Consider the following 88665-nt stretch of genomic DNA (forward strand, 5'->3'; position numbering starts at 1 on the left):
TGCGGCTCGGCGAGGGACCTGGCCGCGCTGATGCGCCGCATCGTCGCCCTGGACGGCGTGCGCGACCTGACCGTGCTGCCCTACGCGCGCGTCCTGGTGCTGCCCCGCCCGTGGCGGTTCGAGACCGCCGCCGGCTGACGCGTCCGCCCGGCGCCGACCGGCGAAGGCCCCGCTCATCCGGCCTGTCACCGGGCCCGCGCCGGGGACGCGGCCGGGGTGAGCGCCAGGACGCCGGCCAGCATCGCGGCGGAGACGCAGGCACCCGCCAGGAACACGCCGCCGGGCCCGGAGACGTCGAGCAGCGCTCCGAACACCACCGGCAGGACCAGCATGCCCACTCCGTTGAGATAGTTCGTCGCGGCCAGCCGCAGGCCGGTGCCGCCGGCGGAACTCCCCGCGGTCGCCAGCAGGTTGGTGGCCCCGATGCCGGTGGCCCCGGCCAGCCCGTGCAGCACGGCGCCCGCCGCGACCCCGGCGAAGCCGTTCCCGGCCAGCCCCACCGCGGCGAGCCCGGCCACCGCGCACACGCCGGACACCGTCACCGCGCCGCGCAGCCCGATGCGGGAGACCACCCGCCCGAAGAAGGGACCGGCGGCCACCGAGGTCAGGTCGCGGCACAGCAGCAGCGTCAGCACCAGCCCGGGCAGCCGTTCGGCGGGCACGTCGAGCGCGATCGGGTAGAAGGAGTTGCCGAGCAGGACCACGGTGTTCAGGTTGAGGTTGATCAACGACGACGCCTGCAGGGCGGGCTCGCGGCGCAGCATGCGCAACGACGCCGCGTAGCCGCCGCGGGCGCCGGACGTGCCGGTCAGGTCGGCGGGATCGTCCCGGTCGGCCCGGCCCCGCACCCGCCGCGCGAGCAGCGCGAAGGTCAGGGCCGACAGGACGACCAGCCAGAGCCCGGGCCCGGCGGCGCCCCGGGTGCCGAGGTGCGCCAGCAGGACGACCGACAGCGTCGCCGCCACCGCGGCCGACAGGCGCTGCGCCGCGCCGTTCAGGCCCTGGGTCCGGTACCGGTCGCCGGACCGGGCGACCACCGCCAGCGTGGTGGTCACGACGGAACCCCTGGCCAGGCCGTACCCGAGCAGCGGCAGCACCCAGATCCACGCCGAGGAGAACGACGTGGCGGCGGCGAGCCCGGCCGCGCAGCCCGCGAGGACGAGGCCGCCGGCGAACAGCACGCCGCCGCGCCCGTGCCGGTCGGCGCGCAGGGCCGCCGGCGGGGACATGACCACGCCGGCGCCCTGCGCGAGCGCGAGCAGCACGCCGATCAGCAGCCCGGACCCGGCGCCGCTCGCCTCCAGGCCGACCGGCAGCAGGATCTGCACCAGCGACTCGGTGAGGAACAGCGCGACGACCATCGCCACCGCGAGCGCGGTCCCGCTCGCCCCCGCCGGCTCACCCAGGGGAGGGTCGCGGCGGGGGCGCGAGAGCATGCCCACGGACGGCTAGAGCTTCTCGCCGAAGTCCGTCGTGGTCGGCAGTTGCCACTCGAAGCCGCGGGCGGTGGTCACGTACTCGGGCCAGGGCAGCTCGACGGGCGGCGCGAAGTCGCGGGGCAGCAGCGGGTCGCGCAACGCCTCGGGCGCGGCCTCGCGGTTGCGCTCGAATTCCTCGGTGGCGGCGCGCAGCAGCCCGCCGTCGTCGATGAGCCGCAGCGCGGTCGCGGCGATGACCTCGCCGGCGTAGCCCCACACCGGGTCGATCGCCGGGGCGAGGCCGTTCATGGCGTTGTTGGCCCAGTGGTTGAGGTCCTCCCCCACGACCCGCAGCAGCGGCTTGGCGGTGTAGAAGCGCACGGTGGGGGCGTGCCAGGTGTACTCGGTGCAGTCGTCGGCGCCGGTGCAGTCCTGCCACGGCGGGAGGGTGGCCCGGGTGGCCGCGTCGTGGTCGCGCGGGTCGGTGACCTGGTGCAGCATCGGCCGGAAGGGGTCGTCGGAGGGCTCGTGCCCGAGGGTGCGCTCCAGCTCGCGGGCGAACTCGTACGCCTCGGGCGCGAACCGGCGCGGCCCCAGCTCCAGCAGGTTCTCGTACGTCGCCTGCGCCATGACGTGGTTCTTCAGGCCCGGCCGGGTGCGGGTCACCCAGCGCATCGAGACCTCGCAGTTGGCCAGCCCGGCGACGTGCCTGGCGTTGCGCCTGAGCACCTCCAGGATCTGCTCCTGGACCCCGATCAGCGGAGAGCGCCAGCTGAACTGGATCTGGGTGATCCTCGGCGGCAGGTTGTCGGCCGTCGCGTTGGCCGCGCCCAGGATCGCCTCGTTGAGCGACCACAGGCCGGTCCGGGGGAACATGTTCTCCTTGGCGTACTTGGTCGCCGTGATCATCAGTCCCAGCGCGTCCAGCGCCCCCGGAGAGCGGACGCTGTTGTGCGCGCCCATGCCCGAGCCCGCCAGCGGGTCGCCGTCGATCCACGGCGGGGCGTCGTCACGCTGCGCCTCGAAGCACTGGAAGGTGAAGACCGCCGACCAGTACAGGCAGTTGTGGATGTCCCACACCGCGGTGTTCTCGAACAACGGGTGGTAGCTGATCACCGCGTCGAGTTCGTCGTAGTAGCCCTTGGCGGCGTGCACGGGCTTGGAACCGCACACCTTCTCGGCGGGCTCGCCGAACAGGTGGACGACCCCCCGGCCGCCGGTGCGCTCGATCGCCCGCTTGGTCGCGAGCGCCCCGGCGAGGGCGCCGACGCCCAGGGCCGAGTGCGCGTCGGTGAAGCCCGGCGCCCACGGGTGGAGGCCGGGGCGCGGCTGCCGGTAGGGCACCGTGTCCTGGGAGTAACCGGGCGAGGCGTCGTACTCGGAGTACATCCCGATGGCGGGGCCGTCGTCGCCCCACCGGGCGTGGAAGGCGGTCGGCATGTCGCCCGACCCCTCCTCCACCTCGAAGCCCTCCGCCTTCAGCAGGTCGACGTACGCCTGCGCCGACCGGTACTCCCGCCAGGCGGGCTCGGCGTACGACCAGATGAGGCGGTGGAACTCCGAGAGCTCCTTGCCGAGTTCCTCCACCGCGGCGACTCCGGCGCGCTGGCGCTCGGTCAGTCCCATGTCGTTCCTCGTTCCTTGTTCTCGAGCGTTGATCTCAGGCTTTGCGGGGGTTTCCGGGCATGCCGGAGGCGTGGACGCCGCCGGGCGACGCCCCTCGTCGTCGGACAGGGGGGAAGCGCGGTCAGGCCGCGCCGGGGATGATGTGGCAGGAGCCGGGGTCCCACTCGAGGACGACCTCGTCGCCCACGGAGCACGGCAGCGGGGCGCCGGACTCGCACCTGACCACCAGTTCGGCGCCGTCGGCGCCCTCCACCAGGACCTTGCGCGAGTCGCCGGCGTAGATGTCGGCGCTCACCACTCCGGGCATGCGGGAGACGGCCGCCGTGGACGGCTCCGCCCCGGCGGGCCGGATGCGGATGGCCGACGGCCGCACCACGACGACCGCCTCCCGCTCCCCCGGCGTGTCGCCGGGGACGAGCACCCGCCCGTACGGCAGGGCCAGCACGGACTGCGTGCCCTCCCGCCGGACCCGGCCGCGGAACAGGTTGGACTCGCCCAGGAAGCGGGCGGCGACCTCGCTCTCGGGCAGGCCGTACAGCTCCTCGGGCGTGCCGTGCTGGACCAGGCGGCCGCCGGCGAGCAGCGCGATGCGGTCGCTCATCGTCAGCGCCTCCTCCTGGTCGTGGGTGACGTTGATGACGGTGAGCCCGAGCTCGCGGCTGAGCCTGCGGATCTCGATCTGCATGGCCTCACGCAGCCTGCGGTCGAGGGCGCCGAGCGGCTCGTCCATCAGCAGCAGTGGCGGCCGGGCCACGATGGCCCTGGCCAGCGCCACCCGCTGCTGCTGCCCGCCGGACAGTTCCTTCGGGGAGCGCCGGCCGTACCCGCCGAGGTGCACCGCCTCCAGCGCCCGCTCGACCAGGGCCGCCCGGTCGCGGCGGCGCACCCCCCGCATCTCCAGCGGGAAGGCCACGTTGGCGGCGACCGAAAGGTGCGGGAACAACGCGTAGTTCTGGAAGACCATGCCGATCCCGCGCTGGTGCACCGGGACCTGGGAGATGTCGCGGCCGTTCACCACGATCCGGCCCTCGTCGGCGTCCACGAAGCCCGCGATGATCCGCAGGAGCGTTGTCTTGCCCGACCCGGAGGCGCCCAGCAGCGTGAGGAACTGACCGGGCTCGACGGTCAGCGACACGTCGTCGACGGCCCGCGTGTCCCCGTACACCTTCACGATGCCGGTCAGCTCGACCCTCGCCCCCGGCGAGCCCTCCTGGCCGGTCGGGCCGGCCTGGGTTGCCGTCTCGGTCACGTCCTTCTCCTTACCTTCTTCACCACGGCCGGCCCCACCAGGACGAGGGCGGCCATGAGCAGCGAGACGAGGGTGATCAGCGTCGCGACCGCCGAGATGGACGGCTCGACGCCGGAGCGCACCTGGCTCCACATGACGACGGGCAGGGTGCGGAACTGCGGCGTGTTCAGGAACAGGGCGACGACCACCTCGTCCCAGGAGGAGACGAACGCCAGCACGCCGCCGACCAGCGCGGCCGGGGCCACCAGGGGCAGCGTGATCCGCAGGAGCGTGACCGCCTCGGTCGCGCCGGACACGCGCGCCGCCTCCTCGACGCGGCGGTCCACGCCGGTGAGCGCGGCCAGGACGTTCACGAACACGAACGGCAGGCCGAGCACCGCGTGGGCGATGCCCAGGCTGAGCACGTTCCCCGACAGGCCGACCCGGATGTAGACCAGGTAGAAGCCGATGCCGGCGACGACGAGCGGCACGGTCATCGGCAGCACGGCCAGGCCGGTGACGAGGGCGGGCGGCAGGAAGCGGCTGCGCGCCGCGGCGAAGGCGAGCGAGGTGCCCGCCGCCATCGCCAGAGCGGCGGCGAGCAGCCCCACCTGCACGCTGTTGCCGAGCGCGGTGAGCCACTCGGGATCGGTGAGGACCTCCTGGAACCAGCGCAGGGAGAAGCCCTTGGGCGGGAAGGTCACCATCGAGCCGGAGGTCACCGAGGTCGCCGCGACGATCAGGGTGGGCGCGACGAACAGCAGCGCGATCAGGCAGGCGAACAGGCGGACGCCGATCCCGGCCCTCATCGCCGCCTCCCCATGCCGACGCCGAGGATCTTGCCCAGGCCGACGAACCGGGCGGCGAGCCCGAGCACGGCCAGCACCGCGACGAACAGCAGCACCGCCATCGCCGCGCCGACGCCCGGCTTGAGGAACTGCTCGATCTGCTGCATGATCGCCTGCCCCACGTACACCTGGCGGGCGCCGCCGAGAAGCTGCGGTGTGATGTAGAAGCCCAGGGCGAGGACGAACACCAGGACGCCTCCGGCCACCGCGCCGGGCAGCGACAGCGGCAGGGTGACCCGCGCGAACACGCGCCACGGCCGCGCCCCCATCACCTGCGCGGCCCGCTCGACGTCCGGGTCGATCGAGCGGAGCTGGGCGAACAACGCCAGCACGGCGTACGGCAGGAGGACGTGCACCATGCCGACGTAGACCGCGAAGGGCGTCCTGATCATGTGGATCGGCGCGGACGTGAGGCCGAGCCAGTCGCGCAGCGCGGTGTTCACGATGCCGGTGTCGTTCAGCACGATCTGCCAGGCGTAGGTGCGCACCAGCAGGCTCGTCCAGAAGGCCAGCATCAGCGCGACCATCAGGAAGGTGCGCATTGCCGTCCCGGACCTGGCCATCGTGTAGGCGTACGGGTATCCGATCAGCAGGCACAGCACGGTGACCACCAGCGCCATCTCCAGGGTGTCCACGACGGAACGCTGGTAGACCGAACTGGTGAAGATCGCGCTGTAGTTCGCCGGCGAGGGGTCGGTCAGGCTCTTGACCACCACCACGGCCATCGGGACGACGAACGCGGCGACGACGAAGACCAGGCCGGGCAGGCCGGCGCCGCTCCAGAAGTCGGGCCGGGGGAAGCGCCGGGCGCGGGCGGCGCCTCCGCCGGGCCCGGCGCCGTGACCGGCGCGGCCGTCCGAGCCGGTCACCGGACTCGCCTGCGGGCCGGGGGACGACGCGCGGGAGGGGATCTGGGAAAGTGCGCTCACTGTGCTCCTCGTTTCGCTTCGCGGTCCGCTTCCGCGTTCCGCGTGCGAGCACGTTTCGCTCTCGGGCACGGCCTGGCCGCCGTCACGGTGGTCAGCCCGCCAGCCAGGCGGTGGTCTTCTCGATCGCCTTCTCCATGTTGGCGTTCCACCAGGCGGAGTCCATGACGATCGGGGCGTCCTCGCCCTCCAGCTGGTGGGCGGTCGGGGCGTCCGCGGCGTACTTGCCGGAGGCCGTGGCCTTGGGGTTGGCCGGGCCGTACGGGATGAACTCGGTGATCTTCCCGTTGTTGGCCGCCTTGGCGATGTAGGCGATGAGCTTCATCGCGTTCGCCTTGTCCTTGGCGCCCTTCGGCACGAAGAGGTAGTCGCAGAGGTAGATCTGCTGGCCCCAGGTGTTGTCGATCGGCTGGCCCTCGTCCTTGGCCAGCTTGACGCGCCCGTTGTAGCAGTTGCCCATGACGGCCTCGCCGGAGGAGACCAGGTTGATGCACTCCGCGGCGTCCTTGAAGACGATCAGGTCGTCCTTGATCGGCTCCAGGAGCTTCAGCGCGGCGTCGACGTCGAGCGGGTAGAGCTGGTCGCGGGGCGTGCCGTTCGCCATCAGCGCCGCCTCCAGGATCCCCTGGAAGCCGGCGGTGCCGTCGATGGCCCGCTTGCCGGGATACTTCGCGGTGTCGAAGAAGGCGGCGTAGTTCTTGGGCGGGTTGCTGCCGAACTTGTCGGTGTTGTAGGCGAGCACGATCGAGAAGACGAACAGGGGCACGCCCTGCTTGTAGACCTTGAACGGCCCGTCCGCGTAGTCGCCGCAGGAGACGACCGAGCAGTCGATGTCCTCCAGGCGCGGGTTGCCCTCCAGCCCGAAGTCGGCTCCGCCCTGGGCGATGTCCCAGGTCACGTTCTTGGCGTCGACCATCTGGTGGATCTTGGCGTACGTCACGGGGTTGTCCTGGACCACGCCGACGCCGCTCTCCTTGCCGAACGGGTCGAGCCACGCCTTGGCGATGGCCTCCTGGCCGGTCCCTCCGAAGCCCGCGTAGGTGACGGAACCGGAGTCGCCGGACGCGCCGGCGTCACCGCTCCCGCTCCCTCCGCCGCAGGCGGCGGTGAGGGTGAGGGCCAGCGCCAGCGAAGTGACGGCCCACAAATTGCGTGAAACCTTCACGTTCTCACTTACCTTTCCTTATTTCTTCGCTCACCGCTCCCCGGTGAAGCTCATGACGTGCTTGACGCGCGTGTAGTCGTCGAACCCGTAGGCCGACATGTCCTTGCCGTAGCCCGAGTGCTTGAAGCCGCCGTGCGGCATCTCGGAGATCATGGTCATGTGGGTGTTGAGCCAGACCGCCCCGAAGTCGAGGCGGGCGGCGACGCGCAGCGCGCGGGCGTTGTCCCGTGTCCACACGCTGGAGGCCAGGCCGTACGCCGTGTCGTTGGCGAGGGTCACCGCCTCCTCCTCGGCGGCGAAGGGCTGCACGGTCACCACCGGCCCGAAGACCTCCTCGCGCACCACCTCGTCGGCCTGCCGCACGCCGGCGACCACGGTGGGGGCGAAGAAGTAGCCCTGCCCGGGCGCACGGGCGCCGCCGGTCGTCACGGTGGCGTGCGCCGGCAGCCGTTCCACGAACCCGGACACCCGCCGGAGCTGGGCCGCGTTGTTGAGCGGGCCGATCGCCGCCGCCGGGTCGTCCGGCGGTCCGACGCGGACGGCCGCCGCGGCGGCGGTCAGCTCCGCCAGGAACTCGTCGTGCACGCTCTCGTGCACCAGCACCCGGGTGGCCGCGGTGCAGTCCTGGCCCGTGTTCGCGTACCCGGCCTCGGCGACCGTGCGGACGGCGACGTCGAGCTCGGCGTCGGGGAAGACCAGCACCGGCGCCTTGCCGCCGAGCTCCAGGTGGAGGCGCTTGAGCGACGCCGACGCCGCGACGGCCACCTCCGTCCCGGCCCTGACCGAGCCGGTGATGGAGACCATCTGCGGGATCTCGTGGGACACCAGGGCGCGCCCGGCGTCACGGTCGCCGCACACCACGTTGACGACGCCGGGCGGCAGGATCCCGGCCGCGATCCCGGCGAGCAGCACGGTGGTGAGCGGTGTGGTGTCGCCGGGTTTCAGCACCACGGTGTTGCCCGCCGCCACCGCCGGGGCGATCTTCCAGACCGCCATCATCAGCGGGTAGTTCCACGGCGTCACCTGGGCGCACACCCCGACGGGCTCGCGCCGGATCATCGAGGTGTGGTCGTCGAGGTACTCCCCCGCCGACCTGCCCTCCAGCAGGCGGGCCGCGCCGGCGAAGAACCGCAGCACGTCCACGCACTCGGCCACCTCGGCCGCCGCCGCGGCGGCCGGCTTGCCGGTGTTCGCCGACTCGGCCTCGGCAAGCTCCCCCGCCTGGGCGGTCACCGCGTCGGCCAGCCGCAGCAGCAGGTCCTGCCGGACGCGCGGCGTGGTCCGCCGCCACCCGGCGAAGGCACGCTCGGCCGCGCGGCAGGCGGCGTCCACGTCGACCGCGCCGGACAGCGGCGCGGTCGCGATCACCTTCTCGGTGCTCGGGTCCACCACCTCGGCGGCCCGCCCGTCCGCGGCGTCCCGCCACTGCCCGTCGATCATGTTGAGTACTGCTCTCACGAGCCCACCTCCCAGACGATCACGGTCGGCCGTGCGGCCGTCAGCGCGGTGGCGGCCTGCTTGGCCGCCTCGGCGGCGTCCGTCACGCGGACGCCGTGGCAGCCCATGGCCCGAGCGAGCGCCGCGAAGTCGGGACGCGCCAGGTCCACCGCGTACGGCGCGATGTCGCGGTCGAGCATGTTCTGCCGGATCTCGCCGAAGCCGTGGTTGTCGAGGATCACCACCGGCAGCGGCAGTCCCAGCTCGGCGCCGGTGACCAGCTCCTGGACGCTGAACATGAACGCGCCGTCGCCGAGCAGGGCCACCACCGGGCGCGCGGGCTCCGCGAGCCGCGCCCCGATCGCCGCCGGCAGGCCGTACCCGAGGGTGGAGTATCCGACCGGCGCCAGGTAGCGGCGCGGCTCGGAGAACGGCCAGAACGGCGCGGTGCCCAGATAGGAGACCTGCGAGCTGTCCCCCACCACGACGACGTCGGCGGGCAGCTCGGCCCGCAGCGCGTCCTGTGCCTCGCGCCACCGGCCGCCGCGCTCGGCGGCCTGCTCAAGGCATCCGGCCCGGGCCTCGGCCGCCCGCCGTTCCCCCTCCGCCTGTTTCCCGGGCCGTTCCGTTCCGCCGAGTCCGGCCGCCAGCGCGGCCAGGGCCTCCCGGGCGTCGGCGTGGACCGGCAGCGCGGCGCGGAGGTTCTTGTGCAGCTGGGCCGGGTCGAGGTCGATCCGGATGACGGCACCGCGCGGCGCCAGGCGGTCCGGCAGCTCGGCGTCGCCGAGCTCGCTGCCCACCACGAGCAGGACGTCGCCGTCCTCCAGCAGACTCCGGGCGGCGGTGAAACCGAGGAACGGGCCGACGGCCAGTGGATGGTCCTCGTCGAGCACCCCCTTGCCCGCGGTGGTGGTGACCACGGGCGCGCCGAGCGCCTCGGCGACCGCCCGCAGCGGCGCGGCGGCGCCCAGCGCGCCTCCCCCGGCGACGATCACCGGGGTCGCGGCCCGCGAGAGCAGGCCGAGGGCCTCCGCCACCGCCGCCGGGGACGGCGCCGGCGGGTGCGGCGCGCGCCAGGGGCCCGGAACCTCGCCGTCCCAGGGCGCCTCCAGCACGTCCAGCGGCACCTCGATGTGCACCGGACGCGGCCGTTCGGCCGCCCAGCGGGCGAAGGTCTCGTGGACGGCGTCGACGGCCTGCGCCGGGGTGCCGGGCCGCACGCTGCGCGCCACCGCGGCGTCGGCGGCGGCCCGCTGGTCCTTCATCTCGTGCAGCCACCCGTAGTCGGCGCGCTCCAGGCCGGTGGGCACTCCGGGTGAGAGCACCAGGAGTGGTACGGAGTCGGCGTAGGCGGTGCCCATCGAGGCCATGGCGTTCATCAGGCCGGGCCCGCTGGTGGTGACGACGAGTCCCGGGCGGCCGGTGACACGGGCGTACCCGTCCGCCGCGTACCCCGCGCCCTGCTCGTGCCGGGTCACCACGTGGCGGATCCCGCTCGCCGCCATGCCGCGGTACAGCTCCAAGTTGTGCGTGCCGGGGATGCCGAAGGCGAGGGCCGCCCCGTTGGCGGCGAGCGCCTCGGCCATGGCGGTCCCGGTCGTGCGCCGCGTGCTCATACTGCCCGCTCCGTGAGGTCGCGGCCGAAGCCGTGGCGGGCCGAGGGGGAGGTGTTCACGTGCCATCGGCCTCTCCGGACGGGGTGCGGCGGGCGACACGACCAGAACACTCCTCGCCGATTTCGGTTGGGCATCATCTCGGGTTTCCAAACGGTAAATTTAGCGATTTGAGGATCTTGGTAAGCGTTTTTGAATCAGTGAGCTGCATCGAGCGCGTGAATGTGAAACCGCCTTCACGTCGCCGCGCCGGGGCTCCCCAAGGGGACGGGGTCCTCCGGGGTCCAGTGCGCGAGGGCCCACTCCCGGTACTCGCCGACCTGCCGCGGCAGGTCGCGCGGTCGCCACCCCAGCCGTCGCGCCGCCCTCAGCACGCTGTAGGTCCCGTCCTTGCCCGAACGCAGCGCGGGGTCGGCGTCGACGACCGCCCGCTCCGGGTCCGCGGCCGGGCCGGCGGCCAGTTCGACGCCGAACAGCTCGGCCAGGCGCGGCACCGGAACGGCGGCCCCGCCGGCCAGGTTGAACGCCGCGCTGCCCACGTCCGGCCTGGTGCACAACAGGCCGAGCGCGGCGGCGACGTCGACCGCGCTGATCCAGTCGCCGGCCGCCCGGAGCGTCCGCGGGGTCACCGCCAGCGGCGTCCCGGCGACGAGGGCCCGCGCCAGGTGGTACGGCAAGGACATCAGGGTCCGTGCGGAGGTGGGCCGCTCCATCGGGCCGAACACCTTGGTGCACCGCACGATCGGCACGCTCATGCCGTAGAGGGCGGCGAACCGCCTGGCCACCAGTTCGGCGGCCACCTTGCTGACGCCGTACATCTCGTCCGGCTCCAGGGGCGTGTCCTCGTCCTGCGGCTCCGTCCGCCCGGGGTCCCCGGCGCCGTACACGGCCGCGCTGCTGACGTGGACGACCCGGCCGACGGAACCGGCGCGGCGGGCGGCGTCCAGGACGGCGGCGGTGCCCATGACGTTGACGTCGAGGAAGCGCACGGGGTCCTCCCGCTCCCACTCGGGCACGAGGGTCACGGTGGCGCCGTGCACCACCGTCTCGGGCCGATGGCGGGCGAACAACGTCGTGAGGCGGGCGCGGTCGCGCACGTCGCAGCGGACGAAGTCCACCCGGCCGGCGACGTCCGCCAGATGGCCCGACCAGGCCTCGTCCGGTTCGCCCACGTCGAGGGCCAGCACCCGCGCCTCCTCGTGGTCCTGGAGGAAGCACCGGATGAACACGCTCATCACGAAGCCGCAGGCTCCGGTCACCAGGACACGCATCGCCCACTCCCCCTCACGACGCGGACGCCGGGACGGCGGGATGCGCCGCGTACCAGTGCCGGGCGACGTCCACGCGGCGGGTGACCCACACGTCGCCCGCTCCGGCGGCGTAGTCGAGGAAGCGCACCAGGTCGGCGGCCCGGCCGGGGCGGCCGGCGATGCGTGTGTGCAGCCCGACGCTCATCATCTTCGGCCGGTCGTCCCCCTCCTCGCGCAGCAGGTCGAGCGCCCGGCGCAGATAGGCGGAGAAGCTCTCCGACTGGAAGCCGTAGGTGTTGAGGTAGCGGCCGTCGTTGTTGTCCAGGGTGTACGGGACGACCAGGTGCGCCCGGCCGGCGACGTGCTCCCAGTAGGGCAGGTCGTCGGCGAAGGAGTCCGAGTCGTACAGGAATCCTCCCTCCTCCACCACCAGGCGGCGGGTGTGCGGGCTCATCCGGCCGGTGTACCAGCCCTCGGGCCTGCTGCCGGTGACCCTGGTGTGCAGGTCGATCGCCCGGCGGATGTGCTCCCGCTCCAGCTCGACCGGCATCTCGGCGTAGTCGATCCAGCGCAGGCCGTGGCAGGCGATCTCCCATCCCACCTCGCGCATCGCGGCGACCGCCTCGGGACCGCGCTCCAGGGCCTCGGCGATGCCGAACACCGTGACCGGCAGCCCCCGTTCGGTGAACAGGCGGTGCAGCCGCCAGAACCCGGCGCGGCTGCCGTACTCGTACTGCGACTCGACGTTGAGGTTGCGGATGTTGGGGAACTCCCGGGTCGGCTCCTCGGTGAGGAACGCCTCCGAGCACCGATCCCCGTGCAGGACCGAACGTTCGCCGCCCTCCTCGTAGTTGACGACGAACTGCAGGGCGACCTTCGCGCCGCCCGGCCAGCGGGCGTGCGGCGGGCGCCTGCCGTATCCCTTGAGGTCGCGTGGGTACATGGGGTTGTGCTCACCTCTCGGCGGGGGTCGTTCGGGGCTGGTTCAGGAGTCGTCGGGTCTCAGCAGTCGGGGACGGCGGCGGCGGGCCGGACCGGCAGGAGGGGGACCACGCCGGTGTCCGCGCCCGAGTCGGCGACCAGCGGGGCGACCAGCCGTCCGCTCTGGTAGACGGCCCGCACGTCCCACAGCCGGGAGACGTCACTGGTGGCGTCGCCGCCGACCACGAGCAGGTCGGCGAGGCGGCCGGGCGCGAGGGTGCCGACCTGGTCGGCGATGCCGCAGGCCTCGGCGGCCACGGCGGTGGCCGCGCGGATGGCCGCGAGCGGTGTCAGGCCGGCCGCCACGGCGAGTTCGATGCCGTGCTGGAGCCCGCCGAAGGCGACGTCGTACGGACCGGCGTCGCTGCTGATCGCGATGCGCGGGCCCAGGCCGTCGGCCAGCATCGACGACAGGATGCCGAGCTTCATGTCGAAGTACGCCTCGATGGCGGAGACCCGGCCCTTCTCCACGTCGCCGAGCGGGCCGTGCTCGGCCCGCCGGCGCAGGTCGACCAGCGTCTCCCAGCCGCCGGTCTGGGCGGTGAAGCTGATGAAGGTGCCCGCGTCGTGCACCGTCTGGGCGACCGCCGGGTCGTAGACCATGCGGCCGCTGGAGGCGACGCCGCCGCCGAACTCCATCATCTCGCCCGGCACGAGGAACTCGCCGTGCTCGATGCAGTCGAGGCCGGCCTCGACCGCGTTGAGCATCGAGGACGTGGCCCGGCAGTGAGCGGTGGTCAACCGGCCGAGGCCGTGCGCCGTCTCGACGGCGACGCGCATCTCGGCGGCGGTGTAGGAGGAGTAGTAGGGGATGTTCCCGGCCGTCGCCCCGCCGGAGGCCATGATCTTGATGTGGTCGGCGCCCTCGGCCACCAGGCGGCGTACGGCCGCGCGGATCTGGTCGGCGCCGTCCGCGACCCCGTTGCACCAGTAGAAGTGCCCGTACGAATGAGTGATGGGGCGGCCGGCCAGCAGCATCCGGGGTCCTCTGACATAGCCCCGCTCGACGGCCTCCCGCACCTCGAACACGATGCGGTTGCGTCCGCCGTTGTCCCGGATCGTGGTGACTCCGGAGGCGAGATGCCGCTGCAGGTTGCTGACGGCGATGAGCGCCATCATCTCGTCCGAGTCGAGAACCTGCTGCTCGTAGGGGGTGCCGTCTCCGGTCAGCGTGATGTGACAGTGCGCGTCGACGAGACCGGGGACGACGGTGGCGTCCCCGTAGTCGATCACGCGGGTGCCCGGACGGGCGAGGTCGGCGGCGGCGTCCGCCGCGGTGCAGACCCGCACGACGCGGTCACCCCGCATCTCGACGACCGCGTCATGCAGGACGTCGTCACCGAGGGCGGGATACACCCGCGCCGCCCGTAGAAAGCGCTGGTCCGAACTGGGGTCCACTGGTGTCCTTTCCTGCCGAGCGGCTCACGTTCCTCAAATGTGACAGAGCTCTTCCAGAGTTGTCTAGGGGTCGCCGGTCGTTCACATCGATTTCACACGGGCCCGTCGGCGCCACCGCAGGGCGGCCTCGCAAGATGACACAGGGTGGGGCTGTGTTATCAAACTTTGACGCCTCGAAGCCTGGACATCCGGCAGTGGCGGCGGCATATTGTCACCCCCGAAGCTCGGTCAAAGTTGACGTACATTTACACGATCTGACAGATGCCCGAAGATGCCGGGGATCCGGGAGAGAGGAAGCACGATGCCTGGAACCGTCCTGGTGACCGGAGCCGCGTCGGGAATCGGCGCCGCGACCGCGAGACGGCTGCACGAACGCGGCTGGCGGGTGTGGGCGGCCGATCTCGACGAACAGGGCCTGGGCAGGCTCGGTCCCGAGGTCGTCGGCCGGGTGATGGACGTGACCGACGAGGTCGCCGTCGAGTCACTGCTCCACGATGTGGAGGAGGCCGAAGGACGCCTCGACGGGGTCGCGGCCTGCGCGGGGATCAGCTATACCGCTCCGGCCCCCGAGACTCCCCCGCAGACGTTCGACGAGGTGCTCAACGTCAACCTGCGCGCCGTCTTCGTGCTGGCCCGGGCGGCCCTGCCGCTGCTCGCCCGCTCCTCCGGCCCTTCGTTCGTGGCGGTCGCGTCCGAACTCGGCACGGTCGGCGCTCCCGGGTTGAGCGCGTACAGCTCGTCGAAGGCGGCGGTCATCAACCTCATGCGCGTCCTCGCGCTGGAGAACGCCGCGCAGGGCATCCGCTTCAACGCCGTGGCACCGGGCGGCACGAGGACACCCATGCTGGAGCGGGAGCAGGCGCGCCTCGGCAGGACGCTCGCGGACTCGGCGGCGAACATCCCGCTCGGCCGGCTGGCGGAGCCCGCCGAGATCGCATCGGTCGTCGAGTTCGTGCTCTCGGCCGACTCCTCGTTCATGACGGGCAGCGTTCTGGTCGCCGACGGCGGCTACACGGCCAGGTGAGCCGGGTGACCCGGTTCAGGGTTCGCGGGTGCGGAGGTAGGCGTCCAGGCCGGCGGCGCCCCTGAGCATGGCGCGGCCCCGGGCCGACAGCCGGGCCTGCCAGTCCCGCAGGGCCGACTCCAGCGGGGCGACGCCCCCGGCGGAGCGGACCTGGGCGATCAGCGGGGCGATCTGCTCCAGCAGGTAGCCACCCCGCCTGAGCTGGTGGGCCAGCCGGGCGTCCCGTACGTCGTCGGCGCCGTAGACCCGGTAGCCCGTCCCCGGGTCGCGGCGCGGCCGGACCAGCCCGGCGTTCTCCCATTTGCGCAGGGTGGCCGGGCGGAGGCCGAGCCTGCGCGCCAGCGGGCCGATGAAGGTGTCGCCGCGCTCCTGCGGCACGGGCGCGAGGTCGCGGAGCGCGGCCTCGACGGCCTCCAGGGTGCGGCGGTCGTCGAGGAGCCGGGCGTGGCTCTCGTCGACGATCCGCAGCGCGTCCTCGGTGGCGCCCCGGTTGACCGCCTGCATGATCGACGTGGCCGTCTGGTGGCCGTGCCCGGGCACGAGTGCGAGGAACGCGCGCAGCGCCTGCGCGTGCAGCGTCGTGTAGACGCGGTAGCCGGAGGCGGTGCGTTCCGCGGCGGGCAGGATGCCGGCGTCCTCGTAGTTCCTGATCGCCTGGGTGGACAGGCCGTGCTCACGCGCCAGGTCCACCGGCCTCATGGATACATCACCGATTGAAGGTCCATCATGAAGAGAGCGGGGTGCGATCGGGCAAAGTTTACACCGAGAGTTCAACGATACCGTCGAAGGCATGGATATCAAGGACACGGCCCGGCCGCTCGACGGCGCGGGCGTCTCGGCGTTCCTCCGGTCGCTGCCGACGGAACCCCTGCTGCTCGGACTCGGCGAGGCCAGGCATTTCGTGGACGAGCTGGGCGAGGTGCGCAACGAGGTCTTCCGGCATCTGGCCGAGCACGAGGGCTACCGGTCGTTCGCCATCGAGAGCGACTGTCTCATGGGCCTGGTGGTGGACGACTACGTCAGGACGGGCGCGGGCAGCCTCGACGAGGTCATGGAACGCGGCTTCAGCCACGGCTTCGGCGCGTCACCGGCCAACCGCGAGCTCGTCCGCTGGATGCGGGCCTACAACGAGGAGCACGACGAGAAGCTCCGGTTCTTCGGGTTCGACGGCCCGCTCGAGTACTGGGCGGCGAGCCCGCGCCAGGCGCTCACCGCCCTCCACGCCCTCCTCGACGGCCCGCTCCCCTGCACCCCCGAAACCCTGGACGAGCTTCTCGGCCCGGACGACCGGTGGTCGGACGAGGCCACGGCCAGGGATCCGGCCCGGTCGATCGGCCGGTCCGCCGAGGCCCGGCGGCTGCGGCTGATAGCCGACGACATGGTGGCGCTGCTCGCCACGCAGGTTCCGCGGCTGAGCGCGGAGGACAGGGAGCGGGCGGCACTGTACGGGCGCACGGCCGTCGGCCTGCTCCGCTACCACCACTGGATGGCCGACGCGTCCCCGGCTCGGTGGACCCGGCTGTCGGCCCAGCGGGACGCGATGATGGCCGCGAACCTGCGGGCCGTCGCCGGGCACGGCCCGGCCCTGGTCTTCGGCCACAACCTCCACCTGCAGCGGAACAAGAGCGCCATGCCGTTCGGCGACCAGACGCTGGAGTGGTGGAGCGCCGGAGCGATCACCGGAGCGCACCTCGGCGACCGGTACGCCTTTCTCGCCTCGGCCCTCGGCACGACCGGTGACGACACCCCGCCCCCGGACACCGTCGAGGGCGTCCTGTCCACGCTCCCGTGGGACCGCGCCCTGGTCGACGCCCGCCGCCTGGCCCAGGCCGTCACCGAACCCACCCCGCGCGTCTCGGAGGATTTCCGCTACTTCCCGCTCGACCCGGCCCGGCTCGACACGATCGACGGGGTCGTCTTCCTCAAGCGGGCCCTGGTGTGAGCGTGCGCCGTACATGAAGTGACGCCGAGTTCACGTCCAGCTCCCAGCCTTTCGCGTAGGCCGCCGCGAACTCCTCCCCGCCCAGCGTGGCCCGGCTCCGGCGGCTGAGCTCACGGACCTGCGGATCGGTGTGGTCGTGCGCTCCCCGCAGCCGGGCGGCGGCCCCGAGCAGTACGGCCGACTCGTGGTGCCGCCCGCGCGTCCCGGCGAGGGCGGCCGCGTTCACCGTCACCAGCGACAGGATCGGCAGTTCCCGGGTCGCCAGCGCGGCCGCGTACGCCTCCCGCAGCGCCTTCTCCACGCCGGACAGGTCGCCGAGCGCGAGGCAGAGCGCGGCCCGCGCGCTGCCGGCCAGCGTCCGGGCGTGGCCGGAGGGGAACGCGGAATCGTCGAGCAGGCGCCGCTCGGCGTCGTCGAGCAGGTCGGCCGCCCCGGACAGGTCGCCGAGCCGCACCCGCACGTCCGCCTCCCGCGCGTCGACCAGGACCAGCATCTCCGCCGACGACGTGTGCAGCGCACGCTCGCGGGCGGAGCCGATCAACGCCATCGCCCGGTCGGTGTCGCCGCGCCGGATGTGCACGTCGATCCAGCGCAGGTCGCTGTAGAGCTGGTCGCCGAGGCTGAGCGGGCCGAACTCGCCCGCCAGCACCCGGGCCTCGCGCAGGTCGGCCAGCGCGCCGTCGAGGTCGTCGTATCGCCGCAGCCAAGCGCGCATCGGCAAGGTGGCGGCCTGGCCCCACCGGTCACCGGCCTGCCGGAAGCGGGCCAGGGCGGCCGTCACGTGGACACGCGTCCGGTCGAGCGCGCCCGCGTTCTCGGCGATCTCGGCCAGGAACATGTGGGCCAGCCCGGACAGCCACACGTCGTCGCCGTCCGCCAGACGCTGGAAGATCGTGAGCGCGGCCTGCTCCTCCCGCAGGAAGAGCAGGATCGGGCCGAACACGCGGTAGTGGCTCGGCAGCTCCGGATGCGCGAGCAGCCGTTCTGCCAGCTCGCGCATCTCCGCCCGGTCGTCGGCGGCCTCCTGGGCGGTGATCCCCGACAGGATGTCCGCCCGGTTGAGCAGGTGGACGGCTCGGGCGCAGTCGCGCTCGGGCGCCGGCCCGCCGCCGGGCACCGCCAGGACCTCGTCCAGCCAGTAGGCGGCGTCGGAGTGGCGGCCGGACATCTGCCAGTACCAGATCAGGGTCAGGGCGAGGGTGGTCGCGCCGGGAGAGTCGCCGGCGGCGCACAGGTGGCGCAGCGCGGCGAGCGCGTTGTCGTACTCTGCGCCGATGGCCCGCATGGCGGTCCGCTGGCCGGGCCCGCGCAGCCGGGAGTCGTGGCGGGCCATCAGCTCGGTGAAGTGGGCGGCGGCCAGGCCGCGGGCCGTGCCGAGGTCGCCGGTGCCGGCCAGGCGGTCGGCGCCGTACTCGCGGATGGTCTCGAGCATCCGGTAGCGCCCGGCGCCGGGCGCGAGCTGCAGCAGCGACCGGTCGACGAGGGCGGCGAGCAGTTCGGGCATCTCCCCGGTGGGCACGGTGGTGCCGGAGCAGACTGCGGTGGCGGAGGCGAGCGTGACGCCGCCGGGCAGGACGGAGATCCGTTCCGCCACGGTGCGTTCGTGCTCGTCGAGCAGCTCCCAGCTCCAGGCGATGACCGCGCGCAGGGTGCGGTGGCGGGGTGGTGCGGTACGGCTGCCGGTGGTGAGCAGCCGGAACCGGTCGGAGAGCCCGTCGGCCAGGTCGGGCAGTGACAGCGTCCGCAGCCGGGCGGCGGCCAGTTCGAGCGCCAGCGGCATGCCGTCCAGGCCGTGCACCACGCGCACTATGTCGGGCAGCGTGATCTCGTCGGCGTCGAAACCGGGCCGCACGGCGGCGGCCCGCTCGGTGAACAGGCGCACCGAGGCCGCGCTTCGGGCCGCTTCGACGCCGTCGTCCGGGCCGGGCAGCGTGAGCGGGGCCAGCGGCACGAGCGCCTCGCCGTCGACCGCGAGCGGTTCCCGGCTGGTGGCGAGCACGCGCAGCCCGGGGCAGCGGGGCAGCAGCGCCGCGACCAGGTGGGCCACGGCGCCGATCAGGTGCTCGCAGTTGTCGGCCAGCAGCAGGATCTCCCGGCCGCCGAGCTCGCCGGCGAGGACGTCCAGCTCGTCTCCCTCCACCCGCTTGCGGTCGGCGAGCATCGCGCCGCCCCGCGACCCGATCCCGGCGAGCACGGCCGAGGCGAGCTCCGCCGGCTCGGTGACGGACGCGAGGTCGATGAGCCAGGTGCCGTCGCGGTACTCGTGGCGATGGCGGCGGGCGGCCTCCAGAGCGAGCCGGGTCTTCCCCACGCCACCGGGGCCGAGGACGGTGACCAGGCGCCCGGTGGTGAGCAGGCCCCGGATACGCGTGAGGTCGTCGTCGCGGCCGACGAAGCCGGTCAGCGGCTCGGGCAGGGCGGCCGGCCGGATCCGGCCGGGCTCCGAGACCCCCTGGCTGGGACGCAGCAGGCGCAGATGGCGTTCCCGCAGGGCGGTGCCCGGGTCGGCGCCGAGTACGTCGGCCAGGTCCCGGCGGACCCGCTCGTAGACGGCCAGCGCCTCGGCCTGACGCCCCTGAGCGGCGAGCGCGTCCATCAGCAGCGCGGCCGCCCGCTCGTGGACGGTGTGCTCGTGGACGGTGTGCTCGGCCAGCAGCCTGGTCAGCCGCGCGGCGGCCACGTCGGCCCGCCCCAGCGACAACTCGGCGTCGGCGAGGTCGGTGACCGCCTCGATCGACACCTGTGCCAGCCGTGTCGCGACGGTGGGCGCGACCGCGGCGACGACCGCGGGTTCGGCACCTGGGTGATCGCCCCACAACGCCAGGGCCTCGGCGAGCGCGGCGATCGCCGCCTCCGGGTCACCTGCCCGCAGCCTCTCCCGACCGGCGGCGGTGAGCTGCTCGAAGCGCAGCGCGTCCACGTCGGCCGCGTCCACCGCCAGCCGGTAGCCGCCCGCGCCCTGAATCACCACGTCACGGGCAGCGCCGGTCGGAGTGAGGGCGCGGCGCAGCCGGGAGACGAGAGTCTGCAGGGCGGGGCCGGGGCCGGACGGCGGCTCCTCGGCCCAGATCGCGTCGACCAGCACGCCCGGCTCGACCCCGCGGCCTCCGGCGAGCGCCAGCCGGACGAGCAGGCCGCGCAACCGCGCGCCGGGAACGGGCAGGACGGCGTCACCACGAGACACCTGGAACGCGCCGAGCAGTGTGATGCGAAGCCTCGCAACTCCGTCCATCCCTCAATCTTCCTGCGCTCCCCCGCGAGACGCCAAAAGAAGGACAGCCGTGTCAGCGTGACGTCAGCTCGATGCCGGCGCGTGTCAGCGCCGTATTCGCCCCGTGTCAGCGACCCGCCTCAGTCTTCGGATCCCGACGAACAACGGAGACGACACATGACCGAGACGACCAACGCCGGCAGCTGGGTCAGGAGCTGGGGCGCCTCGCCCCAGGCGGCACACGACGGGCTCGGCTCGCTGGATGGCCACCTGCCCCTCGCGGACGTGACCCTGCGCCAGGTGGTGCGCATCAGCGGCGGCGGGAGCCGGGTGCGCGTCCGCTTCACCAACGAGTTCGGGACCGCGCCCCTCGACATCGGCGCGGCGCGGGTGGGCCTCGCAGTGCCCGGCGGCGGGGTTCGGCCGGGCAGCGAGCGCGTGCTGACCTTCTCCGGCGCGCCGCGCGTCACCGTCCCCGCGGGCGCGCCGGTCCTCAGCGATCCGGTCGACATCTCCCTGCCCGCCCTGGCCAAGCTGTCCATCAGCCTCCATCTGCCGGGGCGTGTGGAGACCTGCACCTGCCACGACCCCGCCCTGGAGACCGGCTGGACGATCCCGGGCGACGCCGTCGCCGCCCTCACGCTGCCCGAGAACGCCGAGGTTCTGCCGGTGCGGGCGCTGATCTCCGCCGTCGAGCTGTTCCCTGACGGCCCGGCCAAGACCATCGTCGTGGTGGGCGACTCCCGCACCGACGGCGCCGGTTCGACACCGGACACCAACCACAGCTGGCCGGAGCTGCTGGCCGTGCGGCTCATCGAGGGGGGCGTGGCCGCCGGCTACGTCTCCAACCAGGGCATCAGCGGAAACCGGATGCTCAACGACGGCATCGGCGCCGCCGCACTGGCCCGCTTCGACCGTGACGCGCTGACGACGCCAGGCCTCGGCTACGTGGTGCTCTCCGTCGGCGCCAACGACATCGCCATCTCCTTCGCCCCCCGGGACGACGGACCCCTGGCCGGATTCCTGAAGATGTTCCCCGGCGCGCCGGTGACGACGGACGACGTCATCGCGGGTTACCGCCGGCTGGTCGCCAGGGCGCGCGAACGCGGCGTGCGGGTCTACGCCACCACCATCGCGCCCTACGAGGGCGCGGAGGTCTTCACACCGGAGGGCGAGAGCGCACGCCGGACGGTCAACGACTGGATCCGGACCGGCGGCGCCTTCGACGCCGTGCTGGACTTCGACGCCGTCTGGCGTGATCCGGACCACCCCGGCCGTATCCGTGCGGACTTCCACTGCGGCGACCATGTGCACGGCAGCGACGCGGGCTACCAGGCCTTGGCCGACTCCGTGGACCTGTCGCTGTTCGACTGAGCAGGCGGCGGGCAGGCGCGGCCTACGTGGCGCAGAACTCGTTGCCCTCCGGGTCGAGCATGATCCACCAGTGACCGGCGGGTCCCTTGTCCACCTCGCGGACGCGGGTCGCGCCGAGGCCTTCCAGGCGCGCCACCAGGGCGTCGAGACCACCGGGCTCGCCGTGCACGTCGATGTGCAGGCGGTTCTTGCCGGTCTTCCCCTCGGGCACGTCCTGGAAGAGCAGGCGCCGCCCGAGGCCTACGCCGCTGGTGGCGTCGAAGGGGTCGTCGGGGTGGCGGATCGCGGCGTAGCCGCGGAAGATCGTGCGGCCGTCGTGCTCGGCGACCGCCTCCGCAGGGAGGTGACCGGCGGCCAGCAGCCGCCCGACGAGCACGCTGGGATCCTCCACCTCGTAGCCCAGCGCCGCGGCCCAGAAGTCCGCGAGCACGGGCGCGTTCACACTGTCGACGACCAGCTTCCAGCTCAATACCATGTAACTGGTTATAGTGGTTACACCGGCGCGGGCGCAACTCGCGATCCGGGGTCCCTGTAGTCCGGGGAAAAATCCGGTCGGATTCCATCACCTCCAACCGGCCGTCACCGCTCCTCCCCGCCGGTCAGCTCGTGCTTGCGGCGCAGCAGCGCCGCCCTCCGGGCCTGTGCGCGCACCACCAGCGCCAGGGCGACCGCGACGAACACACCCCCGGCTGCCAACGGAAGTCCCACGCCGGCGCCACGCTGCACGGCCACAACGGTCACGACCGCCGTGGTGGTCAGCGAGGCGACCAGGCCGATCCAGGCGGCGATCACCTGGTCGGTGGCGAACAACGGAATCCGGCGTGTCAGCAGCCATCCGCCGTAGGCGGCCCAGACCAGGCAGAACACGGTGAGCAACGCGAACGCCAGATGTGTGCGGCCGGGCAGCGGGCCGGGCTCCGTCCACCACAAGGTGCCCATGAACACCGCGCCGGCGACGCCGGCCAGCAGTGCCGCCACCGCCCGGATCCGGGTTCTCAGCGACAGCACCGGCGACAGCCGGTCGATCATGTCCTGCGCCGACAGGCGTGGCTCTTCGGTCATGGCCTGTATCCCTTCTCCTTCAGGTGCCCACGCAGCAGACGACGGGCCCGGCTGAGCCGGGACTTCACCGTTCCGGCCGGGATCTGGCAGATGTCCGCGCATTCCTCCACCGGCAGGTCCTCCAGGTAGAACAGGACGAGAATCTCCCGCTCCAGCAGCGGCAGATCTGCCAGTACGCTCACCAGCGCTGCGCGGTCCACCAGGGCCTCAGCCGGGTCTTCGGCGCCCGCTTCGCCCACCAGGTCGCCGAATGCGGACGTTTCCTCGGCCAGGGCGTACTCGCCGCGCAGCCGGTCGGTGACCGACCGCCGGGCGATCGTGAACAGCCACGGCGCGAACCGGCCCGGCTCCCTGAGGCGGGGCAGGCCGCGGACCACGGCCAGCCAGACCTCCTGCGCCACGTCGTCGGCCCGCTCGGCATCCAGCATGCGCCGTACGTACGTCCATACCGGCGTCCGCCATCGAGTCACCAGCTGGGCCAGCGCCGCGCGCTCGCCCAGCTGAGCGCGAGTCACCAGCAGCTCATCGGTCATCTCGTCCTCCCGTCATCTTGCACAGTCGGGCGAGAAGCCAAGAAGGTTCACGATCCCCGGATCTCTCCGGGCGCCACTGCGGTCTGTTCGTGGCGCCCGGATCGCGACGGCCCTCAGACCTTGTTCTTCCGGGCCACGATCGCGCGGAGCTGCTTCGCCTCCTCCGACTCGCCGATCGTGTCGAGCCTGAGGACCGGGGTGAGGGACTTGATCCGCGACGCGGGCAGGACCACCGCCGCGCGGCACAACGACGCGAGGGCGACGGGGTTGGTGCCGAGGTCCTTCGCCTTGAAGGTGAGCAGTGCGTCGGCGAGATAACGCTGGGTCTCGATCGTCACGCGGCTCACGGGACGCACGAAGAACTCGAGGAGCAGCGGCATGACGGCACCCTTCCCCGGGACGTTCTGCAGGGCGAAGGCGCAGTAGGACGCCACGATGTTGTCCCGGAACTCCGCGATGCCGGGGTCCTGGTCGTTCCTGACGCCGCCCAGCACCTCCAGATGCTCCTTCACCACGTCGATCGTGAGCGCGTCGAGATCGACCTTCGTGCCGCCCGGCTTCTTCGCACCGGGGGGCGTGCTGCGCGCCAGGTGGCCGAACGCGTAGAAGTACTCGACCATCGTCGCCTTCGACTCGTGGCCGGTGTTGATGCGCACGTACTTGCCCTCGACGCCGCCGGCGCTCGGGATCCCACCGACGTAGGAGGTCCGCAGGAAGGAGAAGCTGTCGCGCCTGTCGATCTGGAGCTTGTTGAACAGCTTGTCGACGTCGCCGGTGGGGGTCGTGCGCAGGATCAGGGGGATGCCGTCCACGTACGTGGTTCCCTGGGTGAGGTCCCCACTGTCGATAGGCCAGCAGAACTCGTCCACGAACTTGGCGTTCCTGGCGGCGCTGCGCACCAGCGCCAGCTCGTCGCGGTGCCCGTGTTTGAGCATGTGCACCACGAGCTGCCCCTCGTCGTGCCGGACGAGATCGAGGTTGATGTCCTGCAGCAGCGCCTCGGCCCGCGCGTACGCGGACCCGGAGTTGCCCTTCGCCGACAGCATCGTGAGATTGCCGGCGGCCACCTTGCCGGTGCCCATCGAGGCGTACTTCTGGAAGCTCTTGCACAGGAAGATCTCCAGCTTGCCGGCGGCGACGGCGTCCTTCAGGCCGTCGAGCAGGATGTCGATCTGGGTCTTGCCGGCCGTCTCGGGCGCGATCTCGATGGTGGTGTCGATGATCAGCGCGAACGGCGCGTCGCCCTTCTTGTGCGTCTCCAGGCTTCGCCGCACGTCGTCCACGAGCTTGGCCGGCGACGGCGCGAAGGCGGGCGTGCTCGGGTTCAGCGCCGCCACCAGGACGTCCTTGTGCGGAGTCGCCTTCTCGCCCTTCTTGAGCTTGCCGAGCAGGAACGCGGTCTCGTAGTAGTCGATCGCCTCGGTGGACCGCGAGACCTCCTCGTGGTCCCGCCACGACAGCGCGATGTACAGCGCGGTCGCGAGCGCGTCCATGCCGCTCGTCATGAGGTAGCTGTCGATCTTGATGTCCCCGGCCGCCTTCGCGAAGTCCTTGGCCCGCTCCAGCAGGATGTCCCGCATCGTCGTCCGGTAGTCGGTGCTCGTGTAGTACTGGGCCACGGCGACGACGATGGCGATCTCGTCCATCATCAGGTCGGCCGCCCGCATCGCCACCGTGGGGTTCGCCTCGTTCTCCACGACGATGTCGATGAGCCGGCTCAGCGAGCCGAGGGCGTTGGCGGTCAGCGTGTCGAAGCGCTTCGGGCCGAGCGCGTCGGTGAGGCCCAGCACGAGGTGCTCGACCATCGCGCACACCGGCGCGATCTCGCTCTTCCCCCGCGCGATCTCCTGCAGCCGGGAGAACCGGCTGGAGGTGATGAGCCTGACGAGATCGGCCCGCGTGTCGACCTCGAAGTTGGAGGTGGGCGGGGTCTTTCCCGTGTCCATGAGCTCGTAGAGCTGGTAGGCCGACGGCGTCGCGCCGAGCTCGTAAAGGATCTTGTCCCACTCGATCTTGGTGTACGCGCCGGTGCCGCTCAGCACGCTGACGCCCGTCCTTCCGACGAGCGGTGTGACCGTGAGGTTCTCCAGCACCTCGGGGCCGAGCACGATCTGCAGCTTGTTGAGCACGCGGGGACTGTTGACCAGGACGTCGCTGCCCGACTTCCCGACCTTCGTGAGCTTCTGGACGAGTTCGTCGAGGGCGCCGCCCTTGCCCGACTCCCCGCTTCCCCGCAGCTTCTTCAGGAACTCGTCCAGGGTGTCGCGGAAGTTCGTGCGCCAGTAGCTGGCCGCGAGCTCGTTCTGGGTGGACAGGCCCGTGAGCGAGCTGCGCTGGCTCTTCGCCGCGCGGAACCCGATCTGCTCGACGAGGTGCTGCTGCGTCGTCCCCTTCGTGATGTCTTCGAGCTCGCCACGGCGCTCCTTCGAGTACGCCGCCTTGCCGCTGATGGAGTCGACGAGCCTCGCCACCGCCCGGAGGTGTCCCATCGACGAGGCGTCGCTCTCGTCCTCGACACGCTGGGCGAGCTCGACCAGGTCGACGGTGACCTTGTCCTTGCCCTTGCCCCCCGCGGCCAGGTCGAGCGCGTCGAGCATCTCCAGGTGGAGGGTCTTCGAGATCTCCTCGGGGGTCTTCGAGGTCTTCTCGGCGAGTTTCTCGGTGAGGGTCTTGGGTGTCTCCGGCTTCAGGAGGTCGAGGCTGTGGCGCACGTCGGCGTGCTGCGGCGTGGGCTTCTCCTTCGGCTTCTCCAGCGCCGGGTGGGCGAGCCGGACCGCGGCGGTCGCCTTCAGGAAGCCCCGGGCGAGGTCGCCGGTGAGCCGCCTGACGATGAACTCGGACATCGTGCTGCGCTCCTGCGCCGAACGCTGGGCCAGCGTCTCGGCGATGAGCGTCACGGACGCGAGCGCGTTGTCCGGGCTGGGGTCCTTCTCCAGCTCCTGGGCGACCGCCCTGGCCGTGGTGTCGTCGGGCAGCGCGACGAACGCCTTCCAGCTCTTGGGTAACGCCGCATCTGCCGAAGACTCGCTCGACATGATCGACATGATTTCCTCCTGGTTATCCCCGTACGCGGGGACGGGCGGACGACGGCGGCGGCGACGCCCCCGATGCTGGCCCTTGGAACGGTCCGAGTCAATGGGTGATCCACCGCGCCCGGCGCCGCCCGGACGACCGTCCCGAGCGTGCTGTCCGGATCGTTGTCCGGAACTGTTCCGTACACCCGCGGCCCTTGTGAGCGGCCGGCCAGGGCGGTGATCTTGTTGAGGTTCTCCTCACCCATTCCTCGCGAAACGCCACGGGAGGTCTCCTCGTGCACCGATCACGCCGTTCGACCCGCACGTGCGCCCCATCCGGCCGCGGGAGGGCGGGGTGAACCTCCGCTTCGGGTTGCTCGGCCCGGTTGAGCTGCACCGGAACGGCAGGCCGGTCCCGCTCGGCACGCCCAAACAGCGGGCCCTGCTGACCGCGCTGCTGCTGGAACCCAACCGGGTCGTGTCGATCGACCGGCTCGTCACGGCCGTGTGGGACGCCGAGCCGCCCCGCTTCGCGGTCGCCAACGTCCGCACGTACGTCAACCGCCTGCGCGGCACGATCGGCGACGGCGACCGGCTGACGGCGCGCCAGCCCGGCTACGTCCTCGCCGTGCGGGACGGCGAACTGGACGTGACCGAGTTTGCCGACGCCCTGCGGCAGGGCAGGCGGTCGCTGTCCGCGGGCCGGCCGGACGCGGCGCTGCGGCAGCTGTCCACGGCCCTCACGCGGTGGCGGGGCGCCCCCGCCGAGGACGTGCCCCGTTCGGCGGCGCTCGGCCCGCGCCTGGACGCCCTCACCGAGCAGCGCTGCCTCGCCCTGGAGGCGATGGCCGAAGCCCGCCTCATGCTGGGCGAGCACGCCGACGCGGTGGCGGAGCTGCGGGAGACGGTGGCCGCCCATCCCACCAGGGAACGGCTGTGGGGCGCCCTCATGCTCGCGTTGTACCGCACCGGCGACGCCGCCGCCGCGATCGCCGCCTACGGGCAGGCCCGGGCGTTCCTGGCGGAGGAACTGGGCGTCGATCCCGGTCCCGAACTGGCCGGGCTGCACCGGGGCATACTCAACCGCGACCCCGCGCTCCGCGCCGATCCGCAGGCACCCGCCCCGGCGGCGGTCACGGCGGTGATCCCGGCGCCGGGACGCCTGGTGGGCCGGGAGCGGGAGCTCAAGGAGGTCGTGGCCGCGATCGGCGCAGGCCCTCCGCGGCCCGTCGCCGTACACGGCCCGGCGGGGGTCGGCAAGTCTGCCCTGGCCCGGCACGCCGTCCGCACGGCGGCGCCCGGCTTCCCGGGCGGCGTGCACCACGTCGATCTGCGCGTCCTCCCCCGGCCCGGCCCGTACGAGACGCTCGCGCGGCTGCTGGGACGGCTGGGCCTGGCCGACGACGAGATCGCCGCGGACCTCGACGACGCGCTGCACCAGCTCAGGACCGCCACCGCCGCGAGGCACGCGCTGGTCCTCCTCGACAACGTGACCGGCGAGGAGCAGGTGCGCCCGCTGCTCGCCGGCTGCCCGGACTGCCGGTTCGTCGTCACCAGCAGGAGGATGCTCGCGGCGCTCGACGACGTCGAGCACCTGCCGCTCGCGCCCCTGGCCGACGACGCGGCGTACGACCTGCTGACCCGGCTGTGCGGCCGGGACCGGGTCGACCGTGCGCAGGCGGGAAGGGTGGCCCGGCTCTGCGACAACCTGCCGCTCGCACTGGAGATCGCGGGCAAGCGCCTCGCCGCCAGGCGGGAGTGGACGCCGGAGGCGTTCGCCGACATGCTCGCCGGCGAGGAGCACCGGCTCGACCTGCTGACCTGCGGCGACCTTTCCGTACGGGCCGCCATCGACCTCGACTACCAGGCCCTGCGGCGGTCCGGGGGGACGGCCGGCGACGGAGCACTGGCCCTGTTCCACCGCCTCGGCGAGCGCGGCCTGGCCGACTGCGGGCCGGCGGCCGCGGCCGGGCTCCTCGGGAGCGATCGGCGTACGGCGTCGGCGGCGCTCGGCAGGCTGGCCGATCTCCGTCTGATGGAGCCGCTGGCCCCCGGCCACTACCGGATGAACGGCCTCACCCGCCTGTACGCCAGGGAGATCGCCCCGACCACGTGACGACGGCGGCGGAGCACCCCCGCCCCCGCATTCGAGGGGCGCTCCACCGTGGTCGTCCGGACGTGCTCGGTCAGATGCGTTCGGTCAGCAGGTGTACTGCCAGGTGGTGCAGGAACGGCCGCCGGGAATCTCCGCCCCGCTGCAGCAGTACCTGCGGACGCAGGTCCCCGAGTACTCGTACCAGCAGTTGATCGCCTCGGCGCGGGTGACCGGGACCAGCCGGGCGACCATCCGGTCGGCCAGCCGCTGAACAGTCCGCGTCATCTCGTCTCCTCCTTGCGAAAGGACCTCTTGTCCACCGACGTTAGGAGCGGCCTCGATCACGGAGATACCACTCCGATACACGCGCGCTTGTACGACCGGCACGCGACTCACGCGTTCAGCCGCCGGAGCACGACACCCGTGATCCTGCTCTCGGGGAGGAGGCCCCACTGCCGGGAGTCGGTGCTCCGCGCCGGGTTGTCGCCGAGGACGAGCAGCCGCCCCGGCGGCACACACGCCTCTCCCGGCGTCTCTCGCAGGGCCTCCAGCCCCGGAGGGATCGGGTCCCCCGCCACGGCCGCGGCCCGTTTGATCACCAGATTCGTGCCGCCGTCGAGCGTGACGCCCTTCCCCGGGCCCACGCGGGCGATGACGACGACGTCCCCCCGCCGGACGCGCGGGCCGGCCCGGCCGGGCCGCAGGTTCCGTACGAGGACCCGGTCGCCGGGCCGCAGGCCGGGCCGCATGCTCTCCCCGTGGACCTCGACGACGCGCAGGGTCCGGCTGAGCGCCAGCACCGCCCCGGCTGTGAGCACGGTCGCGAACGCCGCCGCGGACAGGATGAGCGGGACCGGTGTCATCTGGCCTCCGAGAGCCGCCGGCGCGGGATGTCGGCGTCCGGGTCGTCCCACTGCCGGTATCCCTCCGCCTGCAGGGCGAACAGCTGGGCGTAGATCCCGCGGCCCGCCAGCAGCGTGGCGTGTGTGCCCCGCTCGGCGACCTGACCGCCGTCGAGGACCACGATGTGGTCCGCGTCGCGTACGGCGCCGAGCCGATGGCTGATCAGCACGCTGGTGCGGCCCCGGCGGTGCTCCCGCAGTCCCTGGTGGATCTCGTGCTCCGCCTCCGCGTCGAGCCCCGAGCTGGGCTCGTCCAGGATCAGCAGATCGCGCTCACCCCGCAGGTAGGCGCGGGCCAGGGCGAGCCGCTGCCACTGCCCGCCCGACAGGTGGACGCCCACCGCCCCGCCGTCCTCGGCGGAGCCGGGGGGATCGGCGGGATCGGCGGGATCGGCGAAGATGCGCGACAGCATCGTGTCGTACCCCCGGGGCAGGCCGCTCACGGTGCCGTGCGCGCCCGCCCGCCGCGCCGCCGCCTCGATCCTTCCCCGGTCACCCATCGCGGCGAGATCGCCCAGGCCGATGTTCTCGGCCGCGGTCATGTCGTACTCCATGTAGTCCTGGAACACCGCCCCGATGCGGGCGCGCAGCTCCGCCGGGTCGATCTCCCTGAGGTCCACGCCGTCCCACAGGACCGCGCCGCGTTCGGGGTCGTACATCCGGCACAGGAGCTTGACCATCGTGCTCTTGCCCGCGCCGTTCCTGCCGACGAGCGCCACCGAGGCGCCGTACGGGATGGTCAGGCTGACGCCGCGCAGAGCCCAGGAGTGGCCGGGCGAGTAGCGGAACCACACGTCGCGCAGTTCGATCCCGCGGCGCGGCGGCCCCGCCCGCCGGGGACGGTCCGGGACCGGGAGGTCCGGCCCGGCGTCGAGGACGGCGAGATAGTGGCCGAACAGCAGCACCTGCTGATGCGCCGAGACCAGTTCGAGGACGAGACCGCCGACCGCCGCCTGCACCCCGGCGACGGCGGCGACGAACAGCGCCACGTCGCCGGCCCCGCCCGTGCCGTTCACCGCGTCGAGCAGAACCCACAGCAGGCCGCCTCCGGCCGCCAGCGCGGCGATGGTCCCGGTGGCGGCCTGGACGCGCAGCTCCCGCCGGTCGGTACGGCTCCGCTCGGCGTTCGCGGCCCGCCGCTGGGCGTGCAGCAGCCCGCGCAGGTGCCCCCCGACGCCGAAGAGCCTGAGCTCCTTGGCGGCCCGGACGTCGACGAGGAGCTGTCCGAAGAAGAACTCGCGGCGCTCGGCCGGGCCGATGCCCCACAGCATGGCGGCGCGCCGCCGCGACAGCCACAGCTCCGCGGCCAGGGACGGTGCCGCCGCCGCGATCACGAGAACCGCCGTCCACGGGTTGATCGTCACGAGGGAGACGAGGAAGGCGGCGCCGGTCAGGACCGTCCTGGCCGCGCCCAGCGCGGCGGAGACCAGCATGCCGGGGGTCGCCCCGCCGTACTGCTGGGCCATCCGGATCCGGTCGAGGAAGGCGGGGTCCTCGAACCTGGCCAGGCCGGTGAACCGCTCGACGGCCCGGAAGAGGCGGTCCTGGGCGACGAGGCCGACCCTGCGCCCGCTCTCGTCCCTGACGTACTGGACGACCTGTGGCCCGAGCGCGGCCAGCAGCCCGCACCCGGCGAGCGCGGCGCCCAGCGCCGCCGTCACCCCGGGCCGGGGGTGGCCGCCGCCGATCTCGTCGAGGACCAGCTTGGTGCACCAGGCGATCGTCACCGGCAGGGCGGCCATGAGCGCGGTGAGGGCGGCGAAGGCGAGGGTCAGGCCCCTGCTCGCCCGCCAGGCCAGGCCGGCGGCGGCGACCACCGCCCGCGTCGGCGCCGTCACGCGGATGCGGGAAGCGCGTCGAGGTCGGCCAGCGTGCTCCCGCTGGCGAGGACCCTGCCGTGCCCGTCGAGCAGGGCGAGCGACGGGAAGCCCTGGACCCGCAGCGCCTTCGTCACGCCGGTTCCGTACTCCTCGATCAGCACCAGGGCGACGGGCTCCAGCGCCCGCCGCTGGGCCGCCACCTCCTCTTCCGTCCCGACGAGCACGGCCAGCACGCTGCCGCGCCCTCCGGGGAAGGACCGCGCGCGTTCGGCGAACTGCGGCAGGCGGTCCCCGCAGGCGGGGCAGTCGGGTGAGAAGACGCCGACGAGGGCCGGCTCGGTCAGCGTCTCGGCGGAGACGTGCACGCCGTCGGTGCTCACGGCGGAGAAGGCGCCGATCGTCGCTCCAGGCGGGAGCACGATCGGCGGGGACACCCCCGGCCGCGCCGCGAGCATCTCCTCGTGCGTACGCAGCCTGCGGATCACCCCGACCGTCAGCACCAGGTCGATCAGGCACAGGACGCCGACGCCGAGGACGAGCGCGCTGAGGAACGGCATGGGGACTACCTCCGTGAGGGCCTGTTCGTGAAGAGATGGGCGATCTCGCCGATCGCCGGCAGAAGGCGAAGAGAAGGGCCACGGGCGTCCTCACCCCCGATCGGGCGGGCGGGTCGCCACCACGCTAGGAACGGCCCCGGCCGGCGGGGTACACGACGGCTACACGCGGCGGTGTATCCGGTCGGTGCTGCTCGAATGACGCGGATCCCGCACCGATCAGTTTTCCGCGGCGCGTCCGTCTGTACGTGTGAGATCGACTCACGAGAGGCTGGCACGATGCGGAAACTGATCTTCGGCATGAACGTGACCCTGGACGGCTACATCGCCGCGACCGGCGACGACATCGGCTGGGGTGGAGGGGAGGGACCGGACTCGTCGCCGAGCGACGAGCTGTTCCAGTGGTGGTATGAGCAGATGCGGGCGAGCGACCTGTCGCTGTACGGGCGCAAGCTGTGGGAGACGATGAGCTCCCACTGGCCGACCGGCGACCAGCAGCCCGACGCCACCCCGGCGGAGATCGAGTTCGCGCGGCTCTGGCGGGACATGCCGAAGGTGGTGTTCTCATCGACGATCGACAAGGTCGACTGGAACACCCGCCTGGTCACCGGCGACGCGGTCGCCGAGATCGCCCGGCTCAGGGCCGAGGACGGCGGCCCGATGGACATCGGCGGCGCGACGCTCGCCGGGGCGGCCATGCGGGCCGGGCTGATCGACGAGTACACGCTGGTCACCGTGCCGGTCCTGGTGGGCGGCGGCACGCCGTTCTTCACCGCGCTGGACAGCTGGGTGAACCTGAACCTGGTCGAGACGCGGACATTTCCCGGCGGCGTGGTGCTGACCCGATACGAGACGAGGCGATGAGCACGGGCCAGACGCTCGGCTCGTAGGGCCAGGTCGAGATCCTTCCTGGCGTGCTCACCGCCTCGTTGATCGTGACGATGTCCCTGGGGCATGAAGATGCCCCGCCGGCGACGCCGGCGGGGCGGTGGTGTTCGCGTTGCCACGTCGGTGTTCATCTGATCACAGTGTCGCGGGCAGGCCCAGCCATGGTTTGTCGGTGGCGTCGAATCCGGTGAGTTCGGCGATCCTGCCGTCGACGATGTGCAGGACCGCGATGGTGAACAAACGGTATTCCGGGTCGCCGGGGGTGCGGAGGTACAGCGCGGCGGCGGGCATGCGGTTGACCGTGGTGGCGGTGCATCGCCAGTCGTCGTAGCCGCGCTGGAAGAGCCCATTGGAGACCCAGCCGTCCACCGCCTCCTTGGCCGTGACGGTCACGGTGCCCGGGTCGGGCAGCATCGTGAAGCGCAGGTCGTCGCGCAGCAGGGCCGTCAGCCCGTCGATGTCGTTGCGCTCATGGGCCTCGACGTACGCCTTCACCACGCCGCGCTCGTCATCCGACAGCTCGTGCGCGGCAGGGCGCCGCCAGTCGAGGCGGCGGCCGGGCAGCTGCTCGCGCATCGTCACGCGCGCCCGCCGCAGCGCGCTGGTCACCGATGCGACGGTCAGTTCGAGGGCGTCGGCGGTCTTCGACGCCGGCCAGCCGAGGACGTCGCGCAGGATGAACACCGCCCGCTGCCGTGGCGGCAGGTGCTGGACGGCGACGATGAACGCCAGCTCGACCGTCTCCCGCACCACCACCGATTCCTGCGGGTCCTCCGGGAGCATTCGGTCCGGGTAGGGCTGCAGGTAGCGCACTTCGGAGCCCGCGCCCGGCAGCTCGGCAGGCACGGGTGTGCGGTCGTCGCGCTTCTCCAGGAAGTCGAGGCAGGCGTTCGTCGCGATCCGGTGCAGCCAGGTCCGCAGCGCGGCGTCGCCCTTGAACGACTCCCGCTTGTTCCACACCCGCAGGAACGTCTCCTGCGTCATGTCCTGGGCGTCCTCGTAGTGCGCGAGCATCCGGTAGCAGTGCACCTGCAGCTCACGCCGGTAGTGCTCCGTGATGAGCGCGAACTGTGCCGCGTCGTTCGAGCGGGCCGCCGCGATGAACGCGGCCTTGTCGTCGCCTGGCGGTCTGGCGTCGGTCATGGTCGTCGATCCTTCCGCGGGTGGCGAGGGGTTACCAGAACTGACGACGTGGCGGAGGATTTCTGATCGGTGAAGCCGCTGACACCGGGCCGTTCGCAGGAGGGCCCTCACGGGCCCGCCCTTCGGGCGCGGCGGCGCAGGACCAGCCATCGGCCGGCCAGACCGGCGGCGAACATGACCAGCCCGGCGAGCACGGACGGCCAGGGCAGGGTGGCGACCAGGGTCAGGCAGCCGGCGACGCCGAGCAGGTTGAGCGCGCGCGGCCAGCGGCGCTCGGACGGGGGCTGGGTGAACGCCGAGGCGTTCGCGACGGCGTAGTAGACGAGGACGCCGAAGGAGGAGAAGCCGATGACCCCGCGCAGGTCGGCGGTGGCGACCAGGACGCAGACGACGGCGGCCAGGGCGATCTCGGCGTGGTGCGGCACCCGGTGGCGGGGGTGGACGGCCGCCAGCCAGCCCGGCAGGTCGCGATGGCGGGCCATGGCCAGGCCGGTGCGGCCGATCCCGGCCATCAGGGCGAGCAGCGCGCCCAGCGCCGCCGGCGCCGCGCCCGCCCGCACCACCGGGGCCAGGCCGCCGGCGCCCGCCGCCTCGACCGCGGTGGTCAGCGGCGCGGGCGAGGCGGCGAGCCGGGACGGCCCGGCGGCCAGCAGCGCCGCGACCCCGACCACCAGGTAGACGGCCACGGTGACGAACAGGGCGATCGGGATCGCGCGGGGAATGGTGCGGCCCGGGTCGCGGACCTCCTCGCCCATGGTGGCCACGCGGGCGTATCCGGCGAAGGCGAAGAACAGCAGCCCCGCGGCCTGCAGGACGCCGTACGTGCCGCCGGTGCCCCGCCAGTCGCCCAGGCTGTCCGGCGCGGCGCCGCCACTCAGGGCGATCCCCGTCACCACGACGGCCAGGGCGGTCAGGGTGGCGGTGACGAGCACCCGGGTGAGCAGGACGGTCCTGGTGACGCCGTGGTAGTTCAGCGCGGCCAGCCCCAGCACGGCCGCGACGGCGACGGCCCGCTGCGCCCACCAGGGGCCGGGCACCGCGTAGGAGGCGAAGGTGAGCGCCATGGCGGCGCACGACGCCGTCTTGCCGACGACGAAGCCCCACCCGGCCGTGAACCCCCACCAGTGACCGAGGCGTTCGCGGCCGTAGACGTAGGTGCCGCCGGAAACCGGGTGGACCGCGGCCAGTTGGGCGGAGGCGACCGCGTTGCAGTACGCGATCACCGCGGCGATCATCAGCCCGATCAGCAGGCCCGTTCCCGCGGCCCGCGCGGCCGGACCGAACGCGGCGAACACGCCCGCCCCGATCATCGACCCCAGCCCGATGACCACCGCGTCCGCCGTGCCCAGCCGGCGCGCGAGGCCGCCGTGGTCCTGCCCGTACGGCCCGGTTCGTGGCTGGGACGCCACCGCACCCCCTTGGGGTCGTTTACATCAAACGTGTTTGATGTATCGTCCGCGTCGCGGCGTCCCGGAGTCAAGCCGTCCCGGCGGCCGGGGTCATGGGCCGCCGGCAGGGCGTCGCGGCGTACGATGCCCGTGTGACCAGCACACCCGTCTCCGCACAGCGCCGCGCCGACCTCGCGCGGCTGCGCCGCGTCCGGGACCGGATCGACCGGGAGTACGCCCAGCCGCTCGACGTCGAGGCGCTCGCCCGTGGCGTGAACATGTCCGCCGGGCACCTGAGCCGCCAGTTCCGGCTCGCCTACGGAGAGTCGCCGTACGGCTATCTGATGACCCGCCGCATCGAGCGGGCCATGGCGTTGCTGCGCCGCGGCGACCTCAGCGTCACCGAGGTCTGCTTCGCGGTCGGCTGCTCGTCGCTGGGCACCTTCAGCACCCGCTTCACCGAACTGGTCGGCATGCCGCCGAGCGCCTACCGCCGCGCCGCGGCGGGCGCGACGGCGGGGATGCCGTCGTGCGTCGCGAAACAGGTGACCCGGCCGGTCAGGAATCGAGAAGCGCGGACCACCGCGCCGAAACTAGCCTGACCTGTATGAACCTCACCATTCACGCGACCTTCCTCCCGCACGACGACCCCGAGGCCTCGCTCGTCTTCTACCGCGACACCCTCGGCTTCGAGGTCCGGAACGACGTCGGGTACGGCGGCATGCGCTGGATCACGGTCGGCCCCGCCGGGCAGCCCGGCACGTCCATCGTCCTCCACCCGCCGGCCGCCGACCCGGGCATCACCGAGGAGGAACGCCGCGTCATCGCCGAGATGATGGCGAAGGGCACCTACGGGATACTCACCCTGGCCACCGACGACGTCGACGGCACCTTCGACAGGCTGCAGGCCGGCGACGCCGAGGTCGTCCAGGAGCCGACCGACCAGCCGTACGGGGTGCGCGACTGCGCCTTCCGCGACCCTTCGGGCAACCTGATCCGCATCAACCAGGTCGGCTGACGCGCGGCCTGCCCCGGCCCGGGCCAGGCAGCCGCGCCGGAGCCGCCGATCGGGTAGACAGGGGGACCGTTGCCGCGACCGCAGTTCGCCGGTACGGCCCCGCGTACGCACATGGAGACTAGAGACACGATGAGCTTGCCCCCGAGCCAGGACACCCCGCCGCACGCGGCCGACAGCCATGATCTGATCCGCGTGCACGGCGCGCGGGAGAACAACCTCAAGGACGTCAGCGTCGAGATCCCCAAGCGCCGGCTGACCGTCTTCACCGGCGTCTCCGGCTCGGGCAAGAGCTCGCTGGTGTTCGGCACGATCGCCGCGGAGTCGCAGCGCCTGATCAACGAGACCTACAGCGCGTTCGTGCAGGGCTTCATGCCGGCGCTGGCGCGGCCCGAGGTGGACGTGCTCGACGGCCTGACCACCGCGATCATCGTGGACCAGCAGCGGATGGGCGCCAACCCCCGCTCCACGGTCGGCACCGTCACCGACGCCAACGCGATGCTGCGCATCCTGTTCAGCCGGCTCGGCAAGCCGTACATCGGCTCGCCCCAGGCGTTCTCCTTCAACGTCGCCTCGATCAGCGGAGCGGGCGCGGTCACCCTGGAGCGGGCCGGGCAGACCGTGAAGGAGCGGCGCAGCTTCAACGTCACCGGCGGCATGTGCCCCCGCTGCGAGGGCATGGGCCGGGTCTCCGACATCGACCTGTCCCAGCTGTACGACGACTCCAAGTCGCTGAACGAGGGCGCGCTCACGATCCCCGGCTACAGCGTCGACGGCTGGTACGGCCGCATCTTCAGCGGCTCCGGCTTCTTCGACCCCGACAAGCCGATCCGCGACTTCACCAAGACCGAACTGCGCGACCTGCTCCACAAGGAGCCGACCAAGATCAAGGTCGACAACATCAACCTCACCTACGAGGGCCTGATCCCGCGCATCCAGAAGTCGATGCTGTCCAAGGACAAGGAGGCGCTGCAGCCGCACGTCCGGGCGTTCGTGGAGCGGGCGGTGACGTTCACCACCTGCCCCGACTGCGGCGGCACGCGGCTCAGCGAGGCCGCCCGGTCGTCGAAGATCGGCGACGTCAGCATCGCCGACGCCTGCGCCATGCAGATCAGCGACCTGGCCGAGTGGGTGCGCGGCCTGGACGAGCCGTCGGTCGCGCCGCTTCTGGCCACGCTGCAGCAGACCCTCGACTCGTTCACGGAGATCGGCCTGGGTTATCTCTCGCTCGACCGGCCCTCGGGCACGCTGTCGGGCGGCGAGGCCCAGCGCGTCAAGATGATCCGCCATCTCGGTTCCTCGCTCACCGACGTCACCTACGTCTTCGACGAGCCCACCACCGGCCTGCACCCCCACGACATCCAGCGCATGAACGACCTGCTCCTGCGGCTGCGCGACAAGGGGAACACGGTGCTCGTCGTGGAGCACAAGCCGCAGACCATCGCGATCGCCGACCACGTCGTCGACCTCGGCCCCGGCGCGGGCACGGCGGGCGGCACCGTCTGCTACGAGGGCGACGTCAAGGGGCTGCGGAGCGCCGGCACCGTCACCGGCCGCCATCTCGACGACCGGACCCGGCTCAAGGAGACCGTGCGGACGCCCTCCGGCAGCCTGGAGATCCGCGGCGCCAGCACCCACAACCTGCGCGACGTCGACGTCGACATCCCGCTCGGGGTGCTCGTCGTCGTCACCGGCGTCGCCGGCTCCGGCAAGAGCTCCCTCGTCCGCGGGTCGATCCCCGCCGGCGCGGGCGTGGTGTCGGTCGACCAGGGCGCGATCCGCGGCTCGCGGCGCAGCAACCCCGCGACGTACACCGGGCTGCTCGACCCGATCCGCAAGGCGTTCGCGAAGGCCAACGGCGTGAAGCCGGCGCTGTTCAGCGCCAACTCCGAGGGCGCCTGCCCGGCCTGCAACGGCGCCGGCGTCATCTACGTCGACCTCGCGATGATGGCCGGTGTCGCGACCACCTGCGAGGAGTGCGAGGGCAAGCGCTTCCAGGCCGCGGTGCTCGGCTACACCCTCGGCGGCAAGGACATCAGCGAGGTGCTCGCGATGCCGGTGACCGAGGCCGAGGAGTTCTTCGGCGCCGGTCCGGCCCGCACCCCGGCCGCCCACCGCATCCTCCGCCGGCTCGCCGACGTCGGGCTCGGCTACCTCAGCCTCGGCCAGCCGCTCACCACCCTGTCGGGCGGCGAGCGGCAGCGGCTCAAGCTGGCCACCCACATGGCCGACGACGGCGGGGTCTACGTCCTCGACGAGCCCACCACCGGCCTCCACCTCGCCGACGTCGAGCAGCTGCTGGGCCTGCTCGACCGGCTCGTCGACTCCGGCAAGTCGGTCGTCGTCATCGAGCACCACCCGGCGGTCATGGCGCACGCCGACTGGATCATCGACCTCGGGCCCGGCGCCGGTCACGACGGCGGCCGGATCGTCTTCGAGGGCGTCCCCGCCGACCTCGTGGCCGCCCGCTCCACCCTCACCGGCGAGCACCTCGCCGACTACGTCGGCGCGTGACCGCGGCGCACCGGCGCGTGGTATCGGCGGTCTGGTGTCCCGGTAAGGGACTTCAGGCCGTCGCGTACCGCGGGCGCCCGGCCGGCCGGTAGACCTGGATCGTCACGCCTTGCGAGTCGACGCGCGACTCGACCAGGTCGAGCGCGAGATCAGGGCCGGCGTCCGGGAACAGGCGCGCGCCCTGGCCCAGAACGACGGGAACGACGATCAGCGTCATCTCGTCGACCAGGTCGTTCTCCAGCAGCCATCGGGTCAGGGTGCCGCTGCCGTGCACCTGCAGCTCACCGCCCGGCTTGGCCTTCAGGTCCGCGACGGCGGTCGCGAGGTCGCCGGACAGGACGGTGGTGCCCGGCCACGCCGGGTCGGCGAGCGTGGCCGATGCCACGTACTTGGGCCGTGTGTTCAACGCGCGCATGACAGGCTCCCAGCCGGGCACGTCCCGATCCGTCCAGGACCCCCACGAGCCGGCGAACAGGTCGTAGGTCCGCCGGCCGAACAGGAACGCGTCGGCGCGCCGGTAGGTCTGCTTGATGAACGCGTGGGTCTCGTCGTCGCCCTTCCCCAGGGCCCATCCGCCGCGCTCGAATCCGTTCCTGCGGTCCTCGTCCGACGCGCCGCCGTTTCCCTGCATCACTCCGTCGACGGTGACCTGGGTCATGGTGGTCAGCTTCATGATCGCGGTTCCCCTACCTCGGCACCGCCCCTTGTGGGCGGCCTCACCCCTGCTACGAACGCCGCCGCCCCGATCCGACACCGCCTCCCAATTTTTTCAGGGAAACTTCCCGGACGCCGGTCGGCCTCGGGGTATCGCGGTCGTCAGAAGGCGCTTGTCCGGTTTGCCGTTCGGCGCCGTCGGCACCTCGTCGAGGACGGTGATGGTCGCCGGAACGCATGCCTCGCCGAGCCGCTCACCGACCAGCGCCCGCAGCGAGCCCAGGTCGGGGATCCGGTCCGCCACCGGTACCACGAACGCGTGCACCGCCTCGCCGGTGTCCTCGTCCGGGGCGCCGACCACGTACGCCTCAGCGATGTCGGGGGCGGCGGCCAGGACCCGCTCGATCGGGCCGGCGTAGTAGAGGTTCGCGTTGACGATGACGACGTCCCGGGTCCGCCCGGTCAGGTACAGTCGTCCGTCCTCGTCGAAGTGGCCCAGGTCCCGGGTGCGCACCCACCCGTCGACGAACACCTCCGCGGTCTCCGCCGGATCGGCCCAGTAGCCGATGGCCTGCGCGGGGGTACGGACGTACAGCTCGCCGTCGACGCCGGGCGGGACGGGCCGGCCGTCCGCGTCCCGGACCTCGACGTCGACGACGTCGGGCGGGAACCCGACCGACGGGGGGACGTCCCGCGGCGTGGCCATGGAGATCGTGCCGGTCTCGGTCTGCCCGTAGCCCTGGAACACGACCGGGCCGAGCACGTCGAGTGCCTCGCGGAGCCGGGACGCGTCCAGCGGCGACCCGGACACCATGAGCGCCCGGAGACTGCTCAGGTCGGCCGGGGCGGTGCGCTGGGCGGCGACGAGTTTGTACAGGCGAGGCACGGTGATGACGCTGGCGGTCGCCCGGTACCTGGTGATCGCGTCGGGGAACGCGGGCGGGTCGGCGACGACCATGGTCCCGCCTGCGGCGAGCGTGAGCACGCCGTACTCCATCATCACCTGGCTGCCCAGCGACCCGAACACCAGGTAGCGCCGCAGCCGGGAGGCCAGTTCGCGGATCGCCGGCGGCCACGCCTCCGGGCGGGCCGTCCACGCCGCGTTCATGGCGGCGTAGGTCTGTGCGCAGGCCTTGGGCGTGCCGGTACTGCCGCTGGTGTAGACGAGCCGGGCGACGTCCTCCGGCCGGCCGGACAGGCGCAGCGGACCATCCTCGCCGGACGCGGCCAGCAGCTCGGAGACGGTCAGCGTGCGCGGCGCGTGCTCCGGCCCGGTGGCCGCGTCGGTCACGACCGCGGTGATGTCCTGGTGGAGCACGTGGCGCAACTGGCCGTCGGGCAGCCCGGGCCGCACACCGACGGCCCGGGCTCCCACGACATAGGCGGCGATCGTCGCGGCGAACGCCTCCGGGGTGACGCCGAGCATCATGGCGAGGCCGTCCCCCGGCCCGACGGCCGCGGCGCGCAGCCCGGCCGCGATCCGCCGGACGAGGCCGAGCATCTGCGCGCCGGTGACGGCACGGGCGCCGTGCTCGAAGACAGGCCGGTCCCCGGCCGCCTCCAAAAGGTCCAGAACGGCACGCGGGTACGGCTCAGCCGGCGTCGGCAAGGCACTCCTTGACGAAGACGGCCAGGGGCTGCTGGTGCACCTCCGGCAGGTTCCACTGGTTCTCCAGGTTCTCCGCCAGGTGGTGGACGCCGGCCGGCGCGCCGTCCCGGTAGTGCCGCACCACGGGGTGCAGGTAGCTCGCGTCGTGGGCGTTGACGGCGTCGTTCTCGACGACCCTCGGGATCGAGATGTCGAACGGGTCGACGGCGTCGTGGCCCTGGCCGTACTCCAGCGTGACGACGAACGTGTGCCGGGCGCCGCCGAGGCCGCCGTCGGCCACGTACGCCACCGGGACCTCCTCCTGGTACAGCGCGGTGCCTCCGGTCACGGTGACGACGTCGCCGAGCACGCCGAACTGCTGCCAGAGTGCCGACGAGCGGTCGACCCGGGCGATGATCGCGTCGCTGATCGCGTCCGGGGTGGGCTCGACCCGCTCGGCCGGCCAGGTCGCGCCGTGGTACCGGGTGGTCAGGATCCGGTAGAGCGCGCGCACCCCGTACCGGAAACCGTGGATGAACCCGCTGGTGCCCTTCTTGAAGTCGCGTTGCTGGGTGATCGTGCCGGCGAAGTACAGATCAGGCACGTTGACGGACTCGTACGCCGGCGTCTGCTCGGGGAAACGGTCGTTGATGACCAGCGCGGGCCGGCAGCCGTCGTCGAACACCGAGGCGTCGAAGCGGAAACCGGTGCACACGACCACCCGGTCGTAGAACAGCTCGCGCAGCGCCTCCACGGTGCGGGCGTAGCGGAACAGCACCCGGTAGCCGCCGTCGGCGCGGCGTTCGATGCTCTCCACCGTGCCGTCGAGGACCGTGTTCTGGGACTTCAACTGGTAGCTGTCGAGGAAGTTGTTGTTCACCGCGCGCAGGTGCCCGACGTAGTGCGACTGCCAGGCCATCCTGACCGAGTGCGGCCCGGCGACGTGGATGACCGCGGCCTTGGCCATGAGCGCGTCGGCGGTCTCGAACCCCGAGTTGCCCTTGCCGATCACCAGGACCCGCTGGTCGGCGAAGGACGCCGGGTCGGTCTCGAACGTGTCGTAGCGTTCGGCGAGCTCGACGCCCGGGATCGGCGGGACGTGCAGCTGGGAGACCCCGGTGGCCACGACCAGCCGCCGCCCCCGCCATGAGCGTCCGCTGCCGTCGGTGGCGGTGAACCCCTCGTCGTCACGGCCGATCCGGACGACGTCGACGTCGTAGTGCACCTTGACGCCGGTCGCCGCCGCGTAGTCGGACAGGTAGCGCACGAGATCGTCGGCCTGCGGGAAGTACTCCTCGCTGTAGCGGGTGAACAGCAGCTCGGGATCGTCGCTCAGCAGCGAGTTCCAGTCCATCCGCAGCCGCAGCTCCGGGTCCTGGTACCCCGTGTGCACCTTGTTGATGGAGATCAGCTGGCGGTGCCGCGGGAACCGGGTGAAGAAGGTGCCCGGCCCGGCTCCGCGTTCCAGGACGACATAGTCGTGACCGCCGTGTTCGAGCAGTGCGGCCAGCTGCAGCCCGGCCGGTCCGGCCCCGATGATCAGGTAGTCATGCGCCATGAGCCGGAAGCTACGGGCGAATTCTCATAGGATTCTGAGAATCGGCTGTCTACGGTCCGGGCATGCCCGCCGTCGAAGACACCATCGACCTCAGCGCTCCGCTGCGCTCAGCCGACCTGCACCGCGCCGCGACACCGGTGTCCGTCGTGGTCGGCGCGGCCGTCCGCGACCGCGTGGAACGCGGCCGTGACTTCCTCCGCGACGTGCGGGAGGACGAACGTCCGGTGTACGGCGCGACCACCGGCTTCGGCGCCCTGGTCGGGTTCGCCGGCCGGGAGGAGGAAGCGGACCAGTGTGACAACACCCTGGCCCACCTCGGCGCCGGGCAGGGACCGGATCTGCCCCACGACGTGAGCCGGGCCGCGCTCCTCGTGCGCGCGTGGTCGCTCGCCCAAGGGGCGTCCGGGGTTTCGGCACACGTGGTCGACGGGCTCGCCGCGATGTTCACGACGACGTTCGTCCCGGCGATCCCGCGCTACGGCTCGGTCGGCGCGAGCGGGGACCTGATCCCGCTCGCCTATGCCACCCAGGCGCTGCGCGGACGGGGACAGGCCTATCTCGGCGGCTCGCGGATGCCCGCGGCCGAGGCGCTGCGCCAGGCCGGGCTGACCCCGTTGACGCTCGACGGCCGGGACGCCCTCGCGCTCGTCAACGGCACCTCTCTCACCACGGCCGCGACCGCCCTGGCCCTGGACAGCGTCCGGTCCTCGCACCGCGCGATGCAGGCGCTCACCTGTCTGCTGGTCGATCTGCTCGGCTGCGACCCGGGCTTCCTTCACCCGCGACTGCTCGGCGCCTACGGCCATCCCGGCGCGATCGACGTCGCCGACGGCATGCGCAAGACCCTCGCCGGGATCCTCCCGGCCGGCACACGGGCGCTGCAGGAGCCGTACAGCATCCGCTGCTCCCCGCAACTGCTGGGCGCCGCCGAGGACGCCCTGCGTTACGTCGACGGCGTCGTCGCGGCCGACCTGTCCAGCGTCAGCGACAACCCGCTGTTCTTTCCCGACGACGACCTGGTCGTGCACGGCGGCAACTTCTTCGGGCAGCCGGCCGCGTTCGCCGCCGACCTCCTGGCGACGGTCACCGCCCAGCTCGGCAACCTCGCCGAGCGGCAGCTCGACCTCCTCGTCGACCCGGCCCGCAACGGCGGCCTGCCCCCGATGCTCGCCGCCGGACCCGGCCGTCAGCACGGGATGCAGGGGGTGCAGCTCGCCACGACCGCGTTCGTCGCCGAGATCCGCCGCGCCGCCGTGCCGGCGAGCATGCAGAGCCTGCCGACCAACCTGCACAACCAGGACGTGGTGCCGTTCGGCACCCAGGCCGCCCTTCGCGCCTACGACATGGCCGACCTGCTGCGGCTGCTCTGCGGGTCGCTGGCGGTGGGGCTGCGGCAGGCGGCGCACGTCGGCGCCCGCCGCCCCACGGCTCCGGGCTGCGCGGCGCTCCTCGACACCCTGGTCGAGGCGATCCCCGCGGTCGATCCCGACCGCCCGCTGGACGCCGATGTCCGCAAGGCCGCCGAGCTGCTCACCGCGACACTCCCTCTGTGAGCGACAGCCTCCGGGTTCTCGCCCACAGCCGTTCCGCACCGGGCCCCCGCGTCGCTAGGGTCCGGTGCCATGGTCACCCCCCTGGAGCCCGACGACCCGCGCGTACTGGGTGAGTTCACACTGAGCGGACGGCTCGGCGAGGGCGGGCAGGGGGTGGTGTTCCTCGGCCTGTCGCCCCGGGGCGAACCGGTCGCGGTGAAGGTGCTCAAGTCGGGGCTCGACTCTTCGGTGAAGGAGCGGCTGGTCCGCGAGCTCGACGCGATTCGCGAAGTCGCGCCCTTCTGCACGGCCCGGGTGCTGACCGCGATGGTCGACGGGCGGATGCCGTACGTGGTGAGCGAGTTCATCGACGGGCCGTCACTGCAGCACCGGGTGGATTCCGGCGGTCCGCTGCTCGGCGGCGAGCTGGAACGCCTCGCGGTCGGCACGGCCACGGCGCTGGCGGCCGTTCACGCGGCCGGGATCGTGCACCGGGACTTCAAGCCGGCCAACGTGCTGCTGGGGCCGGACGGACCCCGGGTGGTGGACTTCGGCATCGCCAGGCACGGCGAGAGCGACACGATCACGGCGGGCCCGGTCGGCACCCCGGCCTACCTGGCTCCCGAGCAGATCGCCGGAAACCCGGCCACACCCGCCTCCGACGTGTTCGCCTGGGGAGCCACGATCGTCTTCGCCGCCACGGGCCGCCCGGCCTTCGGCGCCGCCGGCGTCCCCGCCGTCATGCACCGGATCCTCACCGACGAGCCCGACGTCTCGGCACTGCCCCGGCCGCTGCGCGGAGTGGTCGAACGCTGCCTCGCCAAGGACCCCGCCCGCCGGCCGGCCTCCCGCGACCTGCTGCTGGAGCTCGTCGGGGCCACCCCCGACCCGCTTCGGGCGGGCGCGGCCGCGGCGGCCACCAGGCCGGTACGGCAGGGCGGGACGACCGCGGCTCTCCCGGTCGTCCCGGCCTCGGGTCCGGCTTCCCGTACGGGGATCGTCGCCGGGGCGGTGGCCGCCGTGGCCGCGCTGTCGGTCACCGCCGCCCTGCTGGGGCCGCGCCTGCTGTCCACCGGCCCGGCCGGCACCTCGTCGCACACCGCCGAGTCACCGGCACCGCCCGCCGGCTCCGGGCCAGGGGAAACCGTCGCGGAGGACGGCGCGGCCCAGGACGACGTTGAGGCGACGGACGACACCGCGGCGACGGACGACGCCGAGGGGGACGCCGCAGCGACTCCGAAGGCCGCTCCCGTGCCGTCGACCACCCCCGGCGGTACGGTTCCGGCCGCGTTCGCCGGCACCTGGGGAGGCCATCTCGTGCCCGACGAGCTCGTGGGAACCAGCGAGGCCGACGTCCAGATCGTGCTGGAGCCAGGCGGGCGCACCGGAAGCTGGAAGGACACCGACAGCTCGTGCCGGGGAGTCCTGACGCTGACGCGCAGCTCCGAGACGGCACTCGTCTTCCGGCTGGACAGGTGCGCGCCGGGCAGGATCACCTTGACCCGGACCGGCGAGGGGCTCGCCTACCGATCGGACGGCAACGAGGGCGACGTCACCTTCCAGGGCCTCCTGATCAAGGACTGACGACCCCAACAGAGCAACCCGCGCAGACAAGGATCCCCATGCCGGCCACCACTGCTCGCTTCACCCTGCTGGTCCTCTACACCGACCGGATGGAGGAGTGCCGCACCTTCTACAGTGCACTCGGCATCGGCTTCACACGGGAGCGGCACGGGGACGGCCCGGAGCATTACGCCGCCGTCCTGCCCGACGGCCAGGTCTTCGAGCTCTACCCCGCCACTTCCGAGCGCCGAACCGGCGCCGTACGGCTCGGTATCGGTGTCGACGGCGCTGCCTGCGAGCCGCCGCTGAAGCCCGGCCGGCACGTCGTGACCGATCCGGACGGCAGGGTGATCGAGGTCTACGCGATGTGACCAACACGTCGCGATCTTCGCTTGCGGATAGACAGTGTCTACTCGGGGCTGGTAGACACTGTCTATGAAGACTGAGGGCTCCCTGCGGGAGCGGCTGGTGGAGGTCGGGGTCCACCTCGTGATGACCGAGGGAGCCGCCGCGGTGGGCCTGCGGGAGATCGCCCGCCGGGCGGGGGTGTCGCACGGCGCGCCGCGCCGGTACTTCCCCACCCACCACTCGCTGCTGTCGGCCATCGCCCGCCGGGGCTTCGCCGACCTCGAAGCGCGGTTCTCGGCCGCCATGGCGGGGCTGACCTCACCGCGCGACCTGCTGGGAGTGTTCGCGCGGGAGTACGTCGCGTACGCGCTGGAGTGCCGCGGCATGTTCGAGCTGATGTTCCGGCACGAACTGCTCGACAGCGACAGGCACGGGTCGGACGGGCCGAGGTTGCGGGAGTCCACGCTGCCGCTGTTCGAGCGCCTGGTCGCGCTGGTCGCCGAGTGCCGGAGCGCGGCGAACCCGCCGGAGGAGCCCGTGGTGACGGCGGCGGCCTTCTGGTCCGCCCTGCACGGGCTCGCGCAGCTGTGGACGTGGGGCAGCCTGCGACTCGTCCTCGACGCCCACGGCGCGGTGCCGGACGGCGAACGCCTCGACCGGCTGGTCGCCGAGGTGCTGGACGCCCACCTCGGGCCCGCGGTCCCGTGACCGGAGCTTCGCGACCCCGCCTGGCGCTGACGGTGAGCGCGGCGGGTGCGATGGTCGTCGCCCTGGACGGCACCGTCCTGGTCGTGGCGCAGCCCAGCCTGCAGCGCGACCTCGCCGCGAGCCTCACGCAGGTCCAGTGGACCAGCACCGGTTACATGGTCGCGGTGGCCGCGCTCCTCGTCGTCGCAGGACGGCTCGGCGACCGCTACGGCCATCGGCGCATGCTGTTCGCCGGCGTGCTCGGCTTCGCGGCCGCCTCGGCCGGCATCGCGCTCGCGCCCGCGATCGGCTGGGTGATCGGCCTGCGGGTCCTCCAGGGCGTGTTCGGCGCGCTGCTCCAGCCGTCGACCCTCGCGTTGCTGAGGCTCGCCTACCCGGCGGACCGGCTCGGGACGGCGATCGCCGTCCGCACCGGCGCCATCGGCGTGGCCGGCGCCGCCGGGCCGGTCGTGGGCGGGGTCGTCGTCGCGGAGCTGGGCTGGCGCACCGTGTTCGTGCTCCAGGTCCCGATCGCCGTCCTGATCGCCGCGCTCACCCTCGCCGTGCGCACACCCCGCCCCCAAGGCTCCGTACGGACGCGGCTCGACCTCACGGGCGCGGCCCTGCTCACGGTCGTGCTGGCGCTCGGAGTCCACACGTTGGCCGGCGTGCCCGGGCACGGGTGGACCGCCGGGCCGACGCTGCTCGGGTTTCTCGCCGTCGCGGGCCTGTCGGCCGTGTTCGCGGCACACGAACGCCGGGCCGCGCACCCGATCGTGCCGGCCGCGGTGGCCCGGTCCCTGCCGGTGACGGCGTCGATGCTGCTCCTGCTGGCCGTCACCAGCGGCGTGTTCGGCGCGTTGTTCGCCGTCACCTTCGTGCTGCAGCAGGGGCTCGGGCTCGGCCCGCTCGCGGCGGGTGTGCGGCTGCTTCCGGTGACGGTGGTCATGGTCCTCGGCGCGCCCGTGGCAGCCGCCGCCGTGCGCCGGCTCGGCCCGCGCCGTACGGCTGTCGCCGGGACGGCGCTCGCGGCCCTCGGCGTCGCGTGTGTGGCCCGGCTCGGCCCGGACGGCTCGTGGGCGGCCACCGCCGCGGCCTTCGCCCTGGTCGGCGCCGGGTTCGCGGCCGTCATGGTCACCGCGACCGGGACCGTCGTCGGCGACGCCCCGGCCCGGTACGCCGGAGTCGTCGGCGGGCTCAAGCAGACCGTGATGAACATCGGTCCGAGCCTGGGCATCGCCGTGGCCGCCGGGGTGACGGCCGTGGAGGCCCCCGCCACAGGGTCCGCCCTGGGGTCCACCCTGCCGGTCATGGCGGGGCTCGTCGTCCTCGGCCTGTTACCGGCGTCGCTGCTGCCCGCCGGGCCGGCCCCGCGCCCCACGGCACAGCCGGCCGCGGAGGCGGGGGACGCGTAGGCCGTCTCACCGCGCCCTCACCGTGCCCCGCGGGCGGGCCTGGGCGTCGTCAACCGGACGAGGAACGACTCCGCCCCGGCGACCCGCACGCGCTGGAGGTGCACGGGCGTGAGGCCCTGACGGAGGGCGAGGGGCAGGTCGCCGACACCGGGAAGCAGGACCACGGCGGTCCCACCGGGTGCGAGCACCCGGCGCACCTCCGCCCACCACCGTGCGGGGGACGCGGCGAGCAGGCCGCCGGGAGGGACCTGACCGCCCCAGGGCGGGTTGGCCAGCACACGGTGGGCGACGCCGTCCCGCACCGGCAGCCGTCCGGCGTCGGCGCGGCCGACGGCGACGGGCAGCCCGGCCGCGTTCTCCCGGGCCGCCGTCACCGCTCGCCCGGCCAGGTCGAACCCGTACAGGCGGGCGCCCGGACACTGCCCCGCCGCCTCGATCAGCAGCGTCCCGGCGCCGCAGCAGGGATCGAGCACCGTGTCGCCCGGCTCGACGCCGGCCATCGCCACCATGGCGGCGGCCAGCGGGGGGTGCAGGGTCCCCGGGACCGACTGCCGCTTGTACTCCCGCCGGTGCAGGGGGCGCTCGGCGATCCGCAGCAGGAGCGTGGCCCGCTCGCCGTCCAGCGTGACCCGCCAGCCGCTGTGGCCCGGCGGCGGCGCGCCCGCGCCGCGCCGCGAGTGGTAGCCGACCCCCAGCCGGCCGGCCAGGACGCGGCCCACCGCGTCCTCCACGTCGTACCTGGTGAAGGTGCGCCTGCCCAGGAACGACGCCGACACCTCGACGCCGGTGAGCCCGCGGGGGCCGCCGTGGTCACGGCGCAGCCGCGCCAGCGCGGCGAGGTCGGCCGCGCCGGCGAGCCCCGCGAGCACGGCGGCGCCCTGCCGGGACGCGCCGACGTCCGGGCCCTGCGCCGCCAGCAGGAACACGTCGTCCGCCGTGCGCAGGCCCAGGGCGGGCAGGCGCGAGGCGCGGAACCGCACCTCGCGATGCCCGATGTGCGTGATGACGCCGAGGCCGCGCCGCAGAATCTCGGCGGCGAGCGTCGGCTCCAGCCCGTGGACGCACCGCGCCACCAGGCTCGCCGCCGTCACGGGACGGCGGGAGCGCTGGGACGCGGAGCGGTGAGAGTGACAGCGCGAACGCGCATGGTGATCCTTCTTCTCCCGCGTCGGCCCGGGACGGCACCGCGCCGCCCCGCCTCGTCGGCGACGGGTCGTGCCTCGCTTCGCCGACGGCGGCTAGCGGAGGTGGAAGAAGGACGTGAACGTCATGGCGGCGATCCTAGGGCGCGGGGAAGCAGGTGATCAACCCGGCGGCGTCTCCACCGACGAGCGCCCCGGGCGATGGGAAGGCGTGCTCTGATAATGTGCCGTCCACGGCGGCGACGACGCGAGGAGGTGAGCCCCATTACCGCTGAACAGGTCGGGTGCTCCCTTCTCCCCGTGCGTACGGTCCCCTAGAGCGAGGCGACCGCGGGAGCGCCCTCGGCATTCCCGGAAGGCTCCCCATGTCACTGTCATCCCGCTCCCCTGCCCCCTCCCCTGCTCCGCCCGCGATCGTGACCCGGCTGCGCGCCGCCGGTTGCGTGTTCGCCGAGGACGAGGCCCGCCTGCTGGTCGCCGCCGCGCGTACGCCGGCCGAACTCGACGCCATGGTGCGGCGGCGTGCCGACGGGCTGCCGCTCGAACACGTCCTCGGCTGGGCCGAGTTCTGCGGCCTGCGGCTGGCCGTCGAGCCCGGGGTCTTCGTGCCCCGGCCGCGCACCGGGTTCCTCGTCCGCCAGGCCGCCGCCCTCACCCGCCCGGGGGCCGTCGTCGTCGACCTGTGCTGCGGCACGGGGGCGCTGGGCGCGGCGCTGGCCGCCGCCGCGGGGCCGATCGAGGTGCACGCCGTGGACGTCGATCCCGCCGCCGTGCGCTGCGCCCGCCGCAACCTCGCCGAGGTGGGCGGCCGGGTGTACGAAGGCGACCTGTACGCGCCGCTGCCGGCCGCCCTGCGGGGCCGGGTGGACGTCGTCGTCGCCAGTCCGCCGTACGTGCCCACCCGGGCCATCGGCCTGCTCCCGCCCGAGGCGCGCGAACACGAGCCGAAGGTCGCACTCGACGGCGGCGCCGACGGGCTCGACGTCGTACGGCGGGTCGTCGCCGGGGCGTCCGGATGGCTGGCGCCGGGCGGGAGCCTTCTGGTGGAGACGAGCGAGAGCCAGGCGGGCAAGACCGCCGAAGCAGTCGCCCGCGCCGGGCTCGTCACCCGCCTGACCTGCGACGACGAGCTGGACGCCAGCGCCGTCATCGGGACCCTGCCCGTACCGGCCGGCTGAGCGGCAGGACGCGGGCGGTCCCTACCTGCGCCGTTCGCGGGAGCGGGGCCGCCGGGCGGGCGCCCGGCCCGCCGTCGGCGCCGCCTCCGCCTGCCAGTGCTCCGGCCAGTGCGCCGGGCGGGTCAGCGAGGGTGGCAGCACGGTCGCGGCGTCGCCCCTGGCGGCGTTGAGCTGGGCCTGGGTGAGGAAGAGGCACCCGGTCAGGTCGGCGCCGCCGAGGCCGGCGCCCCGCAGGTCCGCGCCGATCAGATCGGCGCCCCGCAGGTCGGCTCCGGTCAGGTCCGCGCCGATCAGGTATGCCCCCCGCAGGTTGGCGCCGCGCAGGTCGGCCTTCCTGAGCCGGGCGCCGATGAGGTCGGCTCCCCTGTGGTCGGGCGCGTGGCCCCCGGCGCCGGCCCGGGCCAGCTCGCTCGTCCGCAGCAGCAGCACGTTGACCTTCTCCCGGTGGGCGGCGACGTCCACGCCGAGCAGCTCGCCGGGAGCGCCCATAGTGAGGCGCTCGGTCTCCTCGATCGCGCGGCGCACCTCGGAGTGGATCGGGCGGGCCGCGGGCAGGGAGAGCGCCTCGTGCAGGTACCACAGCAGTTCGTGCAGGTTCCGCATGACCGGGAAGACCTCGAACATCCGCGCCGCGGTGTCCGGCTCGTCGCGCCAGCTGCGCCCGAAGGTGACCTGGGAGACCTTCTGCCCCGCGCCGAAGCAGTCGAACACGGTGCAGCCGGGGAAGCCGCTGTCGCGCAGCCGGGAGTGGATGCCGCAGCGGAAGTCGGACTGGAGATTGGGGCACGGCCGCCCGGCGTCCTTGCTGATCGCGAAGTCCGCCGAGGCGGCGAAGGGCAGGGCGACGCAGCACAGTCCGAAGCAGCTCGCGCAGTCGGCCCGCAGGGCGAGCCGGTCGCCGCCGGGCGCCGAGCCGGCGCCGGAGCGGGCGTGGTCGTTCGTGTCGGGCACGTGCTTGGTCTCCTCGTGTCCGGTGAGGGCCGCGCGGCCTGTCAGAGGCTCAGGCATGGCTCCGGTGTCCTCCCTTGCGATCGTCGGGGGTGGTCAGGCGCCGGACCAATCGGACCAGCCCGGCGCGGCGCGCTTCGGGGCCGTCCCCGGTGACGCCGGTCGTGATCATCCGCACTACCTGGGGGGCCGTGAACCACCAGGTCGCCAGCGCGTACACCGCGTAGACCAGGTGCGCCGGGTCGGTCTCTCCGGTGATCAGCCCCTCTTCCTGAGCGGCGGCGAAGGCGGCGACCTTGCCGGCGTAGTGCGCGGCACGCTCGTCCTCGGCGGCCACCTCGGCGCGGCCGCATTCCAGCCCCTCCCAGGTGAGCAGGCGCAGGAAGTGCGGGTGGGCACAGTGGTAGTCGAAGACCCGCCCGGCGTACTCGCCGAGGTCGGCCAGGTGCGCGCCGGTCAGCGGCACGGCGGCGGCCACCTTGGCGAGCTCGGCCTCAAGGACGGCGGTGAACAGCTGCCGTTTGCCGCCGAAGTACTGGTAGATCCGCTCCTTGTTCACCCCCGCGCGTACGGCGACGCGGTCCACCCGCGCGCCCTGCGGCCCGTGCTCGGCGAACTCCTCCACCGCCGCCTCCAGCAGCAGCCGCCTCGTCCTGGTGGTGTCCCATGCCATGGGGGCAGCCTACAGAATTCCAACCGCACAGTTGGAATCGCGACCGTGCCCGTGCCATACTCCAACCGATCAGTTGGAGATTTCGCCGGCCGGCTTCGCTCCACACCACGCACGACAGATGGGAATCACGGCATGACCGCCACACCCCAGACCACCCGCGAGGTCGTCGACGCCTTCTTCGCCCGGTTCGCCGCCGGTGACCTGACCGGCCTGCTCGATCTTTTCGCCGACCGGGTGGACTTCCTCGTCCCGGGCGCGTCCAACGTGCCCTGGACCGGGGCCCGCTCCGGCAGGGAGCAGATCGCCGAGTTCTTCGCCGTGCTCGGCACCGCGCTCACGCCCGCCCAGGAGTTCACGATCGACGCCACGATCGTCGAGGACGGGCACGCGGTGGTGACCGGACGCAGCCGCTTCGGCGTGCTGTCCACGGGCAGGTCGTTCCTGAACGAGTTCGCCCTGCACTTCACCGTCGCCGACGGCAGGATCGTGGGTTACCGCATGCACGAGGACAGCCACGCGATCAGCGCCGCGTTCGCGGCCTGACCCCTCCCGGTGGAACGGCGGGCGCTCCCCGTTCGGGACCGGCGCCCGGCAGGGTCGCGTGATGAACCAGTATTCAGGCGATCTCGCCGCTTACTGGACCTGGCGCGAGATCTTGCCGCTGCGATGATTCCGGGGTCGGAGCCAGAGCAACGGTGGTGCGTGGTCACCCCGCCTGTACGAGGCCGGCTTCGGGCCGGCGGTTACAGGAGTTCCCGGAAGGAGTGCCCCAGATGTCGCAGAAGATGTCCGAAGTGTTCGAGGTCCACCAGGACGACTACGCCCAGCCGGAGGCCGCGTTGAACCCCAACCACAACGAGACCTCGGTGTTCGAGATCCACGAGGACGACTACAGCGCACCGCACGCCGCCCTGAACCACAACCACAACGAGGTCGCGGTGTTCGAGGTCCACCACGACGGCTACAGCGCACCGGAGTCCGCCCTGACCTACAACCACAACGAGGTCGCGGTGTTCGAGGCCCACGAGGACGACTACGCCCAGCCGGAGGCCGCCCTGAACCTCAACCACAACGAGGTTCTGATCGAGGCCTGAGCCGCGGCCGCCTCCCGGAGCCGGTGAGCCCCGGGAGGCGGCCGCCGCCGTCGGTCGTGACGTCGTACGGGAGGCCATGTGAGCGATGAGTCCCGTCCCACCGGGGCGGCCGAGTTGCTGGCGCACGCACGGGAGCGTTACGCCGGAAGAGCCTTCGACGAGGCGGAGCGGGCGTTCCGGGCCGCCGTCGGCCAGGCCCGGCACCAGGGCCAGAACGCGCTGCGGATCCACGCCCAGTGCGAGCTGGCGAGTGTGTGGCGTACGTGCGGCGGCTACCGCAGGGCGGGGCTGCTGTTCGCTCTCACTCTTCCCGCCGCGGAGCGGGTCTTCGGCCCGGAGTCGGTGGAAGTGGCCAAGGTGTGCAACGAATGGGGTGTGCTGGGCAAGTACACCGGCCGATTCCAGCAGGCCGAGGCCCTCTACGGGCGGGCCCTGACGATCCTGGAGGCGGCCCGCGGCGGTGAGCACGAGGACGTGGCCACCGTCTGCCACAACCTGGGCGGGCTCGCCCACGCCCGTGGTGACCACGAGGCCGGTGAGCCGTGGGCTCGCCGAGCGGCGGAAATCCGCGCCCGGCTCCTCGGTGAGCGTCATCCGAGGGTGGCGGCGGACCTCGCCGCCTGGGCCGCGCTCGTGGAGGGCCGCGGACGCCCGGACGAGGCCGAGGCGCTGCTCCGGCGTGCCCTCGCCGTCTTCGAGGCGGCCTACGGCCCGGAGCACCACGATGTCGCCGCCGCGCTGCACAACCTCGCCGCCCTGAGGCATCGCCGCGGTGACCTGGACGAGGCCCTGGCCCACTACCTCCGCGCCCTGGCCGTCAAGGACGCGGTCCTGGGGCCGGGCCATCCGGAATCCGCCATCACCCTGATCAACCTCGGCGCCCTGTACCGCGCCCGCCACCAGCCCGGCGAGGCCCACGCCTGCTACGGCCGGGCCGTGGAGCTGCTGCGGCGGGCGGCGCCGGACCACCCTCATCTGGCGGCCGCACGCCGCGGCCGGGCGGCCGCCTGCGCGTCCCTGGCGCCGCCCGCGAACGAGAAGTGAGAGACCGAATCGTGAACGTACGCCTGTCCGGCTGCGGCGCCCTGCTGTGGGACGCCGGCCAACTGGTCTGGGACGACTATCTCGACCACCGCCAGTTCGCCCTCACCGACGGCGTCGAGCGCGTGCTGCGGTGGTTCACCGGATTCCGCGACCTGGGCTCGGTGAGAGAGCTGGGCGGCGATCCCGGCGAGGCCGCCCACTGGCACCAGGTCGCCACCGTCCTGGCCGAGCACGACATCCTGATCGCGGAGAACGGACCCCGCCACCAGCGCGAACAGGCCATAGAAGAGGCCTGGCAGCCGTGGGGGCGGCTGGCGCGCGCCTACCACTTCTCCACCCGCTCCCACGCCGGCACCGCCATGCGCACCGCCGAACAGGACAACGAGGATCTCGAAGCCAAGGTTCTGACCGACCCGCCGCCTCCGGCGTTCTGGTCCCTGCCCGGCACCACCCGCGTCGCGCTGCCGGACGCCGGCCCCGGCGTCTGGCGCCATCGCGACCTGTTGGACGTGCTGCACCGGCGTCGCAGCCGCCGCTACTTCGGCCCCTCCGCGCTGCCGCTGGAGACCGTGGCGGCCCTGCTCAAGACCGCCGCGGGGCCTCTGCCGCGGGCCGACGGCCCGCTGACCCAGGCGGGTGTCGACCTCGACCCGAACGGGGTGGTGACCGACTCCTGGCAGCGGGTGTTCAAGACCAGCCCCTCCGGCGGCGCCCGCCACCCGACCGAGGTCTACCTCTACGCGCGCAACGTCCAGGGCCTCGATCCGGGCGCCTACCACTACGCCGCCGCCGACCACACCCTCGAGTTCCTCGGCCGCCGTCTCGACGACGAGCGGCTCGTGTCCGCCGTCGGCGGCCAGGACTGGGTCGCGGGCGCCGGAGCGCTCATCTTCTACACCAGCGTCATCGCCCGCAACCAGTGGAAGTACACCTTCCCCCGGGTCTACCGGGCGCTGATGATGGACGTCGGCCACCTCAGCCAGACCGTCTACCTGCTGGCCACCGCGGCCGGTCTGCACATCACCTTCACCGCGGCCCTTCGGGACCAGGTGGTCGAAGAGCTCCTCGGCTGCGATCCCGCCCGCCACCTTGTCATCGGCACCTCCGTCATCGGCGTCCCGCCCGCCTCCTGACCCGCCCGTCCTTACCCGTCCGCTTACCCGTACGCCGGCCTGCCGGGACGCCCGGCAGGCCGTAGGCGTACCCCATTGACAAAGACAATTTTTACGTACAAGCTTGTTTTTGCGATGAGAGACGTCCTGTACCTGGAGCAGATCGAGCAGGCCGAGGCCCTGCTCAAGCCGCAGCGCATCGAGGTGCTGCGGCAACTGGCCGAGCCGCGCACCTGCACCGAGGTGGCGGCGGTGCTCGGCCAGACCCCGCAGCGCGTGTACTACCACGTCAAACGCCTGGTGGAGGCCGGCCTGGTGCAGCAGGTCTCCGAGCGGCGGGTGCGCGGCATCACCGAGGGCATCTACCGGGCGAGCGCCAGGTCCTACTGGCTGTCACCCGGCCTCGTCGGCAGGATCGGCGGGCTGCGGCGGCGGCAGGACGAGCTCAGCCTGGGCTACCTCCTCGACCTGATGGAACAGGTGCAGGCCGACGTCGCCGCCCTCGACCGGACGGCGCCGGAACTGCCGTCCATCGGCGTCTCCGGGGAGATACGCGTGCCCCCCGAACGCCGTCAGGAGTTCCTCAACGACCTGCGGTCCGCACTTCAGGACCTGTTCACCCGCTACGGCGGCGCCGAGGGCGACGCCTTCAAACTCGCCGTGGCCTGCTACCCCAAGGGAGACGACAGTGAGTGAGCCGATGATCATCCGTGTCCGCCTGGAAGCCCCGATCAAGGAGGTGCGCCACGCGCTTACCGACCCCGCGGCGATGCGGGTGTGGCTGGCCGAGCACGCCGAGGTGGACCTGCCCGAACGGTACGAGTTCTGGGGCCGCCGCACTCCCGAGGGCGACGCGCCGCACCAGCGCCTGCTGCACGCCGACGACCACACCCTTCGCTTCGCCTGGCTGCTCGACGGCGAGGAGACCACCACGGAGATCACCCTGGCGGAGGAGGACGCCGGATCGACCATCCTGACCCTGTCGCAGACCCACTTCGACTTCCAGGACGCCATCACCGGGGCGAGCATCCGCGGGGTGCTGCAGGTGTTCTGGTCGCTCGCGCTGTCCAACCTCGCCGACCACGTCCAGGGGCGGGAGATCGGCCCCCAGCCCGACTACACCACCACCGACTTCCACGGTCACCTGGACATCGCCGCGCCCGTGTCCACGGTGTACGAATCGCTGATCGACTCCGACAAGGCCACCGAGTGGTTCGGCTACCCCATCGGCATCGAGCCATACGTCGGCGGGCGCTTCGCGATGGGCGGCCTCGACGCCAACCCCCAGCCTGCCAAGATCATCGACCTGGTTCCCGACAGCACGATCTCGGTCGACTGGGGACCGATGGGCGTCGTCACCTGGGAGCTGGAGGACACCGGCGGCGCCACCCGCCTGACGTTCGTCCAGAGCGGCTTCGACACCGCCAACCCGCCGTACGGCGCCTGGACCGGATGGCTGTCCGGACTCGCCGAGCTGCGCCGCTACCACGAGCAGTCGAACTGGCGGCCGATCTGGCTCGCCGACGACCCGGCCGCCTGACACGCGAGCGTAGTCGTCCCGCCGCCGAGCGACACCGGCGGCGGGACGACCGCGTCTTATTGGTAGGTTCTCCGGACAAGTAATGACATGTTACGAACGGAGGAGCGGCGCCGTGGAAGTCGAGCAGACGGTGTTGCCGGGGATCGGATTGCGGCACGAGTTCACCACCCGCTCGGGCCGGCGCATCGGAGTCGTCTCGCACCGCACGGGACGGCGGGACCTCGTCATCTACGACCCCGACGATCCCGACAGAGCCTGTGAGACGGTCAAACTCAACGACGAGGAAGCCGACGCCCTCGTCGAACTCCTCGGCGCCCCCCGCATCGTCCAGCGCCTCAACGCCATGCACCGGGAGGTCGAGGGCCTCGTCAGCCTCCAGGTGCTGATCACCCCCGGCTCCCGCTACGACGGCCGTCCCATGGGCGACGCACAGGTGCGCACCCGCACCGGCGCCTCCATCGTCGCCGTGGTCCGCGCCGGACGCGTCTTCGCCAGCCCCGCACCCGACTTCGTCCTGACCGGGGACGACATCGTGGTCGTGGTGGGCGGCGAGGAGAGCACCACCGCAGTCGCCGACATCTTCGCCAGCGGCTGAGGGCAGCGCGTGCACAACACCGCAATACTTTTCCTGGAATTCGGCGCCGTCGTCCTCGGACTCGGCATTCTCGGAGCACTGGCGCTGCGCGTCGGCATCTCCCCCATCCCTCTCTATCTCCTCGCGGGCCTGGCCTTCGGCACCGGCGGCATCCTCCCTCTGGGCACCAGTGAGGACTTCATCGCCACCGGCGCCGAATTAGGCGTCATCCTCCTTCTGCTCACCCTCGGCCTGGAATACAACGCCGACGAACTGGTGACCAGCCTGAAGGGCAACGCCCGCGCCGGTCTCGTCGACCTCCTGCTCAACGCCGCCCCCGGCGCCATCCTGGCGCTGCTGCTCGGCTGGGGACCCGTCGCCGCGGTCGCCATGGCGGGCGTCACCTACGCCACCTCCTCCGGAATCACCGCCAAGGTCCTCTCCGACCTGGGCTGGATCGGCAACCGCGAGACCCCGGTCGTGCTGTCGCTGCTGGTGTTCGAAGACCTCACGATGGCGGTCTACCTGCCGGTCCTGACCGCCATGCTGGCCGGCCTGACCCTCGTCGCCGGGGCGGTCACCGTGGCCATCGCACTGGCCGCGGTCAGCGTGGTGCTGCTGGTCGCGCTCCGCTTCGGCCGCTACATCGAGGCGTTCGTCGCCAGCCCCAACTCCGAGGTGCTCGTGCTCAAGGTGGTCGGGCTCGCACTGCTGGTGGCCGGGCTGGCCCAGCAGCTGCAGGTCTCGGCCGCGGTCGGCGCCTTCCTGGTCGGCATCGCCCTGTCCGGCGAGCTCGCCGAGGACGCCCACGCGCTGCTCGCTCCCCTGCGCGACCTGTTCGCCGCGGTGTTCTTCGTCTTCTTCGGCCTGCAGACCGACCCGACCAAGATCCTGCCCGCGGCCGGGCTGGCGGCCGGCCTCGCCCTGGTCACGATGATCACCAAGCTGATGACCGGAATATACGCGGCCCGCCGCGCGGGCATCGCCCGCGCCGGACGGGTACGCGCCGGCATCGCGCTCATCCCCCGCGGCGAGTTCAACATCGTCATCGCCGGACTGGCCGTGGCCGCCGGAGCCCACCCCGACCTGGGCGCCCTGGCCGCCGCGTACGTCCTCATCCTCGCGGCCTTCGGCCCCCTGGCGGCCCGCCTGGTGCAGCCGCTCCTCACCAAGATCGCCGCTCGTACCGCCTGACGACCGTCCCGCGCCCCGCACCCGTGCGGGGTGCGGGACGCCAGGTGGCGACCAGAGCCGCCGCGAGGAGCAGCTCCGCGATGTCGCCGCCGTAGTACATGATCTCCGCGCCACCCCGCACCTCGGGGATCGGGGCGTGCACGTCCACCCGGAAGCCGCCGTACATCAGCTGGGCGACGACGGCGTGCACGGCGACGGCGCAGCCGAGGTACACCAGGCGGGTACGGACCCCGGGCCGGTCCGGGGCGGGATCGGGTCCGGCGATCACGTACGCGAACAGGCAGCCCGACAGCAGGAAATGCGCGTGCAGCAGCCAGTGCCCCGCCGCCGCCGACGCCGCGTTGTAGAGCGGGGTGAAGTAGAGCACCACGAGGCCGCCGGTGGACAGCAGCAGGGCGACCGACGGGTGGGTCACCACCCGGAGGGGACGGCTGTGCAGCACGGCGGTCAGCCGCCGCCCGCCGTCGGCGGGCAGGGTGCGCAGCATCAGGGTGACGGGCGCACCGAGCACCAGCGCGAGCGGCGCGTACATGCCGACGAGCAGGTGCTGGAGCATGTGACCGCGGAAGTCCGCGTGGGCCAGGGACGCGACGGGCGGCACCAGCGCGACGCCCAGCAGGACGAGCCCGGCGACGAACCCCGCCGTACGCCACCGGCTCCAGCCGCGCGCCGGATTGCGGCGGCGGGCCAGCCGCGCCAGGCGCAGGTAACCGATCGCGCACCCGAGCACGGCCAGGACCGGCAGCGCGCCCGCGAAGTGAGCGCCGTGTTCCGTCACAGGGTCCGTCACGTCCGGCTCTCGGGCTCGAAGGACCGCCCGCTCCGGGCCAGCAGGTAACCCCCGGCGACCAGCAGCGCCCCCAGGACGAGGAAGCCGATGTCCCACCACAACTGATGCGGGCCGCCGCGCACGTGATGGATGGCCAGGAGGTGATGGTCCACGACGCCCTCGACGAGGTTGAACAGACCCCACCCGGCCAGGATCCAGCCCCACAGCACCCGCGAACCCCACACCCGGCGGCGGTTCCGGGTGACCCGGGAGTACAGGAGCGCCAGCCCGATCAGGACCGCCAGCCAGCACACGGTGTGGAACAGACCGTCCCACACCGTGTTCATCTCCAGCCCGGAGACGGTGCGGGGATCGTAGTACCGCACTCCGATGTGATCGCTGTCGGTGCCGCTCAGCATGTGATGCCACTGCAGGATCTGGTGCAGCAGGATTCCGTCGACGAACCCGCCCAGTCCCACACCCAGCACGATGCCCGGCAGCCGGAGATCGGCCGGTTCCGGATCGGCGCGGGTCCCGCCTGCGGTGGTCGCCATCGCCTCGTTCACCCCTCCGTCCTCGGCACCCGTCTTCGGGTCCCCGCCAGGTTCCCGGCACGGAAGGGTCCAGTCACGCGGCCACGCGCGGACCGGCCGCGTGACCTACCAACTTTTGCGGCGCCGGAGAACGGCCCGATAGCGTGACGGCCATGGTGCGCGGATGGATACTGCCGGTCGTCTTCCTGGCATGCGGAGTCGCCGCGGCGTTCCGGCAGACGGCCCAGGGGTCCCCCGGCGCCGCCGCGACGTACTTCCTGGTGTTCCTGCTCGCCGCCGCCCTGCTGTCTCCCCTGGTGTTCCCGAGGTCGATCGGCGCGGCCGAGGCGCTGCGCCGCAGCGAGGCCGACGGCCGCCCGATCGTCTACTGGCGTTCGGGCTGCCGCTACTGCCTCCGGCTCCGGCTGCGCCTCGCCCGCGACGCGCGGCGGCTGCACTGGGTGAACATCTGGCAGGACCCCGAGGGCGCGGCGGCGGTCCGCGCCGCCACCGGCGGCGACGAGACGGTGCCGACCGTCGTGGTCGCCGGCCGCCCCCACGTCAACCCCGACCCCGAGTGGATACGCCGCCAGCTGCCGTGACACTCCCCCTGACCGGGCCGGGTCTGGTCTCCTACTCGTCGTGGTGGGCGATCCATTTGACGCCCACGCCACCCCACTGCTTCAACCTCCTGCCGGCGCCCGCGTCGTCGCGCCGGAAGACGTTGATCCCGTAGTAGGAGAAGTCGATCCACCCGTCGCGCTCGCCTCTGCCCTGCAGCCACTTGGCGTTGACGCCGTTGAGATCGGCAGTGTCGGCCGCCACCGTGCCCCAGGTCTGCGTTCCGTCCCGGTAGACGTTCACGCCGCCCTGCGGGAAGCTGATCCATCCGTCATTGGAGCTCCTGCCCTGCACCCACCTGGTGTTCACGCCGTTGAGGTCGGCCTTGTCGGCCGTCACCGTGCCCGATTCGCCGGTGCCGCTCGCGCGCATGACGTTGACTCCACCCTGGGGGAAGGTGATGGCTCCGTCGCCGCTGTTCGGCCCGCCCACCGACGTGGTCCAGACGTTGGTGGCCCAGACGTTGGTGACTCTGAGGTCGTCCATGACGGGATTGCGCACCTGGACGGCCGTGGTGAGGGTGTGCTGCCGCCTGGTGCTGTTGGAGACGGCGACGAGGGTGTAGGTGGTCTCCCGCTTCGGGGTGGCGTTCAGTCGCACGGCGTACCTGCCCTGAGGCCCGGTGGGCGGGCCCGGGGGAACCGGCTCGTGTCCGCCGGGGAACCGGATCTCGTAGGCGAAGTCGGCGGACCCCTCCCAGCTCAGCGTGACCGGTGTTCCGGCGTCGACGATCTCGCTCTCCGGGCGGAGGTCGCGTGGCGCCGGGGCGGTCTTCACCAGCGCCACCACCGCGTGCCTGTCCGCCGCCTGCCCGGTCCGGGTCCTGCCCGCGTTCTCGGTCACCCTGAACACGGCCAGGCCGACGGCCTGCGCGACGGGGACGTCCTTCAACGTCAGCACCATGTGGCCGCCGGGTTCGAAGTTGGGCCGGCCACCGGCCTGGTCGGTGACGCGGACGGCGTCGGTGCCCTGCGTCTGGACGGCGAGTCGCTGCGAAGGGCCCGACCGGGGGAAGTACTCTCCCTCGCTGCCGACCTTGCCCAGGTCCGGCGTGAGGTGGACGGCGCCGTCGCCGACGGGCACCTGAACCGTGATCGTCCGCCAGAAGACCGCCTGCTCCCCGGTGTTGGTGACGAGAAGGTGGACGGTCCCCGTGGACGCGGCAGGCGTCCCCGGCACCGACGCCTCCAGGGGCGCCGGGTCGGTGAGGAGGGTGTAGGTCAGCAGGGTCATGCTCACGACTCCTTCGCGCAGGGACGGCGGAAGATCACCCCCTTGATCCAAACTCCGGCATTGGAGCGTGACAAGAACAGCAAAGGCGGCCATAGCAGGGCGGATCAGCAACTCCATCGGCGTCTTGACGGGACTTCCGACCAGCCGTCACCAGTGGCATCGGCCGCGCTCACACCTTCAGCAGTTGCCGTACCCGCGCGGCCTCCCGGGTGAGGTGGTCGCGCTCCGGCACGCTGGCGGCGGCACGGGACGCCTCGGCGTACAGCTCCGCCGCTCGGGCGAGGTCGCCGGCGCGTTCGTGCAGGTACGCCGTCACCGCGGTGTACCGGGGCAGGCCGGGGTCCACCCCGGCCAGCGCCGCCAGGCCGGCCTGTGGTCCGTCCGCCTCCCCCACCGCCACCGCCCGGTTGAGCCGCACCACCGGGCTGCCGGTGAGGAGCAGCAGTTCGTCGTACCACTCCACGATCTGCACCCAGTCGGTCTCGGAGGCGCTGCGGGCGTCCGCGTGCAGCGCGGCGATCGCGGCCTGCGCCTGGTATTCGCCCAGCCGGTCACGGGCCAGCGCGGTCTGCAGGATCGTCACCCCCTCGGCGATCAGGCCGGTGTCCCAGCGCGATCGGTCCTGCTCGGCGAGCGGCACCAGGCGGCCTCCCGGGCCGGTCCGAGACGTACGGCGCGCGTGGTGCAGCAGCATGAGCGCGAGCAGCCCCGCGACCTCGGGCTCGTCGGTCAGGGCGGCGAGCTGCCGGGTGAGCCGGATCGCCTCGGCCGCCAGGTCGACGCTCCCTCCGTACCCCTCGTTGAAGACGAGGTAGAGCACCCGCAGCACAGTGCCGAGATCGCCGGGCTGGTCGAGCGGCAGCCCCGCGATCTTCCGCTTGGCCCGGCTGATCCGCTGCGCCATGGTCGCCTCGGGGACGAGGTACGCCGCCGCGATCTGCCGGGTGGTCAGGCCGCCGACCGCGCGCAGCGTCAGCGCGACGGCCGAGGCCGGCGGCAGGGTGGAGTGCGCGCACAGGAAGTAGAGCCGCAGCGTGTCGTCCGTGGCGGGCGCCGGACCGGCGGGAGGCTCGGCCTGTACGGCCACCTCCCGCCCCCGCCGCGACGCCTCGGCACGCACGGCGTCGAGGAACCTGTGCCAGGCGACCGTGACGAGCCACGCCTTCGAATCACGCGGTGGGTCGTCCGGCCAGGTCGCCAGCGCCCGGATCAGGGCATCCTGCACGGCGTCCTCGGCCGAGGTGAAGTCGGCTCCGCGCCGGACGAGGACACCGATCACCGCGGGCACGAGCTCCCGCAGCAGCGACTCGTTCACTCGGTGACCGTGGGCGGCTCGGCGAGGAACGGCCGGACCTCGAGCCACTCGTGGATCGGCTCGCCGCGGGGCCCGGGAGCGGCGGACAGCTCCCCCGCCAGCTGGACCGCGCGGTCCCACGACTCCACGTCGATGATCATCCATCCGGCGATGAGGTCCTTCGTCTCGGCGAACGGACCGTCGGTCACCGGCGGGCGCCCCTCGCCGTCGTACCGCACGAACGCGCCCTGGGGCGACAGCGCCTGGCCGTCGACGAACTCGCCCGTCTCCTCCAGGCGGGCGGCGAAGTCGCGCATGAACTGCACGTGCGCGTCGACCTCCTCCGGCGTCCACCGGTCTATCGACCCGTAGTCGACGACGGGAGCCGGGCCGCCGCGGTAGTGCTTCAGGATCAGGTATTTCATCGTGCTTCCCCTTCGTCGTCGGCGGCCCGTTCGGCCACTCATGCCCCTGGGACGGAGCCGACGCCACATTCTCGACACGCGGCACGAGTTTTTCCGAAGCGATTCTCCTGTCGGGGGGTTTTTGATGCTGGTGCTCGCTGGGTGTGCCAAAATCCGAGCGCCTTTACATTGTAGATTCATAGTAGGATCGGGCTCGATGAGCATCCCCGCGGTTCCCGAGCGGAGTGTCCCCGCACCCTCCACACCCGATCCGTACGAGGTGTATCTCGGCGCGCTGCAGAGCCCGGAGTCCCGGCGCACGATGAAGGGCTGCCTCGACCGCATCGCCCGCCTCGTCACCGGCGACCCCGAGGCCACCGGGGCCGGGCAGCCCTGGGAGCTGCTGCGCTACGAGCACACGGTCCGCCTCCGCACGCTGATGCGCGAGCAGGGGTGGTCCCCCTCGCACGTCAACAAGCACCTGGTGGCGCTGCGGCGCGTGCTCAAGGAGGCCTGGCGGCTCGGCCTGATGAGCGGCGAGGACTACCAGCGCGCCGCCGACCTGCCCGCCTACAAGCACACGCGCGTTCCGGCGGGACGGCACGTCGAGGCCGAGGCGCTCGCGGCCGCGCTGGAGGTGTGCGACGAGGACCACTCCCCCGCCGGCCGCCGGGACGGCGCCATGCTGGCGGCGCTGTATTCCAGTGGCTGCCGCCGCGCCGAGATCGCCGGGCTCAGGCTGGCCGATTTCGACCCGCACGCCCGTTCCATGCGAGTGCGCGGCAAGGGCGACAAGGAGCGGCTCGTCTACCTGACCCCGCAGGCCGTCGAACGCCTGAACCTGTGGCTCGCCGTACGCGGCCGGTCGGCCGGACCGCTGTTCTGCCCGATCAACAAGGCCGGGCGGCTGCGCATGGCCCACATGACCGGCCAGGCCATCGCCGACATCGTCTCGCGGCGCCTGGCCGCCGCCGGGGCCTCTCCCCGCACCCCGCACGACTTCCGGCGCACGTTCATCGGCGAACTCCTCGACGCCGGAGTCGACCTCGCCACCGCCCAGGCCCTGGTCGGCCACGCCTCCCCCGCCACCACCGCCCGGTACGACCGGCGGCCCGAGCGCCGCCGCCGCGAGGCCGTCGACCGGCTCCGCGTCCCCGGCGCCCCGAGCTGAGCGCGGTCACCCACGGCGGGTGGCGCGCACGACGACGTCGTACAGAGGGACTTCCCGGCCGCCGTCGCCCGAGAGCGTACGCACGTGCTCCTCGGCGGTGACGATCTCCCACTCCGTGCCGTCCAGGCGCGCGGCGACGGCCGCCGAGGTGACCGACGCCTCGGCCGGCGGATGATGCCCGTGCCCGTGATGCCCGTGATGCCCGTGACTGTGGTGCCCGTGACCGCCGGAGTCGGTGGTGTGCAGGTGCCCCACGATGAGCAGCGTGCCGCCGGGAGCCACCCATCCGGCGATGCGGTCGTAGAACTCGAGCTGCGGCATCGCCGGATGGGCGTAGTGGGTCATGACCAGGTCGTACCGCGTGTCCGGGCTCCAGACGCCCAGGTCCGCCTCGACCCACCGCACGCGTTCGCGCACACCGCTCGCCACCCCGTTCGCCGCCGCGCGCTCGGCGGCGCGGGCGAGCGCCTCGGACGAGATGTCGGCCGCGGTGACCTCCCAGCCGTGGGAGGCGAGCCAGATCGCCTCGGCGCCGCCGCCGCATCCCGCGTCCAGCGCCGTGCCCGGTCCCAGGCCGCCGATCTCACGGGCAAGGTACGGATTCGGCGGGTTGCCGCCCATGGAACCCGGGCCTCCGTCCCGCCCCCGCTGCCAGTGCCGCTCCCAATAGTCCTTGTCGAATCCGTGCGTCATGCCCCTCATCGTGCGGACGGACACGGCAGTGGCGCAAATCTTATTGCCGAACCGGCAAATCAGTCCGCGTACGCCTTCCCAGATTGACGTTGCTAGTTATTTCAGTCACTATTGAAACGACTAGCCGACGTGAACCGGCACACGATCGACAACGGAGCATGCGACGATGAGCACTGAGAAACAGCAGGACCGGCTGCTCCGCTGGGTGGAACGGGTGGCGGCCTTCTGCGTCGAGGAGTGGGGGCTGCCGCCCATCACCGGACGCATCCTCGGCTGGCTCATGATCTGCGACCCGGCCGAGCAGTCCGCCGGCCAGATCGCGGAGGTCATCCAGGCCAGCCGGGCCTCGCTCACCTCGAACATGCGCTTCCTCACGGCCATCGGCCTGGTCAAGAAGGTGAGGAAGCCCGGGGATCGCACCTCCTACTACCGCATCGAAGACGACGCCTGGCAGAAGGTCATCCAGCGCAAGCTCGAAAGCCTGAGCGCGTTCGGCGAGATCGCCGACGAAGGGCTCGACCTCGTGGGCGGCGAGGGACACCGCACCGAGCGCATCAAGGCCGCCCACGACTCCCTGACGTGGCTGCAGAACCTCGCGGCCCGCCATCCGCTACGCCGTTAAGGAATCCCCATGCACCACTGGCAACCCAAACTCGGGCTGATCCAGGAAACGCTGCTGCTCACTCTCCACGCCAGAGCCCTGGACGCCGGGCAGCCCAGCCCGATCCTCGGCGATACGCTCTCCGCCGACCTGGCCGGCACCATCGATTACGACTTCGGCAAGCTGAAGGTCAAGCCCAGCCTCGTCCTCACCACGGCACTGCGCGCCAAGAAGCTCGACGGCGTCGTCCGCGCCTACATCGCCGCTCATCCCAGATGCGTGGTGCTCGACCTGGGCTGCGGCCTGGACACCCGGATGTTCCGCTGTGATCCCCCACCCGGCGTCGACTGGTACGACATCGACTTCCCGGAAGTGGTGCACCTGCGGGCCGAATGTCTGCCCGGACGTTCCCACCTGGTCGGAGCCGACCTCACCAGCTCCGGCTGGCTTACAGCCATCCCCGGCGACCGGCCTGCGGTGATCGTCGCCGAAGGCTTGCTCCCCTTCATGCCCGGCGACTCCTTCCAGACGATGACCCGCGCGCTGACCGGCCATTTCCCTTCGGGCGAGCTCGCGCTCAACGGCTACACCCGCTTCGCGGCCTGGGCCATGAAGTACCACCCGACCATCAAGGCACTCGGCATCAAAGCCGCCCAGGGCTTCGACGACCCACACGAGCCAGAGTCCTGGGACGCCGGCCTCGAACTGATCGAGGAGCAGATCCTCACCCGCGCACCGGAAACAGCCCGGTTCCCGCAACCCCTACGCGCGCTGACCCGTCTCACCGCCCGCAGCACGGCCTTGTCGCGGCAAGGGGCACGCGTTCTCCGCTACAGGTTCTGAGCCCTGTGCGGGCGGCGGTTGCGACAAGCGGCGTTCGCCGGCGCGTCGGTGATCGCGGTATTCGCCCTGCTCAGCACGCTGGTCTTCGTGCGCGGTAGAGCACGTGACGGCGCAGCGGATGCCCCTCGGGGAGCACCGGGTGATCGAAGTCTTCACCAGGGTCGCGGGTCATCCCGAGACGCCGCATCACGGCCTGCGAGCGGAGGTTCGGCACCGCCGTGAACGAGACGACCTCGGTCAGGCCGAGCGTGCCGAACCCGTGCTCCAGCGACGCCCGCGCGGCCTCGGTGGCGTACCCGTGCCCCCAGGCGGATCTGGCGAGCCGCCAGCCGATCTCCACGCACGGGGTGAAGTGCGCGGCGAACCTCGGCACCTGCAGCCCGGTGAAGCCGATGAACACGCCGTCCGCCTCGACCGCCCACAGACCGAACCCGCGTTCGTCGAACGCCGCTTCGATGCGCTCGACGAACGTGTCGCTCTCCTCGCGGGTGAGCGTGGCCGGGAAGTGCTCCATGACGACCGGGTCGGCGTTCAGCGCCGCGAAGGGCTCCTTGTCCTCCTCACGCCAGCGCCGCAGCACCAGCCTGTCGGTTCTGATGGGGTGTTTGATCGAACTTGTCACCTCCCGAGGATAGGGGGCGGGAGAAAGCAGGGGCCGGCGTCGGCTAGAGTCGGTTGTGGCCGATGTGGTTTGTGTCCCCCGGGCCGCAAACACCGCCTTCACGGAATACCGTTCGGCTGGAGCCGTGTTGTGCATTCCGCCGAGGAGGCGACCGCCACATCGGCCCTCGACGCGGACGCCCCGCGAGACCCTGTCTCGCGGGGCCGTCGTGTTGTCCGCACGCCTTGTCCGTACGCCTCTCACCAGGCCCGGCCCTCCGGCAGGAGCGCCAGGCCGGGCGTGGACACGTGCAGCACCTCGTAGCGCTCGGCGTCGCCGTGGGCGCCCGCCGCCTCCCGCTCCCACAGCGCGAACGTCATCAGCCGCCAGCTACCGGGATCGAGGGCCAGGGCGGCGGTGTGCAGGCCCGCAGAGCCGCCCAGCGCACGCAGGCCGGCCAGAGCCTCCGCGACGCACGCCGTCAGATCGGCGGCCTCGGGCAGCGGGGTGAGCAGGCGGGAGGCCGCCCGCGGAGCCGTTCCCCGCGCCGGGCCGGGTTCGACGGCGAGGCCGGTCCACTGCCGCACCGCCGGGCGCCCGAAGTCGGCGACTATCCCCTGGAAGCCGCCACCGCCGACCAGGAACTCCCCCATCCGCCCGGCGTCGTGCCACAGGTAGAACGGGGCGTACTGGTTGACCGGCGACCCCGCCGCGCCCCGCTCGCGGATCAGGTAGGCCTTGAGGCCGAGCCCAGCCCGGTCGTCGAGGGCGTGCCCTCGCGTCGCGACCCGCTCCCGGATGGTCGTCATGTCGTAGTCGGCGGGCAGGGTGATGTCGTACTGCATGGCGTACACGCCGGGGCTCCTCAGGAAGATCGGGAACTGGAGGGTCAGGACCGGGACAGCAGGGCGAGCAGCCCGTCGACGGCCTGGTGGAACGGCTCGGGCGAGGCCGCCGCGCGGGCCAGGACGTATCCGCCCTGCAGCACGGCCACGACGGCGGACGCGGTGGCGGCGGGGTCGAGTCCGGCGCCGGTCTCGCCGCGCTCCCGTCCTTCGGCCAGCACCGCCGCGAGCCGGTCCCGCAGCCAGGCGAAGGTCTCCTCGACCGGCCCCCGCAGCATCGGGTCGGCCATCACCTCGGGGTCCTGGGTCAGCCTGCCGATCGGGCAGCCCCGCAGCACCTCCCGCTCCCGCCGCAGGTAGGCGGAGACCCGCTCGGCGGCCGTGCCCGGCCCGGACAGGATCTCCTCCACCCCGGCCCGCATCTCCCCCGCGGTACGGCCGATCGCGGCGAGCGCGAGGTCCGGCTTGCCGGAGAAGTGGTGATACATGCTGCCCTGGCCCGCCCCCGCGCGCTGCTGGATGGCCCGCGGGCTGGTCCCGACGTAGCCGCGCTCCCACAACAGCTCGCGCGTGCTCTCGATCAGGCGGTCCGGTGTGCTCATGCTGTACATACTAGTAGGTACAGAGAAGTGTTGGCGATGCCGTACAAAACACGGGAGGGTGTGTTGCAGGGGGCGTACACCTGAAGGGCACCCGGGGCGGCCTAGGGTATGTCCGTCGAGCCGAGTCCGGTGGTGCTGAGAAGGAGAGGCCGTGCTCTATTCCGCCCTGAAGGCCGTCAGCGTTCCCGTCATGCACCTGCTGTGGCGGCCGCGGATGGAGGGACGCGAGCACGTCCCCGCACACGGGCCCGCGATCCTCGCCTCCAACCACCTGTCCGTGCTCGACTCGTTCTTCATGCCGGCGCTGGTGCCCCGCATGGTGCGCTTCGTGGCCAAGAAGGAGTACTTCACGGGCAACCGCCTCGCGGCCGAATGGATGCGGGCGATGGGAGCCGTGGAGATCGACCGTGAGAACGTCACCGCCGCCCAGGACATGCTCGACGCCGCCGTGGAGGTGCTGAAGGCGGGCGAACTGTTCGGCATCTACCCCGAGGGCACCCGCTCCCCCGACGGCCGCCTCTACCGCGGCAAGATCGGCGTGGCCTGGCTCTCGCTCACCACCGGCGCGCCGGTCGTGCCCGTGGCCATGCTGGGCACCGAGAAGGTCCTGCCGCCCGGCGCGTCGGTGCCGCGCCTGCGCCGCATCGGCGTGCGGTTCGGCGAGCCGATGACCTTCACCGGCGACCCCGGCAGCGCCCGGGACCGGCGGCGGGTGACCGACGAGGTCATGGCCGCGATCCAGCGCCTGTCGGGCCAGGAGTACGTGCCCCGGTACGGCGCGAGCGTCAAGGGCGCCGGCGAATCGGGAGTGTGAATCCCGATTCGGCCCCGCTAGGCTCTGGTCCCGACCGGGACACGGGCGTGACTGGGGGTACCTGTGCCGCGAGGACGGACTGTCGCGATCTCGGCCGCCGCGGCCGTCGTGCTGGCGGGGGGCGCCGCGGGAGGGGCCTACTACGTGCTGCACACACGCGGCACCCCACAGGAGACCGCGGCCCGCTTCACCTCGGCCTGGTCCCGGGGCGACCTCACCGCCATGAAGGCCGAGCTCGCCTCCCCCGCACCCGGCTTCGACTCCGCGTACGCCGAGCTGACCAAGAACCTGGGAGCCGAGAAGGTCTCCGTACGGGATGTGCGGGCGGGCCAGGCGAAGGACGACCGGGCCACCGCGTCGTTCACCGCCACCACGAGCCTCAAGGACGTCGGCGACTGGACCTACCAGGGCTCGCTGAGGCTCGTCGTCAAGGACCACTACTGGAAGGTGGACTGGTCGCCGGCCGCGGTCCACCCCGCCCTCGACGGGACCACCCACCTGGCGCTGAAGACGTCGTGGCCGCAGCGGGCCCCGATCACCGACGCCAACGGCGACCGCATCGACGGCGGCGACGTGGGCGGCTCGGTGCAGCAGCTCGTCGGCTACCTGGACAAGGCCGGCGACGACGACCTCGGCAAGCTGGGCAGCGCGTACAAGAAGAACGACCCCGTGGGGCGCGCCGGCCTCCAGGAGACCTTCCAGAAGCAGCTCGCCGGGACCCCCACCACCGAGATCCAGGCGGTGGGCGCGGGCCGCAAGACCCTGCACTCGGTCAAGGGCTCCCCCGGCCGCGACCTGGCGACCAGCCTCGATCTCAAGGTGCAGCGGGCCGCCGCCGACGCGGTGCGCGACCTGCCCAAGCCCGCGTCGCTGGTCGCCGTACGGCCCTCCACCGGCGAGATCCTCGCGGTCGTCAACAACAGGGGCGGGTTCAACCGCGCGCTGGACGGCAAGTACGCCCCCGGCTCCACCTTCAAGACGATCACGGCGGCCGGGCTGCTGGCCGAGGGCCTGACCCCGTCGAGCCGGGTGACCTGCCCGGAGGAGGCGGTCGTCGGCGGCATGAAGATCCGGAACTCCGACCACGAGGCCTTCGGATCGCTGTCGTTCCTGGACTCCTACGCCCACTCGTGCAACACCACCTTCGCCCCGCTCGCCGCCGAGAAGCTGGGCGCCCAGAAGCTGTACGACCTGGCGACGGAGCTGGGATTCAACCAGCCGCTGCGCATCGGCGTCCCGGCGACGCCCGGCAGCATGCCGAAGGCCACCAGCGACGCCGAACTGGCCGCCGAGTCGTTCGGCCAGGGCAGGATCACCGCGAGCCCGCTGGTGATGGCGACCGTGGCCGCGGCGGTCGCGGACGGCTCCTGGCGCCCGCCCACGCTGGTGCCCTCCCGCAAGCAGGCCGAGGCTCCCCGGGAGCTGCCCGGCGGGGTGGTGAAGAGCCTGCGCTCGATGATGCGGGCGGTGGTCACCAAGGGCACCGCCCGCAAGGCGGGGCTGCCCTCGGGCACGGCGGGCAAGACGGGGACCGCCGAGTTCGGCACCGGGCCGAAGCTCGATTCGCACGCCTGGTTCATGGGGTACCGCGGCGACCTGGCCTTCGCCGTCGTCGTGGAGGCCGGCGGCATGGGCGGCGACGTGGCCGCCCCGGTCGCCGCGCGCTTCCTCAAGGCCCTGTGACTACACGGGGAACGCGGCGGCGTCGTGCCGCAGGGCCATGACCAGCAGGGTCGCGATCAGCGTGGCGATGAGCAGCCAGCTCACCGCGATGATCAAGGTGGAGCGGCCCGGCCGGCGCCGTGCGGCGCCCCGCCCCGCGCGCTGGCCGGCCCGGTGGCCGGCGCGATGACCGGCACGGTGGTTGAACGACTCGAGCCTGGCTGCCAGCTTCGGGTCCTCGTCCGTGAGGTGCCGCTCGATCATCGCCAGCATCCGCTCTTCGTCCTGCGACCAGGCCATCGCGCAACACTCCCAGAACGCAAGGTATGTGCCGACGTTGTCCCCAACGATGAAGATCGTTAGCCGTTTCCAGGACCGCGATTTACGATGAGTTGCCTTTAGGGGTTCGGGCGCGCCCGCGGCCCGGCGGCGTTTCGTCCGGGTGACGCTACGATCGCCCGACATGGGGCACGACCTGCACGCCGAGGCGTTCGTCCGCACGCACACCAGGCCCGCGGCCGTGCCGTACGTGCCGGAGATCCGTCTGTGTCTGGCCCATGCCGGCGAGGAACACGACGAGACGCACGGCGAGACGCACGGCGAGCTGTACGAGATCTGGGAACGGGCCGGAGGGCTGCCCTTCTGGGCGTACCCCTGGGCCGGCGGGCAGGCGCTCGCGCGCCACGTGCTCGATCATCCCGAGACCGTGCGCGGCCGGACGGTGCTCGACCTCGCCACCGGGTCCGGGCTGGTCGCCGTGGCCGCCGCGCTGGCCGGAGCCGCCCTGGTCGTGGCCAACGACGTCGACCCGTACGCGCTGGCGGCCGTGCGGCTCAACGCCGCCGCCAACGGCGTCGCCGTACGGGTCCTCGGCGGCGACCTGCTCGACGGCGCGCCGCCCCAGGAGGTCGTGCTCGCCGGAGACGTCTTCTACGAAAGGCCCCTGGCCCTGCGGGTCGCCCCGTTCCTGGCCAGGGCCGCGGGCGAGGTCCTCACCGGGGTGCCCGACCGGGCCTGCTCCTACCTGCCGGAGGGCGTGTTCGAGCCGGTGGGCGTGCACGAGGTGCCCACCCTCCTGGAGGACGCGCCCAGGAAGCGGACGACGATATATCGGCTTTACGGACAGTAAAGCGGGACGTGACCCACATCACAGCAACATGTGAACTGCCGGTGACGTCAAAGGGAAAGGGGATCTTCACCGACACGGACGGGGCGTGATTGTGGTTTCTCTACGCAGAATCGGGGCCAGGATGGTGGTCAGGGCCCTGGAGGCCCGCGACCGGCGCCGCGCGAGGTCGGCGCCGCCACCCGACGGCAAGGAGATCCGCATCCTGCTGCTGCACGCCAACGGTGTGGGCGGCACCGTCCGCACCGTCTTCAACCTGGCCGGACACCTCGCCCGCACGCACGACGTCGAGATCGTCAGCGTCGTACGGGAACGTGCGGAGCCCTCCTTCCCCGTCCCGCCCGGGGTGCGCGTTCGCTACCTCGACGACCGCCTGCCGCGCCGCAAGGGCCTGCTGTCCCGCTTCCCCAGCAGGCTCGTGCCGAAGGACGAGGCGGCCTACCACTGGTTCACTCTGCGCACCGACCTCAAGCTGGTCCGCTACATCCGGTCCCGCCGGCGCGGCATCGTGATCGGCACGCGGCCGGGCCTGAACCTGATCGCCGCGCGCTTCGCACCCCCGGAGATCATCACCGTCGCCCAGGAGCACGGGAACCTGTCCTCGCACCAGCCCCTGGTGCGCAAGCAGATCGTCCGCCGGTACGGCAGGCACGACGCGGTCGTCACCCTCACGCAGGCCGATCTGCGCACCTACGAGCGGTCCTTCGACAAGGCCCGCAGGGAGCGCCCGGCCGTGCTGGCCCAGGTGCCCAACGCGACACCCCGCCTGAACGGCGGCGTCTCGCCCCTCACCGCCAAGACCGTCGTCAGCGTGGGCCGCCTGACCTGGGGCAAGGGCTACGACCTGCTCATCCGCGCGTGGGCGCACGTCGCCGGGCGGCACCCGGACTGGACGCTGCGGATCCACGGCGGCGGTCCCCGGCTGGAGAAGCTCCAGGCGTCCATCGACAGGCGCGGGCTGACGGAGCAGGTGTTCCTCGAAGGCCCGGCCGACGACGTCGGCGCGGTCCTCGCGGACGCCTCGATGTTCGTGCTGAGCTCCCGCCACGAGGGCATGCCGATGGTCATCCTGGAGGCGATGAGCAAGGGTCTGCCGGTCGTCAGCTACGACTGCCCCACCGGGCCGAAGGAGATGATCAGCCACGGCCGTGACGGGCTGCTGGTGAAGCCGCAGAAGATCCACGCGCTGGCCGACGCCATCTGCACCCTCATCGAGGACGAGGACCTGCGCCGCGAGATGGGCGCCAACGCGCTGGCGACCGCCGCCCGCTACGACCTCGACGTCATCGGCGCCCGGTGGGAGAACCTGCTCTCCGGTCTCGTCGAACGCAGGCGCGCCCTCGACGCGGGCGGGCCCGCCGAACCGTCCCAGGGACCGGCCGAGGAGCCGGACCTCCCGGCGTCGTCAGTCCTGTCGCGACCCGGCCCTTAACCGATCAGAAGGCACGGGGCCGAACCAGGCCGGCCCCATGGCGGTCACGGACAATCCCGAGGACCAGCAGTGGTATGCCCGCCGTGGCCGGATCGATCGCTCTACCCGGGACGGCCCCGCGCTTCTACCGTTTTCCGCGTGGACACCGATACCCCCGACCCTGACACCTCCGGACACCGGCCGTCCTCGGCCGCAGAAGCCACAATCGTGGGCCGGGCCGAGGAGCTGGCGGCGATCCAGGAGCTCATTGAGGCTTCGGCCGCTGGGCATGGTGCGGCCGTGATGATCGTCGGCGAGGCGGGCATCGGCAAGTCGCGGTTGCTGGCGGAGGCGTCGGCCCGGGCATCGGCGGCGGGCATGGAGGTGCTGGCGGGCCGGGCGGTGCCGGGGGGCGGCACATACCGGGCGCTGGCCACCGCGTTGGTCGGGCGGTTGCGGGATGCCATGCTCGCGGGGGACGCCGAGCTGCGGCCGTATCGGGCGGCGCTGGGGCGAATCATTCCCGATTTCGGGTCGATCGGCTATGCCGACAGGGCCGACACGATGGTGGATCCCGCCGTGATGGTGGGGGAGGGCGTGCTGCGGCTGCTGCGCGTGGTCGGCGCCGGACGTGGATGCCTGCTCGTGCTGGACGACCTGCATTGGGCCGACCCGGACACGCTGGCGGTCCTGGAATACCTGGTCGATCAGGTAGTCGACCAGCAAATCATGATCTGTGGGACGGCGCGTGAGGAGCCGCCCACCGCCGATCAGATCGAGCGGATCGGCCGACGGCCGACTGTGCGGATGCTGAGGCCCGCCCGGCTGAACGCGGCCCAGGTAACCGAGTTGGCCCGCGATCGGGCCGGGATGCCGCTCGCGCCGGCGACCGCCTCGTTTGTGGTGGAGCGCTGCGACGGGCTGCCGCTGCTGGTGGAGGAGCTGACGGCGGGACTGCGTGAGACGGGCGTGGACCCAACCGCCCCACAGGAGGCGTTGAACGACATCGCAGTGCCTCCGACGTTGCGGGCGCTCGTCGGTGAGCGGATGGCGGCCATGGCTGAGGAACACCGCCGGTTGCTGCATGTGGCGGCGGTGGTGGGGGTCGACCTGGGCTGGGACGTGGTGGCCTCGGTGGCACAGGCGGACGAGTCGGTGCTGCTGGCGGGTCTACGCGCCGCCACCCGGGTGCATCTGCTGCGCGCCGAGGCCGATGAGCTGACCTGGCGGCACTCGCTCACCCGGGAGGCGGTGCTGGCGGGATTGCTGCCGCCGGAGCGGGCCGCGATGGCACGGCGTGCTGCGGAACTGCTCGACGGTGGTGGCGTTGGTGAGGCTGACGTACGGGCCGCCGAACTGCTGGCCGCGGTGGGAGAGCATGATCGGGCCGGCCGGATCCTGCTCCGGCTGGCCCGCCACGATCTCGCACGAGGGGCGTTACGCAGCGCGCGGGCGCTGCTGGCCCGGGTGGAGGCCGCCGGTGCGATCCGCGTCGCGTGGGCCATCGAGCAGGTCCGGCTGCTGACACTCGCCGGCGAGGTGGAAGCGGCATTGTGTACTGGGGAACAGGTCATCGACACCGCGGCCGGGGACGAGTACGTCGAGTTGTGTCTGCAGCTGGCCCGTAGCTCTGTGGTGGGCGGACGCCGGGCGGCGGCGATCGAGTACGCCGAGCGGGCCGACCGGCCGCACGATCCGCGTTTTGCCATCGTGCGGGCCGACGCCGCCTACGGCGAGGGGGATCCGCAACGCGCCGGCGCCCTCGCCGCCGACGCGGTCCGCGAGGCCGAACGCTCCGGCGACGGCGAGTCTCTGGCGGGTGCGCTGCTGGTGCAGGGGCGCTGCCTGGCCCAACGTGATGCCGCTGCGGCGCGCGCGGCGTTCGGGCGGGCGGTGCAGGTGGCCGCCATGCGTGGCCTGACCCCGCTGCGTGTGGCGGCCCTGTTCCACCTGGCCGCCGTCCAGCGTGGGCAGCCCGACCCGCCGGCGCTGGCCGAGGCCCGCGAGATCGCCGAGTCCGCCGGGCTGCTGGGGCAGCTGGCGTCGATCGACTTGCTGGTGGCCGACCTGGCGCTGGTGGCGCATGGTCCCCGCGTGGGTGAGCCGGTGGCCCGCGGCTGTGCCGAGCTGTCAGCACGGCTGCGCCTGACGAGCGTCCAGGCGGTCGCCGAGCTCTTCGTCGCGGCCGCCCGCGCAGGTGCCGGAGACCGCGACGGCATGGAGCGATGGCTGCGACGGGCCGGAGCCCGGCCGAACGCGCCGTGGGAGGTGCGGGCCGGTCTTGACCTGGTACGCGCTATCTGCTCGGTGGCGACCGGCGACCTGCCGGGCGCGGCCACGCAGGCCGATGACGGAGCCGCGATCCTGGCCGGTCACGCCTCGGCCGCCCCAACCCACTGGTGGGGGCTGTGGTTGCTGCTGCGCGAAGTGACCGGCCACGAGCCGCAGGAGGCCCGCGCGGTGTTCCAGCACACCCGGGTGTGCCGCCGGCGGGTCAACCGGGGTGCGCTGCTCTACGCCGATGCCGTCGCCGCGGGCCGCGATGGCAGGGCGAAGGAGGCGGCGCAGGCGCTGGCCCGCGGGGACGCGGCGCTCGAGGCGCATCCGTGGTGGCATCGACTGCTGCGGCTGCCGGTGTGGGCTGCCGCGGTGACCGAGGGCTGGGGCGATCCCATCCCTGGACTGCGCGCCGACCTGGCCTGCCACGAGCTCAACGGCGACGAGGCGCTGGCGCGGCAGTGCCGAGACCTCCTGCGGAAGGCCGGTGCGCCGTCCCGCCGCAACAGGGGCGCGAGCGTGCCGCCTCGACTACGCGCGGCCGGGGTCACCGGCCGGGAGGCCGAGGTGCTCGCCCTGGTGGCCGAAGGGCTGGGCAACGCGCAGATCGCGGCACGGCTGCACCTGTCCGTACGCACGGTGGAAACCCACGTCAGCCGGCTTCTGGCCAAGACCGGCGCGGCGGACCGGACCCAGTTGCGTACGTACGCGCCCCGCGAACATCAGTAGCCGGCACGGACGCGTAGCCGGCCGGACCCGGCGACCCTTGGGGGCATGGCCACAACAGAGGGAACGACACCCGTCCCCGACGATCCCCTGGCGACCCCGCTGTTCCCGCGAACCTCGCGCTACCACCCCGACTGGATCCGCTCCGGCGTCAGCGGCGGAGCGAACTCGCTCTGGCTGACCGAATGGCTCACCCAGGCGATGACGTTACAGCCCGGGATGCGGGTGCTGGACCTGGGCTGCGGCCGTGGCGCGTCATCGATCTTCCTGCACCGCGAGTTCGACGTCCAGGTCTGGGCAACGGACCTGTGGTTCGGTGCGGACGAGCGGCTGCACCGCATCCGCGACGCCGGCGCCGACCACGCGGTGTTCCCGATCCACGCCGACGCCCGATCCCTGCCGTTCGCGGCGGGCTTCTTCGATGCCGTCGTCAGCATCGACTCCTTCGTCTACTACGGCACCGACGACCTGTACCTCAACTATCTGGCCCGGTTCGTCCGGCCGGGCGGCCAGATCGGCATCGCCGGCGCGGGACTGACCCAGGAGATCGACGGGCCGGTCCCCGAGCATCTGCGGGGCTGGTGGGAGCCGAGCATGGCCTGTCTGCACTCGGCCCACTGGTGGCACCGGCACTGGGAACGCAGCGGCATCGCCTCTGTGGACCTCGCAGACACCATGACGGACGGCTGGACGTACTGGCTGGCATGGCAACAGGCGATCGCACCGGACAACGAGGCGGAAATCAACGTCCTCAACGCCGAACGCGGAAGCCACCTCGGGTATGTGCGCGCGGTCGCCCGGCGCCGATCGGACACCGCACCCGACGAACCCGTCTCCTCCGTTCCCGTCACCTATACAAAGCAGCCCCTGTTTCGCACCTGAACGGCGGCAGCGGAAATCCCGCCCGGCCTGTATAAGACAGAGAATTCGAAAGAGAAAGGGACACGGTAATGACGACCGTTTCGCTTCACCCGCGCTCCTGGCTGACCACCCGGGTCGGCGGCGCGGCCCTGGTGGCCGGCCTGGTCACCGCCGCTTTCACCTCCCCCGCCCATGCGTCCGCGGACGTGATCACCGTCCACGTCAGCGGCAGCACAGTGTTCATCGTGGGAACTCCCGGCAAGGACGTCATCAACATCACCAGCCTCGCCGGCAAGGTCAGCGTGGGCGTCGACACGTCGGTGACGGCCGGCGCGGGATGCGTCAAGAAAGGCCCCCTCGTGGTCGACTGTACCGGGACCGGTAGCGGGATCCTGTTCATCGAGGCCAGCACCATCGGTGGCGATGACTCGGTGAACAATCAGACCTCCTTGCAATCGTCGATACTGGGTGGCAGTGGCGTCGACCGCCTGACCGGTGGCCCTGGCCGCGATGCTCTCAACGGCGGCTCCGGAGACGACATCCTGAATGGCAACGGCGGCATCGATACCGCCAATGGCGCCGCCGGCATCGACACCTGCACCGCCGAGACCGAGATCAACTGCGAGATCTAGTCAGCGATGTCGGCGGCTGCCGGTGCCCCGGCAGCCGCCGACTGGGGCTTTATCTCATCTGTCTAATGCACCTGGAGCTCGCCTTTACAAAGTAGATTTCTTCAGGACTTTTGTCCTGCCCGAGGCCGGATCGATCGCTCTGGCCGCGCCGGGCCCCGCGCTTCTAGCGTTCTCCTCGTGGACACCGACATCCCCGATCCCGCAGTGTCCCTGACCACTGCGACGAAGAGCTTCGGCCCGGTACGGGCCGTGGACGGGCTCACGCTCACCGTGCCCCGCGGCCAGACGCTGGCCCTTCTCGGCCCCAACGGCGCCGGCAAGTCGACGGCCATCGCGCTCCTGCTCGGCCTGATCCCGCCCGACGCCGGACGCGCCGCGCTGTTCGGCCTGGACCCCGAGCGGGCCGTACGACGGGGCCGCGTGGGCGCGATGACGCAGGAGGGAGGCCTGGTCCAGCGGGTCACGGTCCGCGAACTGCTGTCCTTCGTGTCCGGCACCTACCCCGCTCCCCTCCCCCTCGACGAGGTGGTCGCCCTCGCGCGCATCGGCGACCTGCTCGGCCGCCGGGTCGACCGGCTGTCCGGCGGCCAGGGCCAGCGTGTGCGGTTCGCCATGGCGGTGTGCGGCGATCCGGACCTCGTCGTCCTCGACGAGCCCACCGCCGCCCTCGACGTCGAGGCCCGGCGGGAGTTCTGGGCCGGCCTGCGCGGGCTCGCCGACCGGGGCAAGACCATCCTGTTCTCCACGCACTACCTGGAGGAGGCCGACGAGCAGGCCGACCGGATCGTGGTGCTCGGCCGCGGCCGGGTGATCGCCGACGGCACCAGTGCGGAGATCAAACGCGCGGCGGCGCTGACCACCGTCCGCGTGACCGTCGACGGTGACGCCGCCTGGCTCGCCACCCTGCCCGGTGTGCGCCACATGGAGATCCGGGCCGGCCGGGCCCACCTCCGCAGCGGCGACTCCGACGCCACCGTCATGGCGCTCGCCCAGGCGGGAGCCGTACGCGACCTGGAGGTCGTCCCGGCCGACCTGGAGGACGCCTTCGTCGCCCTGACGAGCACAGCCCCGGCAAGCAAGGAGAACGCGTGATGTGGGGATATGTCCGGCTCGAACTGACCAGGACCTTCCGCGACGGCGGTTATGTGATCTTCGCTGTCGTGATGCCGGTCGTCATGTACCTCATCTTCACCAACCTCGGCCTGTCCCCCGGTGACCGGCACGACGCGGCGATCTACACAATGGTCGGCATGGCGGCGTACGGCGCGCTAGGCGGCGCGTTCAACAACGGCAGCGGCATCGCCGAGGACCGCGCGACCGGCTGGCTGCGTCAGTTACGCCTCACTCCGCTGACCCCCGCGCAGGTCGTCACGGGGAAGGTGCTGACCGGGGTCGTCGGCGTCGTGCCGAGCATCGCGGCCGTGTTGCTGGCCGGCGTGCTGGTCAACCACGTCACGCTCCCGCCGCAGCGGTGGCTGGCGATCGTCGTCCTCCTCTGGGCCGGGACCGTGCCGTTCTCCCTGCTCGGCCTGGGCAACGGCTACCGCCTGTCCGGCCAGACGGCGGCGGTGGCCAACGTCGCGACCATGCTGACCCTGTCCATCGTCGGCGGCCTGTGGATACCGGCCGAGACGTTCCCCTCCTGGCTGCGCGCGATCGCCGAGTGGACGCCGTCGAACAGCTACGCGGGCCTGTCCTGGCGGATCGCGTTCGGCGACGCCCCCACCCTCCGTCAGGCCGCGACTCTTGTGGCGTGGTTGCTCGCCTTCGCGGTCTACGCGGTGTACGGCTACCGCCGCGCCGGGCGCCGGGCCTGACACCGATACCGACGTTTCCCATGACGACCGGACGCGACACCTGGCTCGACCCGCTGCGCGGGGGCGAGCGCGGCCCCGACGCGAAGGGGATGTTCATCTGGGTGCTCCTGACGGCGGGACCGGTGTGGGACATCGCGCACGGCCGGTCCCACCCACTCTGGCTGGCGTGGCCGGCGGCGGCGGCCGCGGCCGGGCTGTACCTCCTCACCACCCACTACGCCTTCGCCGACCGGCGCCGGGCCCTGCCGTCGCTGGGACTGCTGGCGGCCGTCGTCCTCACGGCGGCCACCGGGTTCGGCGACAACTGGCTGTACCTGGTCATCATGCTGGCCACCGCCACCGGGATCGCCGTGAGGAGCCGGGTCCTGCCGTTGCTGCTGCTCACGGAGTGCGCCGCCGCCCTGCTGCTGGCCGTGCGAGGCGGAGCCGGCCTCACCGACGCGGCCCCGCTGGTCTGGGGCACGTTCACCGCCGGCCTCATCCCGGCGATGATCGTCGCGCTGTGGGCGGCCATCGACGAGCTCAAGGCCACCCGGGAGGAGCTGGCGCGCACCGCCGTGACCGAGGAACGGCTGCGGTTCTCCCGCGACCTGCACGACCTGCTCGGCCACACCCTCTCGGTGATGGTCGTCAAGGCCGAGGCCGTACGCCGGCTGACGCGGGTGGACGCGGAGGCGGCCGGCGCGCAGGCCGCCGACATCGAGCGGATCGGGCGGCAGGCGCTGGCGGAGGTGCGGGCGGCGGTCACCGGCTACCGCGGCAGGGGCCTGGCGGCCGAGCTCGACGCCGCCCGGACCGTCCTCGCCGACGCCGGCATCGGCGCCGTGGTCCGCACCTGCCCGGTGCGGGCGGCCCCCGAGATCGACGCGCTGCTCGGCTGGGCCGTACGCGAGGGCGTCACCAACGTCGTGCGGCACAGCGGCGCGGCGGCCTGTGACATCACCCTGCGTGAGATCGATCCGGTCGAGGGGGACGGCCTCCTGCTGCTGGAGATCCGCGACGACGGCCCGGCCCGGGGAAAGGCCCCCGGGCACGGCAACGGGCTGACCGGGCTGCGCGAACGGGTGCGGGCCGTGGGTGGCAGCCTGGAGATCGCCACGCCGCCGGGCGGGGGCTTCCTGCTCGGGGTGTCCGTGCCGTACGCCGAGGCCGTGCCGTACGACAAGGAGGAGCAGGCGTGATCAGGGTGCTGCTGGCCGAGGACCAGGGCATGATGCGCGGCGCGCTGGCCCTGCTCCTCGGCCTGGAGGCCGACATCGAGGTCGTCGCCCAGGTGGGCCGCGGCGACGAGGTGGTGGACACCGCCCTGCGCGCCCGGCCCGACGTGGCCCTGCTCGACATCGAGATGCCTGGCCGCAGTGGCCTGGAGACCGCCGCCGACCTGCGTGAACGCCTGCCCGGCTGCGCCGTGCTCATCCTCACCACCTTCGGACGGCCGGGATACCTGCGCCGGGCGATGGAAGCCGGGGCACGGGGGTTCCTGGTCAAGGACGGGCCGGTCGAGGAGCTCGCCGACGCCGTCCGCCGGGTGCTGCGGGGCGATCTGGTCATCGACCCCGCCCTCGCGGCCGCCGCGCTCAGCACCGGCCCGAGCCCGCTGACCGACCGCGAACGCGACGTCCTCGCGGCGGCGGCGGACGGCTCGACGATCGCCGACATCGCCGCGCGGCTCCACCTGTCGGAGAGCACCGTGCGCAACTACCTGTCCTCGTCGATTGGCAAGACCGGGACCAGGAACCGGATCGAGGCGGCCCGCCTGGCCCGCCACAACGGCTGGCTGTAGCCCGGAGCGGTAACCAGTGATAATGGTTACATGAGCCTGACGCTACGCGCCCGCGACGGGGCGACCTTCCGGTTCGATCCGGGCGCGCTCTGCCTGGAGTTCCTCATGAGCGGAGGCGTCGGGGTCTACTCCTGCTACGAGTCGCTGCACGTGCCGGCCGACCTCGCCCGCTGGACCGCCGTGTCCCGGCTCGGCCTGGAACGGGTGGACACGACCACGGACGACCTGGACCGGGCGAAACTCCTGCGCGCCGCCCTGTGGGGGCTCGCCGCCGACCGGGCGCACGGCCGTACGCCACGGCAGGCCGACGTCGACGCGGTGAACGAGGCGGCCGCGGCGGCCCCGCCGGTGCCCGTCATGACCGCGGACGGGCGGAGATCCTGGGCTTCCCCCGCCACCGGCCGCCAGGTGGTGGCGGCCGTCGCGCGGGACGCGATCGACCTGTTCACCGGGCCCTTCGCCGGCCGGGTGCGCGAGTGCGCCGCGGACGGCTGCCCCCTCCTCTTCGTCGACACCTCCCGCCCCGGCAGCCGTCGCTGGTGCTCGATGGAACGCTGCGGCAACCGGCACAAGGTGCGCGCGCACCGCTCCCGCGACGCACCGCCAGGGTGACGGCTGTCAGGCGTCGGTGTTCCGGAAGAAGCCGGCGTCGTAGGTGACCTTCGCGAGGGCCCGCTGCCCGTCGGCGTTGGGATGGAAGTAGTCCCAGCCGCTGACCTCCTTGAGCGTGAACGGGTAGGAGAAGACCGCTCCCCCGTCGTAACGGCAGGCCGGGCCGTACAGGGCGCACGCCTCCCTGAGCTGCTCGTTGTAGTCCATCACCCGCTCGCGCACCCGGTCGCGCCTGGCCTGGTCCTTCTTCGCCGTCGACCGGGGATTGGCCAGCATCGCCTGGCAGATGTGGCCGACCGCCCAGAAGGCCCTGGCCCACCCGTTGCCCTTGCCGATGCGCCACAGGCGCTCGATGTCGGGGATGCTCGCCACGAAGACCCGCGCGCCGGTCGGCCGGAGCACGGCGAAGGCCTCGTCGATGTGCTGCCGGAACACCGGAACCGGCGTCATCTCCTTCTCGGAGCCGACGCAGGCGTCCTGCGCGCCGATGAGGACGGTGACGTAGTCGGCCTTCTCGCGCACGGCATGCCGGGCCTGCCCCGGCAGGGCGGCGCTGGTCGAGCCGGGGACCGCGAAGTTGAGGTTGTGCCCCTTGATCGCATGGTCCGAGGCGAGCAGGCGCAGATAGTGGCTGTGCACACCGGCGTTGTCACCCGACGACCAGGAGCGTGACCTGCAGGCGACGTACCAGCCGCAGGCGTTGAACCCCGCGCTGATCGAGTCGCCGAGCGCGGCCATCACGGTGGGTGACGTGCCGGCGTGGGCGGCCACAGGCACGAACAGGACGGACGCGGCCAGGACAGGCGCGATCTTCTTGAGCATGAACACCTCCGGAAGATCAACGGTAGGGATTTCTTGGAGGTGCGTTCTATCGCCTTCAGGGAAGGCAGGCCTTCCGTGACCGATTTCCTATCGCGGCTTGACAGAGTGGGCTCCAGCGGCATGCGGGGGCCTCTTGTCGAACATGTTCAGATCGTGCGTAGAGTGATTCGGGTGAGTGTCGCCCTTATCCAGCCCCTGGTGGTTCGCACGGTCGCGGTGAGCGACCCCGACGATCTCCTGGCGCGCCTGCCCGGCGCCGCGCCGTACGCGTGGATCAGGAACGGCGAGGGACTCGTGGGCTGGGGGGAGGCGGCACGCGCCATGGTGCCGCCGGGTCCGGGCCGTTTCGACTGGGCCCGCGGCTGGCTCTCCTCGCTCTTCGCCGGGGCGCTCATCCGGGATGAGGTCGGCATGCCGGGCTCGGGGCCGGTGGCCTTCGGCTCCTTCACCTTCGACGCCGACGCCCCGGGGACCGTCCTGGTCGTCCCCCGCGTGGTGCTCGCCCGGCGGGACGGCCGCGCCTGGCTCACCACGATCGGCGACAACGCGTTCGAACTGGCCCGCCCCCCGGTGGAACCCGGCCGCATCCGGTACGGCGACGGCACGCTGACGGCGCCCCAGTGGGAGCACCGGGTCGCGCGAGCGGTACGCCGCATCAGGGACGGCGGCCTCGACAAGGTGGTGCTCGCCCGCGACCTCACGGCCGTCGCCGACCGGGACATCGACATCCGCGTGCTGCTCGGGCGGCTGGCCCGGAGCTACCCCGAGTGCTACACGTTCTCCGTGGACGGCCTGGTCGGCGCGACGCCCGAACTGCTGGTCCGGCACACCGGCCAGGCGGTGGAGTCCCTGGTCCTCGCCGGCACCACGCCGCGCGGGTCGGGGCCGGCCGACGACGCCGCCCGCGCCGCCGCCCTGTACGCGTCGAAGAAGGACCGGCACGAGCACGCCTGCGCGGTCGCCTCGGTCCGGGAGGCCCTGGCTCCCCTGTGTTCGACGCTGCACGTGCCCGAGGAGCCGGAACTGCTCGTGCTGCCCAACGTGCAGCACCTGGCGAGCCGGGTCACCGGGCGGCTGTCCGACGGGGCGTCGGTGCTCGACGTGGTGGCCGCCATGCACCCCACGGCCGCCGTCGGCGGGACGCCCACCGGCACCGCGCTCGGCCTCATCCGCGAACTGGAGGGCATGGACCGCGGCGGCTACTCCGGCCCGGTCGGCTGGATCGACGCGCACGGCGACGGCGAGTGGGGCATCGCCCTGCGCTGCGCGTACATCTCCGGCAGGCACGCCCGGCTGTTCGCCGGCTGCGGCATCATGGCCGGCTCTGACCCGGCCACGGAACTCGCCGAGGCGCAGGCCAAGCTCCGCGTCATGCAGTACGCCCTGGAGGGGTGACACACGGGCCTTCAGCGGGCCGGGGTCAGGGCCAGGGTTTCAGCCGGCCGGGGTTTCGGCGGGACGGCCGGGTTTCAGCGGGCCAGGTGGACGATCTCGCCGAGCTCGGTCTCGGCCCGCCCGGCGGTGACCGCCGCCACCCACTCCTCGAAGGCGGGCAGCCGGTCCTCGGCGACGGCGACCTCGAAGGCCACCCGCACGCCGTGGCCGACGCTGTAGTCGACACCGCGAACCGCGTACGGCGAGGCGCGCAGATCACTTTCCAGCCTGCCGGCCTGGGCGTGGCCGACCGACACGGTCACCACCGCCGCGGGAACCATCTCGACGACCTCCGCCCGGTCGAGGGTCTCCCCCACGGCGCCGCCGTACGCGCGGGCGAGGCCGCCGGCGCCCAGCAACACCCCGCCGAAGTAGCGGGTGACGACGGCCACCACGTCCGCGAATCCACGCCGGGTGAGCATCTCCAGCATCGGCGTGCCCGCCGTTCCGCCCGGCTCGCCGTCGTCGTCCGCCCGGCGCACGCCACCGTCCCCGCCTCCGCTTCCTGCGATGACGTACGCCGTGCAGTTGTGGCTGGCGTCGGCGTACAGCCTCCTGCGCCCGGCGACGAACTCCCGTGCCGCCTCCTCCGTGGTCGCCGGAGCCAGGGCACAGATGAAGCGCGAACGGCGGATCTCGGTCTCATGCTCGACGACGTTTCCGATCGTCCGGTACGGCGTGGTCACATGGTCAGTCTAATAAGCGCATCCCTTTACGAAGTAAGGTGAGAACGCTTCACGTGGGGCGGGAGTTCACCGTTGCCGGTGGCGGAGTGCTCGTTGCTCTGCGGCGTCGAGTGCCGGTCTGAGGGGTGCGAGCGTGGCGTGCAGGAGGTCCGGCAGCGAGCCGGACGGCACGACGAGCCCGCTGGCCGTGGAGGACGAGAAAGCCGTCTGCAGCCACTGTTCGAGCGCCACGCGGACTGCGGCGGCCACGCTCGCCGCGAGCACCCGTGCGATGTGCGGGTCGCCATCGCCGAGACGCTCGGCGATGGCTTCGGTGAGGGGATGTTCGATCGCGGTGGTGGTGTCGATGAATGCGTCGCGCAGCGCGGGGCGGGTGGTGATCAGCAGCAGCGCGTCCTGGCCGGGCGCGTCCGAGGCGGTGTACTGATCCACGATGGCCTCGACGACGGCGTCGGCGAGGCCGACGCCGCCGGGCCGGCCGGCCACCGCAGCCGCGACTCGTGCCTCTCGTTCGCTGGTGACGGCGGCGACGATCGCCTGTTCTCGGCTGGAGAAGTAGTTGTTGTACGTCCTCGGTGAAACGCCGGCGGCCTCGGCGATGTCATCGACGCGCACGTTGTCCGGTCCACGCTCAAGAGCCAGCCGCAGGGCCGCCGCGCGCAATGCCTCTCGGGTGGCCTGCTTCTTCTGCTCGCGCAACCCCGTCCGTCTCGTCGTCACGGGCTCAGCATAGCCTATCTGCGCGCGCGCAAATTTGCGTGCGCGCAGATTTTTCCTCTAGCCTGGCCCCCTCACCCGCCAGGAGGGAACCAGCACGATGAGGGGCAAAGGCATCAGCTACGGCACCGGCTTCGTCGAGAACGGAGCGATCTCCCGCAAACGCTTCGACCCGGCCGTGGTCGGGCGCGAGATGCGCATCATCCGCGATCACCTGCACTGCACCGCGGTCCGCGTCTGGGCGGCGACCCGGAACGGATTGAGCCGGCGGCGGCGCACGCCGCCGATCTGGGCCTGGAGGTCTGGTTCTCCCCCTACCCCCTGGAACTGACCGCCGAGGAACGAACCAAGGAGAACACGTGATCATAGATGTCGTCATCGTCGGTGGTGGCCCGAACGGGCTGATGCTGGCCTGCGAACTGAGCCTGGCAGGGGCCCGGCCGGTCGTGCTGGAGCGGCTGATCGAGCCCAGCGAAGAACCGAAAGCGAACGGGTTGCTCGGCCAAGTTGTGAAAATGCTCGACCATCGAGGGCTGCATGAACGTCTTTCTGGTAGCCAACAACCTCCGCAGCCGAACTCCGCATACTTCATGTTCGGCGCGTTGGGCCTGGACCTGAGCCTGCTGCAGGACAGCCCGGTCTATGCCCTGCCGGTGCCGCAGCGACGCATCGTGCAGGTCCTGGAGGAGCGCGCCATCGAACTGGGCGTGGAGATCCGCCGGGGACACGAGGTCGTCGGCCTGTCGCAGGACGACGACGCGGTGACCATCGACTTCGCGAGCCTGGGCGAGGCCGGCCAATTGCGGGCCCGGTACCTCGTCGGCGCGGATGGAGCTCACAGCACCACGCGCAAGCTCTCCGGCATCGCGTTCCCCGGCATCACCTACGACCGGATGACCGTCTGCTCAGCGCACGCGACGGTCCCGGCGGAATGGGTTGATCCCGTGACCGGCGCGTTGAACGTGCCCGGCTACGGCGACATTCTGCCGTTCCTGCCCCACCGCACCGAACACGGCGGGTTCTCCTACGCGCCGATGCCTGGCCACCCACCGCTGATCAGCACCACTGAATGGGACAGGCCCGCGACCGACGCTCCCATGAGCCTGGAGGAGCTGCGGGCGAGCATCCGCCGCGTGCTCGGCGTCGACGTGCCGCTCGATCCGCCCGACGGCCCGGGGCCGCACGTGCTGCGCCGACTGACCGGCGGCAACACCCGCATCGCCGAACGGTTCGCCGACGGCCGGGTATTCCTGATCGGTGACGCCGCGCATGTGTACGCCGCCACGGGAGGTGGTCCAGGGCTCAACCTCGGCCTGCAGGACGCGGTCAATCTCGGCTGGAAACTCGCCGCCGAGATCCGGGGAAGCGCCCCGCCCGGGCTGCTGGACACCTACGAGACAGAGCGACGATCGGCCGCCCAGCGCATGGTGCTGAACGCGCAGGCGCAAGCGGCCCTGATAGCCCCCGGCAGCGATGTCACCGGACTGCGCGAGGTGTTCACCGAGCTGCTCCGCGACCAAAGCACCGTCCAGCGCCTCGCCGGCCTCCTCGCCGGCGCAGACGTCCGCTACGACATGGGCGAACACGAGGCACACCCGCTGACCGGCCGGTTCGCCCCGGACATGGACCTGCACACCCCGACCGGACCGGTCCGGCTGGCCGAGCTCACCAGAAACGCACGCCCTCTGCTGCTCGACCTGACCGAAGAGGCATCGCTAGCAGAGACCCTCGCCCTGCACGACCAGGTCGATGTCGTCACGGCGCGCTCTCGCATCCCCGCACCCACCGCCCTGCTCCTTCGACCGGATGGCTATGTGGCCTGGGCATCTGCGTCGCCCCGGCCGAACCCCACGGAGATCGAAGCACTCCGGGCAGCCTTGCAGCTGTGGTTCGGAGTCACCAAACCCGCCCACACCTGAAGTCGTGAGCGTCGACTCACGTATCTTCCTGCTCACACAGACCCAGCCGTGAGCCCGGTAGTAGTCCGCTCGGTGTCTCATTCGCCTTGGTGTCTCATTCGCGTCTCCGGGTGGTGCGGGGGTTGCGGTAGGTGAAGGCCCAGCGGTCGTCTCCGATCTTGCGGCGGGTGTAGCGGGTGGGGTGGCGGTAGCGGTCGCGGTTGTGGAACTGGCACGCCGGTCCCAGCAGCTTGAGATCGGTCAGCCCGCCGCTGCACCAGTCCTCGGCGTGGTCGATCTGGCACATCGTGGCCGGCAGCGGGCAGCCGTCCACCCAGCAGGTCGCATACCGGGCGAAGACCGCCCGCCGCTGAGCCGGGGTCGCCAACCGCACCTTGCGGCCCATGTCCAGCACCTGCCCACCGGCGTCCATCACGATCCGCACCAAAGTGCTGGTACGGGCCAACCGATGCACGCTGGCAACAGGCAGCAGATGCCCGGTCGCCAGGATCAACCCCGGCAACCCCCGCAACCACACCCCCGGCGGCGCACTGCCCCCCACACCCGCCCAGGCACCGCCCCCCGGCCAGGCCCCGCGTCCCACCCGGGCATCTCCCCCCGGCCGGGCGCTGCCTTCCGCCCACGCCCGGTCTCCCGGCCCGGGCGGCACGGCGGAGCCCACCCCCGGCCAGGCGTTGCCTCCCAGCCGGGCGTCGCCTCCCAGCCGGGCTCCCAGCCGGGCGCTGCCTTCCGCCCACGGCAGGGCATCGGCCTCCGCCTCCGGCTCGCCGTTGCAAGCCGCCCTCGGCATTCCACGCTTCGCCTCGCCGGTCTCGGAGGCATGCCGGTAGCCCTCCGCCGGGCAGTCACGGGCCGGGCAATCACTCCACTGCTCATCGGGATCGGCGGCGGAGCGCTCGCTGTCGGCGTCCGCTGAGTCGGTGGCGGTGGCGTCGGTGGCGGT

Annotated in this window: 85 protein-coding genes (1 of these 85 only partly in view); 42 read left to right on the forward strand and 43 right to left on the reverse strand. The window is 72.4% G+C overall.

Translation table 11 applies throughout. The features are described from left to right. Positions 1-138, forward strand: partial view of an Lrp/AsnC family transcriptional regulator gene (locus HHX40_RS14520; RefSeq protein WP_182881002.1) — the final stretch only. It extends 804 nt beyond the left edge of the window; only the last 138 of its 942 coding nucleotides appear in the window; the start codon falls outside the window, past its left edge; it ends in the stop codon at positions 136-138. Between the two features lie 47 nt (positions 139-185). On the opposite strand, the gene HHX40_RS14525 is transcribed toward HHX40_RS14520, so the two are convergent. From HHX40_RS14525 to HHX40_RS14575, 11 genes are all read right to left on the reverse strand, one after another. After that, positions 186-1436: an MFS transporter gene (locus tag HHX40_RS14525; protein ID WP_182881003.1), complete on the reverse strand. Its 1251-nt coding sequence runs from the start codon at positions 1434-1436 to the stop codon at positions 186-188. A 12-nt stretch (positions 1437-1448) separates the two neighbouring features. Then, complete coding sequence (locus HHX40_RS14530) at positions 1449-3044, reverse strand: amidohydrolase (RefSeq protein WP_182873400.1); 1596 nt, start codon at positions 3042-3044, stop codon at positions 1449-1451. A 121-nt stretch (positions 3045-3165) separates the two neighbouring features. Continuing rightward, complete coding sequence (locus HHX40_RS14535; protein ID WP_182873401.1) at positions 3166-4293, reverse strand: ABC transporter ATP-binding protein; 1128 nt, start codon at positions 4291-4293, stop codon at positions 3166-3168. Further along, on the reverse strand, positions 4290-5081 hold the full coding sequence (locus HHX40_RS14540) for an ABC transporter permease (protein WP_182873402.1): 792 nt from the start codon (positions 5079-5081) through the stop codon (positions 4290-4292). Before HHX40_RS14540 ends, HHX40_RS14535 begins: the two co-directional genes overlap by 4 nt. Continuing rightward, positions 5078-6049, reverse strand: a complete 972-nt coding sequence (locus tag HHX40_RS14545; RefSeq protein ID WP_182881004.1) for an ABC transporter permease — start codon at positions 6047-6049, stop codon at positions 5078-5080. Before HHX40_RS14545 ends, HHX40_RS14540 begins: the two co-directional genes overlap by 4 nt. Before the next feature lie 91 nt (positions 6050-6140). Further along, a complete protein-coding gene (locus HHX40_RS14550; RefSeq protein WP_182881005.1) occupies positions 6141-7211 on the reverse strand; it encodes an extracellular solute-binding protein in 1071 nt (356 codons plus the stop codon). Between the two features lie 30 nt (positions 7212-7241). Further along, a complete protein-coding gene (locus tag HHX40_RS14555) occupies positions 7242-8651 on the reverse strand; it encodes an aminobutyraldehyde dehydrogenase (protein WP_182881272.1) in 1410 nt (469 codons plus the stop codon). A gap of 14 nt (positions 8652-8665) precedes the next feature. Beyond that, entirely contained in the window at positions 8666-10264 is a 1599-nt protein-coding gene (locus HHX40_RS14560; protein WP_182881006.1) for a thiamine pyrophosphate-dependent enzyme, read from the reverse strand. A gap of 233 nt (positions 10265-10497) precedes the next feature. After that, complete coding sequence (locus HHX40_RS14565) at positions 10498-11532, reverse strand: NAD-dependent epimerase/dehydratase family protein (protein ID WP_182881007.1); 1035 nt, start codon at positions 11530-11532, stop codon at positions 10498-10500. 13 nt (positions 11533-11545) lie between these two features. Next, positions 11546-12454, reverse strand: coding sequence for an allantoinase PuuE (gene puuE, locus HHX40_RS14570; RefSeq protein WP_182881008.1), 909 nt, complete (start codon positions 12452-12454; stop codon positions 11546-11548). Positions 12455-12513: 59 nt separating this feature from the next. After that, complete coding sequence (locus tag HHX40_RS14575) at positions 12514-13890, reverse strand: amidohydrolase family protein (RefSeq protein WP_182881009.1); 1377 nt, start codon at positions 13888-13890, stop codon at positions 12514-12516. A 301-nt stretch (positions 13891-14191) separates the two neighbouring features. On the opposite strand from HHX40_RS14575, the gene HHX40_RS14580 reads away from it, so the two are divergent. Further along, a complete protein-coding gene (locus HHX40_RS14580; RefSeq protein WP_182881010.1) occupies positions 14192-14914 on the forward strand; it encodes an SDR family NAD(P)-dependent oxidoreductase in 723 nt (240 codons plus the stop codon). Between the two features lie 15 nt (positions 14915-14929). Here HHX40_RS14580 and HHX40_RS14585 read toward each other — a convergent pair whose 3' ends face one another. Next, on the reverse strand, positions 14930-15613 hold the full coding sequence (locus tag HHX40_RS14585) for a TioE family transcriptional regulator (RefSeq protein WP_182881011.1): 684 nt from the start codon (positions 15611-15613) through the stop codon (positions 14930-14932). A 91-nt stretch (positions 15614-15704) separates the two neighbouring features. Between HHX40_RS14585 and HHX40_RS14590 the strand changes: the two genes are divergently transcribed. Then, on the forward strand, positions 15705-16856 hold the full coding sequence (locus HHX40_RS14590) for an erythromycin esterase family protein (protein ID WP_182881012.1): 1152 nt from the start codon (positions 15705-15707) through the stop codon (positions 16854-16856). Here HHX40_RS14590 and HHX40_RS14595 read toward each other — a convergent pair. Further along, positions 16837-20088, reverse strand: a complete 3252-nt coding sequence (locus HHX40_RS14595) for a BTAD domain-containing putative transcriptional regulator (RefSeq protein ID WP_182881013.1) — start codon at positions 20086-20088, stop codon at positions 16837-16839. The two genes, HHX40_RS14590 and HHX40_RS14595, sit on opposite strands and share 20 nt — an antisense overlap. Before the next feature lie 156 nt (positions 20089-20244). Between HHX40_RS14595 and HHX40_RS14600 the strand changes: the two genes are divergently transcribed. Next, positions 20245-21441 carry an SGNH/GDSL hydrolase family protein gene (locus HHX40_RS14600; protein ID WP_182881014.1) on the forward strand — a complete coding sequence of 399 codons (1197 nt, stop codon included), beginning with the start codon at positions 20245-20247 and terminating at the stop codon, positions 21439-21441. A 22-nt stretch (positions 21442-21463) separates the two neighbouring features. Here the strand turns inward: HHX40_RS14600 and HHX40_RS14605 are convergent, their stop codons facing one another. The 4 genes from HHX40_RS14605 to HHX40_RS14620 form a co-directional block, all read right to left on the reverse strand. Next, positions 21464-21916: a VOC family protein gene (locus tag HHX40_RS14605; protein ID WP_182881015.1), complete on the reverse strand. Its 453-nt coding sequence runs from the start codon at positions 21914-21916 to the stop codon at positions 21464-21466. Between the two features lie 104 nt (positions 21917-22020). Next, on the reverse strand, positions 22021-22503 hold the full coding sequence (locus tag HHX40_RS14610; RefSeq protein WP_182881016.1) for a hypothetical protein: 483 nt from the start codon (positions 22501-22503) through the stop codon (positions 22021-22023). After that, positions 22500-23036, reverse strand: a complete 537-nt coding sequence (locus HHX40_RS14615; RefSeq protein WP_182881017.1) for an RNA polymerase sigma factor — start codon at positions 23034-23036, stop codon at positions 22500-22502. The genes HHX40_RS14610 and HHX40_RS14615 overlap by 4 nt, the downstream gene beginning before the upstream one ends. Before the next feature lie 113 nt (positions 23037-23149). Then, entirely contained in the window at positions 23150-26080 is a 2931-nt protein-coding gene (locus tag HHX40_RS14620) for a hypothetical protein (protein ID WP_182881018.1), read from the reverse strand. Between the two features lie 325 nt (positions 26081-26405). Here HHX40_RS14620 and HHX40_RS14625 point away from each other — a divergent pair, with 325 nt between their 5' ends. Continuing rightward, a complete protein-coding gene (locus HHX40_RS14625; RefSeq protein WP_182881019.1) occupies positions 26406-28166 on the forward strand; it encodes an AfsR/SARP family transcriptional regulator in 1761 nt (586 codons plus the stop codon). An 84-nt stretch (positions 28167-28250) separates the two neighbouring features. Here the strand turns inward: HHX40_RS14625 and HHX40_RS14630 are convergent, their stop codons facing one another. The 4 genes from HHX40_RS14630 to HHX40_RS14645 form a co-directional block, all read right to left on the reverse strand. Beyond that, positions 28251-28430, reverse strand: coding sequence for a hypothetical protein (locus HHX40_RS14630; RefSeq protein WP_182881020.1), 180 nt, complete (start codon positions 28428-28430; stop codon positions 28251-28253). A 107-nt stretch (positions 28431-28537) separates the two neighbouring features. Next, positions 28538-29008 carry a S26 family signal peptidase gene (locus HHX40_RS14635; protein WP_182881021.1) on the reverse strand — a complete coding sequence of 157 codons (471 nt, stop codon included), beginning with the start codon at positions 29006-29008 and terminating at the stop codon, positions 28538-28540. Continuing rightward, positions 29005-30885, reverse strand: a complete 1881-nt coding sequence (locus HHX40_RS14640; RefSeq protein WP_310738105.1) for an ABC transporter ATP-binding protein — start codon at positions 30883-30885, stop codon at positions 29005-29007. Before HHX40_RS14640 ends, HHX40_RS14635 begins: the two co-directional genes overlap by 4 nt. Beyond that, complete coding sequence (locus HHX40_RS14645; protein WP_182881022.1) at positions 30882-31424, reverse strand: TlpA family protein disulfide reductase; 543 nt, start codon at positions 31422-31424, stop codon at positions 30882-30884. The genes HHX40_RS14640 and HHX40_RS14645 overlap by 4 nt, the downstream gene beginning before the upstream one ends. 276 nt (positions 31425-31700) lie before the next feature. Here HHX40_RS14645 and HHX40_RS14650 point away from each other — a divergent pair, with 276 nt between their 5' ends. Next, positions 31701-32285 carry a dihydrofolate reductase family protein gene (locus HHX40_RS14650; RefSeq protein WP_182881023.1) on the forward strand — a complete coding sequence of 195 codons (585 nt, stop codon included), beginning with the start codon at positions 31701-31703 and terminating at the stop codon, positions 32283-32285. Between the two features lie 159 nt (positions 32286-32444). On the opposite strand, the gene HHX40_RS14655 is transcribed toward HHX40_RS14650, so the two are convergent. Both HHX40_RS14655 and HHX40_RS14660 read right to left on the reverse strand, forming a co-directional pair. Next, complete coding sequence (locus HHX40_RS14655; RefSeq protein ID WP_182881024.1) at positions 32445-33452, reverse strand: RNA polymerase subunit sigma-70; 1008 nt, start codon at positions 33450-33452, stop codon at positions 32445-32447. A gap of 107 nt (positions 33453-33559) precedes the next feature. After that, the gene (locus tag HHX40_RS14660) at positions 33560-34861 is read right to left on the reverse strand and encodes an APC family permease (protein ID WP_310738106.1); all 1302 of its coding nucleotides are present in this window, start codon (positions 34859-34861) and stop codon (positions 33560-33562) included. Between the two features lie 92 nt (positions 34862-34953). On the opposite strand from HHX40_RS14660, the gene HHX40_RS14665 reads away from it, so the two are divergent. The 3 genes from HHX40_RS14665 to HHX40_RS14675 all read left to right on the forward strand — a co-directional run bounded on the left by HHX40_RS14665 (position 34954) and on the right by HHX40_RS14675 (position 38369). After that, positions 34954-35442 carry a helix-turn-helix transcriptional regulator gene (locus tag HHX40_RS14665; RefSeq protein WP_259403593.1) on the forward strand — a complete coding sequence of 163 codons (489 nt, stop codon included), beginning with the start codon at positions 34954-34956 and terminating at the stop codon, positions 35440-35442. A gap of 5 nt (positions 35443-35447) precedes the next feature. Next, positions 35448-35858 carry a VOC family protein gene (locus tag HHX40_RS14670; protein ID WP_182873423.1) on the forward strand — a complete coding sequence of 137 codons (411 nt, stop codon included), beginning with the start codon at positions 35448-35450 and terminating at the stop codon, positions 35856-35858. 129 nt (positions 35859-35987) lie between these two features. Continuing rightward, positions 35988-38369: an ATP-binding cassette domain-containing protein gene (locus HHX40_RS14675; protein WP_182881025.1), complete on the forward strand. Its 2382-nt coding sequence runs from the start codon at positions 35988-35990 to the stop codon at positions 38367-38369. A 52-nt stretch (positions 38370-38421) separates the two neighbouring features. Here the strand turns inward: HHX40_RS14675 and HHX40_RS14680 are convergent, their stop codons facing one another. The 3 genes from HHX40_RS14680 to HHX40_RS14690 form a co-directional block, all read right to left on the reverse strand. Next, complete coding sequence (locus HHX40_RS14680; protein WP_182881026.1) at positions 38422-39042, reverse strand: dihydrofolate reductase family protein; 621 nt, start codon at positions 39040-39042, stop codon at positions 38422-38424. A gap of 96 nt (positions 39043-39138) precedes the next feature. Continuing rightward, positions 39139-40632, reverse strand: coding sequence for a class I adenylate-forming enzyme family protein (locus tag HHX40_RS14685; RefSeq protein ID WP_220499115.1), 1494 nt, complete (start codon positions 40630-40632; stop codon positions 39139-39141). Continuing rightward, entirely contained in the window at positions 40616-42169 is a 1554-nt protein-coding gene (locus HHX40_RS14690) for an NAD(P)-binding domain-containing protein (protein WP_182881027.1), read from the reverse strand. The genes HHX40_RS14685 and HHX40_RS14690 overlap by 17 nt, the downstream gene beginning before the upstream one ends. A gap of 62 nt (positions 42170-42231) precedes the next feature. Here HHX40_RS14690 and HHX40_RS14695 point away from each other — a divergent pair, with 62 nt between their 5' ends. From HHX40_RS14695 to HHX40_RS14715, 5 genes are all read left to right on the forward strand, one after another. Continuing rightward, entirely contained in the window at positions 42232-43722 is a 1491-nt protein-coding gene (locus HHX40_RS14695; RefSeq protein WP_182881028.1) for an aromatic amino acid ammonia-lyase, read from the forward strand. 69 nt (positions 43723-43791) lie between these two features. Further along, positions 43792-45285, forward strand: a complete 1494-nt coding sequence (locus HHX40_RS14700) for a serine/threonine protein kinase (RefSeq protein WP_182881029.1) — start codon at positions 43792-43794, stop codon at positions 45283-45285. A 38-nt stretch (positions 45286-45323) separates the two neighbouring features. After that, positions 45324-45635: a glyoxalase/bleomycin resistance/dioxygenase family protein gene (locus tag HHX40_RS14705; RefSeq protein ID WP_182881030.1), complete on the forward strand. Its 312-nt coding sequence runs from the start codon at positions 45324-45326 to the stop codon at positions 45633-45635. Positions 45636-45699: 64 nt separating this feature from the next. Continuing rightward, the gene (locus tag HHX40_RS14710) at positions 45700-46320 is read left to right on the forward strand and encodes a TetR/AcrR family transcriptional regulator (protein WP_182881031.1); all 621 of its coding nucleotides are present in this window, start codon (positions 45700-45702) and stop codon (positions 46318-46320) included. Between the two features lie 32 nt (positions 46321-46352). Further along, positions 46353-47714 carry an MFS transporter gene (locus tag HHX40_RS14715; RefSeq protein ID WP_310738107.1) on the forward strand — a complete coding sequence of 454 codons (1362 nt, stop codon included), beginning with the start codon at positions 46353-46355 and terminating at the stop codon, positions 47712-47714. Between the two features lie 17 nt (positions 47715-47731). Here the strand turns inward: HHX40_RS14715 and HHX40_RS37705 are convergent, their stop codons facing one another. Then, positions 47732-48805: a methyltransferase domain-containing protein gene (locus HHX40_RS37705; protein ID WP_182881032.1), complete on the reverse strand. Its 1074-nt coding sequence runs from the start codon at positions 48803-48805 to the stop codon at positions 47732-47734. Between the two features lie 416 nt (positions 48806-49221). On the opposite strand from HHX40_RS37705, the gene HHX40_RS14725 reads away from it, so the two are divergent. Beyond that, entirely contained in the window at positions 49222-50034 is an 813-nt protein-coding gene (locus tag HHX40_RS14725; RefSeq protein ID WP_111698482.1) for a putative protein N(5)-glutamine methyltransferase, read from the forward strand. 21 nt (positions 50035-50055) lie between these two features. On the opposite strand, the gene HHX40_RS14730 is transcribed toward HHX40_RS14725, so the two are convergent. After that, positions 50056-51042 (reverse strand): pentapeptide repeat-containing protein, encoded by a 987-nt coding sequence (locus tag HHX40_RS14730; protein ID WP_182881033.1) that lies wholly within the window; start codon positions 51040-51042, stop codon positions 50056-50058. After that, positions 51035-51655, reverse strand: coding sequence for a TetR family transcriptional regulator (locus tag HHX40_RS14735; protein ID WP_182881034.1), 621 nt, complete (start codon positions 51653-51655; stop codon positions 51035-51037). The genes HHX40_RS14730 and HHX40_RS14735 overlap by 8 nt, the downstream gene beginning before the upstream one ends. A gap of 132 nt (positions 51656-51787) precedes the next feature. Here HHX40_RS14735 and HHX40_RS14740 point away from each other — a divergent pair, with 132 nt between their 5' ends. From HHX40_RS14740 to HHX40_RS14775, 8 genes are all read left to right on the forward strand, one after another. Next, positions 51788-52198 (forward strand): nuclear transport factor 2 family protein, encoded by a 411-nt coding sequence (locus HHX40_RS14740; protein ID WP_182881035.1) that lies wholly within the window; start codon positions 51788-51790, stop codon positions 52196-52198. Positions 52199-52428: 230 nt separating this feature from the next. Next, positions 52429-52749 carry a hypothetical protein gene (locus tag HHX40_RS14745; protein ID WP_182881036.1) on the forward strand — a complete coding sequence of 107 codons (321 nt, stop codon included), beginning with the start codon at positions 52429-52431 and terminating at the stop codon, positions 52747-52749. Positions 52750-52827: 78 nt separating this feature from the next. After that, positions 52828-53793, forward strand: a complete 966-nt coding sequence (locus HHX40_RS14750) for a tetratricopeptide repeat protein (protein ID WP_182881037.1) — start codon at positions 52828-52830, stop codon at positions 53791-53793. An 11-nt stretch (positions 53794-53804) separates the two neighbouring features. Continuing rightward, entirely contained in the window at positions 53805-54926 is a 1122-nt protein-coding gene (locus tag HHX40_RS14755) for a SagB family peptide dehydrogenase (protein WP_182881038.1), read from the forward strand. 114 nt (positions 54927-55040) lie between these two features. Continuing rightward, complete coding sequence (locus HHX40_RS14760; protein WP_111698504.1) at positions 55041-55601, forward strand: helix-turn-helix domain-containing protein; 561 nt, start codon at positions 55041-55043, stop codon at positions 55599-55601. Next, positions 55594-56445, forward strand: coding sequence for an SRPBCC domain-containing protein (locus HHX40_RS14765; RefSeq protein WP_182881039.1), 852 nt, complete (start codon positions 55594-55596; stop codon positions 56443-56445). The genes HHX40_RS14760 and HHX40_RS14765 overlap by 8 nt, the downstream gene beginning before the upstream one ends. A 112-nt stretch (positions 56446-56557) precedes the next feature. Next, complete coding sequence (locus HHX40_RS14770; protein ID WP_111698508.1) at positions 56558-57040, forward strand: cation:proton antiporter regulatory subunit; 483 nt, start codon at positions 56558-56560, stop codon at positions 57038-57040. Between the two features lie 9 nt (positions 57041-57049). Beyond that, positions 57050-58213 (forward strand): cation:proton antiporter, encoded by a 1164-nt coding sequence (locus tag HHX40_RS14775; RefSeq protein WP_182873439.1) that lies wholly within the window; start codon positions 57050-57052, stop codon positions 58211-58213. Here the strand turns inward: HHX40_RS14775 and HHX40_RS14780 are convergent. Continuing rightward, complete coding sequence (locus tag HHX40_RS14780; RefSeq protein ID WP_310738108.1) at positions 58185-59003, reverse strand: cytochrome c oxidase assembly protein; 819 nt, start codon at positions 59001-59003, stop codon at positions 58185-58187. The two genes, HHX40_RS14775 and HHX40_RS14780, sit on opposite strands and share 29 nt — an antisense overlap. Then, positions 59000-59548 (reverse strand): DUF2243 domain-containing protein, encoded by a 549-nt coding sequence (locus tag HHX40_RS14785; protein WP_244301869.1) that lies wholly within the window; start codon positions 59546-59548, stop codon positions 59000-59002. Before HHX40_RS14785 ends, HHX40_RS14780 begins: the two co-directional genes overlap by 4 nt. Positions 59549-59688: 140 nt before the next feature. On the opposite strand from HHX40_RS14785, the gene HHX40_RS14790 reads away from it, so the two are divergent. Then, positions 59689-60117, forward strand: coding sequence for a glutaredoxin domain-containing protein (locus HHX40_RS14790; RefSeq protein WP_182881040.1), 429 nt, complete (start codon positions 59689-59691; stop codon positions 60115-60117). A gap of 31 nt (positions 60118-60148) precedes the next feature. Here HHX40_RS14790 and HHX40_RS14795 read toward each other — a convergent pair whose 3' ends face one another. The 3 genes from HHX40_RS14795 to HHX40_RS14805 all read right to left on the reverse strand — a co-directional run bounded on the left by HHX40_RS14795 (position 60149) and on the right by HHX40_RS14805 (position 63088). Beyond that, the gene (locus HHX40_RS14795; RefSeq protein WP_182881041.1) at positions 60149-61369 is read right to left on the reverse strand and encodes a hypothetical protein; all 1221 of its coding nucleotides are present in this window, start codon (positions 61367-61369) and stop codon (positions 60149-60151) included. A 169-nt stretch (positions 61370-61538) separates the two neighbouring features. Next, entirely contained in the window at positions 61539-62684 is a 1146-nt protein-coding gene (locus tag HHX40_RS14800) for an RNA polymerase sigma factor (RefSeq protein WP_182881042.1), read from the reverse strand. Next, positions 62681-63088, reverse strand: a complete 408-nt coding sequence (locus tag HHX40_RS14805) for a YciI family protein (RefSeq protein WP_182881043.1) — start codon at positions 63086-63088, stop codon at positions 62681-62683. The genes HHX40_RS14800 and HHX40_RS14805 overlap by 4 nt, the downstream gene beginning before the upstream one ends. Positions 63089-63284: 196 nt before the next feature. Between HHX40_RS14805 and HHX40_RS14810 the strand changes: the two genes are divergently transcribed. Next, a complete protein-coding gene (locus tag HHX40_RS14810) occupies positions 63285-64238 on the forward strand; it encodes a tyrosine-type recombinase/integrase (protein ID WP_182881044.1) in 954 nt (317 codons plus the stop codon). A 6-nt stretch (positions 64239-64244) separates the two neighbouring features. On the opposite strand, the gene HHX40_RS14815 is transcribed toward HHX40_RS14810, so the two are convergent. After that, a complete protein-coding gene (locus tag HHX40_RS14815) occupies positions 64245-64931 on the reverse strand; it encodes a class I SAM-dependent methyltransferase (RefSeq protein WP_182881045.1) in 687 nt (228 codons plus the stop codon). A gap of 166 nt (positions 64932-65097) precedes the next feature. Between HHX40_RS14815 and HHX40_RS14820 the strand changes: the two genes are divergently transcribed. Together HHX40_RS14820 and HHX40_RS14825 are read left to right on the forward strand one after the other, a co-directional pair. Continuing rightward, complete coding sequence (locus HHX40_RS14820; RefSeq protein ID WP_182881046.1) at positions 65098-65553, forward strand: GbsR/MarR family transcriptional regulator; 456 nt, start codon at positions 65098-65100, stop codon at positions 65551-65553. 9 nt (positions 65554-65562) lie between these two features. Then, a complete protein-coding gene (locus tag HHX40_RS14825; protein WP_182881047.1) occupies positions 65563-66375 on the forward strand; it encodes a class I SAM-dependent methyltransferase in 813 nt (270 codons plus the stop codon). A gap of 70 nt (positions 66376-66445) precedes the next feature. Here the strand turns inward: HHX40_RS14825 and HHX40_RS14830 are convergent, their stop codons facing one another. The 3 genes from HHX40_RS14830 to HHX40_RS14840 all read right to left on the reverse strand — a co-directional run bounded on the left by HHX40_RS14830 (position 66446) and on the right by HHX40_RS14840 (position 68423). Next, positions 66446-66997 (reverse strand): GNAT family N-acetyltransferase, encoded by a 552-nt coding sequence (locus HHX40_RS14830; protein WP_310738109.1) that lies wholly within the window; start codon positions 66995-66997, stop codon positions 66446-66448. Between the two features lie 239 nt (positions 66998-67236). After that, on the reverse strand, positions 67237-67821 hold the full coding sequence (locus HHX40_RS14835; protein ID WP_220499179.1) for a DUF4865 family protein: 585 nt from the start codon (positions 67819-67821) through the stop codon (positions 67237-67239). A gap of 44 nt (positions 67822-67865) precedes the next feature. After that, on the reverse strand, positions 67866-68423 hold the full coding sequence (locus HHX40_RS14840; protein WP_111698707.1) for a TetR/AcrR family transcriptional regulator: 558 nt from the start codon (positions 68421-68423) through the stop codon (positions 67866-67868). A 190-nt stretch (positions 68424-68613) separates the two neighbouring features. Between HHX40_RS14840 and HHX40_RS14845 the strand changes: the two genes are divergently transcribed. Continuing rightward, positions 68614-69237, forward strand: coding sequence for a lysophospholipid acyltransferase family protein (locus HHX40_RS14845; protein ID WP_182881278.1), 624 nt, complete (start codon positions 68614-68616; stop codon positions 69235-69237). Between the two features lie 63 nt (positions 69238-69300). Then, positions 69301-70920: a penicillin-binding transpeptidase domain-containing protein gene (locus HHX40_RS14850; protein ID WP_182881050.1), complete on the forward strand. Its 1620-nt coding sequence runs from the start codon at positions 69301-69303 to the stop codon at positions 70918-70920. On the opposite strand, the gene HHX40_RS14855 is transcribed toward HHX40_RS14850, so the two are convergent. Next, positions 70921-71199, reverse strand: a complete 279-nt coding sequence (locus HHX40_RS14855; protein ID WP_111698552.1) for a DUF3040 domain-containing protein — start codon at positions 71197-71199, stop codon at positions 70921-70923. A 163-nt stretch (positions 71200-71362) separates the two neighbouring features. Between HHX40_RS14855 and HHX40_RS14860 the strand changes: the two genes are divergently transcribed. The 10 genes from HHX40_RS14860 to HHX40_RS14905 all read left to right on the forward strand — a co-directional run bounded on the left by HHX40_RS14860 (position 71363) and on the right by HHX40_RS14905 (position 82144). Then, a complete protein-coding gene (locus tag HHX40_RS14860; RefSeq protein WP_182881051.1) occupies positions 71363-72028 on the forward strand; it encodes a class I SAM-dependent methyltransferase in 666 nt (221 codons plus the stop codon). A gap of 121 nt (positions 72029-72149) precedes the next feature. Beyond that, a complete protein-coding gene (locus HHX40_RS14865; protein ID WP_182881052.1) occupies positions 72150-73457 on the forward strand; it encodes a glycosyltransferase family 4 protein in 1308 nt (435 codons plus the stop codon). 138 nt (positions 73458-73595) lie between these two features. Continuing rightward, positions 73596-76442 (forward strand): ATP-binding protein, encoded by a 2847-nt coding sequence (locus HHX40_RS37710; protein ID WP_182881053.1) that lies wholly within the window; start codon positions 73596-73598, stop codon positions 76440-76442. 45 nt (positions 76443-76487) lie between these two features. Further along, positions 76488-77321 carry an SAM-dependent methyltransferase gene (locus tag HHX40_RS14875; protein ID WP_182881054.1) on the forward strand — a complete coding sequence of 278 codons (834 nt, stop codon included), beginning with the start codon at positions 76488-76490 and terminating at the stop codon, positions 77319-77321. Between the two features lie 68 nt (positions 77322-77389). Next, complete coding sequence (locus HHX40_RS14880) at positions 77390-77932, forward strand: calcium-binding protein (RefSeq protein WP_182881055.1); 543 nt, start codon at positions 77390-77392, stop codon at positions 77930-77932. 177 nt (positions 77933-78109) lie between these two features. Next, on the forward strand, positions 78110-79024 hold the full coding sequence (locus HHX40_RS14885; RefSeq protein WP_310738110.1) for an ABC transporter ATP-binding protein: 915 nt from the start codon (positions 78110-78112) through the stop codon (positions 79022-79024). After that, positions 79024-79749: an ABC transporter permease gene (locus HHX40_RS14890; protein WP_182881279.1), complete on the forward strand. Its 726-nt coding sequence runs from the start codon at positions 79024-79026 to the stop codon at positions 79747-79749. The genes HHX40_RS14885 and HHX40_RS14890 overlap by 1 nt, the downstream gene beginning before the upstream one ends. A 20-nt stretch (positions 79750-79769) precedes the next feature. Then, entirely contained in the window at positions 79770-80930 is a 1161-nt protein-coding gene (locus HHX40_RS14895) for a sensor histidine kinase (RefSeq protein WP_182881056.1), read from the forward strand. Next, a complete protein-coding gene (locus HHX40_RS14900) occupies positions 80927-81532 on the forward strand; it encodes a response regulator transcription factor (protein WP_111698573.1) in 606 nt (201 codons plus the stop codon). The genes HHX40_RS14895 and HHX40_RS14900 overlap by 4 nt, the downstream gene beginning before the upstream one ends. Before the next feature lie 30 nt (positions 81533-81562). Beyond that, positions 81563-82144, forward strand: coding sequence for a CGNR zinc finger domain-containing protein (locus HHX40_RS14905; protein WP_182881057.1), 582 nt, complete (start codon positions 81563-81565; stop codon positions 82142-82144). Positions 82145-82150: 6 nt separating this feature from the next. On the opposite strand, the gene HHX40_RS14910 is transcribed toward HHX40_RS14905, so the two are convergent. Beyond that, positions 82151-82966, reverse strand: coding sequence for a GDSL-type esterase/lipase family protein (locus HHX40_RS14910; RefSeq protein ID WP_182881058.1), 816 nt, complete (start codon positions 82964-82966; stop codon positions 82151-82153). Between the two features lie 165 nt (positions 82967-83131). Between HHX40_RS14910 and HHX40_RS14915 the strand changes: the two genes are divergently transcribed. Continuing rightward, positions 83132-84361 carry an isochorismate synthase gene (locus HHX40_RS14915; RefSeq protein WP_310738138.1) on the forward strand — a complete coding sequence of 410 codons (1230 nt, stop codon included), beginning with the start codon at positions 83132-83134 and terminating at the stop codon, positions 84359-84361. 74 nt (positions 84362-84435) lie between these two features. Here the strand turns inward: HHX40_RS14915 and HHX40_RS14920 are convergent, their stop codons facing one another. Together HHX40_RS14920 and HHX40_RS14925 are read right to left on the reverse strand one after the other, a co-directional pair. After that, positions 84436-85086, reverse strand: coding sequence for an IMPACT family protein (locus HHX40_RS14920; protein ID WP_182881059.1), 651 nt, complete (start codon positions 85084-85086; stop codon positions 84436-84438). 66 nt (positions 85087-85152) lie between these two features. Further along, complete coding sequence (locus tag HHX40_RS14925; RefSeq protein WP_182881060.1) at positions 85153-85806, reverse strand: TetR/AcrR family transcriptional regulator; 654 nt, start codon at positions 85804-85806, stop codon at positions 85153-85155. A gap of 97 nt (positions 85807-85903) precedes the next feature. Here HHX40_RS14925 and HHX40_RS14930 point away from each other — a divergent pair, with 97 nt between their 5' ends. Both HHX40_RS14930 and HHX40_RS14935 read left to right on the forward strand, forming a co-directional pair. Then, positions 85904-86134 carry a hypothetical protein gene (locus HHX40_RS14930; RefSeq protein WP_220499117.1) on the forward strand — a complete coding sequence of 77 codons (231 nt, stop codon included), beginning with the start codon at positions 85904-85906 and terminating at the stop codon, positions 86132-86134. A 28-nt stretch (positions 86135-86162) separates the two neighbouring features. Next, positions 86163-87722: an FAD-dependent oxidoreductase gene (locus HHX40_RS14935; protein ID WP_182881061.1), complete on the forward strand. Its 1560-nt coding sequence runs from the start codon at positions 86163-86165 to the stop codon at positions 87720-87722. Between the two features lie 94 nt (positions 87723-87816). Here HHX40_RS14935 and HHX40_RS14940 read toward each other — a convergent pair. Then, positions 87817-88665, reverse strand: an 849-nt coding sequence (locus HHX40_RS14940) for an HNH endonuclease signature motif containing protein (RefSeq protein WP_182881062.1), incomplete at its 5' end; no start/stop codon positions are given.

The organism is Microbispora sp. H10949, from assembly GCF_014161435.1.
In the GTDB taxonomy this organism is placed as follows: domain Bacteria; phylum Actinomycetota; class Actinomycetes; order Streptosporangiales; family Streptosporangiaceae; genus Microbispora; species Microbispora triticiradicis.

Coding starts and splice junctions, on each gene's coding strand:
- HHX40_RS14930 (WP_220499117.1), top strand. CDS start 85,904: ATGAGGGGCAAAGGCATCAGCTACGGCACCGGCTTCGTCGAGAACGGA.
- HHX40_RS14630 (WP_182881020.1), bottom strand. CDS start 28,430: ATGACGCGGACTGTTCAGCGGCTGGCCGACCGGATGGTCGCCCGGCTG.
- HHX40_RS14835 (WP_220499179.1), bottom strand. CDS start 67,821: ATGCAGTACGACATCACCCTGCCCGCCGACTACGACATGACGACCATC.
- HHX40_RS14855 (WP_111698552.1), bottom strand. CDS start 71,199: ATGGCCTGGTCGCAGGACGAAGAGCGGATGCTGGCGATGATCGAGCGG.
- HHX40_RS14620 (WP_182881018.1), bottom strand. CDS start 26,080: ATGTCGATCATGTCGAGCGAGTCTTCGGCAGATGCGGCGTTACCCAAG.
- HHX40_RS14560 (WP_182881006.1), bottom strand. CDS start 10,264: ATGAGCACGCGGCGCACGACCGGGACCGCCATGGCCGAGGCGCTCGCC.
- HHX40_RS14795 (WP_182881041.1), bottom strand. CDS start 61,369: ATGACCCTGCTGACCTACACCCTCCTCACCGACCCGGCGCCCCTGGAG.
- HHX40_RS14910 (WP_182881058.1), bottom strand. CDS start 82,966: ATGCTCAAGAAGATCGCGCCTGTCCTGGCCGCGTCCGTCCTGTTCGTG.
- HHX40_RS14695 (WP_182881028.1), top strand. CDS start 42,232: ATGCCCGCCGTCGAAGACACCATCGACCTCAGCGCTCCGCTGCGCTCA.
- HHX40_RS14690 (WP_182881027.1), bottom strand. CDS start 42,169: ATGGCGCATGACTACCTGATCATCGGGGCCGGACCGGCCGGGCTGCAG.
- HHX40_RS14650 (WP_182881023.1), top strand. CDS start 31,701: ATGCGGAAACTGATCTTCGGCATGAACGTGACCCTGGACGGCTACATC.
- HHX40_RS14680 (WP_182881026.1), bottom strand. CDS start 39,042: ATGAAGCTGACCACCATGACCCAGGTCACCGTCGACGGAGTGATGCAG.
- HHX40_RS14580 (WP_182881010.1), top strand. CDS start 14,192: ATGCCTGGAACCGTCCTGGTGACCGGAGCCGCGTCGGGAATCGGCGCC.
- HHX40_RS14615 (WP_182881017.1), bottom strand. CDS start 23,036: ATGACCGATGAGCTGCTGGTGACTCGCGCTCAGCTGGGCGAGCGCGCG.
- HHX40_RS14805 (WP_182881043.1), bottom strand. CDS start 63,088: ATGAAATACCTGATCCTGAAGCACTACCGCGGCGGCCCGGCTCCCGTC.
- HHX40_RS14705 (WP_182881030.1), top strand. CDS start 45,324: ATGCCGGCCACCACTGCTCGCTTCACCCTGCTGGTCCTCTACACCGAC.
- HHX40_RS14600 (WP_182881014.1), top strand. CDS start 20,245: ATGACCGAGACGACCAACGCCGGCAGCTGGGTCAGGAGCTGGGGCGCC.
- HHX40_RS14865 (WP_182881052.1), top strand. CDS start 72,150: ATGGTGGTCAGGGCCCTGGAGGCCCGCGACCGGCGCCGCGCGAGGTCG.
- HHX40_RS14675 (WP_182881025.1), top strand. CDS start 35,988: ATGAGCTTGCCCCCGAGCCAGGACACCCCGCCGCACGCGGCCGACAGC.
- HHX40_RS14760 (WP_111698504.1), top strand. CDS start 55,041: ATGAGAGACGTCCTGTACCTGGAGCAGATCGAGCAGGCCGAGGCCCTG.
- HHX40_RS14710 (WP_182881031.1), top strand. CDS start 45,700: ATGAAGACTGAGGGCTCCCTGCGGGAGCGGCTGGTGGAGGTCGGGGTC.
- HHX40_RS14655 (WP_182881024.1), bottom strand. CDS start 33,452: ATGACCGACGCCAGACCGCCAGGCGACGACAAGGCCGCGTTCATCGCG.
- HHX40_RS14860 (WP_182881051.1), top strand. CDS start 71,363: ATGGGGCACGACCTGCACGCCGAGGCGTTCGTCCGCACGCACACCAGG.
- HHX40_RS14635 (WP_182881021.1), bottom strand. CDS start 29,008: ATGACACCGGTCCCGCTCATCCTGTCCGCGGCGGCGTTCGCGACCGTG.
- HHX40_RS14730 (WP_182881033.1), bottom strand. CDS start 51,042: ATGCCTGAGCCTCTGACAGGCCGCGCGGCCCTCACCGGACACGAGGAG.
- HHX40_RS14645 (WP_182881022.1), bottom strand. CDS start 31,424: ATGCCGTTCCTCAGCGCGCTCGTCCTCGGCGTCGGCGTCCTGTGCCTG.
- HHX40_RS14820 (WP_182881046.1), top strand. CDS start 65,098: ATGAGCACTGAGAAACAGCAGGACCGGCTGCTCCGCTGGGTGGAACGG.
- HHX40_RS14565 (WP_182881007.1), bottom strand. CDS start 11,532: ATGCGTGTCCTGGTGACCGGAGCCTGCGGCTTCGTGATGAGCGTGTTC.
- HHX40_RS14815 (WP_182881045.1), bottom strand. CDS start 64,931: ATGACGCACGGATTCGACAAGGACTATTGGGAGCGGCACTGGCAGCGG.
- HHX40_RS14725 (WP_111698482.1), top strand. CDS start 49,222: ATGTCACTGTCATCCCGCTCCCCTGCCCCCTCCCCTGCTCCGCCCGCG.
- HHX40_RS14525 (WP_182881003.1), bottom strand. CDS start 1,436: ATGCTCTCGCGCCCCCGCCGCGACCCTCCCCTGGGTGAGCCGGCGGGG.
- HHX40_RS14700 (WP_182881029.1), top strand. CDS start 43,792: ATGGTCACCCCCCTGGAGCCCGACGACCCGCGCGTACTGGGTGAGTTC.
- HHX40_RS14745 (WP_182881036.1), top strand. CDS start 52,429: ATGTCGCAGAAGATGTCCGAAGTGTTCGAGGTCCACCAGGACGACTAC.
- HHX40_RS14810 (WP_182881044.1), top strand. CDS start 63,285: ATGAGCATCCCCGCGGTTCCCGAGCGGAGTGTCCCCGCACCCTCCACA.
- HHX40_RS14790 (WP_182881040.1), top strand. CDS start 59,689: ATGGTGCGCGGATGGATACTGCCGGTCGTCTTCCTGGCATGCGGAGTC.
- HHX40_RS14585 (WP_182881011.1), bottom strand. CDS start 15,613: ATGAGGCCGGTGGACCTGGCGCGTGAGCACGGCCTGTCCACCCAGGCG.
- HHX40_RS14590 (WP_182881012.1), top strand. CDS start 15,705: ATGGATATCAAGGACACGGCCCGGCCGCTCGACGGCGCGGGCGTCTCG.
- HHX40_RS14605 (WP_182881015.1), bottom strand. CDS start 21,916: ATGGTATTGAGCTGGAAGCTGGTCGTCGACAGTGTGAACGCGCCCGTG.
- HHX40_RS14555 (WP_182881272.1), bottom strand. CDS start 8,651: ATGATCGACGGGCAGTGGCGGGACGCCGCGGACGGGCGGGCCGCCGAG.
- HHX40_RS14610 (WP_182881016.1), bottom strand. CDS start 22,503: ATGACCGAAGAGCCACGCCTGTCGGCGCAGGACATGATCGACCGGCTG.
- HHX40_RS14875 (WP_182881054.1), top strand. CDS start 76,488: ATGGCCACAACAGAGGGAACGACACCCGTCCCCGACGATCCCCTGGCG.
- HHX40_RS14530 (WP_182873400.1), bottom strand. CDS start 3,044: ATGGGACTGACCGAGCGCCAGCGCGCCGGAGTCGCCGCGGTGGAGGAA.
- HHX40_RS14880 (WP_182881055.1), top strand. CDS start 77,390: ATGACGACCGTTTCGCTTCACCCGCGCTCCTGGCTGACCACCCGGGTC.
- HHX40_RS14840 (WP_111698707.1), bottom strand. CDS start 68,423: ATGAGCACACCGGACCGCCTGATCGAGAGCACGCGCGAGCTGTTGTGG.
- HHX40_RS14540 (WP_182873402.1), bottom strand. CDS start 5,081: ATGAGGGCCGGGATCGGCGTCCGCCTGTTCGCCTGCCTGATCGCGCTG.
- HHX40_RS14895 (WP_182881056.1), top strand. CDS start 79,770: ATGACGACCGGACGCGACACCTGGCTCGACCCGCTGCGCGGGGGCGAG.
- HHX40_RS14735 (WP_182881034.1), bottom strand. CDS start 51,655: ATGGCATGGGACACCACCAGGACGAGGCGGCTGCTGCTGGAGGCGGCG.
- HHX40_RS14890 (WP_182881279.1), top strand. CDS start 79,024: ATGTGGGGATATGTCCGGCTCGAACTGACCAGGACCTTCCGCGACGGC.
- HHX40_RS14740 (WP_182881035.1), top strand. CDS start 51,788: ATGACCGCCACACCCCAGACCACCCGCGAGGTCGTCGACGCCTTCTTC.
- HHX40_RS14665 (WP_259403593.1), top strand. CDS start 34,954: ATGGGCCGCCGGCAGGGCGTCGCGGCGTACGATGCCCGTGTGACCAGC.
- HHX40_RS14670 (WP_182873423.1), top strand. CDS start 35,448: ATGAACCTCACCATTCACGCGACCTTCCTCCCGCACGACGACCCCGAG.
- puuE (WP_182881008.1), bottom strand. CDS start 12,454: ATGTACCCACGCGACCTCAAGGGATACGGCAGGCGCCCGCCGCACGCC.
- HHX40_RS14905 (WP_182881057.1), top strand. CDS start 81,563: ATGAGCCTGACGCTACGCGCCCGCGACGGGGCGACCTTCCGGTTCGAT.
- HHX40_RS14595 (WP_182881013.1), bottom strand. CDS start 20,088: ATGGACGGAGTTGCGAGGCTTCGCATCACACTGCTCGGCGCGTTCCAG.
- HHX40_RS14825 (WP_182881047.1), top strand. CDS start 65,563: ATGCACCACTGGCAACCCAAACTCGGGCTGATCCAGGAAACGCTGCTG.
- HHX40_RS14845 (WP_182881278.1), top strand. CDS start 68,614: ATGCACCTGCTGTGGCGGCCGCGGATGGAGGGACGCGAGCACGTCCCC.